Source organism: Micromonospora sp. NPDC052213 (assembly GCF_040679695.1).
Classification (GTDB): domain Bacteria; phylum Actinomycetota; class Actinomycetes; order Mycobacteriales; family Micromonosporaceae; genus Micromonospora.
Genome location: NZ_JBFAVI010000004.1, coordinates 1 through 108,761, shown reverse-complemented (window position 1 = coordinate 108,761; position 108,761 = coordinate 1). Strand labels below are relative to the sequence as shown.

The 108,761-nt window shown below is 73.1% G+C and carries 96 protein-coding genes and 2 pseudogenes; 42 read left to right on the top strand and 56 right to left on the bottom strand.

Translation table 11 applies throughout. The features are described from left to right. Nucleotides 1-104: 104 nt before the first annotated feature. Nucleotides 105-431, bottom strand: a complete 327-nt coding sequence (gene fdxA / locus AB0L34_RS02430) for a ferredoxin (protein ID WP_089005361.1) — start codon at nucleotides 429-431, stop codon at nucleotides 105-107. Nucleotides 432-510: 79 nt separating this feature from the next. Between fdxA and AB0L34_RS02425 the strand changes: the two genes are divergently transcribed. After that, nucleotides 511-1,461, top strand: a complete 951-nt coding sequence (locus tag AB0L34_RS02425) for a GNAT family N-acetyltransferase (protein WP_363701213.1) — start codon at nucleotides 511-513, stop codon at nucleotides 1,459-1,461. A gap of 174 nt (nucleotides 1,462-1,635) precedes the next feature. Here AB0L34_RS02425 and AB0L34_RS02420 read toward each other — a convergent pair whose 3' ends face one another. The 3 genes from AB0L34_RS02420 to mshB all read right to left on the bottom strand — a co-directional run bounded on the left by AB0L34_RS02420 (nucleotide 1,636) and on the right by mshB (nucleotide 3,566). Next, complete coding sequence (locus AB0L34_RS02420; protein ID WP_350703886.1) at nucleotides 1,636-2,103, bottom strand: hypothetical protein; 468 nt, start codon at nucleotides 2,101-2,103, stop codon at nucleotides 1,636-1,638. Between the two features lie 78 nt (nucleotides 2,104-2,181). Further along, entirely contained in the window at nucleotides 2,182-2,622 is a 441-nt protein-coding gene (locus AB0L34_RS02415; protein ID WP_357455686.1) for a hypothetical protein, read from the bottom strand. Between the two features lie 17 nt (nucleotides 2,623-2,639). Beyond that, a complete protein-coding gene (gene mshB, locus AB0L34_RS02410; protein WP_363701211.1) occupies nucleotides 2,640-3,566 on the bottom strand; it encodes an N-acetyl-1-D-myo-inositol-2-amino-2-deoxy-alpha-D-glucopyranoside deacetylase in 927 nt (308 codons plus the stop codon). 86 nt (nucleotides 3,567-3,652) lie between these two features. Here mshB and AB0L34_RS02405 point away from each other — a divergent pair, with 86 nt between their 5' ends. After that, a complete protein-coding gene (locus AB0L34_RS02405; protein WP_363701209.1) occupies nucleotides 3,653-5,794 on the top strand; it encodes a prolyl oligopeptidase family serine peptidase in 2,142 nt (713 codons plus the stop codon). A 136-nt stretch (nucleotides 5,795-5,930) separates the two neighbouring features. Here the strand turns inward: AB0L34_RS02405 and AB0L34_RS02400 are convergent, their stop codons facing one another. From AB0L34_RS02400 to AB0L34_RS02380, 5 genes are all read right to left on the bottom strand, one after another. Beyond that, entirely contained in the window at nucleotides 5,931-7,673 is a 1,743-nt protein-coding gene (locus AB0L34_RS02400; protein ID WP_363701207.1) for an ABC transporter substrate-binding protein, read from the bottom strand. A gap of 158 nt (nucleotides 7,674-7,831) precedes the next feature. Beyond that, nucleotides 7,832-8,818, bottom strand: coding sequence for an ABC transporter permease (locus AB0L34_RS02395; RefSeq protein ID WP_357694413.1), 987 nt, complete (start codon nucleotides 8,816-8,818; stop codon nucleotides 7,832-7,834). A 10-nt stretch (nucleotides 8,819-8,828) separates the two neighbouring features. Continuing rightward, entirely contained in the window at nucleotides 8,829-9,836 is a 1,008-nt protein-coding gene (locus tag AB0L34_RS02390; RefSeq protein ID WP_363701205.1) for an ABC transporter permease, read from the bottom strand. Beyond that, on the bottom strand, nucleotides 9,833-10,948 hold the full coding sequence (locus tag AB0L34_RS02385) for a dipeptide ABC transporter ATP-binding protein (protein ID WP_363701203.1): 1,116 nt from the start codon (nucleotides 10,946-10,948) through the stop codon (nucleotides 9,833-9,835). The genes AB0L34_RS02390 and AB0L34_RS02385 overlap by 4 nt, the downstream gene beginning before the upstream one ends. Nucleotides 10,949-11,117: 169 nt before the next feature. Further along, entirely contained in the window at nucleotides 11,118-12,173 is a 1,056-nt protein-coding gene (locus tag AB0L34_RS02380) for an ABC transporter ATP-binding protein (protein ID WP_350704163.1), read from the bottom strand. A 388-nt stretch (nucleotides 12,174-12,561) separates the two neighbouring features. Between AB0L34_RS02380 and AB0L34_RS02375 the strand changes: the two genes are divergently transcribed. The 5 genes from AB0L34_RS02375 (at nucleotide 12,562) to AB0L34_RS02355 (ending at nucleotide 19,890) form a co-directional block, all read left to right on the top strand. Continuing rightward, nucleotides 12,562-13,998 carry a TldD/PmbA family protein gene (locus AB0L34_RS02375; protein WP_363701201.1) on the top strand — a complete coding sequence of 479 codons (1,437 nt, stop codon included), beginning with the start codon at nucleotides 12,562-12,564 and terminating at the stop codon, nucleotides 13,996-13,998. A gap of 186 nt (nucleotides 13,999-14,184) precedes the next feature. After that, nucleotides 14,185-15,639, top strand: coding sequence for a metallopeptidase TldD-related protein (locus tag AB0L34_RS02370; protein ID WP_363701199.1), 1,455 nt, complete (start codon nucleotides 14,185-14,187; stop codon nucleotides 15,637-15,639). A 384-nt stretch (nucleotides 15,640-16,023) separates the two neighbouring features. Further along, nucleotides 16,024-16,830 carry a hypothetical protein gene (locus AB0L34_RS02365; protein ID WP_350703904.1) on the top strand — a complete coding sequence of 269 codons (807 nt, stop codon included), beginning with the start codon at nucleotides 16,024-16,026 and terminating at the stop codon, nucleotides 16,828-16,830. Between the two features lie 13 nt (nucleotides 16,831-16,843). Continuing rightward, nucleotides 16,844-18,793, top strand: a complete 1,950-nt coding sequence (locus AB0L34_RS02360) for a fumarate reductase/succinate dehydrogenase flavoprotein subunit (protein ID WP_357455581.1) — start codon at nucleotides 16,844-16,846, stop codon at nucleotides 18,791-18,793. Then, on the top strand, nucleotides 18,793-19,890 hold the full coding sequence (locus AB0L34_RS02355) for a succinate dehydrogenase/fumarate reductase iron-sulfur subunit (RefSeq protein ID WP_357455578.1): 1,098 nt from the start codon (nucleotides 18,793-18,795) through the stop codon (nucleotides 19,888-19,890). The genes AB0L34_RS02360 and AB0L34_RS02355 overlap by 1 nt, the downstream gene beginning before the upstream one ends. 76 nt (nucleotides 19,891-19,966) lie before the next feature. Here AB0L34_RS02355 and AB0L34_RS02350 read toward each other — a convergent pair whose 3' ends face one another. Next, nucleotides 19,967-20,407: a (deoxy)nucleoside triphosphate pyrophosphohydrolase gene (locus AB0L34_RS02350; RefSeq protein WP_357455575.1), complete on the bottom strand. Its 441-nt coding sequence runs from the start codon at nucleotides 20,405-20,407 to the stop codon at nucleotides 19,967-19,969. Nucleotides 20,408-20,590: 183 nt separating this feature from the next. Between AB0L34_RS02350 and AB0L34_RS02345 the strand changes: the two genes are divergently transcribed. Beyond that, nucleotides 20,591-20,911: a 4a-hydroxytetrahydrobiopterin dehydratase gene (locus AB0L34_RS02345; RefSeq protein ID WP_363701196.1), complete on the top strand. Its 321-nt coding sequence runs from the start codon at nucleotides 20,591-20,593 to the stop codon at nucleotides 20,909-20,911. Here the strand turns inward: AB0L34_RS02345 and AB0L34_RS02340 are convergent. Continuing rightward, on the bottom strand, nucleotides 20,908-21,300 hold the full coding sequence (locus AB0L34_RS02340; RefSeq protein WP_363701194.1) for a VOC family protein: 393 nt from the start codon (nucleotides 21,298-21,300) through the stop codon (nucleotides 20,908-20,910). The two genes, AB0L34_RS02345 and AB0L34_RS02340, sit on opposite strands and share 4 nt — an antisense overlap. Beyond that, the gene (locus tag AB0L34_RS02335) at nucleotides 21,297-21,659 is read right to left on the bottom strand and encodes a DUF1801 domain-containing protein (RefSeq protein WP_363701192.1); all 363 of its coding nucleotides are present in this window, start codon (nucleotides 21,657-21,659) and stop codon (nucleotides 21,297-21,299) included. The genes AB0L34_RS02340 and AB0L34_RS02335 overlap by 4 nt, the downstream gene beginning before the upstream one ends. Before the next feature lie 86 nt (nucleotides 21,660-21,745). Between AB0L34_RS02335 and AB0L34_RS02330 the strand changes: the two genes are divergently transcribed. Next, nucleotides 21,746-22,630 carry a LysR family transcriptional regulator gene (locus AB0L34_RS02330; RefSeq protein ID WP_363701219.1) on the top strand — a complete coding sequence of 295 codons (885 nt, stop codon included), beginning with the start codon at nucleotides 21,746-21,748 and terminating at the stop codon, nucleotides 22,628-22,630. A gap of 163 nt (nucleotides 22,631-22,793) precedes the next feature. Then, a complete protein-coding gene (locus AB0L34_RS02325) occupies nucleotides 22,794-23,156 on the top strand; it encodes a PH domain-containing protein (RefSeq protein ID WP_350679409.1) in 363 nt (120 codons plus the stop codon). On the opposite strand, the gene AB0L34_RS02320 is transcribed toward AB0L34_RS02325, so the two are convergent. The 5 genes from AB0L34_RS02320 to AB0L34_RS02300 form a co-directional block, all read right to left on the bottom strand. After that, on the bottom strand, nucleotides 23,149-23,304 hold the full coding sequence (locus AB0L34_RS02320) for a hypothetical protein (RefSeq protein ID WP_363701190.1): 156 nt from the start codon (nucleotides 23,302-23,304) through the stop codon (nucleotides 23,149-23,151). The genes AB0L34_RS02325 and AB0L34_RS02320 overlap by 8 nt on opposite strands. A 341-nt stretch (nucleotides 23,305-23,645) precedes the next feature. Then, on the bottom strand, nucleotides 23,646-24,650 hold the full coding sequence (locus AB0L34_RS02315) for a hypothetical protein (protein WP_363701188.1): 1,005 nt from the start codon (nucleotides 24,648-24,650) through the stop codon (nucleotides 23,646-23,648). After that, on the bottom strand, nucleotides 24,647-25,207 hold the full coding sequence (locus tag AB0L34_RS02310; RefSeq protein WP_363701186.1) for a DUF3995 domain-containing protein: 561 nt from the start codon (nucleotides 25,205-25,207) through the stop codon (nucleotides 24,647-24,649). Before AB0L34_RS02310 ends, AB0L34_RS02315 begins: the two co-directional genes overlap by 4 nt. Then, nucleotides 25,194-25,655, bottom strand: coding sequence for a hypothetical protein (locus AB0L34_RS02305; RefSeq protein ID WP_363701184.1), 462 nt, complete (start codon nucleotides 25,653-25,655; stop codon nucleotides 25,194-25,196). The genes AB0L34_RS02310 and AB0L34_RS02305 overlap by 14 nt, the downstream gene beginning before the upstream one ends. An 87-nt stretch (nucleotides 25,656-25,742) precedes the next feature. Then, nucleotides 25,743-26,357, bottom strand: a complete 615-nt coding sequence (locus AB0L34_RS02300) for a TetR/AcrR family transcriptional regulator (protein WP_363701182.1) — start codon at nucleotides 26,355-26,357, stop codon at nucleotides 25,743-25,745. Between the two features lie 117 nt (nucleotides 26,358-26,474). On the opposite strand from AB0L34_RS02300, the gene AB0L34_RS02295 reads away from it, so the two are divergent. Continuing rightward, a complete protein-coding gene (locus AB0L34_RS02295) occupies nucleotides 26,475-27,341 on the top strand; it encodes an SDR family oxidoreductase (RefSeq protein ID WP_363701180.1) in 867 nt (288 codons plus the stop codon). A gap of 228 nt (nucleotides 27,342-27,569) precedes the next feature. Here AB0L34_RS02295 and ychF read toward each other — a convergent pair whose 3' ends face one another. Then, nucleotides 27,570-28,655 (bottom strand): redox-regulated ATPase YchF, encoded by a 1,086-nt coding sequence (gene ychF / locus AB0L34_RS02290; RefSeq protein ID WP_350703927.1) that lies wholly within the window; start codon nucleotides 28,653-28,655, stop codon nucleotides 27,570-27,572. Nucleotides 28,656-28,788: 133 nt separating this feature from the next. Here ychF and AB0L34_RS02285 point away from each other — a divergent pair, with 133 nt between their 5' ends. Next, nucleotides 28,789-29,349, top strand: a complete 561-nt coding sequence (locus AB0L34_RS02285; RefSeq protein WP_363701178.1) for an exonuclease — start codon at nucleotides 28,789-28,791, stop codon at nucleotides 29,347-29,349. 3 nt (nucleotides 29,350-29,352) lie between these two features. On the opposite strand, the gene AB0L34_RS02280 is transcribed toward AB0L34_RS02285, so the two are convergent. Beyond that, nucleotides 29,353-30,087 carry a peptidase E gene (locus AB0L34_RS02280; protein WP_363701176.1) on the bottom strand — a complete coding sequence of 245 codons (735 nt, stop codon included), beginning with the start codon at nucleotides 30,085-30,087 and terminating at the stop codon, nucleotides 29,353-29,355. A 51-nt stretch (nucleotides 30,088-30,138) separates the two neighbouring features. Then, entirely contained in the window at nucleotides 30,139-30,621 is a 483-nt protein-coding gene (locus AB0L34_RS02275; RefSeq protein ID WP_350703931.1) for a hypothetical protein, read from the bottom strand. 142 nt (nucleotides 30,622-30,763) lie between these two features. Here AB0L34_RS02275 and AB0L34_RS02270 point away from each other — a divergent pair, with 142 nt between their 5' ends. The 5 genes from AB0L34_RS02270 (at nucleotide 30,764) to AB0L34_RS02250 (ending at nucleotide 38,168) form a co-directional block, all read left to right on the top strand. Next, nucleotides 30,764-32,224, top strand: a complete 1,461-nt coding sequence (locus AB0L34_RS02270) for an AlkA N-terminal domain-containing protein (protein ID WP_363701174.1) — start codon at nucleotides 30,764-30,766, stop codon at nucleotides 32,222-32,224. Then, entirely contained in the window at nucleotides 32,221-32,721 is a 501-nt protein-coding gene (locus AB0L34_RS02265) for a methylated-DNA--[protein]-cysteine S-methyltransferase (RefSeq protein ID WP_363701172.1), read from the top strand. The genes AB0L34_RS02270 and AB0L34_RS02265 overlap by 4 nt, the downstream gene beginning before the upstream one ends. A gap of 48 nt (nucleotides 32,722-32,769) precedes the next feature. Further along, on the top strand, nucleotides 32,770-34,590 hold the full coding sequence (locus AB0L34_RS02260) for an ABC transporter ATP-binding protein (protein WP_363701170.1): 1,821 nt from the start codon (nucleotides 32,770-32,772) through the stop codon (nucleotides 34,588-34,590). Further along, nucleotides 34,587-36,455 (top strand): ABC transporter ATP-binding protein, encoded by a 1,869-nt coding sequence (locus tag AB0L34_RS02255; protein WP_363701168.1) that lies wholly within the window; start codon nucleotides 34,587-34,589, stop codon nucleotides 36,453-36,455. Before AB0L34_RS02260 ends, AB0L34_RS02255 begins: the two co-directional genes overlap by 4 nt. Nucleotides 36,456-36,590: 135 nt before the next feature. Next, nucleotides 36,591-38,168 (top strand): trypsin-like serine protease, encoded by a 1,578-nt coding sequence (locus tag AB0L34_RS02250; RefSeq protein ID WP_363701166.1) that lies wholly within the window; start codon nucleotides 36,591-36,593, stop codon nucleotides 38,166-38,168. A 64-nt stretch (nucleotides 38,169-38,232) separates the two neighbouring features. On the opposite strand, the gene AB0L34_RS02245 is transcribed toward AB0L34_RS02250, so the two are convergent. Beyond that, on the bottom strand, nucleotides 38,233-38,883 hold the full coding sequence (locus AB0L34_RS02245; RefSeq protein ID WP_357455526.1) for a nitroreductase family protein: 651 nt from the start codon (nucleotides 38,881-38,883) through the stop codon (nucleotides 38,233-38,235). 65 nt (nucleotides 38,884-38,948) lie between these two features. On the opposite strand from AB0L34_RS02245, the gene valS reads away from it, so the two are divergent. Continuing rightward, a complete protein-coding gene (gene valS, locus AB0L34_RS02240) occupies nucleotides 38,949-41,513 on the top strand; it encodes a valine--tRNA ligase (protein WP_363701164.1) in 2,565 nt (854 codons plus the stop codon). Nucleotides 41,514-41,549: 36 nt separating this feature from the next. Here valS and AB0L34_RS02235 read toward each other — a convergent pair whose 3' ends face one another. From AB0L34_RS02235 to AB0L34_RS02215, 5 genes are all read right to left on the bottom strand, one after another. Next, a complete protein-coding gene (locus AB0L34_RS02235) occupies nucleotides 41,550-42,176 on the bottom strand; it encodes a hypothetical protein (RefSeq protein ID WP_363701162.1) in 627 nt (208 codons plus the stop codon). A gap of 114 nt (nucleotides 42,177-42,290) precedes the next feature. After that, nucleotides 42,291-43,001 carry an ABC transporter permease gene (locus tag AB0L34_RS02230; RefSeq protein ID WP_357455517.1) on the bottom strand — a complete coding sequence of 237 codons (711 nt, stop codon included), beginning with the start codon at nucleotides 42,999-43,001 and terminating at the stop codon, nucleotides 42,291-42,293. Between the two features lie 2 nt (nucleotides 43,002-43,003). Continuing rightward, the gene (locus AB0L34_RS02225; RefSeq protein WP_363701160.1) at nucleotides 43,004-43,960 is read right to left on the bottom strand and encodes an ABC transporter ATP-binding protein; all 957 of its coding nucleotides are present in this window, start codon (nucleotides 43,958-43,960) and stop codon (nucleotides 43,004-43,006) included. After that, the gene (locus AB0L34_RS02220) at nucleotides 43,957-44,835 is read right to left on the bottom strand and encodes an ABC transporter permease (protein ID WP_363701158.1); all 879 of its coding nucleotides are present in this window, start codon (nucleotides 44,833-44,835) and stop codon (nucleotides 43,957-43,959) included. The genes AB0L34_RS02225 and AB0L34_RS02220 overlap by 4 nt, the downstream gene beginning before the upstream one ends. Next, nucleotides 44,828-45,742, bottom strand: coding sequence for an ABC transporter ATP-binding protein (locus AB0L34_RS02215; protein WP_357455508.1), 915 nt, complete (start codon nucleotides 45,740-45,742; stop codon nucleotides 44,828-44,830). Before AB0L34_RS02215 ends, AB0L34_RS02220 begins: the two co-directional genes overlap by 8 nt. 223 nt (nucleotides 45,743-45,965) lie before the next feature. Here AB0L34_RS02215 and AB0L34_RS02210 point away from each other — a divergent pair, with 223 nt between their 5' ends. From AB0L34_RS02210 to galT, 4 genes are all read left to right on the top strand, one after another. Next, nucleotides 45,966-47,468: a glycosyltransferase family A protein gene (locus AB0L34_RS02210; protein WP_363701156.1), complete on the top strand. Its 1,503-nt coding sequence runs from the start codon at nucleotides 45,966-45,968 to the stop codon at nucleotides 47,466-47,468. Between the two features lie 139 nt (nucleotides 47,469-47,607). Then, nucleotides 47,608-49,137, top strand: a complete 1,530-nt coding sequence (gene cysC / locus AB0L34_RS02205; RefSeq protein ID WP_357455502.1) for an adenylyl-sulfate kinase — start codon at nucleotides 47,608-47,610, stop codon at nucleotides 49,135-49,137. Nucleotides 49,138-49,244: 107 nt separating this feature from the next. Continuing rightward, nucleotides 49,245-50,066 (top strand): DeoR/GlpR family DNA-binding transcription regulator, encoded by an 822-nt coding sequence (locus tag AB0L34_RS02200; RefSeq protein ID WP_363701154.1) that lies wholly within the window; start codon nucleotides 49,245-49,247, stop codon nucleotides 50,064-50,066. Next, nucleotides 50,063-51,139 (top strand): galactose-1-phosphate uridylyltransferase, encoded by a 1,077-nt coding sequence (galT, locus tag AB0L34_RS02195; protein WP_363701152.1) that lies wholly within the window; start codon nucleotides 50,063-50,065, stop codon nucleotides 51,137-51,139. The genes AB0L34_RS02200 and galT overlap by 4 nt, the downstream gene beginning before the upstream one ends. 414 nt (nucleotides 51,140-51,553) lie before the next feature. Here the strand turns inward: galT and AB0L34_RS02190 are convergent, their stop codons facing one another. The 3 genes from AB0L34_RS02190 to AB0L34_RS02180 all read right to left on the bottom strand — a co-directional run bounded on the left by AB0L34_RS02190 (nucleotide 51,554) and on the right by AB0L34_RS02180 (nucleotide 54,046). Further along, nucleotides 51,554-52,096: a DapH/DapD/GlmU-related protein gene (locus AB0L34_RS02190; protein WP_363701150.1), complete on the bottom strand. Its 543-nt coding sequence runs from the start codon at nucleotides 52,094-52,096 to the stop codon at nucleotides 51,554-51,556. A gap of 84 nt (nucleotides 52,097-52,180) precedes the next feature. Next, a complete protein-coding gene (locus tag AB0L34_RS02185) occupies nucleotides 52,181-52,597 on the bottom strand; it encodes a LysR family transcriptional regulator (protein ID WP_363701148.1) in 417 nt (138 codons plus the stop codon). Between the two features lie 231 nt (nucleotides 52,598-52,828). Then, entirely contained in the window at nucleotides 52,829-54,046 is a 1,218-nt protein-coding gene (locus AB0L34_RS02180) for an NADP-dependent isocitrate dehydrogenase (protein WP_350703963.1), read from the bottom strand. Nucleotides 54,047-54,180: 134 nt separating this feature from the next. Here AB0L34_RS02180 and AB0L34_RS02175 point away from each other — a divergent pair, with 134 nt between their 5' ends. Next, nucleotides 54,181-54,987 (top strand): MBL fold metallo-hydrolase, encoded by an 807-nt coding sequence (locus tag AB0L34_RS02175; protein WP_363701146.1) that lies wholly within the window; start codon nucleotides 54,181-54,183, stop codon nucleotides 54,985-54,987. Between the two features lie 80 nt (nucleotides 54,988-55,067). Here AB0L34_RS02175 and mdh read toward each other — a convergent pair. Then, nucleotides 55,068-55,997: pseudogene (gene mdh / locus AB0L34_RS02170) on the bottom strand (malate dehydrogenase); the annotation flags it as partial. Between the two features lie 183 nt (nucleotides 55,998-56,180). Further along, nucleotides 56,181-57,041, bottom strand: a complete 861-nt coding sequence (locus tag AB0L34_RS02165) for a bifunctional methylenetetrahydrofolate dehydrogenase/methenyltetrahydrofolate cyclohydrolase (RefSeq protein ID WP_350703969.1) — start codon at nucleotides 57,039-57,041, stop codon at nucleotides 56,181-56,183. Nucleotides 57,042-57,471: 430 nt separating this feature from the next. Here AB0L34_RS02165 and AB0L34_RS02160 point away from each other — a divergent pair, with 430 nt between their 5' ends. From AB0L34_RS02160 to AB0L34_RS02140, 5 genes are all read left to right on the top strand, one after another. Then, nucleotides 57,472-59,076, top strand: a complete 1,605-nt coding sequence (locus AB0L34_RS02160) for an ABC transporter substrate-binding protein (RefSeq protein ID WP_363701144.1) — start codon at nucleotides 57,472-57,474, stop codon at nucleotides 59,074-59,076. An 85-nt stretch (nucleotides 59,077-59,161) separates the two neighbouring features. After that, on the top strand, nucleotides 59,162-60,100 hold the full coding sequence (locus tag AB0L34_RS02155; protein ID WP_350703973.1) for an ABC transporter permease: 939 nt from the start codon (nucleotides 59,162-59,164) through the stop codon (nucleotides 60,098-60,100). Further along, nucleotides 60,093-61,049: an ABC transporter permease gene (locus AB0L34_RS02150; protein ID WP_357455477.1), complete on the top strand. Its 957-nt coding sequence runs from the start codon at nucleotides 60,093-60,095 to the stop codon at nucleotides 61,047-61,049. Before AB0L34_RS02155 ends, AB0L34_RS02150 begins: the two co-directional genes overlap by 8 nt. Nucleotides 61,050-61,162: 113 nt before the next feature. Next, nucleotides 61,163-62,200, top strand: a complete 1,038-nt coding sequence (locus AB0L34_RS02145; protein ID WP_363701141.1) for an ABC transporter ATP-binding protein — start codon at nucleotides 61,163-61,165, stop codon at nucleotides 62,198-62,200. After that, complete coding sequence (locus AB0L34_RS02140) at nucleotides 62,184-63,212, top strand: dipeptide ABC transporter ATP-binding protein (protein ID WP_363701139.1); 1,029 nt, start codon at nucleotides 62,184-62,186, stop codon at nucleotides 63,210-63,212. Before AB0L34_RS02145 ends, AB0L34_RS02140 begins: the two co-directional genes overlap by 17 nt. 153 nt (nucleotides 63,213-63,365) lie before the next feature. Here the strand turns inward: AB0L34_RS02140 and purH are convergent, their stop codons facing one another. Together purH and purN are read right to left on the bottom strand one after the other, a co-directional pair. After that, nucleotides 63,366-64,937, bottom strand: coding sequence for a bifunctional phosphoribosylaminoimidazolecarboxamide formyltransferase/IMP cyclohydrolase (gene purH / locus AB0L34_RS02135; protein WP_363701137.1), 1,572 nt, complete (start codon nucleotides 64,935-64,937; stop codon nucleotides 63,366-63,368). Further along, nucleotides 64,934-65,554, bottom strand: a complete 621-nt coding sequence (gene purN / locus AB0L34_RS02130) for a phosphoribosylglycinamide formyltransferase (protein ID WP_363701135.1) — start codon at nucleotides 65,552-65,554, stop codon at nucleotides 64,934-64,936. Before purN ends, purH begins: the two co-directional genes overlap by 4 nt. 180 nt (nucleotides 65,555-65,734) lie before the next feature. Between purN and AB0L34_RS02125 the strand changes: the two genes are divergently transcribed. After that, nucleotides 65,735-66,037 (top strand): CD225/dispanin family protein, encoded by a 303-nt coding sequence (locus AB0L34_RS02125; protein ID WP_357455463.1) that lies wholly within the window; start codon nucleotides 65,735-65,737, stop codon nucleotides 66,035-66,037. Nucleotides 66,038-66,057: 20 nt separating this feature from the next. After that, nucleotides 66,058-66,717 carry a DUF4190 domain-containing protein gene (locus tag AB0L34_RS02120; protein ID WP_363701133.1) on the top strand — a complete coding sequence of 220 codons (660 nt, stop codon included), beginning with the start codon at nucleotides 66,058-66,060 and terminating at the stop codon, nucleotides 66,715-66,717. Between the two features lie 64 nt (nucleotides 66,718-66,781). Here the strand turns inward: AB0L34_RS02120 and AB0L34_RS02115 are convergent, their stop codons facing one another. Next, nucleotides 66,782-68,086: a DUF6350 family protein gene (locus AB0L34_RS02115; RefSeq protein ID WP_363701131.1), complete on the bottom strand. Its 1,305-nt coding sequence runs from the start codon at nucleotides 68,084-68,086 to the stop codon at nucleotides 66,782-66,784. Between the two features lie 156 nt (nucleotides 68,087-68,242). On the opposite strand from AB0L34_RS02115, the gene AB0L34_RS02110 reads away from it, so the two are divergent. Next, a complete protein-coding gene (locus tag AB0L34_RS02110; RefSeq protein ID WP_357694308.1) occupies nucleotides 68,243-68,509 on the top strand; it encodes a hypothetical protein in 267 nt (88 codons plus the stop codon). 46 nt (nucleotides 68,510-68,555) lie between these two features. On the opposite strand, the gene sucD is transcribed toward AB0L34_RS02110, so the two are convergent. From sucD to AB0L34_RS02095, 3 genes are all read right to left on the bottom strand, one after another. Beyond that, complete coding sequence (gene sucD, locus AB0L34_RS02105; RefSeq protein ID WP_363701129.1) at nucleotides 68,556-69,443, bottom strand: succinate--CoA ligase subunit alpha; 888 nt, start codon at nucleotides 69,441-69,443, stop codon at nucleotides 68,556-68,558. Between the two features lie 2 nt (nucleotides 69,444-69,445). Further along, a complete protein-coding gene (gene sucC / locus AB0L34_RS02100) occupies nucleotides 69,446-70,624 on the bottom strand; it encodes an ADP-forming succinate--CoA ligase subunit beta (protein ID WP_363701127.1) in 1,179 nt (392 codons plus the stop codon). 502 nt (nucleotides 70,625-71,126) lie between these two features. Next, on the bottom strand, nucleotides 71,127-71,531 hold the full coding sequence (locus tag AB0L34_RS02095; protein WP_350684229.1) for a cobalamin B12-binding domain-containing protein: 405 nt from the start codon (nucleotides 71,529-71,531) through the stop codon (nucleotides 71,127-71,129). A gap of 441 nt (nucleotides 71,532-71,972) precedes the next feature. Here AB0L34_RS02095 and AB0L34_RS02090 point away from each other — a divergent pair, with 441 nt between their 5' ends. Both AB0L34_RS02090 and AB0L34_RS02085 read left to right on the top strand, forming a co-directional pair. Next, nucleotides 71,973-72,692 (top strand): M23 family metallopeptidase, encoded by a 720-nt coding sequence (locus AB0L34_RS02090; RefSeq protein ID WP_363701125.1) that lies wholly within the window; start codon nucleotides 71,973-71,975, stop codon nucleotides 72,690-72,692. Between the two features lie 273 nt (nucleotides 72,693-72,965). Further along, nucleotides 72,966-73,727, top strand: a complete 762-nt coding sequence (locus tag AB0L34_RS02085; protein ID WP_363701123.1) for a peptidoglycan DD-metalloendopeptidase family protein — start codon at nucleotides 72,966-72,968, stop codon at nucleotides 73,725-73,727. 58 nt (nucleotides 73,728-73,785) lie between these two features. Here the strand turns inward: AB0L34_RS02085 and pcrA are convergent, their stop codons facing one another. After that, complete coding sequence (gene pcrA, locus AB0L34_RS02080) at nucleotides 73,786-76,191, bottom strand: DNA helicase PcrA (RefSeq protein ID WP_363701121.1); 2,406 nt, start codon at nucleotides 76,189-76,191, stop codon at nucleotides 73,786-73,788. A gap of 333 nt (nucleotides 76,192-76,524) precedes the next feature. Here pcrA and AB0L34_RS02075 point away from each other — a divergent pair, with 333 nt between their 5' ends. Both AB0L34_RS02075 and AB0L34_RS02070 read left to right on the top strand, forming a co-directional pair. Further along, nucleotides 76,525-78,372, top strand: a complete 1,848-nt coding sequence (locus AB0L34_RS02075) for a bifunctional metallophosphatase/5'-nucleotidase (RefSeq protein WP_363701119.1) — start codon at nucleotides 76,525-76,527, stop codon at nucleotides 78,370-78,372. A gap of 266 nt (nucleotides 78,373-78,638) precedes the next feature. Then, nucleotides 78,639-79,028 carry a chorismate mutase gene (locus tag AB0L34_RS02070; RefSeq protein WP_363701117.1) on the top strand — a complete coding sequence of 130 codons (390 nt, stop codon included), beginning with the start codon at nucleotides 78,639-78,641 and terminating at the stop codon, nucleotides 79,026-79,028. Between the two features lie 203 nt (nucleotides 79,029-79,231). Here the strand turns inward: AB0L34_RS02070 and AB0L34_RS02065 are convergent, their stop codons facing one another. From AB0L34_RS02065 to AB0L34_RS02045, 5 genes are all read right to left on the bottom strand, one after another. Continuing rightward, the gene (locus tag AB0L34_RS02065; protein WP_363701115.1) at nucleotides 79,232-80,245 is read right to left on the bottom strand and encodes a dipeptide ABC transporter ATP-binding protein; all 1,014 of its coding nucleotides are present in this window, start codon (nucleotides 80,243-80,245) and stop codon (nucleotides 79,232-79,234) included. Then, complete coding sequence (locus tag AB0L34_RS02060; RefSeq protein WP_363701217.1) at nucleotides 80,238-81,260, bottom strand: ABC transporter ATP-binding protein; 1,023 nt, start codon at nucleotides 81,258-81,260, stop codon at nucleotides 80,238-80,240. Before AB0L34_RS02060 ends, AB0L34_RS02065 begins: the two co-directional genes overlap by 8 nt. 26 nt (nucleotides 81,261-81,286) lie before the next feature. Beyond that, the gene (locus AB0L34_RS02055; RefSeq protein ID WP_350704004.1) at nucleotides 81,287-82,264 is read right to left on the bottom strand and encodes an ABC transporter permease; all 978 of its coding nucleotides are present in this window, start codon (nucleotides 82,262-82,264) and stop codon (nucleotides 81,287-81,289) included. A 75-nt stretch (nucleotides 82,265-82,339) separates the two neighbouring features. Further along, nucleotides 82,340-83,266 carry an ABC transporter permease gene (locus tag AB0L34_RS02050; RefSeq protein ID WP_363701113.1) on the bottom strand — a complete coding sequence of 309 codons (927 nt, stop codon included), beginning with the start codon at nucleotides 83,264-83,266 and terminating at the stop codon, nucleotides 82,340-82,342. Between the two features lie 146 nt (nucleotides 83,267-83,412). Continuing rightward, on the bottom strand, nucleotides 83,413-85,056 hold the full coding sequence (locus tag AB0L34_RS02045) for an ABC transporter substrate-binding protein (protein ID WP_363701111.1): 1,644 nt from the start codon (nucleotides 85,054-85,056) through the stop codon (nucleotides 83,413-83,415). A 430-nt stretch (nucleotides 85,057-85,486) separates the two neighbouring features. On the opposite strand from AB0L34_RS02045, the gene AB0L34_RS02040 reads away from it, so the two are divergent. Continuing rightward, entirely contained in the window at nucleotides 85,487-86,221 is a 735-nt protein-coding gene (locus tag AB0L34_RS02040) for a PIG-L deacetylase family protein (RefSeq protein ID WP_363701109.1), read from the top strand. A 76-nt stretch (nucleotides 86,222-86,297) separates the two neighbouring features. Here AB0L34_RS02040 and AB0L34_RS02035 read toward each other — a convergent pair whose 3' ends face one another. The 3 genes from AB0L34_RS02035 to AB0L34_RS02025 all read right to left on the bottom strand — a co-directional run bounded on the left by AB0L34_RS02035 (nucleotide 86,298) and on the right by AB0L34_RS02025 (nucleotide 89,592). Beyond that, entirely contained in the window at nucleotides 86,298-87,452 is a 1,155-nt protein-coding gene (locus AB0L34_RS02035) for a Cys-Gln thioester bond-forming surface protein (RefSeq protein WP_363701107.1), read from the bottom strand. Nucleotides 87,453-87,640: 188 nt separating this feature from the next. Further along, nucleotides 87,641-88,327 (bottom strand): response regulator transcription factor, encoded by a 687-nt coding sequence (locus AB0L34_RS02030; RefSeq protein ID WP_363701105.1) that lies wholly within the window; start codon nucleotides 88,325-88,327, stop codon nucleotides 87,641-87,643. Continuing rightward, nucleotides 88,327-89,592, bottom strand: coding sequence for a PspC domain-containing protein (locus tag AB0L34_RS02025; protein ID WP_363701103.1), 1,266 nt, complete (start codon nucleotides 89,590-89,592; stop codon nucleotides 88,327-88,329). The genes AB0L34_RS02030 and AB0L34_RS02025 overlap by 1 nt, the downstream gene beginning before the upstream one ends. A gap of 172 nt (nucleotides 89,593-89,764) precedes the next feature. Here AB0L34_RS02025 and AB0L34_RS02020 point away from each other — a divergent pair, with 172 nt between their 5' ends. From AB0L34_RS02020 to AB0L34_RS02010, 3 genes and pseudogenes are all read left to right on the top strand, one after another. Continuing rightward, nucleotides 89,765-91,435, top strand: coding sequence for a PspC domain-containing protein (locus AB0L34_RS02020; protein WP_363701101.1), 1,671 nt, complete (start codon nucleotides 89,765-89,767; stop codon nucleotides 91,433-91,435). Next, nucleotides 91,432-91,617: pseudogene (locus AB0L34_RS02015) on the top strand (hypothetical protein); the annotation flags it as partial. The gene AB0L34_RS02020 and the pseudogene AB0L34_RS02015, both read left to right, overlap by 4 nt. A 577-nt stretch (nucleotides 91,618-92,194) precedes the next feature. Continuing rightward, a complete protein-coding gene (locus tag AB0L34_RS02010) occupies nucleotides 92,195-93,448 on the top strand; it encodes a phosphatidylserine decarboxylase (protein ID WP_363701099.1) in 1,254 nt (417 codons plus the stop codon). A gap of 69 nt (nucleotides 93,449-93,517) precedes the next feature. On the opposite strand, the gene AB0L34_RS02005 is transcribed toward AB0L34_RS02010, so the two are convergent. From AB0L34_RS02005 to AB0L34_RS01995, 3 genes are all read right to left on the bottom strand, one after another. Next, the gene (locus AB0L34_RS02005; RefSeq protein ID WP_363701097.1) at nucleotides 93,518-94,435 is read right to left on the bottom strand and encodes a CDP-alcohol phosphatidyltransferase family protein; all 918 of its coding nucleotides are present in this window, start codon (nucleotides 94,433-94,435) and stop codon (nucleotides 93,518-93,520) included. A 424-nt stretch (nucleotides 94,436-94,859) separates the two neighbouring features. Beyond that, nucleotides 94,860-95,768, bottom strand: coding sequence for an NUDIX domain-containing protein (locus AB0L34_RS02000; RefSeq protein ID WP_363701095.1), 909 nt, complete (start codon nucleotides 95,766-95,768; stop codon nucleotides 94,860-94,862). 125 nt (nucleotides 95,769-95,893) lie between these two features. Beyond that, complete coding sequence (locus tag AB0L34_RS01995) at nucleotides 95,894-96,841, bottom strand: NUDIX domain-containing protein (RefSeq protein ID WP_363701093.1); 948 nt, start codon at nucleotides 96,839-96,841, stop codon at nucleotides 95,894-95,896. A 144-nt stretch (nucleotides 96,842-96,985) separates the two neighbouring features. On the opposite strand from AB0L34_RS01995, the gene AB0L34_RS01990 reads away from it, so the two are divergent. Further along, entirely contained in the window at nucleotides 96,986-97,303 is a 318-nt protein-coding gene (locus AB0L34_RS01990; RefSeq protein WP_350704027.1) for a PspC domain-containing protein, read from the top strand. A gap of 7 nt (nucleotides 97,304-97,310) precedes the next feature. Here the strand turns inward: AB0L34_RS01990 and guaA are convergent, their stop codons facing one another. Together guaA and AB0L34_RS01980 are read right to left on the bottom strand one after the other, a co-directional pair. After that, nucleotides 97,311-98,864, bottom strand: a complete 1,554-nt coding sequence (guaA, locus tag AB0L34_RS01985) for a glutamine-hydrolyzing GMP synthase (RefSeq protein WP_357455405.1) — start codon at nucleotides 98,862-98,864, stop codon at nucleotides 97,311-97,313. Between the two features lie 144 nt (nucleotides 98,865-99,008). Continuing rightward, nucleotides 99,009-100,706: a GMC family oxidoreductase gene (locus AB0L34_RS01980; protein WP_363701091.1), complete on the bottom strand. Its 1,698-nt coding sequence runs from the start codon at nucleotides 100,704-100,706 to the stop codon at nucleotides 99,009-99,011. 135 nt (nucleotides 100,707-100,841) lie between these two features. Between AB0L34_RS01980 and AB0L34_RS01975 the strand changes: the two genes are divergently transcribed. Further along, nucleotides 100,842-101,969 carry an LCP family protein gene (locus AB0L34_RS01975; RefSeq protein WP_363701089.1) on the top strand — a complete coding sequence of 376 codons (1,128 nt, stop codon included), beginning with the start codon at nucleotides 100,842-100,844 and terminating at the stop codon, nucleotides 101,967-101,969. Nucleotides 101,970-101,975: 6 nt separating this feature from the next. Here AB0L34_RS01975 and AB0L34_RS01970 read toward each other — a convergent pair whose 3' ends face one another. The 4 genes from AB0L34_RS01970 to guaB all read right to left on the bottom strand — a co-directional run bounded on the left by AB0L34_RS01970 (nucleotide 101,976) and on the right by guaB (nucleotide 107,728). Then, entirely contained in the window at nucleotides 101,976-103,439 is a 1,464-nt protein-coding gene (locus AB0L34_RS01970; protein WP_363701087.1) for a M1 family metallopeptidase, read from the bottom strand. Nucleotides 103,440-103,545: 106 nt separating this feature from the next. Further along, nucleotides 103,546-104,910, bottom strand: a complete 1,365-nt coding sequence (locus AB0L34_RS01965) for a M1 family metallopeptidase (protein WP_363701215.1) — start codon at nucleotides 104,908-104,910, stop codon at nucleotides 103,546-103,548. Between the two features lie 106 nt (nucleotides 104,911-105,016). Further along, on the bottom strand, nucleotides 105,017-106,135 hold the full coding sequence (locus AB0L34_RS01960; RefSeq protein WP_350704039.1) for a GuaB3 family IMP dehydrogenase-related protein: 1,119 nt from the start codon (nucleotides 106,133-106,135) through the stop codon (nucleotides 105,017-105,019). Between the two features lie 30 nt (nucleotides 106,136-106,165). Next, entirely contained in the window at nucleotides 106,166-107,728 is a 1,563-nt protein-coding gene (gene guaB, locus AB0L34_RS01955) for an IMP dehydrogenase (protein ID WP_357455389.1), read from the bottom strand. 185 nt (nucleotides 107,729-107,913) lie between these two features. Here guaB and AB0L34_RS01950 point away from each other — a divergent pair, with 185 nt between their 5' ends. After that, nucleotides 107,914-108,324: a DUF5319 domain-containing protein gene (locus AB0L34_RS01950; protein ID WP_357455387.1), complete on the top strand. Its 411-nt coding sequence runs from the start codon at nucleotides 107,914-107,916 to the stop codon at nucleotides 108,322-108,324. Nucleotides 108,325-108,396: 72 nt separating this feature from the next. On the opposite strand, the gene AB0L34_RS01945 is transcribed toward AB0L34_RS01950, so the two are convergent. Continuing rightward, nucleotides 108,397-108,761: helix-turn-helix transcriptional regulator (locus AB0L34_RS01945; RefSeq protein ID WP_363701084.1), on the bottom strand; the 365-nt coding region annotated here is incomplete at its 5' end.

Sequence of the window (108,761 nt, the reverse complement as noted above, 5' to 3'; positions counted from 1 at the left end):
GAGTTTGTTGTGCTGCTGGGGCGGGCCGGGCGCCTGTGGGGCCGGCGCGTCCAGGGTGTCCCAGGTGAACTCGGGCAGCCGCGACGAGACCGGCGCGGGGCGGTTCAGTGGCCCTCGCCGCGCGGCGGCTGCGCGGCGACGAAGGACGCGTCCTTCTCCACCTTGCCGATCTTCGAGGCGCCACCGGGCGAGCCCAGGTCCTCGAAGAACTCGTAGTTGGCGCCGGTGTAGTCCTTCCACTGCTCCGGGACGTCGTCCTCGTAGAAGATCGCCTCGACCGGGCAGACGGGCTCACAGGCACCACAGTCGACGCACTCGTCGGGGTGGATGTAGAGCATCCGGTTGCCCTCGTAAATGCAGTCGACCGGGCACTCCTCGATGCATGCCTTGTCGAGCACATCCACGCACGGCTCGGCGATGATGTAGGTCACCGGTCTTCTCCTCCGCAAGACACGCCGCGATCACCCGCGACGGTAAGAGCCTAGTATCTCGCCGGGGAGGGGGTCGATCGTGCTCCGACAGCAGGATGTGGGACACCGGATCGTGGTTCGCCGGATTGTGGGGATTCGCGAAGGCCGACCCCTCTTCTCGGACGCCCTCGGCGAGCTGGTCGAGCTGAGCGAGACCCATCTCACTCTCGCCACCACGCAGGGCCGGCTCCGGGTCCCGGTGGCCGAGGTGCACCGGGCCAAGCGGGTGCCGCCGACCCGCCGACCCACCGCCGCGGCCGTGACCGAGTTGGAGCTGGCCGCCGACGAGGCGTGGCCCGCCGCCGTCCGGGGTCGGCTCGGGGACTGGCTGCTGCGCGCCGCCGACGGCTGGACCGGCCGGGCCAACTCGGCGCTGCCGGTGGGCGACCCGGACCGTCCGCTGCCCGCCGCGCTCGACGCGGTGGAGCGCTGGTACGCCGACCTCGGCCAACCGGCGCTGGTCAACACCCCGCTGCCGCTCGCCGCCCCGGTCGGCGCCGAGTTGGACGCGCGGGGCTGGGGCAGCGGCCCGCCCGTGCTGGTGCAGACCGTGCCGCTGGCGGGACTGTCGCCGGCAGCCGCCGGGTCACCGCCGGTCGAGCTGGCCGCCGCGCCGTCGGACGACTGGCTCGCCGTCGTCGCGGGCAGCAAGGGCGGCCTGCCGGACGCCGCCCGGCACGTGCTCACCGCCGTGGGGCAGGTCCGCTTCGCCCACGTGTACGCCGACGGCGCGCTGGTCGCCGTCGGCCGCGGCGCGGTCACCGGCTCGGGGCGCTGGCTCGGGCTCAGCGTGATCGAGGTGCGACCCGAGGCGAGGCGGCAGGGCCTGGCGGGCCGGGTCATCCGCGCGCTCGCCGACTGGGGCGCCGCGACCGGCGCCTCGCGCGCCTTCCTCCAAGTCGAGCAGCGCAACACCCCGGCGGTGGCCCTCTACCGGACCCTGGGCTTCACCACCCACCACACCTACCTCACCCGCACCGCCCCGCGCTGACCGCACCGCCCTCCGCCGCGTACGGGAGGCGCGCCCGATCCCCGGCCCCGCCCCCTCGGCGGGGCCGGGCCCCGGCTGTGAGGGCAGCTCGACGGGGCCGAACAGGGGCATGGTGCCGCCCCGGCCGGCCCGGCCGGTCCCGGCGCGCGCCCGTGGATCGGAGCGGCGCGCGGGTCAGCGGCGGACGACCTTGCGGGGCTTGGTGGCCTTCAGCTCGGCGTACCGCTTGAGGGACTGCGAGCGGTGGTCGAGGCCGAGCGCCGTGAGCAGCAGGTAGCCGAGCAGCACCCCGACGCCGGTGGCCGCGAGGTAGAGCCAGATCTGGGCGAAGAACGTGCCCGCGCCCCCGCCGAACGGGTTCTCCCCGACCAGCAGCGGCCCGACCAGCACCGTCAGCAGCAGCGCGACGCCGACCGCGGCGGCCATGTCGGACCCCCAGGCGGCGACCGGCCGACGTTTGCCCCAGAGGAAGGCGACCACGGCCAGCACCAGCCCGATCACCGCGAACATCCCGAGCGACACCCGGTCGGCGGCGGTGGTGTCGTCGCCGTCGAAGCCGAACCGGATGACCAGCCGGGCGACCACGTTGACCCCGAACAGCGCGACCGCGAGTATCCCGATCGCGCGCCACCGCTCCCTCATCGCACGCCTCCCGCCGTACCGCCCGCCTCCGCGGCGGGCTTCCTGGCAGGAATGTCTACCACCGGAACCTGGGTGTCGTCAGTCCCCCGGACGGACGGGCGGCTGCGCCAGGACCTGCCGGAAGCCCATCACCGCGAAGGTCATCGCGCCGGCCACGATCATCGCCAGGCCGACCCAGTTGTCGCCCGCGACGAGCAGGTCCCCCTCGGTGGTGCGGACCGCCGCGACCGCCATCAGGACGAACCAGGGCAGCGCGGGCAGCGCCACCGCCCAGCGGCGGCCGACCGCCTCGTGGGCGAACCAGCTCAGCGCGATGTTGGCGGCGACGGCGAGGACCACCGAGACGCCGATCAGCTGCCCGCCGACCCGGAGCGTGGCGAGCAGCAGCTCCAGCACCGCGGTCAGCACCCCGCCGAGGACGGCGACCAGCCCACCGGCCACCCGCAGGGCCAGGTCGAGCAGCAGCCGGGACCGGCCGGGCGGCGGTGGCGGGGCGCTCTCCTCGGGGACGACCGACATCGGCGCGGCGGGCAGCGTCACCGGAGGCCGGCCGCCCCGACCGGGGACCGGTCCGGGCCGTCGGCGACGTCGAGCCCGGCGAAGAGGTCGTCCTCCCAGCCGTACGGCCCGCTGCCCGGGCCCTTCTCGCCCACCGCGAGGGTGTAGTACTCCACGCCCATGAACTCGCTGCCGAAGTTGCCGGCGATCGAGTAGAGCCAGGAGGTGTCGGGGATCTGGGTGGCGTGCGCGCGCATCGCCGCCTCCTTGGCGGCGTGCTGGTCGGTGGCGTCGATCCGCGCCGCGATCTGCGCGTCCGGCGTGCAGAACGGCAGCTCGGTGGCCTGGTCGATGCCGGCGAAGGGGTTGTCCGACGAGCCGCCGAAGTGCTCCATCCCGGCTTCCAGGACGCTCTGCGGCATGGCCGTCCAGTAGACCTTGGCCGGGGCGATGCCCTCGGCGCGGGCCAGCTCGACGGCGCGCATCGTCACCCGGTGCGCCTGGATGTGGTCGGGGTGCCCGTAGAAGCCGTTGTCGTCGTAGGTGACCACGACCTGCGGGCGTACCTCCCGCATGACCTCCACCAGGTGGCCGGCGGCCTCGTCGAGGTCGGCCTGCCAGAAGGCCCGGGGGTGCTCGTTGGTGGCGAGCCCCATCATGCCGGAGTCGCGGTAGCGGCCGGCGCCGCCGAGGAAGCGGTGGTCGGTGACGCCGAGCGCGGCGCACGCGGCGTTCAGCTCGGCGATCCGCCACCCGCCGAGCTGGTCCGCCTCGGCGGCGGCGAGCTGGGCCAGCGCCGGCACGTGGATCTCGCCCTCCTCGCCGAGCGTGCAGGTCACCAGGGTGACGTGGGCACCGGCGGCGGCGTAGTGCGCCATCGTCGAGCCGGTGCCGATGGACTCGTCGTCGGGGTGCGCGTGGACCAGCAGGAGGCGGCGGTCGGGCAGCGTCGTCACGGTGGTCACTCTATCCGGCGGTTCTCCTCCGCCGGCCGTGACGCGTCCACGCAGGTCGGCCACATCACCCCCGGCGCCGCTCTACGATCTGGCCTGTGGACTTTCCGGAGCTGGCCGCCCGCACCCGCCGGTTCAGCCGCGGAGCGCCGCGCGCGGTCACCGTGGCCGACGACGGCTCCCGGGTGGTCTTCCTGCGCTCGGCCGGCCCGGAGGACCCGGCCGACGCGCTCTGGCTGCTGGACGTGGCGACCGGCGAGGAGCGGCTGGTCGCCGACCCGGCGGCGCTGCTCGGGGCGGACGCCGACGCCGACGCGCTCAGCCCCGGCGAGCGCGCGCTGCGCGAGCGGCTGCGACTGAGCGCCTCCGGCATCGGCTCGTACGCGCTGGACGCCGCCGGCCGGGTGGCGGTCTTCGCGCTGGCCGGGCGGCTGTTCCGGGCCGACCTGGTGCACGGCGACGTGGTCGAGGTGGCCACCGTCGGCCCGGTGCTCGACCCGCGGCCCGACCCGACCGGGCAGCGCCTGGCGTACGTGACCGACGCCGCCGAGGGGGTCCGCCGGGGTCAGCTGCGGGTGGTCGAACACGACGGCACGGACACCCTGCTGGCCGGCGAGGACTCCGGGGTGACCTGGGGGTTGGCCGAGCACATCGCGGCCGAGGAGTTCGACCGGTTCCGCGGCTACTGGTGGGCGCCCGACGGGCGCTCCGTGCTGGCCGCCCGGGTGGACGAGTCCCGGCTGGACCGCTGGCACCTGCACGACCCGGCCGACCCGGCGAGCCCGCCGACCACGGTCGCGTACCCGCGGGCGGGCGGCCCGAACGCCGAGGTCAGCCTGCACCTGCTCGACCTCGACGACGGCTGGGTCGACGTGCACTGGGACCGGGAGACCTACCCGTACCTGACCGCGGTGCACTGGGCCGACGGTGGGCCGCTGATCACCGTGCTGCGCCGTTCCCAGCAGCACGGCCTGGTGCTCGCGGTCGACCCGCGTACCGGCGAGACGCAGGTGCACGCCGAACTGGCCGACCCGCGCTGGGTGGAGCCGATCCCCGGCACCCCGGCGCACCTGCCGGACGGTCGGGTGCTGGTCGGCGGGGAACTGGCCCACGACGGGTACGACGCCCGCTGCCTCTTCGCCGACGGGACCCTGCTCACCCCGCCGTCGCTCTACGTGCGACGGGTGGTGGGGCGGCTGCCCGGCGGCACCGGCCCGGCCGACCTGCTGGTGGAGGCGAGCGACGGGGAGCCGAGCGAGCGGCACCTGTTCCGGGTACGCACCACGATCGGCGGCGGCGTCGACGCCCGCCGGATCACCACCGACCCGGGCTGGCACACCGCCGCCGTCGGCGGGGACGTGCTGGTGGTGGGCAGCGCCTCGCTCGACCACCCGGGCACCCGGTGGACGGTGTGGCAGGGCGAGCGCGAGGTGGCCGTGCTGCGTTCGCTCGCCGCGACCCCGCCGTACTCGCCGCTGCCGCTGCTGGAGCGGGTCACCGACCGGCGGCTGCCGACGGCGGTGCTCTATCCGGACAACTACGTCACCGGGCGGCGGCTGCCGGTGCTGCTGGACGTCTACGGCGGCCCGGGGCACCAGGAGGTGCTCGCCGCCCGCTCGGCCTGGCTGGAGCGCCAGTGGTGGGCCGACGCCGGCTTCGCGGTGGTCACCGTCGACAACCGCGGCACCCCGGGCGTCGCCCCCTCCTTCGAGAAGGCGATCCACCGGCGGGTGGCCGACGTCGTGCTGCTCGACCAGGTGGACGCGCTCACCGCGTTGGCCGGCAAGCACCCCGACCTCGACCTCGGCCGGGTGGCCGTGCGCGGCTGGTCGTTCGGCGGCTGGCTGGCGGGGCTGGCGGTGCTGCGGCACCCGGAGCTGTTCCGGTGCGGCATCGTCGGGGCGCCGGTCACCGACTGGGCGCTGTACGACACCGCGTACACGGAGCGCTACCTGGGCCTGCCGGAGGACGGCACGGACATCTACGCGCACCACTCGCTGGTGGAGCTGGCCGGCGAGCCGGTGGCCGATCCGGAGTCGGCCCGGCCGCTGCTGCTGGTGCACGGCCTGGTCGACGACAACGTGGTGGCCGCGCACACCCTGCGCCTGTCGGCGGCGCTGCTGGCGACCGGCCGGCCGCACTCGGTGCTCCCGTTGACCGGGGCCACCCACATGGCCGCCGGCGGCACCGCGGAACGCCTGCTCAGGCTGGAGCTGGACTTCGTCCGCCGGCACCTCTGACGGCCGCCGGGCACGGGCCGGGACGGCCGGACCGGTGCCGGCGGGCCAGCGGCGTGGCAGGCGGCGCCGGACGCGCGGAGGCCCCGGTCGACGACGCTGTCGACCGGGGCCCGTCCGTGGGGTTGGTGCCTGAGGGTTACTGCTTGACGTACGCGTTCACGAAGGCCGGGTAGCCGAAGACGCTGGAGACGAAGACCCCACCGGCCTTGGAGCCGTGCACCAGGTAGGCCACGTCGACGAAGAGCGGCACGACCGGGGCGTGCTCCTTCATGATCCGCTCGTCGAGCTTGGCCCACTCCGGGCCCTGCTCACCCGGCGGCAGGGCCAGGATCCGGTCGAACTCGGCGTTGATGGCCGGGTCGTTGAAGAACGCGCTGTTGCTGTTGCCCTCGGGCTTGATGGTGCGGCCGTCGTAGAGCACCGGCAGGATCGAGGCGCCGCTCGGCCAGTCCGCCGCCCAGTTACCGATGTACAGGTCCCAGGGGTTGTCCTTCTTCTTGACCTCGTCGAGCTTCGAGTCGTCCGGGATGTTCCGGACGGTGATCTTGAAGCCGGCCCGCTCCAGGTTGCCCTTGAGCTGGGTGGCGATCTGCTGCTCGCTCGTGTTGTCCGCGACGCCGAGGACCAGCTCCGGCGTCTGGCCGCCGAGCAGCTCCTTGGCCTTGTCGACGTTGCCGTTGGCGCCGGCCGGGTAGGCGTCGTACGCCTTGAAGCCGATCGTGGACGGCGGCATCAGCGTGGTCATCGGCGAGGCGACGGTCTGCCCGCCGACCGACTTGATCAGGCCCTCGCGGTCGATGGCGTAGTTCAGCGCCTGGCGGACCTTCAGGTCCTTCACCCGCTGGTTGTTGATGACGAGCTGGTTGGAGCTCGGCGTCGGGGAGAGGATGGTCCGCTCCTTGAGCGCCGGGTCGTTGGCGACCTTGGCGACCAGCGAGGCGGGCACGTAGTTGAAGGCGACGGCGCTCTGGTCGGCGCCGTTGTCGGCGATCACCCGGTTGTTCGCGGCGTCGGCCGTCGCGCCGAAGCTCCAGACGAACTGGTCCGGGTACTGGTGCCGCACCGGGTCGGTGTTCGGGTCCCAGTGCGGGTTGCGGTCCAGGGTGATCTGCACGCCGACCTGGTTCTTGGCGATCTTGTAGGGACCGGACGAGAACGGGTGGTGGTCCAGGTTGACGCCGGTGTCCTTGTCGGCCGGCAGCGGCGCGGTGGTCGGCAGCGAGACCGCGAACGGCAGGTCACAGCGGGGCTTGGCGAACTCGAAGCGCAGGGTCTTCGCGTCCGGGGTGCTCAGGCCCGGGGGCAGCGAGGTCTTGTTCTTCTTGAAGTCCCACTTGGTGTCGAACTGCGGGCTGTCGGCCAGCCACTCCTGGATGTAGGTGGGGCCGCCCGACAGGTCCGGGTCGAAGGAGCGGGCGATGCCGTACGCGATCTCCTTGGAGGTGATCGGGCGGCCGTCCTCGAACTTGACCCCGTCCTTGATCTTGAATTCCCAGACCTTGCAGTCGTTGTTGACGTTGGTGCCCGGCGTCTCGGCCAGGTCGCCGACGAGGACCAGGCCGCCCTTGCCGTCGTCCTTCCACGTGGTCAGGTAACGGGAGAACAGCGGCGACGTCATCAGGCCGGCGAACGAGTACGTCCGCTGCGGGTCCAGGTGGGAGATGGGGGTCTCCCGGATGATGGTGAAGGTGCCGCCCTTCTGGGCGCCCGGCACCTCGGCCGCCGGACCCATGGAGTCCTTCGGGTCGGTCGCGATGACCCCGGTCTGCTGCCGGTTGGTGTCCACCGTGGTGCCTTCGCCCGTGTTCTCCGAGCACGCACCCAATGCCACAACCAGTGCGATCGCGCCGCCTGCGGCGGCCGCCACGCGTGGTCGCATCTCCTACCTCCTCCACCCAGGTACCGCCGGGCGTGAACGCCGACGTCCCGAGGATCGTAAAGAAGAAAACCTACGAGTTGTGTAACAGTTGTCGATAAATTTCACCGCCGTCCGACCGGCGGACGCCCGGGGCGGGCGCGCCGGCCGGGACGGGCGGGTCACCCGAGCCGTACGCGGGGGTCGATGGCGGCGTAGAGCAGGTCGACCAGCACGTTGGCGATCACCACGAAGACCGCCGAGATGAGCACGGTCGCCATGATGGTGGGCAGGTCGCCGGCGCGCACCGCCTCGACGGCGGTCCGCCCCAGCCCCTGGATGCCGAAGGTGGTCTCGGTGATCACCGTGCCGCCCAGCGCCGCCCCGACGTCCAGGCCGGCGATGGTGACCACCGGGGTGATCGCGGCGCGCAGCGCGTGCCGCCCGTACACCTTCGGTTTCGCCAGGCCCTTCGCCCGCGCGGTGCGCACGAAGTCCTCGGAGAGCGTCTCCAGCATCTGCGCCCTCGACAGCCGGGCGTAGATGGCGGAGAAGAGGAAGGCCAGCGCGACCCAGGAGAGCACCAGGCCGCTGGCCCACTTCAGGGGATTGTCGAAGATCGACGTGTAGCTCGGCACGGGCAGCAGGCGCAGGTTGTAGACGAAGACCAGCAGCAGCACCGCGCCGACGAAGTAGAGCTGGAGCGAGGCGCCGGTCAGCGAGAAGCCGATCGCGGCCCGGTCGAGCCAGGTGCCCCGGCGCAGCGCCGAGACCATGCCGAGGCCGACGCCGAGCAGCAGCCAGAGGATCGCCGCCGGGATCACGATGCTCAGCGTCACCGGCAGCACCCGGGCGATGGTGTCCAGCACCGCCTCGTTGTTGACGTACGACCAGCCCAGGCAGGGCGCGTCGCACCGGCCGCCCTGGGCGCTGCCCAGGTCCCGCCCGGTGAAGATGCCCTTCATGTAGCCGGCGTACTGGGTGATCAGCGGGTCACGCAGGCCCAACTCCTCGCGGACCCGCTCCAGCCGCTCGGGGTTGCAGTTCTTCGGGCACATGCCGCTGACCGGGTCGCGGGGCAGCGCGAAGAACATCAGGAAGGTCAGCACGCTCACCGCGAACAGGGTGAGCACCGCGGAGAAGATCCGCTTGATCAGAAAACGCGCCATCGGATGCCCCCTACCGGGACGACTTCGGGTCGAGCGCGTCGCGCAGCGCGTCGCCGAAGAGGTTGAACGCGAACACGAGCGCGAAGATCGTGATGCCGGGGAAGAAGACGAACGCCGGGTCGGTCTGGAGGTAGTCCAGGCTCTGGTAGATCATCCGACCGAAGCTCGGCGTCTCCTCGGTCAACCCGACGCCGATGAACGACAGTGCGGCCTCGCTGGTGATGAACTGCGGCACCGCCAACGAGAACGACACCAGGATCGGCGCCCAGATGTTCGGCAGCAGTTGCCGGAAGAGCATGTGCGCCAGCCCGGCGCCGCTGGCCTTGGCGGCCTCCACGAACTCCCGCTCGCGCAACGCGATCACCTGGCCGCGGACCAGCCGGGCGGTGCCGGTCCAGCCGAAGATCGCGAAGACGGCGATCAGCACCCCGACCCCGAAGGCGGGCGAGACCGCGTCCCGCTCGCCGTAGAAGCGCAGCGTCAGGGTCGGGGTCAGGGCCAGCGCGATGATCAGGAACGGCATGGCCAGGGTCAGGTCGGTGATCCAGTTGATCACCGCGTCGAGCCAGCCGCCGAGGTAGCCGGCGAGCGCGCCGAGCGCGATGCCGATCGCCGCCGTGATCACCGCCGCCGCGAAGGCGATCAGCAGTGAGGTACGCAGGCCGTACACCAGCCGGATGAAGATGTCCCGACCGAGGTTGGGCTCCAGCCCGAAGAAGTGCTCCCCCGACACGCCACCGGCGTAGCCCAGCGGCATGCCGAAGCCGTCCAGCTTGGCCTGGAACTGGTCGCGCGGGCTGATCCCGTAGAACGCCTCGATCAGCGGCGCGGCGAGCGCCACCACCACGAAGAAGACCAGCATCGCCCCGCTGACCATCGCCGTCCGGTCGCGGCGCAGCCGGAGCATGGCGAGTTGGCCGGGCGACCGGCCGACGAAGCCCTTCTCCTTCGGCGCGTCGGCGCCGCCACCCGAGTCGATCTCGGCCAGCGCCACGCCCTCCACCGGGGACATGCTCATCTCGACACCTCCTCGACGCCCGCACCCGTGCCCGCCGGCTCGGCGCCCGCGTCCGCCGGCTCGCCGCCCGCGCCGTCCGCCGGCTCGGCGGCCGACGTCGCCGGCTGCCCCGCCGGGGCGGCCTCGACGGGCCCCCGCTCCGGGAAGTGGCAGGCCGCGGCCTGGCCTCCGCCGTCGCGGGGCACCAGCGCCGGCTCCTCGGTGGCGCAGATGTCCTGCGCCTTCCAGCAACGGGTGCGGAACCGGCAGCCCGACGGCGGGTTGAGCGGGGTGGGCACGTCGCCGGCCAGCCGGATCCGGCCGGCCGGGCCGAGCTTGGTGACGTCCGGGATCGCCGAGAGCAGCGCCCGGGTGTACGGGTGCTGCGGGCGCTCGTAGATGTCGTCCCGGTCGCCGATCTCGACGATCTTGCCGAGGTACATGACGGCGACCCGCTGGCAGAAGTGCCGCACCACGGCCAGGTCGTGCGCGATGAAGACGAACGCCAGGCCCAGGTCGCGCTGCAGGTCACGGAGCAGGTTGACCACCTGCGCCTGGATCGACACGTCCAGGGCGGAGACCGGCTCGTCGGCGACGATCAGCTTCGGCCGCAGCGCCAGGGCGCGGGCGATGCCGATGCGTTGACGCTGGCCGCCGGAGAACTCGTGCGGGTACCGGTTGTAGTGCTCCGGGTTCAGCCCGACCAGCTCCAGCAGCTCCTGCACCCGGGCCTTGATCCCGCCCGGCGGGTCGATCCCGTTGACCTGCAACGGCATCGCGACGATCCGGCCGACGGTGTGCCGGGGGTTCAGCGAGGCGTACGGGTCCTGGAAGATGATCTGGAGGTCCTGCCGCAGCGGGCGCAGCTCACGCCGGCCGGCGTGGGTGATGTCCCGCCCGGCGAACTCGATGCTCCCCGCGCTGGGCTCCAGCAGGCGGACCAGCATCCGGCCGGTCGTCGTCTTGCCGCAGCCGGACTCCCCCACCAGACCGAGCGTCTCGCCCGGGCGCACGTCGAAGTCCAGCCCGTCCACAGCCCGTACCAGGCCCGTGCTGCGCAGCCCGCTGCGCACCGGGAAGTGCTTGGCCAGCCCGCGCACCCGCAGCAGCGGCTCGACCGTCTCCACACTCATCGGGTCCCACCTTCGTTCGCGACTGCGGGACTCCGCTCCGCTGCATTCCTCGCGCTCACCGAGCAACCCTTGTTCGCGACTGCGGGACTCCGCTCCGCTGCGTTCCTCGCGCTCACCGAGCAACCCTTGTTCGCGACTGCGGGACTCCGCTCCGCTGCATTCCTCGCGCTCACCGAGCAACCCCCACGTGGGCGATGTCCTCCGCGTACAACCGGGTCCGGTCGTCGGCGGAGAGGTGACAGGCCACCAGGTGGCCGGGCGCGCCCGCCGGGCGCAGCTCCGGGACCTCGGTGCGCGAGCGGTCGCCGTTGCGGCCGGCGTACCGGCAGCGCGGGTGGAAGGCGCAGCCGGGCGGCAGGTTGATCAGGCTGGGCGGGTTGCCCTTGATCGGCACCAGGTCCGCGTCCGCGTCGCCGTGCAGGGAGGGCACGCTGGAGAGCAGGCCCCAGGTGTACGGGTGCTGCGGTCGCCGGAGCACCTGCTCGACGCTGCCGTGCTCGACGGCCCGCCCGCCGTACATGACCAGCACCTCGTCGGCGACCTGGCTGACCACGCCCAGGTCGTGCGTGATCATGATGATCGCGGAGTGGAACTCGGCCTGGAGGTCGGCCAGCAGGTCGAGGATCTGCGCCTGCACGGTCACGTCCAGGGCGGTGGTCGGCTCGTCGGCGATCAGCAGGTCCGGGTCGTTGACCAGCGCCATGGCGATCATCGCCCGCTGTCGCATGCCGCCGGAGAACTCGTGCGGGTACTGGTCGAAGCGGCGGGCCGGCTGCGGGATGCCGACCCGGCCCAGCATGTCCACCGCGCGCTGGCGGGCCTCGCGCTTGCCGGCCTTCGGGTGGTGCACCCGGTACGCCTCGGCGATCTGCCTGCCCACCGTGAAGTACGGGTGCAGCGCGGACAGCGGGTCCTGGAAGATCATCGCCATGTCCCGGCCGCGCAGCCGGCGTACCTCCTCCTCCGGCAGGCCGACCAGTTGGCGCCCGCCGACGGAGATCTCCCCGGTGATGGTGGTCCGCTTGGCGTTGTGCAGGCCGAGGATGGCCAGCGAGGTGACGCTCTTGCCCGAGCCCGACTCACCGACGATGCCGAGCGTGCGCCCCCGCTCCACCGCGAACGACACCCCGTCGACCGCGCGCACCACGCCGTCCTCGGTGTCGAAGCGGACCCGCAGGTCGCTCACCCGCAGGTACGGGTCCTGGCCGGAGCGCTGCTCCGGCACGCTGGGGCGGCCCGGTTCCCCGGACGACGCCGACTCCGGACTGTCCACGACCGCCTCCCTCAGTGACGAAGAGAACCTACAGGAAATCACTGAGGGTGAAAATAAGCTACATAAACGAGGGCTGTCAGCGGGCCACAGCGTAACGACTCTGCAACGGGCTCCGACACCCCCACCAGCACATCCAGGTCGAGCGGTCGGTGACCAGGGCCGGCGACGAGTCGGAGCTGACCGAGCCCGTACGGGCCACGATCCGGCCGGAGGACCTGCTCGCCTGACGGATGTCGGTGGACTCGCCTAGGGTCGGGCGCATGAGCGAGCTCCAGCGAGCGATTCATCAACGCAGCCCGGTGGTGCCTCATGACGGCACAGAGCGCGGCGACGTGACGTCGTGACCGAGTTCGACGCGGCGGCCGCCGCGGTGCAGGCCGCGCTCGACGCGGGAGCCCGGTACGCCGACGCCCGGGTGATGCACCGCCGCTACGAGTCCATGTCGGCCCGCAACGGCGACATCGAGGAGCTGACCCAGGACGAGAGCATCGGGCTGGGCGTCCGCGCGCTGGTCGGGTCGAGCTGGGGCTTCCACGCCGTACCGGACCTGTCGGACGCCGCCGCCCGCGAGGCCGGCCGGCGCGCCGCGCGGATCGCCGCGGCGAGCGCGCGGGTCCCGGGGCCGCCGATCGACCTGGTGCCGGCCGCGGCGGTGACCGCGAGCTGGGCGTCCCCCTGCGTGGTGGATCCGCTCGGCGTGCCGCTCTCCGACAAGGGCGACCTGCTGGTCGGTGCCACGCGGACGATGGCGGAGCACGGCGCCGACGTGGCCGAGGGCCTCTACCAGGTCTGGGACACGGCCAAGTGGTTCGTCTCCAGCGAGGGGCACCGGATCGACCAGCGGATCCGCGAGTGCGGCGGCGGCATCTCCGCCACCGCCGTCGGTGACGGGGAGACCCAGCGCCGCTCCTACCCGAGCTACCGAGGTCAATACGGCACCACCGGCTGGGAGCTGGTCACCTCGCTCGACCTGGCCGCGCACGCGGCGCGGATCGCCGAGGAGGCCCGGGCGCTGCTCACCGCGCCGCCCTGCCCCGCCGGCGAGACCGACCTCATCCTCGGCGGCGAGCAACTCGCCCTGCAGATCCACGAGTCGGTCGGGCACGCCATCGAGCTGGACCGGATCCTCGGCTGGGAGGCCGCCTTCGCCGGCACCTCCTGGTTGGACCTGGCCCAGCTCGGCTCGCTGCGCTACGGCTCCGAGCTCATGAACATCACGATCGACCCCACCATCCCCGGCGCGCTCGGCAGCTTCGGCTTCGACGACGAGGGCTCCCCGGCCGTCAGGCGCGACGCGGTGCGCGAGGGGCGTTGGGTGGGCGTGCTCGCCGGCCGGGACTCGGCCGCCGTCGCCGGCCTGGACCACGGCGGCAGCGTACGCGCCGACGGCTGGGCCCGGCTGCCGATGGTGCGGATGACCAACGTGGGCCTGGAGCCCGGCCCGCACACCCTGGAGGAGATCGTCGCCGCCACCGACGACGGGGTGCTGATGGACGTCAACCGCTCCTGGTCGATCGACGACAAGCGGCTCAACTTCCAGTTCGGCTGCGAGATCGGCTGGGAGGTGAAGAAGGGCCGGCGCGGGCGGATGCTGCGCAACCCCACCTACACCGGCATCGGTCCCCTCTTCTGGCGCTCGATGGACATGCTCTCCTCGGAGACCGTCGCCTGGGGCACGCCCAACTGCGGCAAGGGCCAGCCCGGCCAGGTCGGCCACACCGGCCACCCGGCCGCGCCGGCCCGCTTCCGCAACGTCCGGGTAGGAGTTCGTGCGTGAGCGCGAGGAATGAGCGAGCGCAGCGAGCGAGTCCCGCAGCCGCGAACGAAGGCGACACGGTGAGCGCGAGGAATGAGCGAGCGCAGCGAGCGAGTCCCGCAGCCGCGAACGAAGGCGACACGGCGAGCGCGACGAACGAGCGAGCGCAGCGAGCGGTCCCGCAGCCGCGAACGAAGGGGGTGCCGCATGAGTGAGCTGGAGATCGCCGGTCAGGTGGTGGAGCTGGTCCGCCGGCTCGGCGGGCCCGACGCGCAGGCCGAGGTGGTGGTCACCCGGGCCGACCTGGCGCTGACCCGGTTCGCCAACTCGTTCATCCACCAGAACGTGGCCGAGTCCGGCGTCGAGGTCCGGCTGCGGCTGCACGTCGGCGGGCGCACGGCCGCCGGCAGCGGCAGCGTGGTCACCGCCGACGGGCTACGCGCGCTGGTCGAGCGCACCCTCGCCGCGGCGCGGCTCTGCCCGCCCGACCCGGCCTGGCCGGGTCTCGCCCCGTCGGCGCCGGCGCCCACCGCCGCGACCTTCGACGAGGCCACCGCGTACGCCGAGCCGGACGAGCGGGCCGAGCTGGTGCGCGCGTTCGTGGCGGCGGCCGGCGGGCTGGAGGCGGCCGGCTACTGCCGCACGGCGCACCGCTCCTCCGCGTTCGCCAACTCGGCCGGGCACTCCGCGTCGGGCCGCGCCGCCGAGGCGGCGATGGACGGCATCGCCCGCACCGGCGGCTCCGACGGCGTGGCCCGGTTCTGCGCCGACCGGCTGGCCGAGATCGACGGCGCCGCGCTCGGCGCCCGGGCCGCGGCCAAGGCGCGCGCCGCGGCCGACCCGGTCGAGTTGCCGCCCGGCCGCTACGAGGTGGTGCTGGAGCCGGCCGCCGTCGCCGACCTGCTCCAGAATCTCTCCTGGTTCGGCTTCAACGGCAAGCGGTACGCCGAGCGGCAGTCCTTCGCCGAGCCGGGGGCGTCCCAGTTCGACCCGGCGGTCACCCTGGTCGACGATCCGCTCGGCGGCTCCGGGCTGCCGTTCGACGTCGAGGGCACGCCCCGGCGCGCCGTGACCCTGGTCGAGGCGGGCACCACCCGGGCGGTGGCGCACGACCGGCGCACCGCCGCCGAGGCCGGCGCGGCCTCGACCGGGCACGCGCTGGCCGGTGCCGCGACGTGGGGCCCGATGCCCCGCAACCTGCGCCTGCACGCGGCCGGGCCGACGGGTGCCGGAGCCACGGGCGGCGGGCCGGCAGCGACGTCGGGCGCCGACGCGACGGGCTCCGCCGGGCCGGGCACGGCGGGCGCGGGCGGCGGCGTGCCGGGTGCGGTGGTCGACGGGGACACCGCCGGGCTGGTCGGTCGGGTGCGGCGGGGGCTGCTGGTCAGCGACCTCTGGTACACCCGGGTGCTCGATCCGAAGAGCCTGGTCGTCACGGGCCTGACCCGCAACGGCGTCTGGCTGGTGGAGGACGGCGTGGTGACCCGGGCGGTCCGCGACCTGCGCTTCACCGAGTCCTACCCCCGCGCCCTCGGTCCCGGCGCGGTGCTCGGCGTCGGCAGCCGGGCGGTACGCCAGCCGGACCGGACGGACGGCGTCTGGTGGGAGGCCCCGCCGCTGCGACTGGCCTCCTGGAACTTCACGGGCGGCGCCTCCGGCTGACCCGCGGCCCGCTGCACGGATCGGAGCCCGGCCCGGCGGGCCCGCTCCACGACGGAGCCCGGCGGCCCGCTCCACGACGGACTCCGGGCCGGCGACGCTTCCGGGTGAGTCGCGCGCGTACGCCGGACAGGCGACCGGTGAGGTTCTTAACATCCGGACATCGATCATCGTTCGGGGCTTTCCACCGGCCGGGACACACGGGACACTGCCTTGCGCGGACGGCCCGCAAAGATCGGCGTAACGTGTGTCACTTAGCTGCGCCGTATCGCCGGCGCGGTCGTTGGTGTGCGCATGACGTGGCAAGCGGGTGCGGGTTCGCCGGTCCGCGTGCCGACCGGAAGCTGATCGCCCGCGCGTGCGGGCCCCGTCAGGGAGACGACTCGAATGACATCAACGGCAACGAGGCCGCGGGGAGCGCGGGCACGCGCCGCCATCGCGGCGAAGACGTTGCGTACCGATCGCTGGTGGCTCGCCCCGCTGCTCACCGTGATCGGGCTCGGCGCGTGGGTCGCGTACGCGACGGTCCGGGTCTTCATGCACGACTACTACTGGGTCGACGCGTACCACTACCTGACCCCGTTCTACTCTCCGTGCGTCACCGAACGGTGCGTCGAGGGCTCCTCGCACTTCGGCAGCTTCCTGCCCGGCTGGTGGATCATCCCGGACGCCGCGCTGACCCTGCCGTTCCTGCTGCTGTTCCGCCTCACCTGCTACTACTACCGCAAGGCGTACTACCGGTCGTTCTGGCTGTCGCCGCCCGCGTGCGCGGTGCCGGACGGGCACCAGTCCTACGGCGGCGAGACCCGGTTCCCGCTGCTCGGCCAGAACCTGCACCGCTACTTCTTCTACGCCGCCGCCGTCATCTCGCTGATCAACACCTGGGACGCGATCCTGGCCTTCCACTCGCCGAAGGGCTTCGGGTTCGGTCTGGGCAACATCATCCTGCTCGGCAACGTGGTCATGCTGTGGGCGTACACGATCTCCTGCCACTCCTGCCGGCACATCATCGGCGGGCGGCTCAAGCACTTCTCCAAGCACCCGGTGCGCTACCGGGCCTGGACCTTCATCTCCGCCCTGAACGTCCGGCACATGCAGCTCGCCTGGATCACCCTCGGCACCCTGGCCCTGACGGACTTCTACGTCATGGCGGTCGCGGCGGGCTGGTTCAACGACCTGCGGTTCATCAACTAGAGGGCCCCCTGACATGACCAATCCTCACCACCACACGTCTACCACGCGAATCGAACGACACCACTACGACGTCGTCGTGATCGGGGCCGGCGGCGCCGGCCTGCGCGCGGCGATCGAGGCCCGGCTCGCCGGCAAGAAGACCGCGATCATCTCGAAGTCGCTCTTCGGCAAGGCGCACACGGTGATGGCCGAGGGCGGCGCCGCCGCCGCGATGGGCAACGTGAACAGCCGGGACAACTGGCAGGTGCACTTCCGCGACACCATGCGCGGCGGCAAGTTCCTCAACAACTTCCGGATGGCCGAGCTGCACGCGAAGGAGTCGCCGCAGCGGATCTGGGAGCTGGAGACGTACGGCGCGCTCTTCGACCGCACCAAGGACGGGAAGATCTCGCAGCGCAACTTCGGCGGCCACGAGTACCCGCGCCTGGCGCACGTCGGTGACCGGACCGGCCTGGAGCTGATCCGCACCCTCCAGCAGAAGATCGTCTCCCTCCAGCAGGAGGACAAGCGGGAGCACGGCTCGTACGACGCCCGGATCAAGGTCTTCGCCGAGACCACCATCACCGAGTTGCTGCTCGACGGCGACCGGGTCGCCGGGGCGTTCGGCTACTACCGGGAGTCCGGCGAGTTCGTCCTCTTCGAGGCGCCGGCCGTGGTGCTGGCGACCGGCGGCGTCGGCCGTTCCTACAAGGTCACCTCGAACTCCTGGGAGTACACGGGGGACGGGCACGCGCTGGCCCTGCGCGCCGGCGCGACGCTGATCAACATGGAGTTCCTCCAGTTCCACCCGACCGGCATGGTCTGGCCGGTGTCGGTGAAGGGGATCCTGGTCACCGAGTCGGTGCGCGGCGACGGCGGCGTGCTGAAGAACTCCGACGGCAAGCGGTTCATGTTCGACTACGTCCCCGACGTCTTCCGCAAGCAGTACGCGGACAACGAGGCCGAAGCGGATCGCTGGTACAAGGATCCGGACAACAACCGGCGCCCGCCGGAGCTGCTGCCCCGCGACGAGGTGGCCCGGGCGATCAACAGCGAGGTCAAGGCCGGCCGGGGCACCCCCGCCGGCGGCGTCTACCTGGACATCGCCTCCCGGCTGCCGGCCGAGGAGATCCGCCGCCGCCTGCCGTCGATGTACCACCAGTTCAAGGAGCTGGCCGACGTCGACATCACCAAGGAGCCGATGGAGGTCGGCCCGACCTGCCACTACGTGATGGGCGGCGTGGAGGTGGACCCGGACTCGGGCGCCGCGTACGGCACCGTGCGGGGGCTCTTCGCCGCGGGTGAGGTCTCCGGCGGCATGCACGGCTCCAACCGGCTCGGCGGCAACTCGCTGTCCGACCTGCTGGTCTTCGGCAAGCGCGCGGGCGGCCACGCCGCCACGTACGCCGACAGCCTGCCGGCCCGCCCGAAGGTCCACGTCGCGGCGGTGGAGGCCGCGGTGGAGACCGCGCTGGCACCGTTGCAGCGGGACACCGGCGAGAGCCCGTACACCCTCCAGCAGGACCTCCAGGCGGTGATGGGTGACCTCGTCGGGATCATCCGGCGCGAGGGCGAGCTGGCCGACGCGCTGAGCCGGCTGGCGGAGCTGCGCGAGCGGGTGGCCAAGGTCAGCGCGAGCGGCGGCCGCCGCTACAACCCTGGCTGGCACCTGGCGCTGGACCTGCGCAACATGCTGGTGGTCTCGGAGTGCACCGCGAAGGCGGCGCTGGAGCGGCAGGAGTCGCGCGGCGGCCACACCCGGGAGGACTACCCGGCGATGGACCCGATGTGGCGCCGGGTCAACCTGGTCTGCTCGCTGGACGGCGACACCGTGCGCCTGGAGCGCAAGCCGCTGCCGAAGATGCGCGCGGAGCTGATCGGCCTCTTCGACCGCGCGGAGCTGGCCAAGTACCTCACGGACGAGGAGCTCGCCGAGTTCGACGCCCTCGTCGCCGACGCCGAGGCCGAGGAGGCGGGCAAGTAATGGCGGAGCAGAAGTCCCCCGGGGCCGGCAAGCCCGGCGCCAAGCGCCAGTTCCGCATCTGGCGCGGCGACGAGAACGGCGGCGACCTGCAGGACTACATGGTCGAGGTGAACGAGGGCGAGGTGGTCCTCGACGTCATCCACCGGCTCCAGGCAACCGACGCCCCGGATCTGGCCTGCCGGTGGAACTGCAAGGCCGGCAAGTGCGGCTCCTGCTCGATGGAGATCAACGGCAAGCCGCGGCTGAGCTGCATGACCCGGATGTCCACCTTCACGGAGGACGAGACGGTCACGGTCACCCCCCTGCGCACCTTCCCGGTCATCCGGGACCTGGTCACCGACGTCTCGTTCAACTACGAGAAGGCGCGGGAGACCCCGGCGTTCGCGCCGCCGGCCGACCTGGCCCCTGGCGAGTACCGGATGCAGCAGGTCGACGTGGAGCGCTCGCAGGAGTTCCGCAAGTGCATCGAGTGCTTCCTCTGTCAGAACGTCTGCCACGTGATCCGGGACCACGAGGAGAACAAGCAGGCGTTCTCCGGGCCGCGGTTCTTCATCCGGGCCGCGGAGCTGGACATGCACCCGCTCGACGCGAGGACCGACCGCAAGGAGTACGCGCAGGCCGAACAGGGCCTCGGATTCTGCAACATCACCAAGTGCTGCACCGAGGTCTGCCCGGAGCACATCAAGATCACGGACAACGGGATCATCCCCATGAAGGAGCGGGTCGTCGACCGCAGGTACGATCCCCTCGTGTGGCTTGGTAGCAAGATCTTCCGGAGGGGTCAGGTGCCTCAGACCATCGTGACCAGCGGGCACGCCAGCGGTGCGGTGCACGGCAGCGCGGCCCACGGGGGCGTGCACTCGCACGCGGGCGGCTCGCACGACCCGCAGTCCGAGGTGCAGGCGCAGCGCGGCGTCAACTGGCACCGCGAGGTGCCGAAGCCGACGGCGCCGGCCGTGGACACCCACGGCAGGCTTCCGCTGACGGAGCTCACCTTCGACCGGGCGGCGGCGCCGTCGCCGTTCGGCGAGGACGTGACCTTCCCGCTGCCGCCGGAGCACCTGAACTTCGCCCACCCGGAGCAGGACAAGCACTGAGGGCGTCGACGATGACGGGGGCCGCGGCTGTTGCCGCCGGCCCCCGTCCCGTTTCCGCCCGGGTGTCCGCTTCGGCTCAGCCGGGCGCGAGGATCGGGCGGAGGGCGGCGACGATGGGGGCGTCGGCCGGCAGCCAGGTGACGCTGTCCAACTCGTCGGCGGAGAGCCAGCGCAGTGCCGAGTGCTCCAGCGCCTGCGGCTGGTCGCCGTGCAGGAGGCGGGCCGCGTACACCTTGAGCACGGAGCGGCCGTGCGCCATCCGGACGTTGCGGCCGACCCGGTCGCCGATCTCCACGCGTACGGCGAGTTCCTCGGCGCACTCGCGGACGAGCGCGGCGGTCTCGCTCTCGCCCGGCTCCACCTTGCCGCCGGGGAACTCCCACATGCCCGCCACCTCGGGCGGGGCGGCCCGGGCGCAGGCGAGCACCCTGCCGTTCCTGATGATCGCCGCCCCGACGACGACCCTCAGATCCCGTCGTTCGGCCTGCCCGCCGCCGTTAGCCCGTTCGGTCCGCACGGGCGTCCAGCGTGCCAGATCAATCGGCGGTTTGGGTAGCGTGGCCGACCGTCAGGGCAGGAGAACACGGAAGTGTGGGCGTGGACACACCCACCGTGCGACGACAGACTAGAGGGCACCGACAAGACACGGGACGGCGACGATTTGGCCACAAGCCGGCAACGGCGCCTGGGAGGTGCGGTGATGCGCGTGCTGTTCAACGGCCGGGCGAAGCACGACTACCTCAGCGACGCCCTCACCCTGCTCACCGGTTGGACCCGGGAGGGTGAGCAGATCCGACGGACCCTCGTGATCGACGACACGCAGCACGCGGCCCTCACCGAGCGGGTGAAGGTGGTCGCCGACGCGCTGCACCTGCGGCCCGAGATCAGCCGCCGCGCCGACCACACGCACATCAAGGTCGGGCACGGCAACGCCCCGCTGACCGAGCGCGAGGTGCTGCTGGCCGCGCGCATCGAGGACGCGTACCGCGCGGTCACCCACCCTGACCTACGCGCCGGCTAATCGGCGTCCTGGGGGTACCAGCGCAGCTCGACGGAGTTGCCGTCCGGGTCCCGCACGTAGAGGGAGGTGGCGCTGCCGCGCGCGCCGAACCGGCCCACCGGCCCCTCCAGAACCGTGAACACGCCCGCGTCGACGACGCGCTGCCAGTCCAGCGGCTCCACCACCAGGCAGAAGTGGTCCACGTTGGATTCGCCCCGGTCCCGACGGACGAGGTCGATGATGGTCTCCGGGCTGACGCGTACCGACGGGAACGGGACCTTGCCGGCCCGCCACTCGTCGACCCGCACCGGGGCCAGGCCCAGCACGTCGCAGTAGAAGCCCAGCGCCCGCTCGACGTCGGAGACGTTGAGCACCAGGTGGTCGAAGCCCGTGACCCGCACCGCGCTCACTTCGCCTCCAGGTCGTGGGCCTGGCGCAGCCAGTCGGTGAACAGGGCCGGGTCGACGTCGGCGAGGGTCCGCAGCTTCACCGCGGCCATCTGCCGGGCACCAGGGACGAGCCGCCCCGACGGGTCGGTGATCTCCCGCCCGCGCCACAGCCCGAAGGTGACGTACGCGGCGTACGCCTTCACCAGGCAGACGGGTCGCCGGCCCGGCCGGTCGCCGAGGCCCCAGACCGGGTGGCCGTGCCACACCGCCCCGGTCGCGCCCGGCAGCGCCGCCTCGATGACGGGGAGGAGCTTCTCGCCGATCTCCCGCAGCGGGGCGTCGAGGCCCGCCAGGTAGTCGGTCACTGTCGTCTTTTCCATGCCCCCACGATGCGCCGACCGGCCCGGCCGACCAAGACGCGATCACACTACGATCGTTGAGCCGGATTCAACGACGGGACACCGACGTGCTGGAACGCCACGAGTTGGAGACCTTCCTGACGCTCGCCGAGGAGTTGCACTTCGGCCGGACGGCCGAACGCCTGCGGGTGACGACCGGGCGGATCAGCCACGTGGTCAAGAAGCTGGAACGTCGCATCGGCGCCCCGCTGTTCGCCCGCACCAGCCGGGTCGTGCAGCTCACCCCCATCGGCCGGCAGCTCGCCGACGACCTGGCGCCGCTGGTCGTCGGCATGGACGAGGCGGTACGCCGGGCCGTCGAGGCGGGGCGGGGCGTCACCGGGCGGCTACGGGTCGCCTTCCTCGGCGAGTGGACCGCCCCGGTGCTGCTCAAGGCCGTCGCCCTGTTCGCGCAGCGCCACCCGGACTGCCAGGTCGAGGTGCACGAGGTCCAACTCTTCAACTCGCGGCCGAGCCTGGTCGACGGCTCGATCGACATCCTGATGGCCGCGTACCCATTCGACGGGATGGCCTGCGGGCCGGCGCTGCTGGAGGAGGAGCGGGTGCTCGCGGTGCCGGCGGGGCACCCGCTGACCCGGCAGGAGTCCGTCTCCCTGGAGGTGCTCGGCGACCACCCGGTGGTGCAGTACCCGGCGGTGACCTCGGCGGAGTTCAAGCGCGACCGCACGCCCGAGCACACCCCGTCGGGGCGGCCGGTGCCGAAGGGGCCGGCCGGCAACACCTTCTCGGAGATGCTGACGTTGGTCGCGATGGGGCGGGGCGTGCTGCCCGTGGGCGAGCACACCCGGCGCTACTACCCCCGCCCCGACGTGGCGTACGTGCCGATCCGCGACGCGCCCCCGATCCGGCGCGGCCTGGTCTGGCGGGAGAGCAACACCACGGCCCGGGTCCGCGAGTTCGTCCGGGCCGCGACCGACGCGAACGTACGCTGACCCGCGCCACGTTCGGCGCGGGTCGTCGCGGGCCGCCGGGCTCGCAGTCGAGCGGATTCACGGCGGCTGGGGCGGAGAGCCGGTGGGCCGGGCGACGGCGAGTTCCTCGTCCTGGCACGCCGAGAGTGATCTTGGGCTGGCACGCCCGGCCTACCGTGAGGTCATGGCCAACGCGACGTACGACCGCAAGGAGCAGTTCCAGCAGATCCAGAGCGGCCTGCTCCACGGGGAACAGATCATCGCCGTCTACGACGCCGTCGGCACGGGCACGGGATTCATCGGCCTGACCGACCGGCGCGTGATCATCCAGGACCGCTCCTTCGTCGGCAAGCGGTACGCCATCACCAGCATCCCGTACTCGAAGATCACGAGCGTCAGCGTGGTCAGCAACAAGTCCTGGGGCGGCTCGTTCTTCTCCACCGGCGCGATCGCGATCCACGTCGGCACGCACACCTACGAGGTGGAGTTCCGCGGCGCCCAGAAGAGCCACCACGTGCACAACGTGATCCTCCACCACATCAGCTGAGTTGGTCGGCGCACTCCAGCAGGGCGCGACACTCCGCCTCGGCAGCCCGGCAGAACAGCGTGGCGGCCAGGTCACGGTCGCCCTGCCTGTGCTGGCGGCCGATCAGGTCGAGCGGACCGCCCCGCCAGCGGCTGACCGCAGGCGACAACGGGGCCTGTCCCGCTACTCCGGCGAGTGGAACACCATGGCTGCCAACGCACCTCTTTGACACCCATGGTGTTCCACTCGTCCCGCCTTGACGACGGATGGCAGCCAGCGGCGCCACCGGGGCGTCGAGGTTTCGCCCGTCGCACCTCCTCGTCGCCCCAAGGGGACGGCGGCACCCCAGCGGTCCGCGCCGTTCCCGACCAGGGACCGGCCGTCCGGCCCGGCGGTGGCAAGCGCGCACATGTTCTGCGACGAGAGCAGGTTGCGGATGCGCTCGGCCAGGCGTTCGCGCGGCAGCCGCCCGGTGGGGGTCGGCCCGGACAGCCGTCGACACCGCAGGCCTCACTGCTGGTCGAGCAGGAACGGCACGTCCGGGCAGGTCAGGCACACGAAGATGCGCAGCGCGCCATAGCGACCGACGACCACGCCGGTCGGCTCGTACGGGTCGTCGTCGTCCGGGGCGCCGTCCGCGCGGGTCGGGCGCCACCGGTCGGCCCCGCCCTCGGCGGAGTCGATGACGAGGGCCAGCGTGGTGGGACCGGCGCAGCGGGGGCACGGCGTCGGGAGCAGGTCCGTGAGGCTCCACCGGGCGTACCCGCCGACCTTCCACCCGGGCGCCATGAAGGTGTCGAGGTACTCCTCGTCCGCCTCGGCGAGCTCCCGCAGTTCGGCCGGCAGCTCCTCGATGTACGGATACTCGACGATCTGCTCCGGGTGCAGCCGGCACGGCTGGGGCACGTACCCTTCCGTCCCGGTCTCACCGCGCGGCGGCTCCGTCAGCGTGGCGGTGACGTCCGCCTCCCGCCGCCACCGCAGCTCCACGATCGGCCCCCACGGCGGCGTGTCGTGCTCGAACGGGCACCACAGCACCTGCAACAGGTCCGCCCCGCCGGGCCGGGGCAGGTCGGGGACGTCCGCCGCGCGCAGTTGCGCCAGCGCCACCATCGGGTTCGGCCGGGGGTGGGGTCGCGGCCCGTACCGGTAGCCCACCGTCGGGCCGCCGTTCACCGAACCCCAACCGCTGAACCCCGGGCCGACCAGCCGGGCGAGCTCCTCGTGCAGCTCGATCTCACCGTCGGCCAGTACGTGCGCCACCGTACGGCGGCTCTCCGCCTCCCGCATCCGGGCCAACAGCTCGGCCGGGATCGGCACCTCCTCCTGCACCATGCACGGCGTGGCGCAGGTGGGCCAGGGCTCGTCCGCCGGCCACAGCAGCGGCCCTCCGACGTGGCTCTCGGTGGCCGTGACCGCCCCGCGACGGGGGTGCAGCCGGGTGGCCGTGCGGCCGAGCTTCTCCAGCCCGGGGTAGCGGGCGAGCACGTCGCGTGCCAACGGCGGAGTGATCATGACGAGATGGTAGGGCGCACCGCGTCCACCGCCGACGCCGGACCACCGGTCACAGTGGACATTCGGTGCAGCCGCCAGCCCGCCACCGTCCAGCACACCCCCCAGAGCAGGAAGAACGGCGACCACAGCAGCAGGTCCCACCGTGCCAGTTCGCGAGCCAGCGCGGCGTGTTCGGCCGACGGCGGGCGGACTCCGGTCAGCAGCAGCGTGTCGCCGACGAAGCCGAACCCCAGCACCCCGATCGACCGGGCAATCATGAAGACCCCCAGAGTCCCGGCGATCGCGAGCAGCAGGCGGCGCGGGAGGGCCGCCCGCCAGGGCCGCAGCGTGGCCAGCGCGACCACGACGCCGACCACGGCGGCGGTGGCCAACGCCCAGTGGCTCGCCACGAACAGCGGGTCACGCGCGAGCAGCCGGTCCCGCAGCTCCGGGGGCAGCGGATCCTTGTCGGCGAGCGCGTTGGCCCCCAGCGCCTGCGCGAGTTTCATCGAGCCGTAGGCCGCGGCGCAGGCCGCCGCCCCGTACGCGCCCCAGCGCGCGCGATCAGGCCGCGACACGCTTCGTCGCCGTCGCGTAGGACCGGATCGTCTCCAGGAGCAGCCCGATCACGACGAGCCCGAGGATCGCGTGGTACCACTGCCAGCCCACACCGATGCCGACGAAGCCGTCCACGACCATGATCATGGCGCCGGCCCCGACGGCCAGCAGCATGCCGGCCAGCGCCAGCAGCATCACCGTCCTCGGCACCCGGCGCCCCAGCGTCGTCACCGTGGCGACGGCGAGGCACGCGGCCAACAACCCGGTGACGGTGGCCGACCACTGTGCGGTGGCCACGCCCATGACGTCGCGGGCGTAGCTCTCGTGCTCGGCGGCGGACACGACCGGGCCACCCGGGAACCCGAGCCGGGACTGGGCGGCGAAGACGGCCTTCCCCGCGGCGTACCCGAGGAACAGGACCGCCAGGGCGTACGCCGGCCATCGCCGGGGGCGAACACTATTGACCATGGATACGACGGTATTGGCGGTGGACCCCCGCCCCCTCCCGTCGATGAGGGAACCTTCTCCCTCGCGGGTGGGAGCAGCGAGGGGTGGCTACCGGTCGCGTGGCCGGAGGCCGCGCAGCGCCGTGTCCACCACCCGGTCGGCGTACTCCGGGGTCAGGGGGCCGGTGCGCTGGAGCCACCGGTTGAGCACCGGCCCGAACAACATGTCGACGGCCACGTCGAGTTCGACGTCCTCGGCCAACTGCCCCGCACGCTGGGCGGCGCGCAGGCGCTCCTTCTTCAGCTCCCGCATGGGCTCGTCCAACCGCTTCGCGTAGTCGGCGGCCAGGGCGGGATCGTGGACGATCTCGGTGTGCAGGGCGCGCATGGGCTGGTCGTAGCGCGGGTCGTTCAGTTCCGCGACGGTCGCCCGCAGGACCACCTTGAGGTCGGCCGCCAGGTCGCCGGTGTCGGGCAGCGCGCCACCCCGGCCGTCCGGCCCCTCCGTGGTGAGCGCGAGAAAGGCGTCGAACAGCAGCGCGCCCTTCGAGGGCCACCAGCGGTAGATGGTTTGTTTGCCCACGCCGGCGGCGGCGGCGATGCCCTCGATGCTGAGCTTCGCGTACCCCACCTCGCCGACGAGGTCGAAGGCGGCGGCGAGGATGGCTCGCCGCGCTGTCTGGCTGCGGCGGCTGGCGTCGGGGGCGACCTTCTGCGTGGGCACGGGTCCAATCTAACCAGAGAGACGAGACGGTCCGTCTTGACAGTCGGGCCCGATCGGGTAGAGTCGCCTCCAACAGCGAGACGAGACGGTTCGTCTCGTCTGACGGAAGGACTCCCCATGGAAACCTCAGGCACCGCCGCATCCCGGGTCTGGTTCATCACCGGGGCCAGCCGTGGCCTCGGCCGCGCCTTCACCGAGGCCGCGCTCGCCGCCGGAGACCGCGTCGTCGGTGCCGCCCGCGACGTCTCGCCGCTCGACGACCTCGCCGCCCGACACCCCGACCGGCTGCTGGCACTGCGCCTCGACGTCACCGACCGCGAGGCGGTCGTCGACGTCGTCGCCCGGGCGGTGCGGCACTTCGGCCGGCTCGACATCGTGGTGAACAACGCCGGGGCGCTCTTCGCCGGCATGGTGGAGGAGTTCACCGAAGCCGAGGCCCGCGCGCAGCTGGACCTCAACTTCTTCGGCGCGCTCTGGGTCAGCCAGGCCGTCCTGCCACACCTGCGCACCCAGGGCGCCGGGCACATCGTGCAGATCTCCAGCATCGGCGCGCTCGGCGGCTTTCCCAGCACAGGGCTCTACAGCGCGAGCAAGTTCGCACTGGAGGGCATGAGCGAGGCACTGGCCGCCGAGGCCGCCCCGTTCGGCGTCAAGGTCACCATCGTCCAGCCGGGCGGCTACTGGACGGACCTCTACACCAGCAGCAGGGCGACCACCCCGCACCCCGCCTACGACCCGCTGCGGGCCGAACTGGCGAAGCAGTGGGCCGAGGGGTCCATCGACAGCGAGCCACGGCTGGCGGCCGAGGCCCTGATGACGCTGGTCGCCAGCGACGACCCGCCGCTGCGACTGCTGCTCGGCAGCATGGTCTACGACCTCGCCTTCGACATCTCGAAGCGACGCATGGACACCTGGGCGGGGTGGGAAGAGGTGAGTCGCGCCGCCGAGAAGGCGGTCCCGGCACCGGGGGCCGCGCTGACCTGAGCCGTCGTGGCGAGGAGGTTGCGGCGCCCAGGTCAGGCGGCCCTGACCTGGGCGAGCTGCACGAGAAGCTGGACCACGCCGTACGCCTCGACGACGCCGGCCGCAGCGGCGATCTCGCCGGACGTGCGCCGGCGGCCGTCGGCGAGGAGCGGACCTCGGCGTGTGGGGTTGCGCCCCCGGTGTCCCAGAGCGAGGGCACACCTTCCTGGACTGGGGAAACGCGCCGGATCAGACGTTGAAGCGGAACTCCACGACGTCGCCGTCCTGCATCACGTACTCCTTGCCCTCGATGCGGACCTTGCCCGCCGCCTTGGCCGCCGCCATCGATCCGGCCGCGACCAGGTCGGCGTAGGAGACCACCTCGGCCTTGATGAAGCCGCGCTGGAAGTCGGAGTGGATGACCCCCGCGGCCTCCGGCGCGGTCGCGCCGACCGGGACGGTCCAGGCCCGCGCCTCCTTGGGGCCGGCGGTGAGGTACGTCTGGAGCCCGAGCGTGCGGAAGCCGACCCGGACGAGCTGGTCCAGGCCCGGCTCCTGCTGACCGATCGACTCCAACAGCTCGCGGGCCTCCTCCTCGGGCAGGTCCACCAGCTCGGACTCGATCTTGGCGTCCATGAAGACGGCCTCGGCCGGGGCGACCAGGGCGCGCAGTTCGTCGAGGAACTCGGCGTTGCCCAGCTCGGCCTCGTCGACGTTGAAGACGTACAGGAAGGGCTTCGTGGTGAGCAGGTGCAGCTCGCGCAGGTGCTCCAGCTCGATGCCCGCGTCCTTGGCACCCGCGTAGAGGGTGACGCCGGTGTCGAGCAGCTCGACGGCCTTCTTGGCGGCGGTCACCGCGGCGGCCCGGTCCTTGCGGAGCTTGGCCTCCTTCTCCAGCCGCGGCACCGCCTTCTCCAGGGTCTGGAGGTCGGCGAGGATCAGCTCGGTGTTGATCGTCTCGATGTCGTCGGCCGGGGAGACCTTGCCGTCGACGTGCACCACGTTCGGGTCGGAGAAGGCCCGCACCACCTGGCAGATCGCCGAGGCGTCGCGGATGTTCGCCAGGAACGCGTTGCCCCGGCCCTGCCCCTTGGAGGCGCCGCGCACCAGGCCGGCGATGTCGACGAACGACACGGGGGCGGGCAGCACCTTCTGCGAGCTGAAGATCTCGGCGAGCTTGTGCAGCCGCTCGTCCGGCAGCCCGACAACGCCGACGTTGGGCTCGATGGTGGCGAACGGGTAGTTCGCCGCGAGCACGTCGTTCTTGGTCAGCGCGTTGAACAGGGTGCTCTTGCCGACGTTGGGCAGGCCGACGATGCCGATGGTGAGACTCACGACGAGCCAGCTTACGCCGTTCGCCGCCGCCCGTGGACAGGCAGGTTCCGCACCGGCGGAAAACAGCCGCCGGAGAGCGCCCGACCGTTGTTACGGTGCCACGGTTCCGCGCGAGCGACCCCAAGGAGGCGGGATGAGCCGGCTGCCGGAGCTGTACGTCGCGGTCGACGTGGAGGCGGACGGGCCGATCCCCGGGCCGTACAGCATGATCTCGCTCGGCATGGCCGTCGCCGGCCACCCCGAGCTGACCTTCTACACCGAGCTGAAGCCGATCTCCGACGAGTTCGTGCCGGCCGCGCTCGCCGTCTCCGGCCTGGACCGGGACCGGCTGCTCCGGGAGGCGCCCCCGGCCGAGGAGGCGATGGGCGCCGCCGCGAGATGGGTCAACGGGCTGCGCGAGATCGGCCGTCCGGTGTTCCTCGCCGCCCCGGCCGTCTGGGACGGCATGTTCGTGCACTGGTACTTCACCCGGTTCGTCGGGCACAGCCCGTTCGGCGCCACCGGTTCCGGTGTCGACCTGCGCAGCTACTGGATGGGGCTGACCGGCTGCGAGTGGGTGCGGACCCGCAAGGGCACGATCAAGCACGAGCTGGGCCTGACCGACGTGCCGCACACCCACCACGCCGGGGAGGACGCCGCCGAGCTGGCCCAGGTCTTCGACGCGGCCCTGCGTCGCCGCGGCCGGGAGCGGTAGGAGTCAGCCGAGCAGGCGCGGCCCGATCGGGGTCTCCCGCACGCTGCCGTCCGGCCCGCGGCTGACCTCGTACGCGCAGACGCCCGGACGGTCCGCGACCGCCTCGACCAGCCGCTCGCCCCGGTAGAGCAGGCCGGTGCCGTCGTCGGTGCAGTGCGCGGTCGGCAGCGTGCCGTCGCCGACCAGCCGGTGCATCAGCGGCCGGCGCTGCTCCTCGCTGTCGTAGTGCACGCCGTTGCCGTAGGGCAGCCAGCCCAGCCCGTCCGTGAAGCCGCGCAGGGTGGTGCCGAAGCTGTCGGTGGCGCCGCCGGCGTGCCAGCAGATCGAGCCGGCGGAGACGCCGCCCAGCACGACGCCGGCCTCCCAGCACTCCCGCAGGATCTCGCCGAGGCCGTGCACCCGCCACACCGCGCAGAGGTTGGCGACGCTGCCGCCGCCCACCCAGACGACGTCCTGGGCGAGCAGGTGGGCGCGGATGTCGTCGACGTTCGGCATCGGGAAGAGCGCCAGGTGCGTCATCCGGAACCGGCTGCCGGCGAACGCCTCGTAGACCCGGGCCAGCGTGGTCGGCTGGTCGCCCTCGGCCTGGTTGAGGAAGCAGAGCCTCGGCTCGGGCCCGGCCCCGGCCAGCTCGGCGGCGAGGTCGAAGACGGGGTTGACCCGCCGGGCCCCGCCCTCGTGGCGAGGAGCGTAGATGCCCATGCTGGTGGCGAGGATGGTCGGTTCGCTGGCGGGCACGGTCGTCCTTCCGTCGGTTGTCGGCCGCCGCCCATCCTGCCGCGCCGTCGGTCAGTCGCGGGGGCCGGGCTGGCGCGGGACGACCGGTTCGATCCGCAGGGCGCCCGGGGCCAGTGCCCCGGCGGCGGCGAGCGGCAACGTGAAGCGGGCCTCGGCGGCGGGACCCGCCGCGTACGACTCGCGGAGCATCCAGCGCACCTCGTCGGCCGTCCAGCCCAGCCCGGGACGGCCGGCGATCTCCCGGACCAGGCGCAGCGCCACCCGGGTGTCGTCGTCGTAGAAGCGCATGCACCAGTGGTGCACCCACATGCCCAGCGCGCGGAGCCCGTCGGCGTCCAGCGAACGCACCAGCCGACCGCAGGCGGTGTCGCCGAACGCCCGACCCGGGTCACCGGCCCGGTCCCGCTCGATCGCGCCGACGGCGGACGGGGCGACCGCGCGCATCCGGTCGTAGAAGCCCTGCACCACCGCGTCGTCCAGCGGGGGGTGCCCGTCCCGTGTCGACGCCGCTTCCCGACCCGCCACGCTCGCCATTGCCGCACCCCTTCTTGAGTTGGTGGCCCGGACGGTACCGGCCACAACCGACACTTTCCGCGCCGGACGTCCCGTTCCCACCCGCACGGCCGCGTCCGATTTCCGCGAGCCGAGGGCGCCGAGCAGGGGCATCATCGGTGACGTGGAATTGGACTTCGAGCGGTGCTACCGGGCCGTCGACAGCCGCGACCAGCGGTTCGACGGCTGGTTCTACACCGGCGTGACCTCGACCGGGATCTACTGCCGGCCGTCCTGCCCCGCGATGACGCCGAAGCGGCAGAACGTCCGGTTCTTCCCCTCCGCCGCGGCGGCCCAGGGCGCCGGGCTGCGCGCCTGCCGGCGGTGCCGGCCGGACGCGGCCCCCGGCTCCCCGCACTGGGACGTCCGGGCGGACGTGGTCGGCCGGGCGATGCGGCTCATCGCCGACGGGGTCGTCGACCGGGACGGCATCCCGGGGCTGGCCGCCCGGCTCGGCTACACCGAGCGGCACCTGCACCGGATGCTGCGGGCGGAGATGGGCGCCGGCCCCCTCGCCCTGGCCCGGGCGCAGCGCGCGCAGACCGCCCGCACCCTGATCGAGACCACCGGCCTGGGCATGGCGGAGATCGCGTTCGCCGCCGGGTTCGGCAGCGTCCGGCAGTTCAACGACACGGTCCGCGAGGTGTACGGGACGGCCCCGTCCGAGCTGCGTACCGCCCGCGGCCGGTGCGCCGCGCCGGGCGGGGCGGGCACCATCACGCTGCGGCTCGCGTACCGCCCGCCGCTGCACGCGGGGGCGCTGCTGGACTTCCTCGCGCTGCGCGCGCTGCCCGGTGTCGAGGAGGTGCGCGACGGGACGTACCGCCGGGGCCTGCGGCTGCCGCACGGCCCGGGCGAGGCGACCCTGACCCCGGCGGACGGGCACGTGAGCGCCACGCTGCGGCTCACCGACATGCGCGACCTGGCCCCCGCGGTGGCCCGCTGCCGCCGCCTGCTCGACCTCGACGCCGACCCGGTCGCCGTCGACGGCACCCTCGCCGCCGACCCGGCCCTGGCCGGGGCGGTCGCCGCCGAGCCGGGCATCCGCCTCCCCCGGTCGGTCGACGGCTTCGAGATGGCCCTGCGCGCGATCGTCGGCCAGCAGGTCTCCGTCCGCTCGGCCCGCACCACCCTCACCCGCCTGCTGGACCATCTCCGTCCGCCCGTCCCCGACCCTTCCGACACCGGGGAGGGGCCCGGGCCGTGGCTGGCCGGCTTCCCCACCGCCGAGGAGGTGCTGGGGGCGCCGGACGAGGTGTTCGGGATGCCGGCGGGGCGGCGGGCGACGATCCGGGCCCTGGCCGGGGCCGTCGCCGACGGGTCGCTGGACCTGGCGCCCGGCGGGGACCGGGAGGAGAGCGTCCGGCGGCTGCTGGCGCTGCCCGGGATCGGCCCCTGGACCGCCGGTTACGTCGCGATGCGCGCCCTCGGCGACCCGGACGTCCTCCTCCCCACCGACCTCGCGGTACGCCGGGGCGCCGCCGCCCTCGGCCTGCCCGACGACCCGAAGACCCTCGACGCGTACGCCGACCGCTGGCGCCCCTGGCGCTCGTACGCGGTGATCCGACTCTGGAGAGCAGCATGAGCATGAACGACAGCACCGTCGTCGACACCCCCGGCGGACCGCTCAGCATCGTGGCCGGCCCGGACGGGGCGGTCCGGGCGGCGGGCTTCACCGGCGAACCCGAGCACCTGCTCCCCCTGGTGCACCCGACGCTGCGGGCCCCGCTGCGGCGCCGGGTCGACCTCGGTCCGGTCACCGCCGCCGTCGCGGCCTACCTGGACGGCGAGCTGACCGCGATCGACACCGTGCCGGTGGAGCAGCACACCGGCGGCGTCTTCATGGCGCACGCCTGGCAGGTGCTGCGCGAGGTGAAGCCGGGTGATCCGGTGACCTACACCGGGTTCGCCGGGCTGGCCGGCCGCCCCGCGGCCGTACGGGCCGCCGCGGCGGCCTGCGCCCGCAACGCGGTCGCCCTGTTCGTCCCCTGCCACCGGGTGCTGCGCACCGACGGGACGCTCGGCGGCTACCGCTGGGGGCTGGACGTGAAGAAGTGGCTTCTCGGGCACGAGCGGCCGTGACGGGAAGCTGACAGCGGCGCCGCACCCGTTTGCCGCTACCGTCGGGTAGTGCCTGCGGACGGCGACGGCAACCCGGCTCCCCGGGGGGTCGAGGCCGGCCCGCATCCGCTGCGCAACCTCTGGCGGCTGCGCCACTACCTGCGCCCCCACGCGGCCGAGTTCGGCTGGCTGCTGCTGGCCGGGCTCGCCGCCACCGGGGCGGGCATCGCCGTACCGCTGGTGACGCAGCGGGTGGTGGACGGCCCGGTCGCCCGGCAGGACCCGGCCGGGCTGTTCCGGCTGGCCGGGCTGGCGCTGCTGCTCGGCCTGGTCGAGGCGCTGCTGATCTTCATCCGGCGCTGGGTGCAGTCGTCGTCCTCGATGCGGATCGAGGCGGCGATCCGCGCCGACGTCTACGCCCACCTGCAGCGGCTGCCGGCCAGCTTCCACGACCGGTGGCAGTCCGGCCAGCTCCTGTCCCGGATCACCAGCGACCTCTCGGTGCTGCGCCGGTTCCTCTCCTTCGGCCTGTTCTTCCTGGTCCTCAACCTGGTGACCTACCTGGCCGTGGTGGCGCTGCTGATCCGGCTGCACCCCGCGCTGGGGCTGCTGGTGGCGGCGAGCGCGGTGCCGCTGTTCCTGATCACCCGGCGCTTCGCCCGGCGCTACCACGCCGCCTCCCGCCGGATGCAGGACCAGCAGGGCGACGTGGCCACGCTGGTCGAGGAGACCGCGCAGGGGCTGCGCACGATGAAGGCGTACGGGCGGGGGCGGGAACTGGCCGCCCGGTTCGCGGCCGACGCCCGGGCGCTGCACGACACCGGGGTCGGCAAGGGCCGGCTGCTGGCCCGCACCTCCGCCCTGCTCGACCTGGTGCCGAACCTGACCCTGGGCGTGGTGCTGGTGGCCGGCGCGGCGGCCACCGCCGGGGGCGTGCTGACCATCGGCGAGCTGGTCGCGTTCGTCAGCCTCCAGCTGATGCTGATCTGGCCGGTGCAGTCGCTGGGCTGGATCGTCGCCAACGGCCAGGAGGCGGCGACCGCCGCCGACCGGGTGCTGGAGGTGCTGGACAGCCCACCCGCCATCGTGGACGCCCCGGGCGCGGTCGCCCTGGGCCGCGGCGAGGTGCGCGGCCGGCTGCGCTTCGAGCGGGTCTCGTTCCGCTACCCGGGCACCGCGACGCCGGTGCTGCGGGAGGTCGACCTGACCGTCGAGCCGGGCGAGACCGTGGCGCTGGTCGGGGCGACCGGCTGCGGCAAGAGCACACTGCTCTCCCTGGTGCCCCGGCTGCACGACGTGACCGGTGGCCGGATCACCCTGGACGGGCACGACCTGCGCGACCTGCGGCTGTCCTCGCTGCGCCGGCTGGTCGGGGTGGCCTTCGAGGAGCCGACGCTGTTCTCCATGTCGGTGTGGGAGAACCTCACCCTGGGCCGGCCGGAGGCCGGGGAGGACGAGGTCCGGGCCGCCCTCACGCTGGCCCAGGCGGACTTCGCGTACGAGCTGCCGTGGGGGCTGGCCACCCGGGTGGGCGAGCAGGGGCTGTCGCTCTCCGGCGGGCAACGCCAGCGGCTGGCCCTGGCCCGGGCGGTGCTCGGCCGGCCGGCGCTGCTCGTGCTGGACGACCCGCTCTCCGCACTCGACGTGCACACCGAGGCGCTGGTGGAGGCCGCGTTGAAGCGGGTGCTGCGCAGCACGACCGCGCTGCTGGTGGTCCACCGGCCCTCCACGATCGCCCTCGCCGACCGGGTGGCGCTGCTGGAGGGGGGCCGGATCACCGCCGTCGGGCGGCACTCCGAACTGCTCGCCGACGTGCCGGCGTACCGCGCGGTGCTCTCCGCCGAGCCCGCCCCGGCGCCGCCCGACGGTCGCGGCCTGGTGCGGTCGTGACCGGCGGGGCCGCCCACCCGGGCGGGGCGGACCTCGCCCGGTGGCGCGGCGTCGCCACCGACCCCGACGCCGACCGCAGCCACGCCGAGGACACCACGCCGGAGGCGGTGGCCCGGCTCCGGGCCCGCAGCCGGGTGCTGCTGCGCGACCTGCTGCGCCCGCACCGGCGCCGGCTCGGGCTGGCCGTCGCGCTGCTGCTCGGCCAGAACGCCGCCGCGATGGCCGGGCCGTACCTCGTCATGCTCGGCATCGACCGGGCCATCGCGCCGCTGCGGGCCGGCGAGCCCGGCCCGCTGCTGGCCGTCGCCGCCGCGTTCGCCGCCGCCGCCGTCGTCGAGTACGCCGCCCGCCGGGGGTTCCTCACCCTCTCCGCGCGGATCGGCCAGGCCATCCTGCTCGACCTCCGCCAGCGGGTGTACGGCCACTTCCTGCGCCTGTCGGTGGCGTTCCACGAGCGGTACACCTCCGGCCGGATGGTCTCCCGGCTCACCAGCGACCTGGACTCGATCGGGGAACTGGTCGGCGGCGGCATCGACGGCCTGGTGCTGGCGGTGCTGTCGATCCTGTCGGTGGCCGGCATCCTGCTCTGGCTGGACCCGCCGCTGGCCGCGGTGACCCTGCTCGCGTTCCCGTTCCTGTTCTGGCTGTCCCGCTGGTTCGCGCGCGCGTCGGCGGACGCGTGGCGGCGCACCCGGGAGACCGTGGCGCTGGTCATCGTCCACTTCGTGGAGTCGATGCGGGGCATCCGGGCGGTGCAGGCGTTCCGCCGGGAGCCGCGCAACCAGCGGATCTTCGCGGCGGTCAACGACGACTACCGGGTGGCGAGCCGGCACGCGTTCCGGCTGATGGCGACGTACTCGCCGGGGATCAAGGTGATCGGCAACGTGACCGTGGCGGTGGTGCTCTGCTACGGCGGTTGGCGGGTGCTCGGCGGGGCGACCGAGATCGGGGTGCTGGCCGCGTTCCTGCTCTACCTGCGACGGTTCTTCGAGCCGATGCAGGAGCTGAGCCAGTTCTACAACTCGTTGCAGTCGGCCACGGCGGCCCTGGAGAAACTGGCCGGGGTGCTCGACGAGCGGCCCTCGGTGGCCGAGCCGGCCCGGCCCGTGCCGCTGCCCGCCGGGCCGGGGCGCGGGGCGGTCGCCTTCCGCGCGGTCACCTTCGGCTACCGCCCGGACGCGCCCATTCTCGCCGGGCTCGACCTCGCCGTCCCGGCCGGGCAGACCGTGGCGTTGATCGGGCCGACCGGCGCCGGCAAGTCGACCGTCGCCAGGCTGCTCGCCCGGTTCCACGACCCGCTCGCCGGCACGGTCAGCCTTGACGGCGTCGACCTGCGCGAGGTCGCCGACGCCGAGTTGCGCCGCGCGGTGGTGCTGGTGACCCAGGAGACCCACCTCTTCGGCGGGACGGTCGCGGAGAACATCCGGTTCGGCCGTCCCGGCGCCGACGACGCCGCCGTGGAGGCCGCCGCCCGGGCGATCGGCGCGCACGACTTCATCGCGGCCCTCCCCGAGGGGTACGCCACGCAGGTGCACCGGCGCGGCGGCCGGCTCTCCGCCGGGCAGCGGCAGCTCGTCGCGTTCGCCCGGGCGTTCCTGGCCGACCCGGCGGTGCTGGTCCTGGACGAGGCGACCTCCTCGCTGGACGTGCCGACCGAGCGGCTGGTGCAGCGCGCCCTCGGCACCGTCCTGCGCGACCGCACCGCCCTGGTGATCGCGCACCGGCTCTCCACCGTGGAGACGGCCGACCGGGTGCTGGTGCTCGACGGCGGCCGGATCGTCGAGGACGGCCCGCCCGGCCGGCTCGCCGCCGCCGGCGGCCGTTACGCCGCCCTGCACCGGCAGTGGCGCGACTCGCTGGTGTGAGCCACGGTCCGTGGCGCCGCCCCGCCGCCCGCGGTCGGCGGCCCCACGAAGATCACCGGTGCCACTAGACTCACCGCGCCGAGCGGAGCGTCCACCGGGTGGTCGTCCCGACGGCGGCGACGGGGGAGGTTGCGAGTGCGGTTCGGACGACGGGTGATGGTGGCCGGGGTGGCCGTCGCCTGCGCGCTGGGGGCGGCGGCGGTCGCCGGGATGCCGTTCGGCGACGCCGGCCGGACGCCGGCCACGCCCACCGCGCAGGAATCCCCGGCGCCGCCGGGCGACGACGCCGCCCCGACGGGCGCGCCGGCCCGCGCCGACAGCGGACTCGGCAACCGCCCCGGAGGCGGCGCCACGCCGGGCGCGGCGGCGACCCTCCGGGCCCGACCGGCCGCCGAGGTCGCCGCCGACAGCCCCGCCTCGGTCTCCTACCTGCGCGACCGCTACCGGGTCGACGCCGGCGAGGCGGCCCGGCGGCTCGCCCTCCAGGAGCTGTCCGCGCCGCTGGCCGCCCGGCTCGCCACGGAGTTCCCCGCCGCGTACGGCGGGATGTGGCTGGACCAGGCCGCCGGCGGCGTGCTGACCGTCGCCGCCACCGGCGTCGAACCGGTCCGGGCGGCGCTGACCGGCATGCCGGACGCGGCGCACGTCCGGGTGGTGCCGGTGCGCCACCCGCTGCGGCAGCTCACCGAGGCGGCGACCCGGCTGGCCGCCGCGCTCGACGCCACGGCCGGCGCCGATGTGGTGGTGGACGAGCGGGCCAACGAGGTCGTCGTGCTGACCGGCGACCGGATCGCCGCCGACGATCCCCGGCTGGCGGACGCGCTGCGCGCCGCCGGGGTGCCGGCCCGCGCGCAGGCCCGGGTCGCCGACACCGTGGTGCAGAAGGCCTGCGACCCGCGCGACTGCGCGCAGGCGCCGATGCGCGGCGGCATCCGGCTGGACGTGCCGCGCGACGACGGCACCGTGGGCGGCTGCACGACGGGCTTCAACGTGCTCGTCGGGCTGCGCGACCCGTACGTGCTGACGGCGGGGCACTGTGTCGTCGGGGGGTGGCACCAACTGGTGGACCGCACCTGGCACCAGTTCCTCGGCCCGAAGGTGCCGATGACCGTCGAGTCGTCGAGGTCGGGGCTGGCCGAGAACGCCTACCCGTACGACTACGCGATCATGCCGTACCAGCCGGGCGCGGTCGGGCGGTGGGCGTACCCGGCGGGGGCCACGCAGGTGCCCAGCCTGGTCAACTACTGGTGCGTGCCGGACAGCACCGGGTGCGCCACCCGGGGCAGCCGCGACGTGGCGATCACCGGGCACGTGCCGTGGAGCGCCATCCAGCCCGGCTGGGTGGTCTGCGCCACCGGGGCGGCGTACACGCCGAAGGCCGGCGAGCAGTACGTCGACTCGGGCGCCGGGGCCGGCTACGTGCCCGGCACCCGCTGCGGGGAGATCATCGGCAAGACCAGCGGCGGCATCGACGTGCGCATCTGCGCCCGCCCGGGCGACAGCGGCGGCCCGCTCTTCACCGAGGCCGACGGCAAGGCGCTGGGCATCCTGTCGCACGGCGACCCGGGGCAGGGCGCCTGCACCAACCCGAACGAGCGCAACTCGTACGCCCCGGTCTCCACGATCCTCGACCGGGCGAACGCCCGCACCTACGGGGGCCTGCGGATCCGGCTGGCCACCAAGGGCCCGCTGAGCGGCCCGGTCCCCCGCTGACCCGGCCGGCGGCCCGTCGACCCGGGGCGCCGGCACCGGGCCGGTCGACCGTCGCGCCGGCGGCTCACCAGCGGTCGACGTGCAGGACCTCGTCCAGGGGCTGCCGCCGCGCCGGCCGGAAGCCCTCCCCGGTGTGGAACGCGGTGGGGATCAACGCGGCCTGGCGCACGGTCGCGGGCAGCCCGAGCAGCTCGGCGACCTCCGCCTCGTACGCCAGGTGCAGCGTGGTCCAGGCGGTGCCGAGGCCGCGCGCCCGGGCGGCGAGCATGTAGCTCCACGCGGCCGGCAGCACCGACCCCCAGAGCCCCGCCTGGTTGCCGGCCGGCAGCTCGCCGGAGTCCACCTCGACGCACGGGACGAGCAGCACCGGCACCTGCCCCATCCGGTCGGCGAGCCAGGCCACGCTCTCCCCCACCCGGCGCTGCACCTCGGCCCGCTCCGGGTCGTCGGCGAAGAGCCGGGCGGCCGATCGCTCCGAGGCGAGGTAGCCGTGCGCCGCGCGCTGGTAGATCCGGCCGATCAGGTCCCGCTTCGCCGGGTCGGTCACCACGATCCACTGCCAGCCCTGCCGGTTCGACCCGGACGGCGCCTGGAGGGCGATCTCCAGACACTCGCGGACCAGCTCCATCGGCACGGGTCGGGTGAGGTCCAGCCGCCTGCGGACCGAGCGGGTGGTGGTGAGCAGCTCGTCGGGGCTCAGCGGGAGTGTCGGCACGACATCCATCGTGGCACGCCGGTTAACCCGTGGTCCGGCCGTTGGCCGGTGCCTACGATCGACGGATGACTGATACGGCGAGGACGGCCCGCGCCGGCGTCCCCGAGCGTCCGACCCTGGACGGGCTCGAGGAGACCTGGGCGCGCCGCTGGCAGGAGGAGGGCACGTACGCGTTCGACCGCTCGAAGGAGCGGACGGACGTGTACGCGATCGACACCCCGCCGCCGACCGTATCCGGCGAGCTGCACATGGGCCACGTCTTCTCGTACACGCACACCGACATCGTGGCCCGGTTCCAGCGGATGCGCGGGCGGGCGGTGTTCTACCCGATGGGCTGGGACGACAACGGCCTGCCGACCGAGCGCCGGGTGCAGAACGTCCACGGCGTGCGCTGCGACCCGACGCTGCCGTACGACCCGTCGTGGCTGCCGCCGGCCGCCCCCGTCGACGACGCCGCCCGCCGGGACCCGACGCCGGTCTCCCGGCGCAACTTCATCGAGCTGTGCGAGCGGCTGACGGTCGCCGACGAGCAGGTCTTCGAGGCGCTGTGGCGGCGGCTCGGGCTGTCCGTGGACTGGACGCTGACGTACACGACGATCGGGCGGGTGGCCCGGGCGACCTCGCAGCGGGCGTTCCTGCGCAACCTGGCGCGGGGCGAGGCGTACCAGGCGGAGGCCCCGACGCTGTGGGACGTCGGGTTCGCCACCGCCGTCGCCCAGGCGGAGCTGGAGGACCGGGAACGGCCCGGGGCGTACCACCGGCTGCGGTTCGCCGGGCCGGCCGGGCGCGAGGTGCTGATCGACACCACCCGGCCGGAGCTGCTGCCGGCCTGCGTGGCGCTGGTCTGCCACCCCGACGACGAGCGGTACGCGGACCTGGTCGGCGGCACCGCGCGTACGCCGGTGTTCGGGGTCGAGGTGCCGGTGCGGGCGCACCCGCTGGCGGACCCGGCCAAGGGCACCGGCATCGCGATGGTCTGCACGTTCGGCGACCTGACCGACGTGACCTGGTGGCGGGAGCTGCGACTGGACACCCGGGTGGTGATCGGCCGGGACGGCCGGCTGCTGCCGGAGGCGCCCGCCGGGGTGCCGACGCAGCCCTACGCGGCGCTGGCCGGGCAGACCGTCAACGGTGCCCGGCGGACGCTGGTGCAGCTGCTCGACGACGCCGGCGACCTGGTCGGCGAGCCGCGCCCGATCACCCATCCCGTGAAGTTCTACGAGCGCGGCGACCGGCCGCTGGAGATCGTCTCGACCCGGCAGTGGTATCTGCGCAACGGCGGCCGGGACGTCGCCCTGCGCGAGGAACTGCTGGCCCGGGGCGGGGAGCTGCGCTGGGTGCCGGAGCACATGCGGCACCGCTACGAGCACTGGGTGGGCGGCCTGACCGGTGACTGGCTGGTCAGCCGGCAGCGCTTCTTCGGCGTGCCGGTGCCGGTGTGGTACCGGCTCGACGACGCTGGCGAGCCGGACTACACCCACCCTCTCACGCCGGACGAGTCCGCGCTGCCGGTCGACCCGTCCAGCGACGCCCCGCCCGGGTTCGAGGAGTCCCGGCGCGGCCGGCCGGGTGGCTTCGTCGGCGACCCGGACGTGCTCGACACCTGGGCCACCTCGTCGCTGACCCCGCAGATCGTGGGCGGCTGGGAAACAGACCCGGACCTGTTCGCGCGGGTCTTCCCGATGGACCTGCGCCCGCAGGGGCAGGAGATCATCCGTACCTGGCTCTTCTCCACCGTGGTCCGTTCGCACCTGGAGCACGGGGTGCTGCCCTGGCGGGACGCGGTGCTCTCCGGCTGGATCCTGGACCCGGACCGCAAGAAGATGTCCAAGTCCAAGGGGAACGTGGTCACCCCGATGGCGTTGCTGGAGCAGCACGGCTCCGACGCGGTGCGGTACTGGGCGGCGAACGGCAAGCCGGGCATGGACCTCGCCTTCGACCCGGCCCAGATCAAGGTCGGCCGGCGGCTGGCCACCAAGCTGCTCAACGCGTCGAGGTTCGCCCTCGGGCTGGGCGCCGCCGACGCGTTGCGCGCCCCGGCGACCGAGCCGCTGGACCGCGCCATGCTCGCCGAACTGTCCGGGGTGGTCGCCGCCGCGACCGCCGCGCTGGAGGCGTACGACCACACGGCGGCGTTGCAGGTGGCCGAGTCGTTCTTCTGGCGGTTCTGCGACGACTACATCGAGCTGGTGAAGGAGCGCGCCTACGGCTCCGGGCCGGGGGCGGACTCGGCCCGGGCGGCGCTGGCCACCGCGCTCTCGGTGCAGTTGCGGCTGTTCGCCCCGGTGCTGCCGTACGCGACCGAGGAGGTCTGGTCCTGGTGGCGCTACGGCTCGGTGCACCGCGCGCCCTGGCCGACCACGTACGAGGTGGGCCGGGCGATCGAGGGCACCGGCGAGCCGGAGCTGCTGCGGCTGGCCGGGGACGCGCTCAGCCAGGTGCGCCGGGCCAAGTCGGAGCGGAAACTGTCGATGCGGGCGGAGGTGCCGCTGGCCGAGGCGCTCGGCCCGGCGGCCCTGCTGGACCAGCTCACCGTGATCGCCGACGACCTCCGCGCCGCCGGCCGGATCACGAAACTGGACCTGCTCCCCGACCGCACCCCGGAACTGGTGATCGCCTGCGCCTTCTGAGCGCGGCCCCGCCGCGCCCGACGGGGCGCGGCGGGGTCACCAGCCGCGCAGCAGGCGCAGGCCGAGGAGGAAGGCGACGACGGCGGGGCCGACCAGCAGGGTGATCGCCTGGAGCCGGTACGGCATCCGGTGCCGGGTCAGCTCCACGGCGTTGCCCAGCACGATCACCCCGGCCAGCATCAGGAACGCGCCCCACATCGGGGCGATCCCCACGTCGACCAGGCCGACGCGGGTCAGTTGCAGCGTCCCGCCGAGCAGCAGGGCGCCGGCCAGCGCCAGCAGGGCGACCGCCCGGTGCAGCCCCCGGGCCAGCGGGTGGACCGGCCGCCAGTGGTAGGTGCCGGCGACCGCCAGGCACGGCAGGATGACCATCAGCGGCCAACCCCTGCCGAACACGCCGAACATCAGCAGCGCCCCGACCGCGAACACCAGCGCGCCGAGGCAGGCGGCCACGTAGCCGGCGAAGGCGCGCCCGCCGCCCCGGGCCAGCAGCGGCCCGCCGGCGGCGGCGATCAGTGCCCCGGGGATCAGCACGAACCCCGCCCACCAGTGGAAGTGCCCGCTGGCCTGGGCGGCCGTGGTGGTCGCCGCCGCCGCGAGCCCGGCGACCGCCAGGCTGACCAGCCGGTGCCGGCCGGCACCGGGGTAGGAATCGCGCGACATGACCAGACCCGCTTCCGCACTCACTTCCACAGCCTCGCCCGGCGGCGCGGCCCGGTCCATCCGGCCAGCCCTACCATCGGGGGTCGGGCCGCCCGGACGGCCGTCACGCGGGGGTCAGCTCGTCTCGCCGGCCACGCTGAACGAGCGGAGCCGGTCGATCGCCAGCACGGTGAAGCCCACGCTGATCAGCGCGGTCATCACCGCCGCCACGGGCACCGAGACGCTGGCCTCCAGCAGCCCGGTGGGGGCCAGCCGGTCGGCGAGGGCGATCACGTACTGCTGGATGGAGAGCACCTGGGTGCCGGTGACGACGTTGCCGAGCAGCCCCTCCCAGATGAGCACGTAGACCAGGCCGAGCAGCACGGGCCGCCGGGTGAGCAGGCTCAGCGCCAGGAACAGCGCCGAGTACGCCAGCGCACCGACCGCCGCCGCGGCGGCGAGCGCCAGGCCGAGGCGTACGGAATGGGCGAGCACACCCGCGACGTAGAGCGGCACCGCGACCGTGACCGCCGTGACGCCGGTCGCCACCGCCAGCTTCGGCAGCACGATCTGCCAGCGCGGCAGCGGCTTGGTCAGAATGTGCACGACCGTGCCGTCGTCGATCTCGGCCCCCAGCACGCCCGTGCCGACGATCAGCGCGACCACCGGCAGCACCACGGCCAGGCCGAGGCCGACCAGCACCGGCGGACCCCACTCGCCCGGGTCCACCCCGAGCGAGCGGGAGAGCACGGCGAGCACCACCAGCACCGCCGGGAGCGGCACCAGCAGGAGGAACCGGCGACGCCCGAACAGCCCCCGCGCGGTGATCCAGGAAACGGTAGACATGCTCAGGCCTCCACCAGGTAGGAGAAGACGCTCTCCAGGGACTCGTCCTCGGGCACCAGTTGCCGCACCCGGATGCCCTTGGCCAGGGCGATCTTCGGCAGCGCGCGGGTGAACGCGCCGTAGTCGCCGGCCCGCACGGTCAGCCCCGCGCGCCCCAGCTCCACCCCGGTCACCGACGCCTCCGCCATCAGCGCCACGGCGAGCGCCCGATCGTCGGTGGAGTGGACGGCGAAGACGTGCGGCCGGTTGGTCATCAGCCGGCGGATGGTGCGGAAGTCGCCGGAGGCGGCGAGCCGGCCGGCGACCATCACCTGGACGGTGCCGGAGACCTGCTCGACCTCCTCCAGGATGTGCGAGCTGAACAGGATCGTCCGGCCGGCGTCGCCGAGGCGGTGCAGCAGCTCCATCATGTGCAGCCGCTGACGCGGGTCCATCCCGTTGAACGGCTCGTCCAGCAGCAGCACCTGCGGCTCGTGCACGAGCGCCGCGGCGACCCGGGCGCGCTGCCGCATGCCCTTGGAGTACGTGCCGATCCGGCGGTCCTGCGCCCCCTCCATCTCCACCAGGGCGATCGCCCGGCGGGCCGCCGCCGCCGGGTCCGGCAGCCGGTGCAGCTTCGCGCTGGCCAGCACGAACTCGTACGCGGTGAGGAACGTGTGCACCGCCTCCCGCTCGCTCACCAGGCCCAGCCGGCGGTAGACCTCCGGGTTGCGCCAGGTGGGCCGGCCGTCCAGGGTCACCGCGCCGCGCGACGGGGCCAGGAAGCCGGCCATCATGTGCAGCAGGGTGGTCTTGCCCGCGCCGTTCGGGCCGAGCAGCCCGGTGACGCCGGGGCCGAGGGTCATGCTGACGTCGTTGACCGCCACCACGTTGCCGTACCAGCGGGAGACGCCGGCGAGGTCCAGGGTGCTGGCGTCGGTCGCGGCCCCCGCCGCGGGCTCGGCGCTCGTCGTGGTCATCGGGCGGCCACCTTCCGGTATCGCAGCAGCAGCAGGGCGACGCAGCCGGCCACGAGCAGCACGGCGGCGGCCGCGTAGACCGGGCCGAAGTCGCCGATCATGAGCCCCTCCTGCCCCTTGGGGAGCAGGTCGCCGAGGGCCCAGTCGCCGACGCCCCGCACCAGCGTGGACGGCGAGGCGAGGAAGGCCAGCTCGTTGACCGTCCGGGACGGCATGATCGACAGGGTGCCGACGACCGGGGTGGTCATCAGGAACACCGCCACGATCCCGCCGGCCGCGAACGCCCGCTTGCCGGTCAGCGACGCGACCAGCAGGCCGACCGAGGCGAAGACCACCGCCCAGAGCCCGGCGTAGAGCAGGCCCGGCAGCAGGTCGAGCAGCTCGTTCCAGACCCCGCGCATGCCGTCGTCGGTGGTGAAGGCGGCGCCCAGGAACATCACCAGCTGCGGGCCACCGAGCAGCAGCCAGAGCGCGGTCACCAGCGCCAGCAGCTTGGCCAGCGGGTAGTCCGACCGGGGCAGCGGCCGGGAGAAGTAGAGCGGCAGCACCCCGCTGCGCAGGTCCCGGGAGACCAGCTCGGGGGCGACCACCGCGACGAAGAAGATGACCAGCCAGCTCATGTTGTCGGCGAACTGGGCGTACGTCATCACCGCCTCGCCGATCTGGCTGCGCACCGCGGTGAGGCCCGCGGCCACCACGGTGACGATGCCGACCACCAGCCAGGGGAAGATCTTGGCCTTGGCGCTGCGCCCGAACCCGAACGCCGTACGCAGCCCGTGCAGGTAGAGCGCGCCGAAGACCTGCCGACGCCCCAGGCGGGGGCCGGTGTAGCGCTGGTATCCGATGTCGTGGATGACACCGGTGGGCTCAGGCATGGCTGGGCTCCCTCGTGGCGAAGAGCTCGGCGACCCGGTGCCGGCGCTGGTCCAGCCGGTGCAGCGGCAGGTCCAGCTCGGCGACCGCGCCGAGGATGAGGTCGTAGGTGGCGTCGTCGGCGAGTTCGACGAGCAGCAGCCGCCCGTCCCGGCGTACCGGCAGGCGCAGAGCGGCGAGCCGGGCGGCCAGCTCCTCGGTGCCCTCGCTGACCTCGACGGCGAGCACGTCGGTGGCCGACGTCATGGCGGAGATGTGGTCGGCCCGCAGCAGCCGCCCGCCGTCGATGGCGACCAGCGTGTCGCAGATCCGCTCCACCTCGCCGAGCAGGTGCGAGCAGACCAGCACGGAGATGCCGAACTCGGTGCCGATCCGGTGCACCAGGGCCAGCATGGCGTCCCGGCCGGCCGGGTCGAGGCCGTTGGTCGGCTCGTCGAGCAGCAGCAGGTCGGGGTCGTGCACCAGGGCCTGGGCGAGCTTCACCCGCTGCTTCATGCCCGTGGAGTAGCCGCCGACCGGGCGGTAGCGCTCCTCGTAGAGCCCGACGTGCCGCAGCGCCTCGGAGGCCCGCTCGCGGGCGACCGTACGCGGCAGCCCGCTGATCCGGCCGAGGTGGGTGACCAGCTCGGCGGCCGAGAGGTCCGGCGGCAGGGCGTCGTGCTCGGGCATGTAGCCGACCCGGGCGCGGACCCCGGCGGAGTCGGTGGTCGGGTCGATCCCGAGCACTCGGACCCGCCCGCTGGTCGGGGCGAGGAGGCCGAGCAGGATCTTGATCAGCGTGGACTTGCCGGCGCCGTTCGCGCCGACCAGTCCGATGATCCCCGGCTCGACCGCGACGGTCAGGTCAGCCAGCGCGGTGACCCCGCCCCCGTACGTCTTGGTCAGCGACTCGGTCGCGATCAGTGTCACGACCTCCAGCGTAGGAGGCCGACGCCCCTGCCGGGAGCGGCACGCCCCCGGCGCTCCCCTGATCCTTGCCGCCCGCGCCCCCTAGGGTCCGCGCCCCGCGCCGGGGAACCTGCGCGGAATCTCCGCGCAACCGGGACGGCGGGATAAGCGTCCACTCTAGAGCGGTGCACGCTGCCCGGGGTGGACCGGATCCGCCGGGGCCGACCGACACACGGGAGAGAGCATGATCGGCGGTACGAGGTCCCCCAAGGTGAGCGTGGTGGTGCCCACGCACGACAGCGGGCCGCACATCGAGAAGCTGGTGGCCTCGCTGCTGCGCCAGTCACTGCCTGCGGCGGAGTTCGAGGCGGTCTTCGTCGACGACGGCTCGACCGACGGCACCCCCGCCCGGCTGGCGGAACTCGCCGCCGCGCACCCGCACTTCCGGGTGTTGCGGATCGAGAACTCGGGCTGGCCGTCCCGGCCGCGCAACCTCGGTGTGGCGCATGCCCGGGGCGAGTACGTGCTGTTCGCCGACGACGACGACTGGCTCGGCGACGAGGCGCTCGAACGGCTGCACGACTGCGCGCGGACGCACGACGCCGACGTGGTGGTCGGCCGGATGGCCGGGCACGGGCGCAGCGTGCCGCGCGAGCTGTTCCGGCGTAACCGGTTCGACGCCACGCTGGCCAACTCGCCGCTGATCGACAGCCTCACCTGCCACAAGATGTTCCGCCGCGCCTTCCTCGACGAGCACGGGCTGCGGTTCCCGGAGGGGCCGCTGCGGCGCCTGGAGGACCACCGGATGGTGGTCCGGTCGTACTTCCTGTCGAGGCGGACGTGCGTGCTGTCGGACTACACCTGCTACCACCACGCCCGCCGCGGCGACGCCGGGAACGTCACGGCCACCCGGCTGGACCCCGCGGAGTACTACGCCAGCCTGCGAGAGGCGCTCGACATCGTCGACGCGCACACCGAGCCGGGGCCGCTGCGCGACCGGCTGCACCGGCGATGGCTGCGCAACGAGATGCTCAACCGGGTACGCGGCCGGCGGATGCTCGACGCCCCCGAGGAGTGGCTCGCGCAGGTCGTCCGGGAGATCCAGGGGGTGATCCGGGAGCGCTTCGCGCCCGGGGTCGCCGCCGGCCTGCCCCCGCTGCAACGGGTGCTGGCGCACCTCGCCGAGCAGGGCCGGGTCGCGGACCTGCGCCGGCTGGCCGAGTGGGAGACGGGCGTCCGCGCCGCCGGCACCGTCGACCGCCACGAGGTGGCCGGTACGGCGCTGACGGTCACCGTCTCCGCCCGGCTGGAATCCGCCGGCCGCCCCGTCACCTTCGCCGCGGACGGCGACCGGGACCTGCTGGTGCTGCCCGTCGACGACCTCGACCCGGTGCTGCGGGACATGACGGCCGCGCTGGGCCGGAGCAGGCTGGACGTCGTCGCCCGGCGCCGGGAGACGAGCGAGGAGGTCCTCCTGCCGGTCACCTCCGACACCCGCTGGGTGCCCGGCCCCGCCGGCGAGCGGCACCTCGTGCACCATGCCGTCGCCACGGTCGACGGCGCCGCCCTCGACGCGGGCACCTGGTCGCTGAAGGCCCGGGTCACCTGCGCCGGGTGGACCGAGGACACCCGGCTGCCGCTGGTGCTGCGCCCGGCCGGCGACGGCGCCGCCCCGGCCGTGGAGGACGAGCGGGCGCTCTGGACCCGGTTGCGCCGGGCCGTCCGGCGCCGGATCGGACGGCGTTGACCCGGAACGCCGGCGGTGACCCGCCCACCACCGAGAGCCGCCTTCCGGCCCGCCGGGCGCGGCGCGGCGTGGAGTGGCGCTCTCGACCGATCGCCGACAGGCTGAGAAACTGTGTGCCGGTCAGCGGGTTGGGGGATGGATGAGCAACGGCTGGGTGGTGCCCGACGAGGTGCTCCGGGACGCGCCGGCGTACACGCCGCGCCCCGGCGAGCTCGCCGACCTGGAGCTGCTGCTGACCGGGGCGTACGCCCCGCTGACCGGCTTCATGACCCGCGCCGACCTGGTCTCGGTGAGCCGCCGGGGCCGGCTCGCCGACGGCGCCCCGTGGCCGGTGCCGGTGACGCTCCAGGTGCCGGCGGCGCTCGCCCAGGGCCTGGACCCGCGCGACGAGGCGCGCCGCACCCTGGTGCTGACCGACGGCGAGGGCGCGCCGGTCGCGGCGCTGGAGGTCGCCGACGCCTGGCAGGTCCGCGACGGGGTGGCGGGCGTCGGGGGCACGGTGCGCCGGCTCGGCGACGGCGGTCACGGCCCGTTCCAGCGGCTGCGCCGCACCCCCGAGGAGGTACGCGCGCTGCTGCCGCCCGGCCGGGTGCTCGGGGTGGTCGCCGACCGCCCGCTGCACCGGCCGCAGCTCGCCCAGATCGCCCACGCCGCCCGCACTCTCGGCGCCCACCTGCTGGTGATGATCCCCGTCGGCGAGGACGGCGTCGGTGGGCTGCCCCCGGAGGCGCTGGTGCGCGGCATCTTCGCCGCCCGGGACCGGATGCCGCCGGCCACGCTGGTCGCCGTGCCGCTCAGCCGGCGCCGCGACGAGATCAGCGACGCCCTGCTGCGGGCCCGGGTGTCGGCGGCGTACGGGGTGACGCACCTGCTCTCCACCGGTGAGATGCTCTCCGGCGCGGGCCTGCGGGTGCTGGTGCCGCGCGAGCTGGCCTACGACAACCGCGACGGGCAGTGGCGCTGGCGGGAGGACATCCCGCCGCGCAACCGGCGCCTGGCCCTGACGCAGGCGGAGATCGACGATCTGCTGGACCGGGGCTTCCCGCTGCCCGAGTGGCACACCCCTCCGGCGGTGGCGAGGGAGCTGGCCCGGGCCCGTCCGCCCCGACGGCACCGGGGCCTGGTGGTCTTCCTGACGGGGCTCTCCGGCTCCGGCAAGTCGACGATCGCGCGCGGCCTCGCCGACGCGCTGCGCGAGCAGGGCGACCGGACGATCACGCTGCTCGACGGCGACGTGGTGCGCCGGGAGCTCTCCGCCGGCCTGGGCTTCGGCAAGGCCGACCGCGACCTCAACGTGCGGCGGATCGGCTGGGTGGCCGCCGAGATCGCCCGGCACCGCGGCGTCGGCATCTGCTGCCCGATCGCCCCGTACGCCCAGGCGCGCGCGACCGCCCGGGAGATGGCCCTGGCCGCCGGGGCCGGTTTCCTGCTGGTGCACGTCGCGACCCCGCTGGAGGTCTGCGAGCAGCGCGACCGCAAGGGCCTGTACGCCCGGGCCCGGGCGGGCCTGCTCACCGGGATGACCGGCATCGACGACCCCTACGAGGAGCCGACCGACGCGGACCTGGTCGTCGACACCAGCGACCTGACGGTCGACGAGGCGGTCCAGGCCGTCCTGCACCATCTGACCGAGACGGGCTGGGTGGAACCCCGGCTCCAGTCCATCTGATCCGGCCCCCGTTCCCTTCCGTGGGTCGCCCCTCCGCGCTAATGTTCGTCTTTGTTCGAACACGTTTGACCGCGTGAGGGCGCGCGGGGAGCGCGGAGGTGCGACGGATGCTGGCTCAGCAGCGCCAGGCGGCCATCCTGGACCGGGTACGCGCCACGGGTGGGGTGCGGGTCACCGACCTGGCCGCCGAGTTCGGCGTCTCCGACATGACCATCCGGCGCGACCTGGAGGCACTGCACGAGCGTGGCCTGCTGGCCAAGGTGCACGGCGGCGCCACGGTCGCCAGCCCCGGCTCGACCGACGAGCCGGGGTTCCGGGCCAAGTCGGTGCGGCAGTTGGCGGAGAAGGCGGCCATCGCGGGGCGGGCCGCGGAACTGGTCCGGCCGGGCGCGGCGATCGCCCTGTCCGCCGGCACCACCACCGCCGAGCTGGCCCGCCGGCTGGTCGACGTGCCGGGCCTGACCGTGGTCACCAACTCGCTGCCGGTGGCCGAGATCCTGCACGTCGGGGGCCGCCCGGACCAGACCGTGGTGCTCACCGGCGGGGTGCGTACGCCGTCCGACGCCCTGGTCGGGCCGCTGGCCGTCGGCGCGATCCGGTCGCTGCACCTGGACCTGCTCTTCCTCGGCGTGCACGGGATCAGCGAGCGGGCCGGGTTCACCACGCCCAACCTGATGGAGGCGGAGACCAACCGGGCGCTGGTGGCCGCCGCCGACCGGCTGGTGGTGCTCGCCGACCACACCAAGTGGGGCACGGTCGGCATCTCCGCCATCGTCGAGCTCTCCGCCGCCCACGTGCTGGTCACCGACGACCGGATGCCTCCCGAGGCGCGGCGGTCGCTCGACGAGCGGGTGGGCGAACTGGTGGTCGTGCCGGCGGCGGACGGGGCGCGGGCGGCCACGCCGGCGGCGACGGGGGCCACGCGATGAAGCGCACCGCGATCGAGCTGGCCGACGGCCGCGAACTGATCTACTTCGACGAGCGGGACGACGCCGTCCGCGACCAGCCGGACCGACGCGAGCTGCCCCCGCCGCCGCCCGCGTCGCAGCTGCGCCACGACCCGCTGACCAACGAGTGGGTGGCGGTCGCCGTGCACCGGCAGACCCGCACCTTCCTCCCGCCGGCCGACCAGTGCCCGCTCTGCCCCACCACCGCCGACCGGCTCAGCGAGATCCCCGCCCCCGACTACGACGTCGCCGTCTTCGAGAACCGGTTCCCCTCGATGAGCGGCCGGGTGGCCGACGAGCCGGCCGAGATCACGGCGTTCACCCCGGTCCGGCCCGGCCGGGGCCGTTGCGAGGTGGTCTGCTTCACCGACGACCACAACGCCTCCTTCGCCGGCCTGCCGCCGCGCCGGGTGCGTACCGTGCTGGACGCGCTCGCCGACCGGACCGCCGCGCTGAGCGAGCTGCCCGGCGTGGAGCAGGTCTTCCCGTTCGAGAACCGGGGCGTGGAGATCGGGGTGACGCTGCACCACCCGCACGGCCAGATCTACGCGTACCCCTTCGTGACGCCGCGCACCCGGGCGATGCTGGCCGCCGCCCGCCGGCACGCCGACCGCACCGGCGGACGCAACCTCTACGCCGACGTGCTCGCCGCCGAACGGGCCGCGGGCGACCGGGTGGTCGCCGCCAACGCACACTGGACGGCGTACGTCCCGGCGGCCGCGCGCTGGCCGTTCGAGGTGCACGTGGCCCCGCACCGGCCGGTGCCGGACATCCCGGCGCTCGACGACGCCGAGCGGGACGCCTTCGGCCCGCTCTACCTGGACGTGCTGCGCCGCTTCGACGGGCTGTTCGACCTGCCGATGCCCTACATCGCCGCCTGGCACCAGGCCCCGGTACGCGCCGACCGCGAGCTGGGCCACCTGCACCTGCAGCTGTTCAGCATCCGGCGGGCCCGGGACAAGCTGAAGTACCTGGCCGGCTCGGAGTCCGGCATGGGCGTCTTCATCAACGACATCGCCCCGGAACGCGCCGCCGAACTCCTGCGCGCCGGGTGAGGCAAAGGCGCCTCGGTTGACGCCCACGCTGGAGGGAGGGGCCCTTCACCACCTCCGGCGGGCACCATCAGGGCGGCACTCGGAGGCCGGCCGGCGGAGGTGGCAGACAGGGCGCGGGGGGCCCGGGACAGGGCCCCCCGCAGGGAAGGGACGGCTGGCTGTGCGCGACAGCCGGGAAGGCTGGCTGATCGGCACGCTTGCCGCGAGGCGACCGCGGTCAACCTTCCTGGACGCGACTGGCATCTCGTCCACCCTGGTCAACGAGGCGCGCCGAAGTAGGTGACGCCGGCGGCGTGTCACCCCCCGACACGCCGTCGGCCCCGAATGCCCAGGGCCCTGGATGTCGCTGGCCACGACGTCGTTCGCAGCGGAACTCGGCGGCGAGCGGGGGCTCGGTGTGGCCCGGACAGGCCGTCACCACCGTCGTCGTACGGTTGCCTTCCGGCCGGTCACCAGGCTCGCCGCCGGAACGTCGTCGGCCACGACCGCGCCGGCGGCGACCACGGCGTCACGGCCGATGCTGACGCCGGGAAGGATCGTGGCACCGGCGCCGATCCACACGTTCTCCGCCACATCGATGGGCCCGCCGCTCAGCCACCCCCGTCGCTCCTCAGGGTCGACCGGATGACCGACGGTGATGAACGTGGCCCTTGGTCCGACCATCACGCGCTCGCCGAGCCGGATGCCGGCGTAGTCCAGGAACGTGCAGTTCTGGTTGATGAACACGCGCTCCGCGAGGTCCAGGTGGAGGCCGTGGTCCGTGTAGAAGGGCGGATAGATCGTGACTCTCCTCGGCAGCGGCCTGCCGAGGATCTGTTCGAACAGTGCCGCCCTGCCCGCTTCGTCGTCGAAGGGCAGGACGTTCAGGCGGGAGGTGAGTTCGGTGACCCGCAGGACCCTCTCGGCCATGGCCTGGAACTCGGCGCCGTGGATGCGCATGAGAGGGTCGCTGGACATACCAGGGTCCTTTCTGATGTACCGGTGACCGGACGGGACTCACCGGGCGCCGGTGGCGGCGGCTGCTGCCAGCAGCCGATCGGGTCACCTCTGTCGGGGCCGGGACCGACGAGCATCTGCGCGGGGGTCGTCGACCCGGAGGGTCACCACGTCGAGGTTGATCTCGGGATGCGACCGCCAGTAGTCGTGCAGAACGACGGCCTGCGCGCTCCGCAGGCCGAGTACGTCGATCCGAAGGGCCCGGAAGCCCGGCCTGACCGCGGTGATGGCGCGCTCGACACCCGCGACGACGCTCCGCGCGTGGGGGAGAAACGCCCGACCGTCGAGCGTCGGCTCGACCCCTCGGGCGGTACGTGTCAACAGCCGGACTTCCAGCTCGCGCTCCAGGGCGGCGATCCGCTTGGAGACTGCCTGCTGCGTCACGCCCAGTTCCTCGGCCGCACGCTGCAACTGTCCGAGCTCGGCCGCCCGGACGAACGATCGCAACGCCTCGGTGTCCACCGGTCCACCCTAGGGGCGCACAACTGATCGTTGTGGCTCGCCGTGGGCCGGTTGTTCGACCAGGCTCCGGCGTGACTGGCCCACGACGAGAGGCGGGGGTCGGGGAGGCGGGGAAGCGACAGGCGGAGCGGGCGCGGGAGGAAGGACAGGAGCCCGCCGGCGGGTGCCGACGGGCTCCTGTGTGACACGGCGGCAGCACCAAACGGTGCCGCCAAGGGGGCGCCTGGCGGATCAGGCGGAGAGCTTGCGCGCCAGGTTCTCGTCCAGGGCGTTCATGAACTCGTCGGTGGTCAGCCACGGGGCGTCCCGCGAGATGAGCAGCGCGAGGTCCTTGGTCATCTGGCCGCCCTCGACGGTGTCGATGATGACCTGCTCCAGGGTGTTGGCGAACTCGGTGACCGCCGGGGTGCCGTCCAGCTTGCCCCGGTGGGCCAGGCCCCGGGTCCAGGCGTAGATGGAGGCGATCGGGTTGGTCGAGGTCTTCTCGCCCTTCTGGTACTGCCGGTAGTGCCGGGTGACGGTGCCGTGCGCGGCCTCGGCCTCGACCGTACGGCCATCCGGGGTCATCAGCACCGACGTCATCAGGCCCAGCGAGCCGAAGCCCTGCGCGACGGTGTCGGACTGCACGTCACCGTCGTAGTTCTTGCAGGCCCAGACGAAGCCGCCCTCCCACTTCAGCGCGGCGGCGACCATGTCGTCGATCAGCCGGTGCTCGTAGCTGATGCCGGCGGCCTCGAACTCGGCCTTGAACTCGTTCTCGAACACCTCGGCGAAGATGTCCTTGAACCGGCCGTCGTACGCCTTGAGGATGGTGTTCTTCGTCGACAGGTAGACCGGGTAACCGCGGTCCAGGCCGTAGCGCATCGAGGCGCGGGCGAAGTCCCGGATCGACTCGTCGAAGTTGTACATGCCCATGGCGACGCCGCCGCCGGGGAAGTTGGCGACCTCCATCTCCACCGGCGCGGAGCCGTCGGTCGGGGTGTAGGTGATGGTCACCGTGCCCGGGCCGGGGACGACGAAGTCGGTGGCCTTGTACTGGTCGCCGTGGGCGTGCCGGCCGATGATGATCGGCTTGGTCCAGCCGGGGACCAGCCGCGGCACGTTGGACATGATGATCGGCTCGCGGAAGACGACGCCGCCGAGGATGTTGCGGATGGTGCCGTTCGGCGACCGCCACATCTTCTTCAGGCCGAACTCCTCGACCCGGGCCTCGTCGGGGGTGATGGTCGCGCACTTGACGCCGACGCCGTGCTGCTTGATGGCGTTGGCGGCGTCCACGGTGACCTGGTCGTCGGTCTCGTCGCGGTACTGAATCGACAGGTCGTAGTAGTGCAGGTCGACGTCGAGGTAGGGCAGGATCAGCTGCTCCCGGATCTGCTTCCAGATGATCCGGGTCATCTCGTCGCCGTCGAGCTCCACGACCGGGTTGTTTACCTTGATCTTCGCCATCGGCCGGCGCTCCTCTCGGGGGACTCGTGCTCAAGCAGTACGAGCGTACTGGAAACCGGCCGGCAGTCCCCAGCCGGCCTCGGTCGGCCGCAAACGGGTAGCACGGCACGGGACCGCGCTGGCACCATCGCCCGATGCCACCGCGCCGCACCCTCGGGTCTATCACGGTCACCGCGCTCACCGACGGCGAGGGGCCGTTCTTCCAGCCCCGCGCCGAGGCGTTCCCGGACGCCACGCCGGAACACTGGCGCGCGGCCGACCGGCGGGACCCGGCCACGGTGACCGCCGACGGGCGGTGGTGGCTGCCGTTCCGCAGCTTCGCGATCCGCGCCGGGGACGGCCCGGTGACCCTGGTCGACGCCGGGATCGGCCCGGCCGACGCCCCCGCGTCGAGTTGGGCGCCGGTGCCCGGGCGGCTGCCGGCCGAGCTCGCCGCCGCCGGCATCGACCCGTCCGACGTGCGCACGGTGGTGCTCACCCACCTGCACACCGACCACGTCGGCTGGGCGGTCACGGGCACGCCGGGCACGCCGTACTTGCCGAACGCCGACTACGTGCTCCAACGGGCCGAGCTGGCCGCCGTGGAGAGCATCAACCCGGGGCTGCCGGCCGGGCTGGTCGCGCCGTTGCGCGCCGCCGGCCAGCTCCGGGTGGTCGACGGCGAGGTGCGGCTCGATCCGACGGTACGACTGCTGCCGACGCCGGGGCACACGCCCGGGCACCAGTCGGTGCTGCTGGAGGTCGGCGACGAGCGGCTGCTGGTCACCGGCGACCTGCTGGTGCACGCCGTGCAACTGGTCGCCCCGGAGCTGGCGTACGCCCACGAGGAGGACGCCGCGGCGGCCCGCGCGTCGCGGATGGCGCTGCTGCGCGACCTGGCCGCGCGCGGCCCCGCGGTGCTCGCCACCCCGCACCTCGGCGAGGCGTTCGTGGCGTTGTAGGGGCGCGACGACGAGGGGGGTCCCCCGGGGGCCCGCGGGGCCCCCCCGCCGGTGTCGGTTCTCATGTTTGGGTGGTGGGCCTGCTTGGCGCGGACGGCCTCGGCGGCCTCCTTCAGGCTGGCCAGCTCGTCGGCGTCCAGGTCGGTCTCGACGACCCGCTTGACGCCCTCGGCCCCGATCTCCGCCTCGACGCCCAGGTAGACGCCGGAGATGCCGTACTCGCCGTCGACCCAGGCGCAGACCGGCATGACCTCGCCGGAGTCCTCCGCGACGGCCTTGGCCATCCGGGCGGCGGCGGCGGACGGGGCGTAGTACGCCGAGCCGGTCTTGAGCAGCGCGACCACCTCGGCGCCGCCGTTGCGGGTCTTGACGACCAGCTCCTCGATCTGCTCGGCCGGCATCGCGTCGCGCAGCGGCTTGCCGTTCACCGTGCTCTTCGACGGCACCGGCACCATCGTGTCGCCGTGCGAGCCGAGGGTCAGGGTCTTCACCGACTTCACCGGTACGCTCAGCGCCTCGGCGACGAAGTTGGTGAACCGGGCGGTGTCCAGCATGCCGGCCTGGCCGAGCACCCGGTTCTTCGGGAACTGGGTGGCGAGCTGGGCCAGCGCGGTCATCTCGTCCAGCGGGTTGGACACGACGATGACGACGGCGTTCGGGGCGTACTTGGCGACGTTCTCGGAGACCTGGCGGACGATCTTCGCGTTCGTCTCCAGCAGGTCCATCCGGCTCATGCCCGGCTTGCGCGGCAGGCCGGCGGTGATCACCACGACGTCCGAGCCCTCGATCGCCTCGTAGCCCTCGCCGTTCGGGCCCGTGGTCACGCCGACGACCTTGGTCTCGAAGCCCTCGACCGCGCGCGACTGGTTGAGGTCCAGGGCGAGACCCGCGGGCTTGCCCTCCACGATGTCGGTGATCACGACGGTGTCGAAGACGTCGTACTCGGCCAGGCGCTGCGCGGTGGTGGAGCCGTAGAAGCCGGCCCCGACGACAGTGACCTTCTTACCCATGGTCGTCCCACTCCCTGCTACCAGTCGGTTTTCCGGACCGTATCAGTCATCCTGGCACCGATCCGGTCAGGGGCGGACGGTTATGACCGCGATGGGCGATGCAAGCGGGGCCACGGCACACACCGAGGTGTCCGGAAGGACCTTCCTCCACCCGGGACGTCGGGAGGGTGCCCTGCCCGCGCCTCAGTCGCGTTCGGCGCGCTCGACGACGTTGGTCAGCAGCATCGCGCGGGTCATCGGGCCGACGCCGCCCGGCATCGGCACCAGCTTGCCGGCCACCTCGGCCGTCTCCGGGGCGACGTCGCCGGTGTAGCGGCCCTTGCCGTCCGGGCCGATCACCCGGGTGATGCCCACGTCGACCACCACCGCGCCCGGCGTGACCATGTCGGCGGTGAGCAGGCCCGGCACCCCGGCGGCCACGATGACGATGTCGGCGGCGCGGGTGTGCGCGGCGAGGTCGAGGGTGCCGGTGTGGCACAGCGTCACGGTGGCGTTCTCGCTGCGCCGGGTCAGCAGCAGGCCGAGCGGGCGGCCGACCGTGTTGCCCCGGCCGACCACGGCGACCTTCGCCCCGCGCAGCGCCACGTCGTGCCGGCGGAGCAGCTCGACGATGCCGCGCGGGGTGCAGGGCAGCGGGCCCTCGTAGCCGAGGACGAGCCGGCCGAGGTTGACCGGGTGCAGGCCGTCGGCGTCCTTGTCGGGGTCGATCAGCTCCAGCACCCGCTGGGTGTCGAGGTGACCCGGCAGCGGCAGCTGGACGATGTAGCCGTGGCAGGCCGGGTCGGCGTTGAGCTCGGCGAGCACCGCGTCGACCTGCTCCTGGGTGGCGTCGGCCGGCAGCTCCCGGCGGATCGAGGCGATGCCCACCTCGGCGCAGTCGCGGTGCTTGCCGTTGACGTACGCCTGGGACCCGGGGTCGGCGCCGACCAGGACGGTGCCCAGCCCGGGGGTGATGCCGCGTTCCGCCAGTGCCTTGACCCGCGTCCGCAGCTCGTCCTTGATCTCGGCCGCGGTCGCCTTGCCGTCCAGAAGCGTCGCCGTCACGCCCAGATCGTCTCACGGTCGACGCCCGGTGATCCGACGACCTGCGTCAGCCAGCCGTCCCATCACGAAGAGTGACGTGCATTTCATCACTGTGAGTTAACACGTATGGGTTCGGTCACAGCCGGATCCGGACGACGCGCCCGCAGCGGGGACGGTGCCGGACGGCAGGGACGGGGCGGCGCGGGAGGGTCGAGAGGCGGCGGCGACGGCCACGCCCCCTCACGACGACCCGCAGGTGAGGCGGCATTTGTCGACCCGACGGCTATAGCAGGAGAGCTTGGTCGCCGCAAGCCCCCCGGACCGGCCCCGTTATCGCTTCGCAACGCGCTCGTTGCCGAACGCCAACCCGCGACCTACCGTTGCCCAACGTTGCGCAGCGTAAACCCAGCGCCGGGCCTGACTGCGCAGCGTGAGGAGACGAGGAGGCTACATGCGCGTGCGCAGGCTCGCTACCTGGACCGCCCTCCCGCTCGCGGTGACCCTGGGCCTGGTGGCCTGCGGCTCGGGCGGCGACGGCGGATCCGGCGAGAGCAACCCCGACGCGGCCGTGCGAATCGAGATCGCCGAGCCGCAGCACCTGGTGCCGACCAACACCAACGAGACGAGCGGCTCCCAGGTGCTCAGCGCCCTGTTCAGCCCGCTGGTCGACTACGACGAGGCCAACAAGCCGTACGAGGTGGCGGCCGAGTCGGTGACGTCCGAGGACAACACGACCTGGACGGTCAAGCTCAAGGACGGCTACACCTTCCACAACGGCGAGAAGGTCACCGCCGACAACTACCTCGACGCCTGGAACTACGGCGCCTACGCGCCGAACGGGCAGAACTCGAGCTACTTCTTCGAGAAGATCGCCGGCTACGAGGACCTGCAGGGCGAGACGCCGAAGGCCAAGACGCTGACCGGCCTGAAGAAGGTCGACGACCTGACCTTCACCGTCACGCTCTCCGAGCCGTACAGCGAGTTCAAGACCATGCTCGGCTACACCGCCTTCTACCCGATGCCGAAGGCCGCGTTCTCCGCGCCCGGCGTGCTGGCCGAGGGGTACGAGCAGGCGCCGGTGGGCCAGGGCCCGTTCAAGATGAAGGGGACCTGGCAGCACGACGCCAAGGTCGAGGTCGAGAAGTACGACGCCTTCCCCGGCGAGAAGCCGAAGGTGGCCGGCGTCGAGTTCCGGATCTACCAGCAGCCGACCGCCGCGTACGCGGACGTGCTGTCGGACAACCTGGACGTCATCAAGACCATCCCGACCGAGAACCTGTCGACGGCCGGCACCGACCTCGGTGACCGGTTCAAGCAGAGCCCGGCCTCGTCGCTCCAGGTGCTGGCGTTCCCGACGTTCCAGAAGGAATTCAGCAACCCGGACGTGCGCAAGGCCATCTCGATGGCGATCGACCGGGACGAGATCACCAAGTCGATCTTCAAGGACTCGCAGCAGCCCGCCCGCTCGTTCGTCTCGCCGGTCGTCGCGGGCTACCGCGACAACACCATCGGCGAGGCCGGCGAGTTCGACCCGGCCAAGGCCAAGGCGCTGTACCAGGCCGCGGGCGGCCCGGCGAAGATCGAGCTGTCCTACAACGGCGACGGCGGCCACAAGGACTGGATCGACGCGACCTGCAACCAGCTCAAGGCCAACCTGGGCGTGGACTGCGTGGGCAACGCCGAGCCGAAGTTCGCGGACCTGCTGACCAAGCTCAAGGCCAAGCAGCCGGTCGGCCTGTTCCGGATGGGCTGGGTCATGGACTACCCGTCCATGGAGAACTACCTGGGCCCGCTGTACAGCAGCAACGGCTCGTCGAACTACTACGGCTACAGCAACCCGGCGTTCGACAAGCTGCTCGCCGAGGGCGCCAGCGCCGCGAACGAGGACGAGGCGGTCAAGAAGTACCAGGCGGCGGAGGACCTGCTGGCCAAGGACCTGCCGGTCATCCCGCTGCGGTACGGCCAGAACAACTTCGGCCACTCGACCAAGGTCAAGAACGTGGAGATGGACCTCTTCGACCGGATCGACCTGCTGAAGATCGAGGCCGTCAAGTAACAGCGCGGCACGACGGGTCGGGTCACCGGCGGACGGCGGCCCGACCCGCCATCCTCTTCACCCTTTTTCAGAGAGACTGCCAAGTATGTTCCGCTTCATCCTGAGGCGTCTGCTCCAGATGGTCCTCGCGTTCTTCGGAACCACGCTGATCGTCTACGCGCTGATGTTCGCCGGCCAGGGCGACCCCATCCAGGCGCTGGCCGGGGAGCGCCCGGTCACGGCCGCGCAGCGGGCATACCTGACGGAGAAGTTCCACCTCGACCAGACCGGGGTCGGCGGCTTCTTCTACCGCTACTTCGACTACATCAAGAACCTCCTGCAGGGCGACCTCGGGCAGTCGTTGACCGGGCGCTCGATCGGCGACATCCTCGCCGCCGCCTGGCCCGTCACGGTCAAGCTGGCGCTGATCGCCATGGCCGTCACCATCGTCTTCGGGGTCACCGCGGGCGTCCTTGCCGGCATCCGGCGGGCCAGCATCTTCGACAACTCGACGCTGCTGCTGACCCTGCTGGTGCTCGGCATCCCCACGATCGTGCTCGCCCCCCTCGCCCAGTACCTCCTCGGCGTCAAGTGGCAGCTCTTCCCGCCCACCGCCGGCGCCGACCCCGACCTGTACGCGCTGCTGCTGCCCGGCATCGTGCTCGGCTCCCTCTCGCTGGCCACCGCGCTGCGGCTGACCCGGACCTCGGTGGCGGAGAACCTGCGCGCCGACTACGTCCGGACCGCCCGCTCCAAGGGACTGGCCAAGCGGCGCATCGTCAGCGTCCACGTGCTGCGCAACTCGCTCATCCCGGTGGTCACCTTCCTCGGCGTCGAGCTGGGCAACCTGATGAGCGGCGCGATCATCACCGAGGGCGTGTTCAACATCCCCGGTGTCGGCTTCAACCTCTTCCGCGGCATCCGCACCGAGGACGGTCCACTGGTGGTGGGCATCGTCAGCGTGCTCGTCGTGGTCTACCTCGTCTCCAACCTGGTGGTGGACGTCCTGTACGCCGTACTCGACCCGAGGATCCGCTATGAGTGACTTCGAGACTGTCGCCGCTTCGGAGAACCAGGCCGCGCGGCGGGGGCCGTCGGGCGAGCCGGGCGCGCCGGGTCAGGCGGGCGTACCGCAGAAGCCGCGCAGCCTGGCCGGCGACGCCTGGCGCGACCTGCGCCGCAACCCGATCTTCTGGGTCAGCCTCGCCCTGGTGGTGCTGGTCGCCGCCATGGCCGCCGTCCCCGGCCTGTTCACCACGAACGACCCCCGCGACTGCGTGTTGGCCCGCCAGCACGCCGGCCCGTCCGGCGGGGCGATCTTCGGGTACGACTTCCAGGGCTGCGACACGTACTCCCGGGCGGTGTACGGCGCCCGCGCGTCGCTGCTGGTCGGTGCCCTCTCCGCGCTGCTCACCGGCCTGATCGCGCTCGTCGTCGGGATGGTCGCCGGCTACTTCGGCCGCTGGGTCGACGCGGTGCTCTCCCGGGTGATCGACATCGTGCTCGGCATCCCGCTGCTGCTCGCCGCGATCGTGCTGCTGAAGCGGGTGAACAGCGACAGCTCCGCGGTCCGGATCGGCGCGGTGATCTTCGTGCTGGCGATCCTCGGCTGGACCACCGCCGCCCGCGTCGTCCGCTCCTCGGTGATCACCGCGAAGGAGCAGGACTACGTGGCGGCGGCCCGGATGCTCGGCGCCGGCGACGGCCGGATCATGCTGCGGCACATCCTGCCGAACGCGCTCGCCCCGGCGATCGTGGTGCTGACCATCGCGCTCGGCTCGTTCATCGCCGCCGAGGCGACGCTCTCCTTCCTCGGCATCGGCCTGAAGGCGCCGACGATCTCGTGGGGCATCGACATCGACGCCGGCCGGGTGCACATGCGCGAGTCGGCCACCCCGCTGGTCGTCCCCTCGACGTTCCTCGCGCTGACCGTGCTGGCGTTCATCATGCTCGGCGACGCGATCCGCGACGCGTTCGACCCGAAGCTGCGGTGACGGATGCGAACGAGCGCAGCGAGCCCCGCAGTCGCGGGCGAAAGGCAGGCACCCGTGCGAGCGCGAGGAGTGAGCGCAGCGAGCCCCGCAGTCGCGGGCGAAAGGCAGGAACCGTGAACCAGTCCGCCGTCCGGCCGACGCCGGCCTCCCCGACGCCCGAGGGCGGGCACCTGTTGGACGTACGGGACCTGCACGTCGAGTTCCGCACCGGCGAGGGCGTGGCCAAGGTGATCAACGGGGTCTCGTACCACCTCGACCCCGGCGAGACGCTCGCCGTGCTCGGCGAGTCCGGCTCCGGCAAGTCGGTCACCGCGCAGGCGATCATGGGCATCCTCGACACTCCCCCGGCGCTGATCCGCTCCGGTCAGATCCTCTACCAGGGTCGGGACCTGCTGAAGCTGTCGGAGGAGCAGCGCCGGCAGGTGCGGGGCAAGGAGATCGCGATGATCTTCCAGGACGCCCTCTCCGCGCTGAACCCCGTCTTCCCGGTGGGCTGGCAGATCGGCGAGACGCTGCGCCAGCGCGAGGGCATGTCCAAGGCGGACGCCCGCCGGCGCGCCGTCGAGCTGATGGACCTGGTGAAGATCCCGGCTGCCGCCAACCGGCTCGGGGACTACCCGCACCAGTTCTCCGGCGGCATGCGCCAGCGCGTCATGATCGCGATGGCGCTGGCCATGAACCCGAAGGTGCTGATCGCCGACGAGCCGACCACGGCGCTGGACGTCACCGTGCAGGCCCAGATCATGGACCTGCTGGCCGACCTGCGCCGCGATCTCGACATGGCGATGATCCTGATCACCCACGACCTCGGCGTGGTCGCCGGCGTCGCGGACCGGATCGCCGTCATGTACGCCGGCCGGATCGTCGAGCACGCCGACGTCCGCTCGCTGTACCGGGCGCCGGCCCACCCGTACACGAAGGGGCTGCTGGAGTCGATTCCGCGGATGGACGTGCGGGGTCAGCAGCTCTCCACCATCAAGGGGCTGCCGCCCAACCTGATGCGGATCCCGTCCGGCTGCCCCTTCCACCCCCGGTGCCCGTACGTGCAGCAGGTCTGCGTGGACGTGGTGCCGCACGACCTGGTCCTCGGCGACGGCCGGACCAGCGCGTGCCACTTCGCGCAGGAGGTCCGTGATGACAGCGCCCGCTAGCCCGACCAAGGTCCGGGGCGAGACGATCCTCGGCGTCGACAACCTCGTCAAGCACTTCCCGATCCGTCAGGGCGTGCTGTTCCAGAAGCAGGTCGGCGCGGTCAAGGCCGTCGACGGGGTCAGCTTCGAGCTGCGCCGCGGCGAGACCCTCGGGGTGGTCGGCGAGTCCGGCTGCGGCAAGTCCACCCTGGCCCGGCTGCTGATGCGGCTGGAGACGCCGACCGCGGGCCGGGCCACCCTGGAGGGCCGGGACCTGTTCAGGGCCTCCGGCGCCGAGCTGCGCCGGCTGCGGCGCAACATGCAGATGGTCATGCAGGACCCGTACACCTCGCTGAATCCACGGATGACGGTCGGCGACATCATCGGCGAGCCGTTCGAGATCCACCCGGACGCGGCGCCGAAGGGCAGCCGGCGGCAGCGGGTGCAGGAACTGCTCGACGTGGTCGGCCTCAACCCGGAGCACGTCAACCGGTACCCGCACCAGTTCTCCGGCGGTCAGCGGCAGCGCATCGGCATCGCCCGGGCGCTCGCCCTGCGGCCCGAGATCATCGTCTGCGACGAGCCCGTCTCCGCGCTCGACGTGTCGATCCAGGCGCAGGTGATCAACCTGCTGGAGCAGCTGCAGGACGAGTTCGGCCTGTCGTACATCTTCATCGCCCACGACCTGTCGGTGGTCCGGCACATCTCCGACCGGGTCGCGGTGATGTACCTCGGGAAGATCGTGGAGATCGGCACCGAGGACGAGATCTACGAGCGGGCCACCCACCCGTACACCCAGGCGCTGCTGTCGGCGGTGCCGGTGCCGGACCCGGACGCCCGCGACCAGCGCACCATGATCCGGCTCACCGGGGACGTGCCGAGCCCGGCCGACCCGCCGAGCGGCTGCCACTTCCGCACCCGCTGCTGGAAGGCCCAGGAGGTCTGCGCCCGCGAGGAGCCGCACACGGTGCTCCGCGCCGCGGACCCGCACCCCTCGGCGTGCCACTTCGCCGAACTCCGCCCCACCCCCTGACCCACCTCGCCCGCACCCGCACCCGCACCCGCACCCGCACCCGCGATCTTGCACTTTGTGCCCGCGAATCGCGTGCTTCGTCCCGTATGCCGGGGCACAAAGTGCAAGATCGCCGGGGAGCGAGAGGCGAGAGAGGTAGGGCGCTGGGGGTGGTCAGTGGAAGAAGTGGCGGGTGGCGGTGAAGTACATGGTGACGCCGGCCTGCTTGGCGGCGGCGATCACCTCCTCGTCGCGGATCGAGCCGCCCGGCTGGACGATCGCGCGGACGCCCGCGTCGATGAGGATCTTCGGACCGTCGGCGAACGGGAAGAACGCGTCGGAGGCGCAGACCGCGCCGCGGGCGCGTTCCGCCCCGGCCCGGCTGACCGCGAGCTGCGCCGAGTCGACCCGGTTGACCTGGCCCATCCCGACGCCGACGGTCGCCCCGTCCTTCGCCAGCAGGATCGCGTTGCTCTTCACCGCGCGCACCGCCCGCCAGGCGAAGGCCAGGTCACGCAGGGTCGCCTCGTCGGCCGCCTCGCCCGCGGCCAGCCGCCAGTTGGCCGGGTCGTCGCCGTCGGCGTCGATCCGGTCCGCCATCTGCACCAGCACACCCCCGGTGACCTGCCGCCACTCGGCCGGCAGCGGGTCGAAGGCCGGCGCGCGCAGCAGCCGGATGTTCTTCTTGCCCTGGAGCACCTCCACGGCGCCCTCGTCGAAACCGGGCGCCACCAGCACCTCGGTGAAGATCTCCGAGACCTGCCGGGCCAGCTCGACCGAGACCGGCCGGTTGACCGCGATCACCCCGCCGTACGCGGACACCGGGTCGCAGGCGTGCGCCTTGCGGTGCGCGTCGGCCACGTCGGCGCCGACGGCGATGCCGCACGGGTTGGCGTGCTTGATGATCGCCACCGCCGGCTGGTCGGCGAAGTCGTTGGCCGCCCGCCACGCGGCGTCCGCGTCGACGTAGTTGTTGTAGGACATCTCCTTGCCGTGCAGCTGCTCCGCCTGGGCGAGCCCGGCGGGGCTGGACGGGTCGACGTAGAGGGCCGCCGCCTGGTGCGGGTTCTCGCCGTAGCGCAGCACCGCCGAGCGGCGCAGCGACAGCCCGGCGAAGCCCGGCCAGCCGTCCTGCTCGGGCGCCAGCACGGCGGCGCACCACTCGGCCACCGCCACGTCGTACTCGGCGATGACCGCGAACGCCTGGGCGGCCAGCACGCGGCGCTGGGCCAGGGTGAAGCCACCCGCGTCGAGCGCGGCGAGCAGGGCCGGGTACGCGGCCGGATCGGTCACCACGGCGACCGAGGCGTGGTTCTTGGCGGCCGCCCGGACCATCGCCGGCCCGCCGATGTCGATCTGCTCGACGCACTCCTCGACGCCCGCGCCGGAGGCGACCGTGGCCTGGAACGGGTAGAGGTTGGAGACCAGCAGGTCGATCCCCGCGATGCCGTGCTCGTCGAGCTGGGCGGCGTGCGAGTCCTTGCGCAGGTCGGCGAGGAGCCCGCCGTGCACCTTCGGGTGCAGCGTCTTGACCCGGCCGTCGAGGATCTCCGGGAAGCCGGTCACCGCCTCCACCGGGGTCACCGGCACTCCCGCTTCGGCGATGGTCGAGGCCGTGCTGCCGGTCGAGACGATCTCCACCCCGGCCGCGTGCAGCGCCCGGGCCAGCTCGACCAGGCCGGTCTTGTCGTAGACGCTGACCAGCGCCCGCCTGATCGGGCGGCGTTCGTCCTGAGTGGAACTCACGGAACCGTGACCTTTCTTCCGGTGATCGTCCAACCTTCGCGGACCAGGCGGCCCACCTGCTCGACGAGCTGGTGCCGCTCGGCGTCCTTGATGCGCTCGGTGAGCGTCTCCACGTCGTCGTCGTCGCGCACCGGCACGGCGACCTGCGCGACGATCGGGCCGGTGTCCATGCCGGCGTCGACGAAGAACAACGTCGCCCCGGTGACCTTCACGCCGTAGGCGAGGGCGTCGCGCGGACCGTGGATGCCGGGGAACGCCGGCAGCAGCGTGTTGTGCGTGTTCAGGTAGCGGTCGCCGAAGGCGGCCAGGAAGCGCGGGCCGACCAGCTTGAGGAAACCGGCGGAGATGACCAGGTCGGGCCGGTGCTCGGCGACGCGGGCGGTCAACGCGACGTCCCAGTCCTCGCGGGTGGGGTGGTCGGCGACCCGCTCGACGAACGTCGGCACACCCGCGGCGGCGGCCCGGTCCAGCCCGGCGATGCCGTCGCGGTCGGCCCCGACGGCGACCACCCGGGCTCCGTACGCCGGATCGGCACAGGCGTCGAGCAGGGCCTGGAGGTTGGAGCCGGAGCCGGAGACGAGGACGACGATGCGGGCGGCGGACGCGGGCTCGGTCACCTGACCAGCCTATCGGGCAGGCCGACGGTTCCATCCGCTGGGCAGCGCGACATTCACCGACGACGTGATTGGGCAGAACCGGGTACGCTGCCGGTCGCTCGGGACCGGCGCACGTCCGGCCCGCACCCGTCAGTGATCCGGCACCCCAGAGGTGCCGAGTGGAATGAGGAGTACGCCGAGATGCAGCCCGGATACCAGCCGCAGCAGCAACCGCCGGTCAACAACAACATGGCGATGTCGATCGTCGCCATCTTCCTCTTCTGGCCGCTGGCCATCCCGGCCATCATCAACGCCTCGAAGGTGAACACCCTGCTGCAGCAGGGCGACTACGCCGGGGCCCAGGCCGCGGCGGCCGAGTCGAAGAAGTGGTCCAAGTGGGCGCTGATCGTCGGCATCAGCTGGTACGTGATCGTTCTGGTGTGCTGCCTGCTCGGTGGCCTCGCCGGACTGGCTGGCGGCAGCAGCTCGGCCAGCACCTACTGACAGAACTGCGAGGAGTTCGCATGCAGCCCGGTTACCCCGGTCAGGATCCCTACGGTCAGCAGCCGCACCAGGACCCGACCGCGCCGCACCACGACCCGTACGCCCCGCCGCCGGCGGCGCCGTACGGTCAGCAGCCCATTTCCGGGCAGCCGAACGACCCGTACGCCGCACCGCAGAACCCCTACGGCCAGCCGCCGACCTCCGGCCAGCCCTACGGCCAGCCGCCGACCTCGGGCCAGCCGTACGGGCAGCCGCCGACCTCGGGCCAGCCCTACGGGCAGCCGCCGACCTCGGGCCAGCCCTACGGGCAGCCGCCGACCTCCGGCCAGCCGTACGGGCAGCCGTACCAGGATCCGTACGCCCAGCAGGCGTACCCGCCGCCGCCCATGTACCCGAACGCCGGGTTCGCCGGCAAGGGGCCGGGGCAGCAGCAGAACACCCTCGGCCTGGTGTCGATGATCCTCGGCATCGCGTCGATCCCGCTGGTCTGCTGCTACCTCGGCATCCCGCTGGGCATCGCCGCCGCGGTGACCGGCTGGATGGGCAAGCAGAAGGCCGCCCAGGGCCTGGCCGACAACCAGGGTCAGGCCCTCGCCGGCCTGATCTGCGGCGCCATCGGCACCGTGCTGGGCCTGCTCCAGATCGCCCTGCTGATCTTCGGGGTCACCTACCAGCCCTGACCGGCACGGCACGAAAGGGGCGCCCCGGCTCGTCCGGGGCGCCCCTTCGGCGTACCGGCGGGCCTCAGCGGGCGCGGGGCGGGTCGGCGGGGCGGGAGAGCGCCCGGGTCACGGCGGCGCCCAGCAGCGCGCCCACCGCGATGACCGCGGTCGCCACGCCGGCCACGTGCCAGGCGACGGGTCCCACCTCGGCCAGCCGGCCGCCGCCCAGCGATCCGGCGGAGGCCGCCGCGGCGGCGCCCAGCAGCACACCGGCCACCGGCCCGGCGAGCGCCGCCGGCCCGAGCAGCGGGCCCCAGCGCAGCGGCGTCCGGTCGTCGGCGGCGAGCCGGAGCAGCCGGCGGGCCAGCAGCCAGCCCGCCGCCATCCCGGCGAGGACCGGCACCGCGAGCAGGGCCGCCCCGATGCCGTCGACCGGGCCGCGCGGCAGCCCCGCCAGCAGCGGGACGGCTGGCAGCGCGCCGAGGGACACCTCGCTGGTGCGGACCGCCGTGTCCGTGCCGACGGCGAAACCCGGCCCGAGCAGGTAGCTGACCGACCAGATGGTGGCGTTGGGCGCGTAGGCGAGGCTGACCAGGGTGATCCCGGCCTGCCCGGCGACCCCGGTGCGATAGGCCCCGATGAGGTCGGCGGCGTCACCGCCCCCGGTGGCCACGGCGAGCCCCGCCGCCCCGCCGCCCGCGGCGAGCAGCAGCAGCCCGGCGACCAGCCCGGTGCGGATCCCGTCCCGCAGCGGCTCCGGGGACCGCGCGGCCAGCAGGCCGGCGACGCGGGTCGTCCGGGCCGAGCCGACCAGGGCGGCGAGCGTGCCCAGCACCGCGAGGGTGACCCCGGCGCGGACCGGTGACGCCTCAGGGCCGCCCGCGCCGGCCAGCACCGCCGCGAGCACGCCGATCAGCGCGTACGCGATGCCGACCGCGCCGGCCGCGACGAGCGCCTGCCGGGGCGACCCCCCACCGCGCGCGCCGATCGCCCGGCTGGCGTGCACGCCGGCCCGGGTCAGTCGCCAGACCACCAACGCGGTCAGCGCCAGCGGGGCCAGCCCGAGCGGGCCGGCGCCGGTGTCGAGCGGGACGCCGTGCCCGAGCAGCCAGCCGGCCAGCCCGGCGCGGAGCGCGCCCGGCACGGAGGCGGCGTCCTCGCTGAGCTGGAACAACCAGAGCACGACCACCACCGGCAGCCACGAGGTGAGCGCCGCCCAGCCGGCGGCGACCGCCGCGGCGACGGCCAGCGGGGCGCGGTTACGAGGGGGCTCGCCGCTCCGCGGCGCGGGCACCCGCCGGCCGCGCCCGCCGGGCGTGGCCGGCCGGGCGTCGGTGCCGGCCTCGACGCCGGGGCGGCTCGGCTGATCAGGGGTGACGGAGGACATCGGGTCTACTCTGGCATGCCGCGCGCGCGGTGGCAGTCCGATACCGCCCCCGAGCGGCGGCGAGTTCCGTGATCCACCGTCTCCCGCCCCCGATCCGGTCTAGCCTCGGCCCAGGGACGCGACCGAAGTCGCGGCACCGACGTCCGGAGGGAAGCCGTGAACGCTCCGTACCCGCCGCCCCCGCCGCCACCGCCCGCGGCCGGCCAGGACCGCACCACGCTGTGGGGCGTGCTCGGCATCATCCTCGGCCTGCTCTGCTGCGGCATCCTGGGGATCGTCTTCGGCTACCTGTCGATCCGGGACGCCAAGCGCTTCGGCCAGTCGCCGGTGCTCGGCTGGTTGGCGATCGCGTTCGGCGTGCTCAACATCATCGGCAGCGGCATCCTCTGGGCCGGCGGCAACTACCCGCTCTACAACGACTGAGGGCCGACCGCGAACGGTCGGCCCCCTGGTCGTGCACCAGCCTGGATCAGCCGGCGGACATGATCTCCCGCATCAGCCTGGCGGTCTCGGTCGGCGTCTTGCCGACCTTGACGCCGACGGCCTCCAGCGCGCTCTTCTTGGCCTCGGCCGTGCCGGCGGAGCCGGAGATGATCGCGCCGGCGTGCCCCATGGTCTTGCCGGGAGGCGCGGTGAAGCCGGCGATGTAGCCGACCACCGGCTTGGTCACGTTCGCCTTGATGAACTCGGCGGCCCGCTCCTCGGCGTCGCCGCCGATCTCACCGATCATGACGATCGCGTCGGTGTCCGGGTCGGCCTCGAACGCGGCCAGCGCGTCGATGTGGGTGGTGCCGATGATCGGGTCACCGCCGATGCCGACGCAGGTCGAGAAGCCGATGTCGCGCAGCTCGTACATCATCTGGTAGGTCAGCGTGCCGCTCTTGCTGACCAGGCCGATGCGGCCGGTGCCGGTGATGTCGGCCGGGATGATCCCGGCGTTGGAGGCGCCCGGCGAGGCGATGCCCGGGCAGTTCGGCCCGATGATCCGGGTCCGCTCGCCCTTGGCCACGTTGTACGCCCAGAACGCGGCGGTGTCGTGCACCGGCACGCCCTCGGTGATCACCACGGCCAGGTCGATCCCGGCGTCGATCGCCTCGACGACCGCGCCCTTGGTGAACTGCGGCGGCACGAAGATCACGGTCACGTCGGCACCGGTCTGCGCCATCGCGTCCGCGACGCTGGCGAAGACCGGCAGCTCGGTGCCGTCGAAGTCGACGGTCTGGCCCGCCTTGCGCGGGTTGACGCCGCCGACGACGTTGGTGCCCGCGGCGAGCATCCGCCGGGTGTGCTTGGAACCCTCGGAACCGGTCATCCCCTGGACGATGACCTTCGAGTCCTTGGTCAGCCAGATAGCCATTGTCAGACCCCCGCAGCCGCCAGCTCGGCGGCCCGCTCGGCCGCGCCATCCATCGTGTCCACCCGCTGGACCAGCGGGTTGTTCGCGCCGTCGAGGATCGCCCGGCCGGCCTCGGCGTTGTTGCCGTCGAGGCGGACGACCAGCGGCTTGGTGACCTTCTCGCCGCGCTGCTCGAGCAGGGCCAGCGCCTGCACGATGCCGTTGGCGACCTCGTCACAGGCGGTGATGCCGCCGAAGACGTTGACGAAGACGCTCTTCACCGACGGGTCGGACAGGACGATCTCCAGCCCGTTCGCCATCACCGCGGCGCTCGCGCCGCCGCCGATGTCGAGGAAGTTGGCCGGCTTGACGCCGCCGTGCCGCTCGCCGGCGTACGCGACCACGTCGAGGGTCGACATGACCAGGCCCGCACCGTTGCCGATGATGCCGACCTCGCCGTCGAGCTTGACGTAGTTGAGGTCCTTCTCCTTGGCGGCCTGCTCCAGCGGGTCCACCGCGGCCTGGTCGACGAGCGCCTCGTGGTCCGGGTGCCGGAAGCCGGCGTTCTCGTCCAGGGTGACCTTGGCGTCGAGCAGCAGCAGCTTGCCCTCGCCGGTCTTGGCCAGCGGGTTCACCTCGACCAGCGTGGCGTCCTCGGCGACGAAGGCCTTCCACAGGCCCACGGCGACCTCGACGACCTGGTCGGCGACCTCGGCCGGGAAGCCGGCGGCGGCGACGATCTCGCGCGCCTTCGCCTCGTCGACGCCGGTGTTGGCGTCGATCGGGGCCTTGACGACCTTCTCCGGGGTGTCGGCGGCGACCTGCTCGATGTCCATGCCGCCCGCGACGCTGGCGATGCAGAGGAAGGTGCGGTTCGCCCGGTCGAGCAGGTAGGAGAGGTAGTACTCCTCGGCCACGTCCGCGGTCACGGTGATCATGACCTTGTGGACCGTGTGACCCTTGATGTCCATGCCGAGGATGTCGGTGGCCCGGGCCACCGTCTCATCCGCGCCCTCGGCCAGCTTCACACCGCCGGCCTTGCCCCGGCCGCCGACCTTCACCTGCGCCTTGACGACCACCCGACCGCCGAGGCGTTCGGCGATCGCGCGGGCCTCCTCCGGGGTCGTGGCGACGCCGCCGGCGAGCACGGGCAAGCCGTGCCGCTCGAACAGGTCCCGCCCCTGGTACTCGTACAGGTCCACGTTTGCGCGTCCCGTCCCGTCTCCGCGGCGCGCCGTCGCGCCGCCACCAGCGTTATGGAAAACAGTTTGACGCCTGTCATCAGTTGAAACAGGCCATTGGGCGCAGCCTAGCGAGGTGGACACCGGCCGCAACCGAGCGGGTGCGCGGTGTGCGGTAATGCACAACCAGCGGCGTCGCGGGGCCTTTCCGCGACTTCCGGCCCCGACGTCAGCCGTCCGGACGATGTTGTCCGAGCTGCGTAACCCCTCCGCAGGGGCGTCGTTGAGTCAGGTGTCGGAGCGCTGATGCAGCGCGGCGACGGGAGACGGCCGATGCCCTGTCGGTCGAGGGGTGGCGGCGGGGCATCGTGCATAGAGGGGCCGGACGTGTGAGGGGTGCGTCCGGCCCCTCCCCCTGTCCGACGTCAGCCCGTCGACCGGCCTCTGAGTCGCCTGCGACCCGTCGACCTTTCTGGTCTGCGAACAGCACGTCCTCGCCCTCGGCCGGGATGCTGACCGACGGTCAGGCGACCGGCTGCGCGACGTTCTCCCGGACCCACTCCACGATCGAGGCGGTGGTGGCGCCCGGCGTGAAGATCTTGGCGACGCCCAGCTTCTGCAACTCGGGGATGTCCGCGTCGGGGATGATGCCGCCGCCGAAGACGACGATGTCGCGGGCGTCCCGCTCACCGAGCAGCTCCACCACCCGCCGGAAGAGCGTCATGTGCGCCCCGGACAGCACGGAGAGCCCGACCGCGTCGGCGTCCTCCTGGATCGCGGTCTCCACGATCTGCTCCGGGGTCTGGTGCAGGCCGGTGTAGATGACCTCCATACCGGCGTCCCGGAGGGCACGCGCGACGACCTTGGCGCCACGGTCGTGGCCGTCCAGGCCCGGCTTGGCGACGACGACCCGAACACGAGAGCTCATCTGCGCATCCCTTTCACCGGCTCCGCGGCTTCACCTGAACGAACGGTAACCCGCCCGGCCCGGCCCGGGAAATCCGGGCGGCGAAGCGCACGGCACACCGGCCGGCGACACCGGGGGAGGTTGCCGCCGTAGACGGTACGCATGCCGTAGATGATCACCGCCGTCAAGCCGGACGACTCCGCCGTTCGGTCACGCTGCGCGACGAACGGGCAGTTACGGGGGCGCCGTTCGACGGGAACGAGGCATGACAATCACGGACGCAAAGGGACAGAACGCAGGAGCAATTCGGCGCTTCGGCTTGTGACGGGCCTGGTGGTTGGCTACCGTGTCCACGGTTGTCATCAGGTCCACGGACGGGTGACGACGCGGCCAGCCGACGTTCATCGGAGTTTCACGAGCGTCGAGGAAGCCGCATCGGATCCCCGACAACGGAGGGTGTGCGTGCGCCAGCGCCTGTCGTCTGAGCCCGATCGATATCGCGGCCGCCGTCGCGTACCCACCCCCCCGCGTAGCCGCTACGCCGCCGTCGTCACCACCGCCCTCGTCGGGGCCGGTGTCGTCGCGCTCGGCGCGAGCGCCATGCCGGACGCGAAGAGCGTCGACCCGTCGGTCCTCGACGAGCTGAAGGCCGCCTCGACCCTGAGTCAGGACGCCGCGGCCCGCGCCGACGCCGCCGACCGCGCCTCCCGCGACAGCACCCGCGCCGCCGGAGCCGAGGACGCCGCCGAACGCGAGGTCTGGCGGCTCCCCCTGGAGAGCTTCGAGTTCAACACGCCCTACGGCATGCGCTGGGGCAAGCTGCACACCGGCGTCGACCTGGTCGCCCCCGAGGGCACGCCCTACGTCGCCATCCACGGCGGCACCGTCACCAAGGCCGGCTGGTTCGGCGGTTACGGCTACACGGTGATCGTCCAGCACGCCGACGGCAGCGAGGCGATCTACGGCCACTCCTCCGCGCTGAGCGTGCAGCAGGGGCAGCAGGTCAAGGCGGGCGACCAGCTCGGGCTCGTCGGCAACACCGGCCACTCCTACGGCTCGCACCTCCACCTGGAGGTCCATGTCAAGGGCGAGCCGCGCGACCCGGTGCCGTGGCTCCAGGAGCGCGGAGTGGACATCAAGCTACAAACCGAGGCATATTACAACGACGCAGCCGCGTCCTGACGCTGAGTACCGATCGTTGACCGCCCGGATCTGTCGATCCGGGCGGTTTTTCGTCGGCCAGCAGCAGGCGAAAGTCTGCTGGGTCACAGTCGCGAGTGTGACCGGTGCCACGGCCGCCCATGATCACTTATCGCTACCAAAGCCCCAACTCGGGAGTTAACGGACGGCACCGGCCACCGTCGCTCCGTCCCGACCCGATCCCCCTACCCGCTGCCGACGCCGCCGACACCAGTATTTCGAGGTCAAGTGCCCCTCGATCAGTGAAGGTCCGCCGTGCAGGAAGACATTCAGAACGAGAACACCCCCGACGCCCCCGCCCGGCACCGGAGGCGGGCCGGCGGCCGCACCCGAGTGATCGTCGCCGCGGCGGCCCTGGTCGGCCTCGGTCTCGGCGGGGCCGCCTTCGCGGCCACCGGCAACGACGAGCCCTCCGTCCCGGCCGCCGTCTCCCTCGACGCGCAGGCCCGCGCCGAGGCCGCCGACCGCGCCGACCGGTCCGCCCGCGAGTCGGCCGTTCCGGCCACCCCCTCGGCCAGCCCGACGCCGAGCCCCACGACGGCCAGCCCGTCGGCGAAGCCCAGCCCGAAGGCGACCACCGCCAAGCCGACGCCGAAGAAGACCAGCAAGCCGAAGCCGAGCTGGGTCGTCCCGATGAAGGGCGCCGCGATCACCTCCTGCTACGGCCCGCGCTGGGGCACCCTGCACGCCGGCATCGACTTCGCGCTGCCCGCCGGCACCCCGGTCCGCGCCGCCTTCGGCGGCACGGTCACCAAGGCCGGCGACGTCGGCGACGGGTACGGCATCTCCGTCGTCGTCGACCACGGCAACGGCTACCTGACCCACTACGCCCACCTCAGCACCGCAAAGGTGGGCGTGGGCGACAAGGTGGGCGCCGGCGAGACCATCGGCCTGGAGGGCTCCACCGGTGACTCCACCGGGCCGCACCTGCACTTCGAGGTCCACCAGGGCCAGATGTGGAACCAGATCGACCCCGCGCCGTTCCTGCGCGCCCGGGGCATCGACGTGGCCTGCTGACCCGTACCGACCGGGACGGCCCGGTCCGGCGTACCGCCGGGCCGGGCCGTGGCCCGTCTCAGAGCTTGTCGATCGGCGCGTGCCGCAGCACCAGCCACATCGTCTGGTCACCGAAGTCGATCTGCGCCCGGGCGCCCGGGCCGTGCCCCTCCACCGCGAGCACCCGCCCCAGGCCGTAGCGCTGGTGGTTGACCCGGTCGCCGGCGGACACCTTCGGGCCCTGCGGCAGCTCGCTCGCCGTGGTCAGGCGGCTGGCGTCGACGCCGAGCCGCTTCGCCAACTGGGCGGCCTTGGGGGTGCCGCCGTTGAAGCCGCCGCGCCCGCCGGGCACACGGTCCGCGCGGCCCCCGACGCCGCCGCCCCCGCCGGCCCACGAGGTGTACGACCCCTCGGTGCGCTCCCAGCGGACCAGCTCCGGCGGCAACTCCTCCAGGAACCGGGACGGCGGGTTGTAGGACGGCTGCCCCCACGCCGAGCGGGTCACCGCCCGGGAGAGGTAGAGGCGCTGGCGGGCCCGGGTGATGCCCACGTACGCCAGCCGGCGCTCCTCCTCCAGCTCCCGGGTGTCGCCGAGCGAGCGCAGGTGCGGGAAGACGCCGTCCTCCAGGCCGGTCAGGAAGACGACCGGGAACTCCAGCCCCTTGGCGGTGTGCAGCGTCATCAGGGTGACCACGCCCTGGTGGTCCGGGTCGTCGGTCGGCACCTGGTCGGCGTCGGCGACCAGCGCGACCTGCTCCAGGAAGCCCGCCACGGTGGCCCGCTCCCCCTCCTCGCCGGTCGCCTCGATCCGCTCCGTGTACTCCCGGGCGACGCTGACCAGCTCCTGGAGGTTGTCGACCCGACCGGCGTCCTGCGGGTCGAGGCTCTCCTCCAACTCGGTGAGGTAGCCCGAGCGGGTCAGCAGCGCCTCCAGCACCTCCTCCGGGGTGCCGGTCTCGGCCATCTCGCGGGCGCCGTCGAGCAGGTCGACGAAGTCCGCGATGCCGTTGGCCGCCCGGGTGGAGATGCCCGGGGCGTCCTTCGCCCGCCGCAGCGCCGCGCCGAAGGAGATCCGGTCCCGGCTGGACAGGGCCTCCACGCACGCCTCGGCGCGGTCGCCGATGCCCCGTCGGGGGGTGTTGAGGATCCGGCGCAGGCTGACCGTGTCGTCGTCGTTGACCACCGCGCGCAGGTAGGCCAACGCGTCGCGGACCTCCTTGCGCTCGTAGAAGCGCACCCCGCCGACCACCTTGTAGGGCAGGCCGACCCGGATGAACACCTCCTCGAAGACCCGGGACTGGGCGTTGGTGCGGTAGAAGACGGCCACGTCACCGGGGCGGGTCTCGTCGGCGTCGACCAGCCGGTCGATCTCCCGGGCCACCCAGTCGGCCTCGGCGTGCTCGGTGTCCGCCACGTAGCCGACGATCCGCTCGCCGGCGCCCGCCTCGCTCCACAGCCGCTTCGGCTTGCGCGAGGTGTTGCGGTCGATCACCGCGTTGGCGGCGTTGAGAATCGTCTGGGTCGAGCGGTAGTTCTGCTCCAGCAGGATCGTGCGGGCGTCGCTGAAGTCGCGCTCGAACTCCAGGATGTTGCGGATCGTCGCGCCGCGGAACGCGTAGATGGACTGGTCGGCGTCGCCGACCACGCACAGCTCCGCCGGCTCGACCCCCTCCGTGCCCGAGACCAGCTCCTTGATCAGCACGTACTGGGCGTGGTTGGTGTCCTGGTATTCGTCGACCAGCACGTGCCGGAACCGCCGGCGGTAGCTCTCCGCGACGTGCGGGTGGGACTGGAGCAGGTGCACCGTCGTCATGATCAGGTCGTCGAAGTCGAGCGCGTGCGCCTCGCGCAGCCGCCGCTGGTAGAGCGTGTAGGCCTCCGCCAGCGCCCGCTCGTTGGGGCCCTTGGCGCGACCCGCGAACTCCTCCGGGTCGACCAGCTCGTTCTTCAGGTTGGAGACCTGGGCGGCGAGCCCGCGCGCCGGGTAGCGCTTCGGGTCGAGGTCGAGCTCCCGGGCGACCATCTGCATCAGCCGACGGGAGTCGTCCGCGTCGTAGATCGAGAAGGTCGACTTCAGCCCGGCGTGCTCGTGCTCGGCGCGCAGGATGCGCACGCACGCGGAGTGGAACGTCGACACCCACATCAGCCGGGCGCGCGGGCCGACGAGGTGCGCGACGCGCTCCTTCATCTCGCCGGCGGCCTTGTTGGTGAAGGTGATCGCGATGATCTCGCCGGGGTGCACGTCCCGGGCGGCCAACAGGTAGGCGATCCGGTGGGTGAGCACCCGGGTCTTGCCCGAACCGGCGCCAGCCACGATCAGCAGCGGCGAGCCGGCGTGGGTGACGGCGTCGCGCTGCGGCCCGTTGAGGCCCTCGACCAGGGCCTGCGGGTCGAGGCGGGCGGCGGCGGACCCCGGCCGGTGCGGCGGGGTCGGGGCAGGCGCCGGCGCGGGCGGGGACACGGGGATGTCGAAGAGAGGATGCATCGCACGGCGAGTCTATGCCGCCGGCCGGACACTTCCCCGCCGCGTGGACCCCGGCGCGACCGGGCCGTCACCGGTGGACCGGCCGAGCCGACGGCCCGGACCTGCCTGAGCGACCACCGGAGCGACCGCCGGAGCGACCGGACGGGCGACCGGGCGCGGGCCGATCCGGCGCGGCGTGCCGGGTGGATCCGGCAGGGGCCAGGCGGATCCGGCGGGGCGGGCCAGGTTGAGACGAAGATGTCACCCTGTCCCGTCTGGTGCCGCCGGCCCGGGTACAGAACGATGACGGTGAAAATCCGGCTCCTTCCCCCGTACACGACTGGGAGAACGACCATGACTCAGCCGCGTTCGCGCGGTCGGGCGGCGCTGCGTCACCTCGCCGTGCCCGCCCTCGCGTTGGCCGTCGTCGCCACGCTGCCCACCGCGTCCCGGCCCGCCCCGGCCCCCGCCGACGACCCGTGGGCCGCCCTCGCCCCCGTCTCGGTCTCCTACGCCACCCCCACCGGCGGGGAGGTCAAGGGCAACTTCCTCAGCTACAACGACTTCCACGGCGCCATCGACCCGCCCGGCGGCAACGGCGCGGTGGTCAACGGCACCCCGGCCGGCGGGGTGGAGTACCTCGCCACCTGGCTGAAGCGGCTGCGCGCCGAGGCCGCCGCCGAGGGGCGGGTCACCACCACCGTCGGGGCCGGCGACCTGATCGGCGCCACCCCGCTGGTCAGCGCCGCCTTCCACGACGAACCGACCATCGAGCTGATGGACGAGATCGGGCTGGAGATCAGCTCGGTCGGCAACCACGAGTTCGACGAGGGCGTCGACGAGCTGATCCGCATCAACAAGGGCGGCTGCCACCCGGTCGACGGCTGCCAGGACGGGGACGGCTTCGCCGGCGCGAAGTTCACGTACCTCGCCGCCAACACCGTCAGCAGGACGACCGGGCTGCCGATCCTGCCCCCGGTCGACGTGAAGTTCGTCGGCGGCGTGCCGGTCGGCTTCGTCGGCGTGACCCTGGAAGGCACCCCGGACATCGTCAACCCGGCCGGCATCGCCTCGGTGCGGTTCACCGACGAGGTGGCGACCGCCAACAAGTGGGGCGGGCTGCTCAAGCTCTTCGGCGTCAAGGCGATGGTGCTGCTGGTGCACGAGGGCGGCGCGCAGTCGCCGCCGCCGGCCACGCCGGGCGTCTCGGACTGCGCGAACTTCTCCGGCCCGATCGTGGACATCGTCCGCGGCCTGCGGCCGGAGTTCGGGCTGGTCGTCTCCGGCCACACGCACCGCTTCTACTCCTGCTCCCTGCCGAACTCCTCCGGCGCGCAGAGCGTCGTCACCAGCGCCGGCAACAACGGCCAGCTGATCACCGACGTGGACTACTCGCTGGACCGGCGCACCGGCCGGTTCACCGGCATCTCCGCCCGCAACGTGGTCGTCGAGAACGGCGTCCGCAACCCGGACGGCACCTGGCAGCAGAGCGCGCCGGGCACGTACGTGCGCAACCCCGACCTGGTGGACCCGGCCGCCAAGGCGCTGGCCGACAAGTACCGGGCGGCCGTGGCGCCCATCGCCAACCGGGTGGTGGGCCGGGTGTCGGCCGACATCGTCCGCGACGCCCGCCCCAACGGCGAGAGCCCGCTCGGTGACGTGATCGCCGACGCGCAGCTCGCGTACACCCGGTCGGCCGGGGCGCAGATCGCGCTGATGAACCCGGGCGGCATCCGGGCGTCGCTGCCGTACGCCGCCTCCGCCGGCGAGGCGCCGGGCGAGATCACGTACGGCGAGGCGTTCACCGTCCAGCCGTTCAACAACCTGGTGGTCACCCAGACCCTCACCGGCGCCCAGCTACGCAACGTGCTGGAGCAGCAGTTCGTCGGCTTCAACGGGCAGACCACCCAGCGCATCCTCCAGGTCTCCGCCGGGCTGACCTACTCCTACGACGCCACCGCCCCGGCGGGCTCGCGGGTGAGCGCCCTGGCGCTCGACGGCGTGCCGGTCGACCCGGCGGCCAGCTACCGGGTCACCACGAACGACTTCCTGGCCAACGGCGGGGACGGCTTCACCGAGCTGCGCGCCGGCACCGGCCGCAGCACGGCCCCCGGCTTCGACGTCGACGCGCTGATCGCGTACCTGGGCGCCGGCGAGCCGGTCGCCCCCGGGCCAGCCGACCGCATCACCCGCCTCGGCTGAGCGGGCACGGTCCCGGCGTCGCCGACGGCGCCGGGACCGTGCCGCCGGCCACGTGTCCGTCCGAATCCTTGCGCGCGCCGGCCCTGGGTCGGCATACTCGACGGCGTGTTCGGTCAGCGCTTCTACTTTTACTACGGCACCGGGAGTCCGGCAGCCGTGGGTCGCGCCTGATCAACAGACCTACGAGAAGCCCCGGGCTCCTGGAGCCCGGGGCTTTCTCCGTCCCGGGATCCGGGCACCGGGCACCTGACGGCGAGGGGTACCCGATGATGACAGACGTGGTGGAGTCCAACGGCAGCCTGACGCGGCCCGGGGCGGGCCGGCCCGACCCGGGGGCATCCGGCCAGGTCGACACGCCTGGCGGCGCCGACGACGCGAAGCCGGAGGCGCGCACCGGCACCGCGGAGCCGGGCGCGGCCGCCCGGATCGTGGAGATCCGGGAACGGATCGACGAGATCGACCGGGCGCTCATCGAGCTGTGGCAGGAGCGGGCCCGCCTCTCCCAGGAGGTCGGGGCGACCCGGATGGCCTCCGGCGGCACCCGGCTCGTGCTCTCCCGGGAGCGGGAGATCCTGGAGCGTTTCCGGGTCGCCCTCGGCGCCGACGGCACGCAGCTCGCGCTGCTGCTGCTCCGCGCCGGCCGCGGCCCCCTGTGAGGCGTACCGGGACGGCGCGACGGGCGGGCGGCGCGGCGCGGCAGGCGGCAGGGGGCCTGGCCGACTACCGGCCCGGTTCTCGCCGCCGCTGCGGACCGTGCGGCGCGGTGGTCGCGTCCCGGCCGCCGGCCGCCGCGCCCGCCCGGAAACGACGGAACCGCCTGCCGTCGTCGCGGTGACGTCGGCAGGCGGTTCCGTGGTTGTCACACCTCGTGCGTCTGCACGATCTCCCGCTTCTCGGCGAAGTGGCAGGCGCTCGGGTGGTCCGAGCCCGACCTGATCTCCAGCAGCGGGACCTGCTCGGCGCAGACGTCCTGCGCCTTCCAGCAGCGGGTCCGGAACCGGCAGCCCGAGGGCGGGCTGACCGGCGACGGCACGTCGCCGGTGAGGCGGATGATCGCCTTGTTCTCGCGGACGGTCGGGTCCGGCACTGGCACCGCCGACAGCAGCGCCTGGGTGTACGGGTGGGTCGGCCGCTCGTAGATCTCGTCCTCGGTGCCGATCTCCGCGATCTTGCCGAGGTACATCACCGCGACCCGGTCCGACAGGTGCCGGACCACCGACAGGTCGTGCGCGATGAACACGTACGACAGGCCGAACTCGCCCTGGAGCTGCTCCAACAGGTTCATCACCTGCGCCTGGATCGACACGTCCAGCGCCGACACCGGCTCGTCGCAGACGATGATCTCCGGCCGCAGGGCGAGCGCCCGGGCGATGCCGATGCGCTGCCGCTGACCGCCGGAGAACTGGTGCGGGTACCGGTTGATGTGCTCCGGGTTCAGACCCACCAGATCGAGCAGTTCCATCACCTTGCCCCGGCGGCTGCCCTTCGGCGCCACCTCCGGGTGGATCTCGAACGGCTCGCCGATCAGGTCGCCGACCGTCATCCGGGGGTTCAGCGAGGTGTACGGGTCCTGCATCACGAGCTGGATCTGCCGGCGCAGCCGCCGCAGCGCCCCACCGGAGAGCTTGGAGATGTCCTGGCCCTTGTAGAGCACGCTGCCGGAGGTCGGCCGCTCCAGGTTCATCAGGACCCGGGCCAGGGTCGACTTGCCGCAGCCGGACTCGCCGACCACACCCAGGGTCTCGCCGGCCTTGAGGTCGAAGGAGACCCCGTCCACCGCCTTGACCTGGCCGATGGTCTTCTTGAAGACCACACCCCGGGTCACCGGGTAGTGCTTGACCAGGTCACGGACCTCGAGGATGTTCTCAGTCACGGTTCACCAGCTCCTCGGCGAAGTGGCAGGCGCTGGCCCGGCCGGCACCCACCTGCAGCAGCGGCGGGACCTTCTCCCGGCAGACCGGCTGCGCCATGGGGCAGCGCGGGTTGAACGGGCAGCCCGGCGGGATGTTCATCAGGTTCGGCGGGAGGCCCTTGATGGTCCGGAGCTGCTGCCCCTTCTCGTCCAGCCGGGGAATCGAGTTGATCAGACCGATCGTGTACGGGTGCGCCGGCTTGGCGTACAGGTCGTACACGTTGGCTTCCTCGACGATGCGACCCGCGTACATGACCGCGATCCGGTCCGCGACGTCGGCGACCACGCCGAGGTCGTGGGTGATCAGGATCATGCCCATCTGCCGCTCCCGCTGGAGTTCGGCGAGCAGGTCCATGATCTGGGCCTGCACCGTCACGTCCAGCGCGGTGGTCGGCTCGTCCGCGATCAGCACCTCCGGGTCCAGTGCCAGCGACATCGCGATCATGGCGCGCTGCCGCATACCACCCGAGAACTGGTGCGGGTAGTTGCTGAACCGGCCCTTGGCGTTCGGGATCTTGACCTGGTCGAGCATCTCGATCGCGCGCTTCTTGGCGTCGGCACGGCTCATGCCGCGCCGCACCCGGAACTGCTCGGCGATCTGGAAGCCGACGGTGAAAACCGGGTTGAGCGCGGAGAGCGCGTCCTGGAAGATCATGGCGATCCCCTCACCGCGGATGCGGCGACGCTCCTCGAAGGACATCCTCAGCATGTCCTTGCCGTGGAAGCGGACCTGACCGCCGGTGACGAAACCGGGCGGCGTGTCCAGGATGCCCATGATGGTCTGCGCGGTGACGCTCTTACCGGAGCCGGACTCGCCGAGCACGGCGAGGGTCTCCCCCGCGTCGACGTGGTACGTGACCCCGTTGATGACCTTCGCGACGCCGTCCCGGGTGCGGAACTCCACGCGGAGGTCGTCGACCTCGAGCAGACGGCCGGAGGGGCGACCGGAGGTACCCGCCGCGGACTGCTCGGACACGAGAATGTCGGACAACTGAATCGCCCCTAGCGGAGTTTCGGATCGAGGGCCTCGCGGACCGTCTCACCGAGCACCACGAAGCTCAGCACGGCGGTGACGAGGAAGGCGGCCGGGAAGAAGAGCAGGTACGGCGCGACCCGGATGAGGGACTGGGCCTCGTTGATCATGATGCCCCAGGAGACCACCGGGCTCTTCAGGCCGACGCCCAGGAAGGACAGCGTCGCCTCGGCGCCGATGAACGAACCGACCAGGATCGTCCCGTAGACCAGCAGCGGCGCGAGGCTGTTCGGCAGCAGGTGCTTGAGGATGATCCGGCCGGTGCCGGCACCCAGCGCCCGGGCGGCGACGATGTAGTCGGCCTCCTTGGTGGCCAGCACCGAGGAGCGCATCAGCCGCATCACGACCGGCCAGCCCAGCACGACCAGGGACATGCTCACCAGGGCCATGATCTCGGCCTTGCTGTTGCTCGTGCCCGACCCGTTGAAGGTCGTCAGGATGACGATGGCGCCCAGCACGAAGGGCAGGCCGAAGAAGACGTCGGCGACGCGGGAGAGCAGGGCGTCCACCCAGCCGCCCCGGTAGCCGGCCATGATGCCCATCGCGCCACCGATCAGCAGCACGCCGAGCACCGAGAGCACGGAGACCACGATGGAGGCGCGGGCGCCGTAGATCACCCGGGCGTAGACGTCGCGCCCCTGGAAGTCGTAGCCGAACCAGGCTTCCGACGACGGGCCGACGAGGCTGTTCTTCAGGTCACCGTTCGCCGGGTCGCCGGAGCTGAACAGCGACGGGAAGGCGGTCATCACCAGGAAGATGACGATGAACGTCGCGGAGATCCAGAACAGCGGCTTGCGACGCAGGATGAGCCAGGCGTCGCCGAGCAGGCCGCGCGGCTTCTCCTTGCGGGCGTTCTCCGGCTGGCCCGCGTTGGTGGGCGCGCCCAGCTCGGTCGGCGCGGTGGCCGGGGGCGTACTGACGATCGACGCGGCACTGGGGTCGCTCATGCCGGCACCTCGCTCCGCTCGACCCGGGCGTGGGTGCCCGGGCACGCTGCAATGACCAAGTTTCGTTCGCTGCGCTCACTCATAGCGGATCCTCGGGTCCAGGGCGGCGTAGAGCAGGTCCACCACGAGGTTCATGACCAGGTAGACCAGCACCAGGACCACCACGATGGAGACAACCGTAGCGCTCTCCTTGGTGACGATCGCGCGGAAGACCTGGCGGCCGATCCCGTTGATCTGGAAGATGCCCTCGGTCACGATCGCGCCACCCATCAGGGCACCGAGGTCGGTGCCGAGCAGGGTGACCACCGGGATGAGGGAGTTGCGCAGCAGGTGCACCCCGACCACCCGCCGCATCGGCAGGCCCTTGGCGATCGCGGTGCGGACGTAGTCGGCGCGCCGGTTCTCCGCGATGCTCGTCCGGGCGACCCGGGCGATGTACGCCATCGAGGCGCTACCCAGCACGAAGCCGGGCACGATCAGCTCCGAGATGCGCATCTCGCTGGAGACGGTGGGCTTGATGACGCTCCACTGCACGCCGAGCACCCACTGGAGCACGAAGCCGATGACGAAGATCGGCAGCGCGATCAGGAAGAGGCTGGAGACCAGGACCAGGTTGTCCAGGAAGCCGTTACGGCGCAGGCCGGTCAGCACACCCGCGGTGAGGCCGATGACCGCCTCGATGACGAGGGCCACCAGGGCCAGCTTCAAAGTGTTCGGGTACGACGTGGCGATGATGTCGCCGATCTCCCGGCCGCCGAACGTCTGCCCGAAGTCGCCCTGGAACAGGTTCTGCATGTAGTTGCCGTACTGCACCCAGATGGACTGATCCAGCTTGAACTTCTCGGTCATCATGTTGACGTAGGCGTCCGGGCAGGCGCGTTCGCCGCACTTGCCGGCGAACGGGTCGCCGGGCACCGACCAGACCAGCCAGTAGATCAGGAACGTCGTTCCGATGAAGACCGGGATGAGTTGGAGCAGCCGTCTCAACAGATAACGGCCCATGGGGTGGTCCTCCAGACAGGGGGCGCGTCGGACGGCCGACACGGGGATGACGGACGTGGCGAGGGACTGTTGTAACACTCCCTCACGGAACGGCCCGGGTCGGGCCCACCGGTAGGTGAGCCCGACCCGGGGTCAGACCGTTCGGATCAGAGCTCGACCGAGGTGAGGTCCAGCTCGCCGACGTTGGTCAGCTCGAGCTTCTTGATCTTCTCCGAGTGGCCGGACTGCTGACCGCCGAAGTAGATCGGGACCGTGGGAACGTCCTGGTCGATGATGGCGACCGCCTGAGCGAACTTCTCGTGCGCGGCCTCCAGGCTCGGCGCGGAGCTGGCCTCCTTGGCCAGGGCGTCGACCTGCGGGTTGCTGTACAGACCGTCGTTCGAGGAGCCACCCTTCACGTAGAGCGGGTTGACCCAGTTCTCCACGTCCGGGTAGTCCTGCTGCCAGCCGGCGCGGTACATGCCCTTCATCTTGTGGGCGTTGATGTTCTGGCGGAACACCGCGAAGGTCGGCATGCCCTCGGCGCGGGCGTTGATGCCCAGGTTGGTCTTGACCTGCTGCGCGACGGCCTCCATCCACTCCTTGTGGCTGGCGTCGGCGTTGTAGTACATGACCAGCTCGCCGGTGAAGCCGCCGGCCTCGTTCAGGAGCTTCTTGGCCTCGTCGACGTTGAACTGGCAGGCGGTGCAGTTACCCGGCTTGGCGCCCGGGGTCAGCGGGTTGGCCCAGCTGTCGGCCGGCTTCCGGTTGCCGAAGAAGATCTTGTCGCTGATCTCCTGGCGGTTGATCGACATCGAGATCGCCTTGCGCAGCTTGGCGTTCTGGAAGCGCTTGTCGTAGATCGGGAAGGCGATGATGCCGGTCGACGGGGTGGTCGAGGAGATCGCCCGGTCGGTCAGGTCCTGCTTCCACTTGTCGCCCGCGAGCGAGGAGACCGGAACCTGCTGCATGAAGTCGATGTTGCCGGCGAGCAGGTCGTTGTAGGCCGCCGTGTCGTCCTGGTAGATCTTGAGCGTGACGTCCTTGATCTTCATCTTGTCGCGCAGCGTGTAGTCGTCGAAGCGCGTCAGCTTGATCTGGACGTCGTCTTCCCACGACACGAACTTGACCGGGCCGTTACCGATCGGCTTCTTGCCGAACGCCTCGGCGCCCTGGGTGAAGAACGCGTCCGGCAGCGGCATGAAGGTGCTGTAGCCGAGCTTGGTCGGGAACACGGCGGTCGGCGCGGCGAGGGTGACCTCGAAGGTCCAGTCGTCGACGACCTTCAGGCCGGACATCTCCTTGGCCTTGGGCTCGGGGGCCTTCTGCGGGCCCTCGGCGCCGTCCGGGTCCTCGGTGTTGACGTCCCCGAAGCCCTGGATGTCGGCGAAGAAGCTGCCGTTCTGCGCACCGTTCGGCGAGTAGGCGCCCCAGTTCCAGGCGTCCACGAAGTTCTTGGCCTTGACGACGGTGCCGTCGTGGAACTTCGTGTCCTTCTTGATCTTGATGGTGTAGACCTTGGAGTCGGTCGTCTCGATCGACTCGGCGAGAGCGTTGCGCGGAGCGCTGCCGTCGTTCGGGTACTCGACCAGACCGGTCCACATCCAGTCGATGATCTTGCCGCCACCGGTCTCGGTGGTGTTCGACGGGACCAGGCCGTTCTCCGGCTGGGTGCCCTCGATGGTGATCGCGCCGTCGGCGCTGGCGCCGGCGTCGCCGCCGTCGCTGTCGCTGCTCGAGCAACCGGACGCGACGAGCGCGAACGCCGCGCCCAGCGCGACCGCGCTGCTTGCCCGCTTCGAGACTCTCATTCCGAGGGGCCTCCTCTTTCTAACCTGGTTCCGTCGTGGGTTTCACGCACGCAAGGGGGGTGACGCGTCCGCCGGCCCGCAGCGCGGGACGCCGGTTTCACCGCAGTGAAACGGGACAAGATGTTGTACCGATCCGCCGGGCCACCCCGCCCGCCGGGCTCGGCACCGCGCACGCGAGACCACCACGGAACACCGTTCACAGACGGCGGCCGTGGTCGTCAGGCCGTACGGAGTGCCTCACTCGAGGGGTGAGGTGCTGCCACTGTGACACTTACCGGCCCGTTCCGTGAAGGTGCCGTTATCAAGCCGTTAGTTGCTCGCCACGTTGCCGATACTTGAAAAAAGATCATGATCGGTGCCAGTCGTACTGCTCTGAGCAGGAAAGACACGGTTCTGCGGGATCAACGCCCCGGGCGTACGCTCGACGCTTGTGAGCTTTCCCGCGTCCGCTCCCGCACTTTCGGACGTCGTCCGGGCGCTGGCAGTTTTTGCCCATCCGGACGATATCGACTTCGGCTGTGCGGGCACAATGGCCAACTGGGTGGAGGAGGGCATCGAGGTCGCGTACCTGATCGTCACCCGGGGCGAGGCGGGCGGCTGCGACGGCACCGGTCGCGGGTCGGTGACCCGGCTGCGGGAGGAGGAGCAGCGGGCGGCCGCCGCCGCGGTCGGCGTACGGCAGGTGGAATTCCTCGACGGGTACGTCGACGGCGCCCTCGCCCCGACGCCCGACCTGCGCCGGGACGTCACCGCGGCGATCCGCCGGCACCGGCCCGACCGGGTGCTGACCAGCTCGCCGCTGCGCCGATGGGAACACCTCGCCGGGCCGGGCCACCCCGACCACCTCGCCGTCGGCGAGGCCACGACCTGCGCGGTCTACCCGGACGCGCGCAACCCGTGCGCCCACCCCGAGCTGCTGGCCGAGGGGCTCCAGCCGTGGGTGGTCCGGGAGATCTGGTACGCCGGCGGCCCGGCGCCGGACCACACCGTCGACGTCACCGGGCAGTACGCGCGCAAGGTCGCCGCGATGCGCGCGCACCGCTCGCAGACCGCGCGGATGGACGTGGAGACCTGGGTTCGGGACCAGCTCACCACGACGGCCGACGCGGCCGGGCTGCCGGCCGGCCGGCTGGCCGAGGCGTTCACCGTGCTGCGTACCGGGTGACCTGACCGCCGGACAGGTCCGGCCCCGGCACCGCGCGGAGCGGGTGCCGGGGCCGGAGCCGCGGAACGGACGTCGGTCAGGCCGTGAAGCGCAGCTTGCGACGGCGGACCACCAGCACGGTGACCGCGCCCGCGGCCAGCAGCGCCACACCGGCCGCGATCGCGGCGGCGGTCGGGGAGCCGGTCAGCGGCAGGTCCCCGCCGTTACTGGCGGGAGAGGTCGACGGTGCCGGGCTCTCGGCCGGGGCGCTCGGCGACGGCGACTCCGCCGGGGCGCTCGGCGAGGGCGACTCGGCCGGCGCGCTCGGCGACGGCGACCCGGTCGGGGCCGCGGCGAAGGTGGCCTCGGCCTTGGCGGTCACGGTCTCACCGGTGCTGCCACCGAGGATCAGCTTCTGCGCGGCCTTCTCGCCGGTGAAGAGGAAGACCCGGCCGAAGGAGACCGAGCCCTTGGCGGAGACGGTCGCCTCGACCTCGCCGGCGCCGTCCGCGGTCAGCCAGAACTGCCCACCGTTGGTGGTCGTGGTGACCGGCTTGCCCTCGGCGTCGACCGCCGAGCCGCCGCTGACCGCGACGGCGATGTCGCCGGCCGGGCCCTTGACCGTGAACGGGCCGGCCTTCTCGCCGACCGTGGCCTTGGCGCTGGCCGGGTCGACGCTCAGCTCGGCCTTCGGCTCGGGCTGGTCGGTGGCGTTGGCGACGAGGTAGTCGTGGACCCGCTTGACCACGTCGTACTGCTGCTTGCCGAGCAGGCCCTTGTCCTTGACCCAGTCACCGAGGGTGATCCCGTCACTGAAGTGCCAGATGGCGGTCTGGGTGCCGAAGTAGAGCAGCTTCTTGGCGTCGGCCTTCTCGGGGACGGCAGCGCCGGCGGCGGCCAGCAGCGTCGCCGAGTCGGCGTTCGGGTAGCCGTGGGTAAGCACCCACTGCACCTTGCCGAGGTTCTTCACCTGGGACTCGTCCCAGGTGCCCTCCTTGTACTTGCCGTCGATCGCCACGTTGGTGTGGTAGTCGATGCAGAAGGCCGGGACGAGCTTCCCGTCGATCTTCAGCGCCAGCCCGCCGGCGCTCTTCGGCTTTCCGTCGAGCAGCAGCTTGACGCTGCCGCCCGCCGACGTGGCCACGCCGGTCGTCTCGGCGGCGGCCGGCGCGGTGAAGCCGAGCGCCAGCGCACCACCGGCGACGGTCGCCAGGGCGATTCGCGCCCAGCGCCGTCCTCGTTGTCCGAACATCAAATTCGCGTACCTCTCCCCAGGGGTGACCCGCCGAACGGCGGGTGAGCGAAGCCGCATTCCCGCGGGTTCGCACCACCCGCACGCGAGAACGCGACGGGGCATTATGGGGCGGGAATTGATCGTTTGTCAGCCCCTGAGGGCCAGGTTCGTCGCTTCCGCCCGAAATGGTGGGGAAAAGAGGTGGATCACACGAGCCGGCGGTCGGCCGCCCAGCGGGACAACTCGTACCTGTTGGACATCTGGAGCTTGCGCAGCACGTTCGACACGTGCGTCTCGACCGTCTTGATCGAGATGTAGAGCTCCTTGGCGATCTCCTTGTAGGCGTACCCCCGGGCGAGCAGCCGCAGCACCTCGCGCTCGCGGTTGGTGAGCTGGTCCAGCTCCGGATCGGCCACCGGCGCGTCCGGACGGGCCGCGAACGCGTCCAGCACGAACCCCGCCAGCCGGGGGCTGAACACGGCGTCGCCGTCGGCCACCCGGCGGATCGCGGCGGCCAATTCCTCCGGGGAGATCGTCTTGGTGACATAGCCCCGCGCGCCGGCCCGGATCAGCCCGATCACGTCCTCCGCCGCGTCCGAGACGCTCAACGCCAGGAACTTGACCTGCGGATGGGTACGCCGCATCGCCTCCAGCACCGCGCGACCGCCGCCGTCCGGCATGTGCACGTCGAGCAGCACCACGTCGGGCAGCGTGGCGGCGATCCGGGTGACCGCCTCGCCGACCGTGCTCGCCTCCCCCACCACCTCGACGTGCGCACCCAGCTCGGCGCGGACCCCCGCGCGGAACATGGCGTGGTCGTCGACGAGGAAGACCCGCAGCCGCCCCGCGCCGGCACCCGCTCCCTCGACCGGTTCCATCGACTGCTCGGTCATCACTTGTCCCTTTCCGCCGTGGACGAGTCCCGGGAGATCGGCAGGATCAACCGGACCTCGGTCCCCTCCCCCGGCTCGGACCGGATCTCCGCCCGGCCGCCGTGCCGCTTCATCCGCCCGATGATCGAGCCCCGGACGCCGTGCCGGTGATCCTCCACCGTATCCGGGTCGAAGCCCTTCCCCCGGTCCCGGACGAAGACACTGACCTGGTCCGGCTCGACCTCGGCGTACAGCGAAACCGTCTGCACCCCGGCGTGCCGGGCGGCGTTCACCAGCGCCTCGCGCCCGGCCGCGACCAGCGCGCCGACCCGCTCGTCGGTCTCCCGGTCGCCGACCACCACCGCCTCGACGGTGATCGCGAAGGTGTCCTCGACCTCGGCGGCGGCCTGCTCCAGCGCGGCGGCGAAGCGCTCGGTCGGCGACCCGGTGGGCTTGTAGAGCCAGTTGCGCAGGGAGCGTTCCTGCCCCCGGGCGAGGCGCTGGACCGTCTTCACGTCGGCCGCGTTGCGCTGGATCAGGGCCAGGGTGTGCAGCACCTGGTCGTGCACCATCGCGGCCAGCTCGGCCCGCTCCTGCTCGCGGATGCGCCCCTCGCGCTCCGAGCGGAGCTGGTTGAACGTCCGCCACAGCACCGGCGCGGCCACCACCCCGACCCCGGCGAGCCCGACCAGGGCGAAGATCACGCCGTTGAGCACCGCGTCGAAGTTCTGCGCCGGGGAGTAGACCGCGGCGACGCCGATGATGCCGACCGCGACGAGCACCCCGCCGCCGATGAACCGGAGCACGAAGGCCCGCCGGTCGCTCTCCTCCACCACCGCGCCCAGCCACGGCACCGGCATGGAGTCGCCCCACTGCCGCCGCCGCTCCGGGGCCGACTGGTGCCAGATCACCCCGGCGCCGACCGCGATGATCGCGACCAGCCACCCGGCGGTGCCGGCCGCGCCGACCGAGTCGAAGACCATCATCTGCACCAGCAGCACGCCGAGGCCGATCGCCACGAACGGCAGCAGCTGGGCGACGTCCCGGCGGGGCGGTACGGCGGTGTCGCCGGGCCGCAGCGGCACGACCGCCCAGAAGGCCGCGTAGAGCAGCAGGCCGAGACCGCTCAGCCCGAGCAGCACCATGAAGGCGACCCGCACCCGCAGCACGGAGATGCCGAGGTGGTCGGCGATGCCGGCGGCCACCCCGGCGGCCATCCGGTGCTCGGGGGCGCGGTAGAGGCGAGGTGGCTGGGTCACGGCGTCGATCGGAGGCTCCCTGGTCACGACGGGCACGGGGCGGGCGACCGTCCGCTGCCGGCGCCGGTTCGATCGTCACACGCCGCGCCGCCACCCGGCCACGGGGACGCCCCCGACATTCCGACCGCCGGGATCTCAGGGTGGGGTCAGGGTCGGGTCCTGAGGTCGTCCGGGCGGTCGGGGCAGCAGGATCGAGGGCATGACCGAGGAAGCTGCCCAGTCCCCCCGTCCCGGGGCGGCACAGCCGGGTGGACCGCCGCCCGCCGCGACGCCCGCCGACGGGACCGCGTCCACCGCCTCCGGGGCGCCGCCGCCGGTGGCCGCGCCGGGCGCCGCCGGGTGGACGCCGCCGCCCGGCGCCGGGCCGGGCGTGGATCCGGGCGCCGGGCCGCAGCCGCCGTCCGGCGGCGTCGGCTTCACCTCCCGGTACGGGCTGGTCCGCCCCCGCGACGGCCGCTACCTGGCCGGCGTCTGCGCGGCGATCGGCCGGGCGACCAACACCGACCCGGTGCTCTGGCGGGTGCTCCTCGCCGTGCTCGGCTTCTTCGGCGGCATCGGCATCCTGGTCTATGTCACCGCCTGGCTGATCATCCCGGGCGAGGGGGACAGCGCCTCCCCCGTCGAGTCGATGCTCGGTCGGGGCCGGTCCAGCATGTCCCCGGTCACCGTGATCGTGCTCAGCATCCTGGTCGCGATCAGCTTCGGCTACATCGTCACCGACGCGTTCCGGGCGGTGCTGCTCGGCGCCACGATCCTGATCGGCGGGGCGCTGATGCTCAACCGGGACAACCGGGGCACCGGGGCCATGCCGGCCGGCCCGGTCCCGCCCGCACCGGCCGCCCCGCCCGGCCCGGTGCCGCCGGTCAGCTATCCCGCGCCGGCCGCGTACCAGGCCCCGCCGAGCGTCGCCGTGGCCCCCGGCGGAGCCCCGGCCCCGGCCGCGCCCGCGGGTGGCGTCCCGGTCACCGGCCAGCCGACCGCCGAGCTGCCCGCCTGGCCGCCGGCCGCCCCGCCCGCGCCGACCGCCCCGCCCGCGCCGGCCCCCGTCCCCGGGGGTACGCCGAGCGCCGGCTGGCCGCCGGCCGCGCCCACGTCCGGCTGGCCCGCCGCGACCTCGGGGGGCGCACCGGCCCGCCCCGCGCCCCTGCCGCCGGGCTACCGGCCCCCGTTCGCCCCGCACGGCCCGTACGCCGGCCAGGCGGGCATCCCGCCGCTGCCGCCACTGCCGCCGCGACCGCCGAAGCCGCCGAAGCGCCCACGTGAGCGCTCCCCGCTCGGCGCGGTGACCTTCTCGCTGATCTTCCTCGCCCTCGGCATGGTCGCCGTCGTCGACCTGCTGGACGTCTTCGACGTCGGGGCGTCGGCGTACTTCGCCGCCACCCTGGCCACCATCGGGCTCGGCCTGCTGGTCGGCACCTGGTTCGGGCGGGCCCGGTGGCTGATCGCGCTCGGCGTGGTGGCCGCCGCCGCCCTCGGGGTGGCCACCGTGGCCGAGTCCTACGACCGGGTCCGGGGCGTCGACGGCAACGTGACCTGGGCCCCCACCGACCACCGCGACCTCGCCGTCCGGTACGAGAACAGCTTCGGCGACGCGACCCTCGACCTGCGGGCGGTCGACTTCGACAAGAAGAACACCGAGATCACGGTCTCCGTCAACTTCGGCGAGTGCACCGTGGTGGTGCCGCCGAACGTCGACGTCACCACGGTGACCGACGTCAACGCCGGTGACGCGGTCGTCTTCGGCAAGCGCTCCGGCGGGCTGGACGGCCCGCTCCGGGAGACGACCGACCTGGGTGCCGACGGCGCCGGCGGCGGCACGCTGCGCCTCTACGTCCACGTGAACGCCGGCAACCTGGAGGTGATCCGGTGAAGGCCCACCGCACCGACATCGTGTCGTTCGCCTTCGGGCTGATCTTCGTCGGGCTCGCCGCGTGGTGGCTGCTCGCCAAGTTGCTCGGGCTCGCCCTGCCACCCGTCGGCTGGTTCCTGGCCGGCGCGCTGATCGTGATCGGCCTCCTGGGCCTGGTGGGCGCGCTGCGCTCCGGGCGCTCCGCCGCGACCGGAAAGGACGCGGCCCCCACCCCGGACGGCGTCGGGCCCACCTCCGCCCAGCCGGCCGCCGAAACCGCCGGTGACGAGCCGGACCGGCACACCGCCGACGTCGACCCGACCCGGTGGGACCTCGACCGGCCGGCCCCGGCCGACGAGCCGGCGGCATGGGGCACCGGGCGGTCCGACTGGGGCCAGCGGTCCGACTGGGGCGGGCCGTCCGAGTGGGAGGTGTCCGCGCCGATGTCGGGCACGCCAACGGCCGGCCCACGGACCGGGGACGACGCCGACGAGTCGCCCACCGAGGCGGTCACCGACGTCCGCCCCGACGCGGTCGAGGACCGGCCCGCCGACGAGGACGGCCGGCCCGGCCCGGTCGGCGGCGCGCCGTCCGGCGAGGAGCGCCCGCGCGGCTGACCACAGCGGTGCGGCCCGCCTCCGCAGCCGCCTATGCTGGCCGGTGAAGATCTCGCCTCCGCCGGCCGGACCGCGCCGACGTGGCCGCCGAGGCGGCCGGACCGCGCCGCCGTGGCGGTCCCGCCGCGATTCCCGTCTCTACCCCGTCAGGAGCCCGTCCGACATGACGCAGTCCCCCGCCGTGCGCCCCGCCGGCCGCTCCGGTCCGGTCCGCATCGGCGAGCGAGCCGCCCGTACCCTCGTCGCCGAGCTGGCCCGGATGAACGACCCGAAGGCCGCCCTGCTGGTCGGCGCGACGCCGGAGTCCGCGGTGCTGGCCGCGGCGATCGACGCGCTGCTGCCCGGCGACACCCTCACGCTGGTGCCCGCCGGGTCGACCAGCCCCGGTGCGCTGCGGGAGCACGTCACCGCCCAGGGTCGCTGGGTCGCCGACCGGGTCCGCGTGGTCGACACGCTCACCGAGGCCGAGCCCGCCACGGTGGTCATCGCCGGGGAGCCGTTCACCGGCACGGCCGACGAGACCCGCGGCGCCGTCGAGGGCCTGACGAAGTACCTCACCGACGGCGCGGTGCTGAGCGTGGCGACGACCGCCACGCCGGGGCGCACGGCGGGCGCGGCGGCGGAGCTGGACCGGCAGGGCGCGCTGTACGGCGTCGGCGCCGACCTGGTGCTGCGCAACAACCCGCCGCTGCGGGTGTACCGGCTCCGCTTCACCCCGGCCGACGCCGCCTCGGCGGCGTCGCTCGCCCCGGCGCACCGCCCGTCGAGCGTGCCGCTGACCCGCGGCATGCACATCGACTCCAACGGGGTGGCTGCCGCCGGCATCACGCTCGGCCTGGCCGCGCTGGCCCGGCTCGCCCGGCCGAAGTCGAAGCTCTGGCTGCTCCCCGCCCTGGCGGCCGCGCCGGTGGCCGCCTTCTTCCGGGACCCGGAGCGCGACGTGCCGGAGGACCCGTCGGCGGTGGTCGCCGCGGCCGACGGCCAGGTGCTGTCGGTCCAGCGGCTGCACGACGAGCGCTTCGGCGAGGGCGAGTGGCTGCGGGTCGCGGTCTTCCTCTCGGTGCTGGACGTGCACGTCAACCGCGCCCCGGTCGCCGGCAAGGTGGTCGACTACTTCGTCGCCGACGGCGGCTTCGCCAACGCGATGAAGCCGGCGGCGGAGCACAACGTCGCCGCGTACACGGTGCTGGACACCGCGCACGGCACGGTGGTCGTGGCGCAGCGCACCGGCCTGATCGCCCGACGGATCGTGCAGCGGGCGCCGATCGGCGCGCTGCTGGCCAGGGGCGAGCGGTTCGGGCTGATCCGGTTCGGCTCGCGCACCGACGTCTACCTGCCGGCCGACGCCGCCGAGCCGCTCGTCGGGCCCGGCGACAAGGTGGTCGGCGGCTCCACCGTCATCGCCCGCTGGCGCTGACGCGGCGGGCACGGGCAGACACGAAAGGGGCGCCGCGGGATCGCGGCGCCCCTTTCGGCGTACGTGGGGTCAGGCGGTGCGACGCTGGCGAAGCCAGAGCACCGGGCCGCTGACCAGGTAACCGACCACGATCAGGGCGAAGGTGAGCCGGATGTCGACCAGCGCGCCGATCACCGGGGCCAGCCACACCCACGGCGGCAGCTTGACCAGGCGGGCCAGCTTCGCGTACGGGAAGCTGGAGACCATGGCGAAGGCGAGCAGCGCCACGCCGGCGACCTGGACCGCGCCCGGCACCGGCAGCCCGATGGCGACGGTGAGGGCGAGGACGGCGGCCGCCATCGTGGTGGGCACGCCGCAGAAGAACCGGCCGTCCTTCGGCGAGACGTTGAACCGGGCGAGCCGGATGGCCGCGCACGCCGCGACGAGGGCGCACGCCACCGCCGCCGCCGCGGTGGACACCGACCCGGCCAGCGAGGCGTAGACCACCACGGGGGCGGCCAGGCCGAACGAGCACATGTCGGCCAGCGAGTCCATCTGCGCGCCGAACGGGCTGGCCACGCCGAACTTGCGGGCGAGCGCGCCGTCGAGGCCGTCGAACACCACGCAGGCGATCAGGCACAGCGCGGCGACCCGTACCTCGCCCTGCATGGCGAGGAAGATCGCCAGCATGCCGAGCATCAGGCTGCTGAGCGTGCAGGCGTTGACCAACGCGAACTTCATCCGGCGGGCGATTGTCCGCTCGCCGGGGAGCAGCGGGATCGCCATCGCCGGCTCGTCGACCGGGGGCGCCGGCGGGAGAGCGGGGCTGACCGGGGCGATCGACGCGACCTCGCCGCGCTCGAACCGGTTCAGACCGTAGCGGCGGCGGGGCCGGTCGGCGTACCGGTGCTCGGGCAGCGACAGGTCGGTGGCGCCGCGCAGGTCGCCGTCGCGGCGGCCCACCCGGACCAGTAGCACCTGCCGGGCGAACGTGCTGCTGCGGCGCAATGAGCCCGCCCAGCGACGCCCAGCGGGACGCGGACTGTCAGTGGTACGACGCCGGCGCCATGGGGCTCTCGGCACGTTTCCTCCATCACCGGATCGACTGACCGCCACGGGGGCGGGTGTCCGGCTGTCTCGTGCCGGACCTTTCCGGCCCGGCAGCCATTTTGCGGAGTACACCATCGCATAGGGGAACGGGGATTGGCGATAGCTGGCGGCGGTACTTATATCTCCCTTAAACCGCGCGAACCGCCTCTTATTCCCAACCCGGGCTCCATCGCCCGTTTCCTCCACCAACCCCACATCGAATGTACCGGACGCCCTCGCCACCGGCTCGGCGAGCGACCGCCGCCTACCCCGATGTCCGATTACGGACCGTCATCAATGTCACAGCCGGCCGGGCGCACCGGGTGCGGGCCGGCGGCCGTCGTCAGCGGGACGGGTGGTCGAGCGCCAGGGCGGCGATCTCGGTGAGCCGCAGCCCGGCGAGTTGGTCCGGGGTGAACCAGGCGGCCCGGGCGGTCGAGCCCCCGGCCAGCTCCGTCACCCGCGGCTCGGTCGGCGCGTCGACCGCCACCCGGTAGACCACCCGGATGCCGTGCCAGTCCAGCGGGCGCCCCTCCGGGCCCAGCGCGGCCGGGTTGTGCAGGTTGTCGACGCCGACCAGCTCGACCACCCGGCCGAGCTGACCGGACTCCTCGACCAGCTCGCGCAGCAGGGCGGCGACGGGCTGCTCCCCGTGGTCGGTGCCACCGCCGGGCAGGTGCCACCGGCCGGCCCCCGGGTAGCCGTCGGCGATCATGGCGAGCAGCACCCGCCCGGCCGGGTCGGTCACCAGCCCGTACGCCCCGAAGCGCTGCCGCCGGTCGGCCGACGGCGCACCCTCGGGGGGAAGCGCCCGGGGCAGGCCCGCCGGCAGGGGCGTGACGGGGAGGCCGAGCACCTCGGCGGTGAACGGCACCAGCGGCACCGCCGCCGCCTCGTCGGGGGCGAACCAGGCCAGCTCGTCGCTGCCGCCGGCCGGCTCCGGCCGCGGTTCGCCGCCACGCACGACGACGTCGAAGACGAGGCGGTCGGTGTGCACCGCGACCCCGGGGTCACGGAACGTGGCCACGTCGGCGAGCACGGCCCGGAGCCCGGTCACCTCCACGGCGAGGCCGGTCTCCTCGGCGAACTCACGGACCACGGCGTGCGCGGGATCCTCCGCGTGCTCCAGCCCGCCGCCGGGCAGCTGCCACACCCCGGGGAACGGGCACGAGGCCGAGCCCCGGGCCAGCAGCACCCGACCGTCGGCGCCCCGACACACCCCGTACGCCCCGACCCGCCGCCGTTCCTCCACCCGCCCGCACTCCCCCGCCCGCGCCGACCCGCTCCGTCGATCATGAGGTTAGCGGCACCGGAGTCGGCGTGCCGCCCGGTCAACCTCATGATCGACGGACGGGTGGGAGAAGGGGCGCGGGCCGGTCAGGCCAGGCGGGCGGCCTGGACGGCCTCGGCGGTGACCTCGGTCAGGCGGTCGGTGGGGAGGGCGCCCAGCTCCTCGCGGGCGAACCAGCGGGCCTCGCAGGTGGAGCCGCCCACGTCGGCGACGGTGGGCGGGGCCGGCTTGTCGACCACGACCCGGTAGAACGCGCGGACGCCGTGCCAGTCGATCGGGTAACCCTCCGGGCCCAGGGACGCGGCGTCCCGGTGGCTGGCCACGCCGAGCAGCTCGACGAGGCGGCCGGTCTGCCCGGTCTCCTCGACCAGTTCCCGGATCAGGGCCGCGCCGGGCTGCTCGCCGTAGTCCGTGCCGCCGCCCGGCAGGTGCCAGCAGCCCGCGCCCGGGTAGCCGTCGGAGACCCGGGTGAGCAGCACCCGCCCGGCCGGGTCGGTCACCACGGCGTACGCGGCGAAGCGCTGGGCCCGGTGCAGCCCGTCCGGACCGGGCACGGCGTAGAACGAGGGGAACTCGGGCGGCTCGTCCGGGACGATGTCGGCGGACGAGGCGGGCGCCCCGAGGGCACGCGCCGTGAACGACCGCAGCGGCAGCTCGCGGGCCTCCTCCGGGGTGAACCAGCGGGCCAGGTCCGTCGGCCGGTCGACCCGGTCGGTGAGGGTCCCGCCCCGGACGGAGACGTGGTAGATCAGGCGGTCGGTGTGGATGGTGATGCCCCGGTCCGGCAGCGCCCGCATGTCGGCCAGCACGTCGTGCAGGCCGTCGACGGTGACGGAGAGGCCGGTCTCGGCGGCGGTCTCGCGGACGACGGTGTGGTTCGGGTCCTCACCGTGATCGACCGCCCCGCCGGGCAGCGACCACGTGCCGGGAGTGCCGGAGCGCTCCGATGCGCGGACCAGCAACACTCGGCCGACCGAATCAGCACAAACTGCGTATGCCGCGATCCTGCGGAGCGGCTCCAGCATGGTGGTCACGGGGCCAAATTCTCCCCCGCCCGGGTTACCTGCATCGAAAAGAGTCAGATTCCTGACTCAAGGCTCGCGCCTCAGGGGCAGGTCAGGGTAAGGCTCCGGGCGGTCACCGAGGTCGGCCGGGTCGGCGGTGCGGATGGTGGAGGCATGACTTCCACCGCCTCATCCCAGCCCCCGTACAAGCAGCTACGCCGCCCCGTCACGGACCGGATGGTCGCCGGGGTGGCCAGCGGCCTCGGCCGCTACTTCGCCGTCGACCCCACGCTCGTCCGGGTGGTCTTCGCGGTCACCGGCCTGCTCACCGGCGGGCTCGCGCTGCTCGCGTACCCGATCATGTGGTTCCTGATGCCCGAGGAGCCGGCCGACGCCCCCGCCTGGCCGCACCCGGCGCAGGCCGCGCCACCCACGGTGGCGCAGCCGACCGTGGCGCAGCCCACGCCGCCGACCTACCCGCCGGCGGCGTGAGGCCGGGTCACTCCCACTCGATGGTGCCCGGCGGCTTGCTGGTGACGTCGAGCACCACCCGGTTGACCTCGGCGACCTCGTTGGTGATCCGGGTGGAGATCCGGGCGATCACCTCGTACGGCAGCCGGGACCAGTCGGCGGTCATCGCGTCCTCGCTGGAGACCGGCCGCAGCACCACGGGATGCCCGTAGCTGCGGCCGTCGCCCTGCACCCCGACGCTGCGCACGTCGGCCAGGAGCACCACCGGGAACTGCCAGACGCCCCGGTCCAGCCCGGCGGCGGTCAGCTCCTCGCGGGCGATCAGGTCGGCCTGGCGGAGCAGGTCGAGACGCTCCCGGTCGACCGCGCCGATGATCCGGATCGCCAGGCCGGGGCCCGGGAACGGGTGCCGCCAGACCATCGCCTCCGGCAGGCCGAGCTGGAGACCGAGCGCCCGGACCTCGTCCTTGAACAGCGTGCGCAGCGGCTCGACCAGGCTGAACTTCAGGTCCTCCGGCAGGCCGCCGACGTTGTGGTGGCTCTTGATGTTGGCGGTGCCGGTGCCGCCGCCGGACTCGACCACGTCCGGGTAGAGGGTGCCCTGGACGAGGAACTCGACGTCGCCGTGGGCGGCGATCTCCCGCGCGGCGGCCTCGAAGACCCGGATGAACTCCCGGCCGATGATCTTGCGCTTCTGCTCCGGGTCGGTCACCCCGGCCAGCGCGCCCAGGAACCGGTCGGCGGCGTCGACCACCTTCAGCTTGATGCCGGTCGCGGCGACGTAGTCCTTCTCCACCTGCTCGGCCTCGCCCGCGCGCAGCAGGCCGTGGTCGACGAAGACGCAGGTGAGCTGGTCACCGACGGCCCGGTGCACCAGCGCGGCGGCGACGGCCGAGTCGACCCCGCCGCTCAGGCCGCAGATGACCTCCTTGTCGCCGACCTGCTCGCGGATCCGGGCGACCTGCTCGTCGATGATGTTCTCGGGCGTCCAGGTCGGCGCGATGCCGGCGATGTCGTAGAGGAAGCGGCGCAGCATCTCCTGGCCGTGCGCGGTGTGCCCGACCTCCGGGTGGAACTGCACGCCGGCCCGACGGCCGGCCACGTCCTCGAACGCGGCGACCGGCGCGCCCGCCGACTCGGCGGTCACCGCGAAGCCCGCCGGGGCCTCGGTGACGCAGTCGCCGTGGCTCATCCACACCGGCAGGTCGTCCGGCAGCTCGCGGAGCAGCACGCCGGCCTCCGGGCGGGCGCGCAGCGGGGTGCCGCCGTACTCGCGGTTGCCGGTGCGGGCCACCGTGCCGCCGAGGGCCTGGGCCATCGCCTGGAAGCCGTAGCAGATGCCGAAGACCGGCACCCCGGAGTCGAACATGCCGGCGTCGATCTGCGGGGCGTCCGGCGCGTAGACGCTGGACGGACCACCGGAGAGGATGATCGCGGCCGGGTCCTTCGCCAGCATCTCGGCGACGGGCATCGAGTGGGGCACGATCTCGGAGTAGACGTTGGCCTCGCGCACCCGGCGCGCGATGAGCTGGGCGTACTGGGCTCCGAAGTCCACCACGAGGACGGGGCGAGGCGTGCTCATGTGCAGAAAGCCTACCCACCGTCACGCCCGCGCCCACGACACCCCGGCACACGTCACCCCGCCGCGCGCGATCTTGCACTTTTCGCCCGGACATGCGGCCCGAAAGCCGCACAACGGGGGCCGAACACGCAAGATCGCGGGAGATCAGGGACGGAGGGCGCCGGGGGCGTGCGGGGGCACCGCCGGGTGGCGCGGGGGGACCGGGTCCATCCGGGCGTACGGAGAGCCAAGGGGCGGGCGGGGATCCTCCTCGCCCTTGTTGGGCCAGAAGGACATGGCGCGTTCCGCCTGGGCGGTGATGGTCAGCGACGGGTTCACCCCGAGGTTCGCCGAGACCGCCGCGCCGTCGACCACGTGCAGCCCCGGGTGGCCGAAGACCCGGTGCCACGGGTCGACCACGCCGTCGGCCGGGGTGGCGCCGATCACCGCCCCGCCGAGGATGTGCGCGGTCATCGGGATGTCGAACGGCTCGGTCAGCGCCCCGCCGGGCGTACCGCCGATCTCCTCGGCGAGCAGCCGGGCAGCCCGGTTGCCCGCGGGGATCCACGTCGGGTTGGGCACGCCGTGCCCCGGCCCGGAGACCAGGCGCCGCCCCCACGGGCCGCGCCGCAACCGGGTGGTCAGCGAGTTGTCCGCCGACTGCATGACCAGGGCGATCACCGTCCGCTCCGACCAGCCGCGCACCGACAGCAGCCGGGCCGCCGGGCCGGGCCGGCGCAGCAGCGTGCCCAGCCAGCGGCGCACCCGGTGCGGGCCTCCGTCGACCAGCAGCGACTGGAGCAGCCCCATCGCGTTGGAGCCCCGCCCGTAGCGGACCGGCTCGATGTGGGTCTGCGGGTCGGGGTGGAACGAGCTGGTGATCGCCACCCCCTCGGTGAAGTCGAGCCCGTCGGCGCGGGCCCGCCGGCGGGGCACCGAGGCGCCGAGGATCGCCTCCGAGTTGGTCCGGGTCAGCTCGCCGAGGCGGGGCGAGAGCGCGGGCAGCGCCCCCTCGGCCCGCATCGCGTGCAGCAGCCGCTGCGTGCCGAGGGCGCCGGCCGCGAAGACGACCTGGTCGGCGTGGACCACCTGCCGCCGGGCGCGCGGCCAGGCCCCGGTGCGCACGGTGTGCACCGCGTACCCGCCGCCGTCGGCCGGGCGCACGGCGGTCACCGTGGTCAACGGGTGCACCCGGGCGCCGAGCCGCTCGGCCAGCCACAGGTAGTTCTTGACCAGGGTGTTCTTCGCGCCGTACCGGCAGCCCGTCATGCACGCGCCGCAGTGCGTGCAGCCGGTGCGCTCCGGGCCGGCGCCGCCGAAGTAGGGGTCGGCGACCCGCTGACCGGGCCGACCGATGTGCACGCCGACCGGGGTGGCGTGGAAGGTGTGCCCGACCCCCATCCGCTCGGCCACCGCCCGCATCGCCCGGTCCGCGGGAGTGACGACGGGGTACGCGGTGACGCCGAGCATCCGCTTCGCCTGGTCGTAGTGGCGGGCCAGCTCGTCGCGCCAGTCGGTGATGCCCCGCCACTGCGGGTCGGCGTAGAAGGCGTCCAGCGGCTCGTAGAGGGTGTTCGCGTAGACCAGCGAGCCGCCGCCCACCCCGGCCCCGGAGAGCACCAGCACCCCGCCGCCGGCCTTCCGGTCGGCCGCCCGCAGCAGGGTGATCCGCTGGAGGCCGTAGCAGCCGAGGCGGGGCGCCCAGAGGAAGCGGCGCAGCCGCCAGGAGGTCTGCGGGAACTCGTCGTCGGCGAAGCGGCGCCCGGCCTCCAGCACACCGACCGCATAGCCCTTCTCGGCCAGCCGGAGCGCGGTGACGCTGCCGCCGAAGCCGGACCCGATGACGACCACGTCGTACCGCATGAACGCATCATTACCGCTGGGTAGCCATCGCGCCAGCACGGGTTTCCGCGCGATCATGCTCCGGTCCGTCGATCCGGGGACGCCCACCCGAACCCGGGCCCGGAGTCCGAACGTTGTCTCACACGGGGGTGTCGCATGGCTCAGGGGACAGGGGCACAGCGCCCGAGGTGGGTGCTGGGGCTCGCCGCCCTCGCGGCGGCGGTGCTGGTGGCCGCCGGCGTGCTGGTGGTCACCCGCCTCGTCGGCGACGACGGGTCGCGGCGGATCGGCCCGACCGCCGCCACGCCGACCGCGAGCGCCACGCCGACCGCGGATCCCACCCCGAGCCCCACGGCGCCGCCGGGCGCCGGCATCACCGGCCCGCTCAACCTCCTGCTGGTCGGGGTGGACACCCGGGTCAGCGTGCCCGGCTGGGAGCCGCACGGCGACGCCGTGCTGGTGGTCCACGTGCCGAAGGGGCTCGACCGGGCGTACCTCTTCTCCCTCCCCCGCGACCTGCTGGTCGACATCCCGGCCTTTCCGAAGGCCGACTACGGCGGCGGGAAGACCAAGCTCACCCACGCGATGAGTTACGGCAGCCGGGTGCCGGGCAAGCCCAAGGAGCCGAGCACCGAGCAGGGCTACGAGCTGCTGCGCAGCACGGTCAGCGGCTACACCGGGCTGCGCTTCGACGCCGGCGCGGTGCTCACCTTCAACGGCTTCGACAAGCTGGTGGACGAGCTGGGCGGGGTGGACCTCTACGTCGACCAGCGGGTGGTCTCGCTGCACCGCCGCCCCGACGGCCGGCACCGGGAGCCCGCCCCGGGCGGCGGCGGCTACGTCGGGCCGCAGATGGTCTACGAGAAGGGCGAGCGGCACCTCACCGGCTGGCAGGCGCTGGACTACGCCCGGCAGCGCTACATCACCGGCGGCGACTACGCCCGGCAGCGCCACCAGCAGCAGCTGGTCAAGGCGCTGGTGACCAAGATCCTCGACGAGGACCTGGCGCGGCAGCCGGAGCGCGTCCAGCAGGTGGTGGACGCGCTCGGCGACATGCTGGTCTACGTGGGCGGGCCGCGGATCGTGGACGTCGCGTACGCCCTCGGCGGGCTGTCGCCGGACCGGTTCGTGCTGGTCGGCCTGCCCGGCGAGGGGGTGGGCCAGGGCAGCGCCTACCGGGGCGAGCAGCTCAAGCCGACCGGCCGGACGTTCCTCACCGAACTGCGCGCCGGCCGGGCGGACGCGTACCTCGCCGCCCACCCGGAGCTACGCGTCAAGGGCTGACCGCCGTCACAGCGGCTCGGGCCGGGCGGGGCGCTCGGTGCCGCGCAGCCAGTCGTCGAAGAGGTCGTCGAGCTTCTTGCCCGAGACCCGCTCGGCCAGCGCGACGAACTCGGCCGTGGTGGCGTTGGCGTCCCGCTTCTGCGCCGCCCACGTCCGCAGGATCTCGAAGAACGCCTTGTCGCCGACGGCCACCCGCAGCGCGTGCACGGTCATCCCGCCGCGCTGGTAGACCGACTCGCTGAACAGGTTCGCCACCCCCGGATCGCCGGGCGGCGTCCGCCAGACCTGGCCGGACGAGCCGGCGTACCGGTCGTCGAACGCCTGCTGGGCGGTGCGCCCGCCGTCGTGCTCGGCCCAGAGCCACTCGGCGTACGTGGCGAGCCCCTCGTTGAGCCAGATGTCCTGCCACCTCGCCAGCGACACGCTGTTGCCGAACCACTGGTGGGCCAGCTCGTGCGCGACCACCCCGGTGTTCTCGCCGCCGCGGAAGAAGCCCGCCGAGTAGACCGGGCGGCTCTGCGTCTCCAGGGCGTACCGGATCCGGGCGTCGGAGATCACCACGCCGCCGTACGCCCCGAACGGGTACGGCCCGAAGACGCTCTCCAGGTAGTCGGCCACCTCGACCGTGTCGGCGATCGACCGGTCCGCCGCACCCTCCGGCAGGTCGGTGGTGACCGCGTGGAACACCGGCCGTCCCTTGTGCTCGCCCTCCGTGATCCGGAACTTTCCGATCACGACGGTGCTGAGGTAGCTCGCCATCGGGCTGCGCTCGGCCCACTTCCAGGTGGTCCAGTCGCCAGCCGTGCTCTTCCCCGCCGGCACGCCGTTGCTGACCGCCGTCAGTCCCTTCGGAACGGTGATCTCGAAGTCGTAGGTGGCCTTGTCCGAGGGGTGGTCGTTGACCGGGAACCAGGTGCTCGCCGACTCGGGCTGGCCGAGCGCGATGGCACCGTCGCCGGTGTGCAGGAAGCCCGCGACGCCGAGCATCTCGTTGCGCAGCGGCTCCGGCTCGCCCTCGTACGTGATCTCGGCGACGAAGCCGTTGCCCGCGATCAGGCCGCTGGCCGGCGTGACCACCAGCTCGTCGTCCTTGCGGCTGTGCTTCGCCGGGGCGCCGTCCACCGTCACCGACCGCACGGTCAGCCCGGCCAGGTCCAGGTTGAACGCCGACAGGTCCTTCGTCGCCGCCGCCTGGAGCGTGGTGGTGCCGGTGAGCCGGTCCTGCTCCGGGTGGTAGCGGACCTTGACCGTGTAGCGGCTGACGTCGTACCCGCCGTTGCCGTAGGTCGGGAAGTACTCGTCGCCGACGCCGGCCGCACCGGGCTTGAACTGGCGGGCCGCGCTCGGCGACGCGGCGTCCGTGGCCAGGGCCGGGGCCGGATCGTCGGCCGACCCGCACCCGGTCAACCCGAGCGCCCCGGTCAGCAGCAGGCCGGTGCCCGCGCGCAGAACCCGCCGCGACAGCGTCATCGCCTCGTCCCTTCCCCTGTGCCGCCGGCTGCCCCGCCGGCGACCCGGTGCCGGACCCGCGCCCGGCAGTCCGGCGGCAGCCTACCGAGCGGCCCTGGGAGCCGCGTCAGGGCAGGGCGGGGGCGGAGGCGCCGACGAGCCAGGCGTCGAAGAGCTGGCGCAGGGCCTTCCCGGAGACCCGTTCGGCCAGGGCGACCAGGTCCTCGGTGGTGGCGTTGCCGCCCCGCCGCTCGGCCGTCCAGGTGTGCAGGATGCGGAAGAACACGTCGTCACCGACCGTGCGGCGCAGCGCGTGCACGGTGAGCGCCCCGCGCTTGTAGACGGCCGTGCCGAACAGCCCCGACCGTCCGGGGTCGACGACCGGGCGGGACCAGTCGGTGGCGGCGTACTCCAGTTCGAAGGTGCGCTGCGCGGTGCGACCGCCGTCGTGCTCCTCCCACAGCCACTCCGCGTAGCTGGCGAAGCCCTCGTTGAGCCAGATGTCGCCCCACCGGGTCAGCGTCACGCTGTTGCCGAACCACTGGTGGGCCAGTTCGTGTGCGACCACCCCGGGGTTGGGGCGGCCGTTGCGGAAGAAGCCGGGCCCGTAGACCGGCCGGGACTGGGTCTCGAGCGCGTAGCCGACCCGGTCGTCGGTGACCACGACCCCGCCGTAGGCGTCGAACGGGTACGGCCCGAACCGGCTGGACAGGAAGTCGGCGATCTCGCCGGTGCGGGCGAGCGAGGCGGCCTCCGGGCCGGTGGCCGGCAGGCGCGCCGGCACGGCGGTGACCATCGGCTTGCCGGCGTGCGTGCCGGTCTCCACCCGGTAGGCGCCGATCACGAGGGTGGTAAGGTAGCTGGCCATCGGTGCCCGCTCGGCCCACCGCCAGGTGGTCCAGCCGTCGGCGCTCGTCCTCTCCCCGGGCACCCCGTTGCTCAGCGCGGCCAGCCCGTCCGGAACGGTCACCTCGATGTCGTACGTGGCCTTGTCCGACGGGTGGTCGTTGACCGGGAACCAGGTGGCCGCCGACCAGGGCTGCCCGAGCGCGATCGCGCCGTCGGCGGTGTGCAGGAACCCGCCGCTGCCGAGCTGCCCGTCGGCCTTCGCGGTCGGCACGCCCGAGTAGTCCACCTCGACCGCGAACTGCCGTCCCCGCGGCAGCCCGTGGCGCGGGGTGACCACCAGCTCGTCGCCGTCGCGCCGGTGCTCGGCGCGGGCGCCGTCCGTCGTGACCGCGGTGACGTCGAGGCCGGCGAGGTCGAGGGTGAACCGGGACAGCCCGTGCACCGCAGTCGCCACGACCTTCGCCCGCCCGGTCAACCGGTCGGTCGCCGGGTCGTAGCGGACCGTCAGGCGGTAGTGCGAGACGTCGTACCCGCCGTTGCCGGCGCCCGGCACGTACGGGTCGGCGAGGTCGACGTCGCCCGGGCGCAGACCGTCGCGCCCGCCCCGCCGGTCGGGGGCGTCGGTGGTGCAGGCGACCAGCAGCGCGAGCGCCGCCACGGCGACGAGCGTCGGGCGGATCCGGTCACGAGTACGACGCACCGGCCGAGCCTATCGGCGCGACCGGTGCGTGCGGTGCTTCTTGGTGCGGTCAGCGGTCGAGGACCAGGCCGACCTTCTGGAACTCCTTGAGGTCGCGGTAGCCGCACTTGGCCATCGCCCGGCGCAGCCCGCCGAAGAGGTTGAGCTGGCCGTCCGGCTCGTCGGCCGGGCCGAAGAGCAGCTGCTCCATCGACCCCAGCGGCTCGCCGGCCACCTCGAACGCGCCCCGGGGCAGGGACGGGTGGCTGGCGGCGGAGTGCCACCAGGCGCCGCCGGCCGGCGCCTCCGCGCAGAGCGACAGCGGCTCGCCGAGCATCACCGCGTCCGCGCCGCAGCCGAGGGCCTTCGCGATGTCGCCCGAGGTCTGGATGTCGCCGTCGGCGATCAGGTGCACGTACCGGCCGCCGGTCTCGTCGAGGTAGTCGCGGCGGGCCGCGGCGGCGTCGGCGATCGCGGTCGCCATCGGCACCCGGATGCCGAGCACGGAGTCCGTGGTCGACCAGTCGTCGCCGCCGATGCCGACGATCACACCGGCCGCGCCGGTGCGCATCAGGTGCAGCGCCGTCTTGTAGTCGGTGCAGCCGCCGACGATGACCGGGAGGTCCAGGTCGGCGATGAACTCCTTGAGGTTCAGCGGCTCCTCGGTGGTGGAGACGTGCTCGGCCGAGACGATGGTGCCCTGGATGACCAGGATGTCGACGCCGGCGTCGAGGATCACCGGGGCCAGCGCCAGGGTGTGCTGCGGGCTGACCCGCACGGCCACCGTCCCGCCGCCGGCGCGCAGCTCACGGACCCGCTCGGCGATCAGGTCGGGGCGGATCGGCTCCGCGTACACCTCCTGGAGCCGCTTGGTGGCGCGGGCGTCCTCGCCGAGCGCGGACAGCTCCTCCAGGACCTTCGTCGGGTTCTCGTAGCGGGTCCACAGGCCCTCGACGTTGAGCACGCCGAGACCGCCGAGCTGGCCGAGCCGGACGGCGGACGCCGGGCTCATCGTCGCGTCGGAGGGGTGCCCGACGCAGGGGATGCCGAACTGGTACGCGTCGAGCTGCCAGGCGGTGGAGACGTCGTCGACGTCCCGCGTCCGGCGGCTCGGCACGATGGCGATGTCGTCCAGGTGGTAGCCGCGCTGCGCGGTCTTGCCCAGCCCGATCTCGACCACGTCACGCATGGGGGACTCCAGTTGTCACAGGGGGGATGGTCAGCGGGAGTGGTAGTTGGGCGCCTCGACCGTCATCTGGATGTCGTGCGGGTGGCTCTCCTTGAGCCCGGCCGCCGTGATCCGGATGAGCTGACCGCGGCGGTGCAGCTCGGGGATGCTCTCCGCGCCGACGTATCCCATCGCGGCGCGCAGCCCGCCGATGAGCTGGTGGGCGACGGCGGACAGCGGGCCGCGGTAGGGCACCTGGCCCTCGACGCCCTCGGGGACCAGCTTGTCCTCGGCGAGCACGTCCTGCTGGAAGTAGCGGTCCTTCGAGTAGGACTTGGCCTGGCCGCGGGACTGCATCGCGCCGAGCGAGCCCATGCCCCGGTACGCCTTGTACTGCTTGCCGTTGATGAAGATCAGCTCGCCGGGGCTCTCCTCGCAGCCGGCCAGCAGGCTGCCGAGCATCACCGTGTCGGCGCCCGCGACCAGCGCCTTGGCGATGTCGCCCGAGTACTGGATGCCGCCGTCGCCGATCACGGGGACGCCGGCCGGCCGCGCGGCGCGGGCCGCCTCCATGATCGCGGTGATCTGCGGTACGCCGACCCCGGCGACGATCCGGGTGGTGCAGATGGCACCCGGGCCGACCCCGACCTTCACGCCGTCGGCGCCCGCGTCGACCAGCGCCTTCGCGCCGGCGTACGTGGCCACGTTGCCGCCGACGATGTCGATCGTGACGTCCTTCTTGAGCTGGCGGACCATGTCCAGCACCGCCCGCTGGTGGCCGTGCGCGGTGTCCACGATCAGCACGTCGACGCCCGCGTCGACCAGCGCCCGGGCCCGCTTGTACGCGTCGTCGCCCACCCCGATGGCGGCGGCGACCCGCAGCCGGCCGGCGTCGTCCTTGGTGGCGTTCGGGTACTGCTCGCTCTTGGTGAAGTCCTTGACCGTGATCAGCCCGCGCAGCCGGCCCGACTCGTCGACGATCGGCAGCTTCTCGACCTTGTGCTGGCGCAGCAGGCCTAGGGCGTCGTCCTTGCTCACCCCGACCGGGGCGGTGACCAGCGGGGTGCGGGTCATGATCTCGCGGACGGGGGTGGCCGGGTCGGAGACGAAGCGCATGTCGCGGTTGGTGACGATGCCGACCAACTGGCCCTCGCCGTCCACCACCGGCACGCCCGAGATGCGGTAGCGCCCGCAGAGCGCGTCGACGTCCCGCAGGGTGTCGTTGGGGCTGGCGGTCACCGGGTTGGTGATCATGCCGGACTCGGAGCGCTTGACCAGGTCGACCTGGAGGGCCTGGTCCTCCAGGGAGAGGTTGCGGTGCAGCACGCCGATGCCGCCCTGGCGGGCCATCGCGATCGCCATCCGCGCCTCGGTCACCGTGTCCATCGCGCTGGAGAGCAGCGGGACGCTCAGGTTGATGTTGCGGGTCAGCTTCGTCACCGTGTTGACCCGGCTGGGCACCACGTCCGACTCGCCCGGCTGGAGCAGCACGTCGTCGAAGGTCAGGCCGAGCGGGACCACCCGGGCCGAGCCGGCGGGCAACTCCGGCAGGTGGCCACCCAGCTCGCCGCTGTCGGCGGCGGTCGGCAGATCGGTGCTGGGCGAAATTTCCACTATTGCTCCCCTGAGCTGCTCGGACGGGCTTCAGCGAGGTGGCGCGGGCGGGCGCCGGCGCACGCCGGGTGACTGCGCGTCGTCCCATCGTACCCACTGACCTGCGCCGCCCCCGGCGGTGGCGGCGCAGGTCACCGAGGGCCCGGGGGCGGACGCGGCCCCCGCGTTGGGTCTACGGTGAGGGGGTGCACGACGAGCCCATCGACCCCTTCAACGGCGACCCGGCCGATCCGGCCGCCGGTCTGCACGATCCGGGCGACGACGCCCCGCTCGACCCGCTGACCGACGTCGAACGGCAGGACGTGCTGGAAGACCTCGCCGACCTGGAGATCTACCAGGCGCTGCTGGCGCCGATCGGGGTGCGCGGGCTGGTCATCGAGTGCGAGGACTGCCGGGAGCCGCACTACTTCGACTGGGACCTGCTCCGGGGCAACCTGCGTCACCTGCTCAGCTCCGGGCGGCCCCGGGTGCACGAGCCGGCCTACGACCCCGACCCGGACCACTACGTCACCTGGGACTACGCCCGGGGCTACGCGGACGGCGTGCACGACACCCTGACCGAGGGTTCGGACGAGGAGCCCGGCACGGAGAGCTGAGGCACGGCCGCCGCCGCGGGGGCACAGGCCGTCGGGCACACCCCGACAGCTCACCGCCCCGGCGTTCCTGGCTCAGGCCACCAGCCCGGCACGGAAACCGGCGGCCACGGCGTGCGCGCGGTCCCGGGCGCCGAGCTTGCGGAACAGCCGGCGGGCGTGGGTCTTCACCGTGTCCTCCGAGACGAACAGTTCCCGGCCGATCTCGGCGTTGCTCTTGCCCTCCGCCATGCCGAGCAGCACCTGGAGTTCGCGCTCGGTCAGCCCGATCTGGGACCGGCCGCCGCGCGCGCCGGACGCGCCCCGCTGCCCGGCGGGCACCGCCTCCGTCGGCTCACCGGCCGGGTCGGCCGGCTCGGCGGGGTCGTCGCCGCGTTGCGCCGGCACCACGGTCGGCGCGCCGCCCGCGCCGTCGGCGGACGGGGTCGACCAGGCGGGGC

What these genes read in the sequence shown, in the direction of transcription:
- AB0L34_RS02155 (WP_350703973.1), top strand. Translation starts at nt 59,162, where the DNA reads ATGTTCCGCTTCATCCTGAGGCGTCTGCTCCAGATGGTCCTCGCGTTC.
- AB0L34_RS02070 (WP_363701117.1), top strand. Translation starts at nt 78,639, where the DNA reads ATGATGACAGACGTGGTGGAGTCCAACGGCAGCCTGACGCGGCCCGGG.
- AB0L34_RS02265 (WP_363701172.1), top strand. Translation starts at nt 32,221, where the DNA reads ATGAGCATGAACGACAGCACCGTCGTCGACACCCCCGGCGGACCGCTC.
- AB0L34_RS02385 (WP_363701203.1), bottom strand. Translation starts at nt 10,948, where the DNA reads ATGAGTGTGGAGACGGTCGAGCCGCTGCTGCGGGTGCGCGGGCTGGCC.
- AB0L34_RS02010 (WP_363701099.1), top strand. Translation starts at nt 92,195, where the DNA reads ATGACGCAGTCCCCCGCCGTGCGCCCCGCCGGCCGCTCCGGTCCGGTC.
- guaA (WP_357455405.1), bottom strand. Translation starts at nt 98,864, where the DNA reads ATGAGCACGCCTCGCCCCGTCCTCGTGGTGGACTTCGGAGCCCAGTAC.
- AB0L34_RS02150 (WP_357455477.1), top strand. Translation starts at nt 60,093, where the DNA reads ATGAGTGACTTCGAGACTGTCGCCGCTTCGGAGAACCAGGCCGCGCGG.
- AB0L34_RS02305 (WP_363701184.1), bottom strand. Translation starts at nt 25,655, where the DNA reads ATGGTCAATAGTGTTCGCCCCCGGCGATGGCCGGCGTACGCCCTGGCG.
- AB0L34_RS02315 (WP_363701188.1), bottom strand. Translation starts at nt 24,650, where the DNA reads ATGATCACTCCGCCGTTGGCACGCGACGTGCTCGCCCGCTACCCCGGG.
- AB0L34_RS02395 (WP_357694413.1), bottom strand. Translation starts at nt 8,818, where the DNA reads ATGGCGCGTTTTCTGATCAAGCGGATCTTCTCCGCGGTGCTCACCCTG.
- AB0L34_RS02120 (WP_363701133.1), top strand. Translation starts at nt 66,058, where the DNA reads ATGCAGCCCGGTTACCCCGGTCAGGATCCCTACGGTCAGCAGCCGCAC.
- AB0L34_RS02020 (WP_363701101.1), top strand. Translation starts at nt 89,765, where the DNA reads ATGACCGAGGAAGCTGCCCAGTCCCCCCGTCCCGGGGCGGCACAGCCG.
- AB0L34_RS02200 (WP_363701154.1), top strand. Translation starts at nt 49,245, where the DNA reads ATGCTGGCTCAGCAGCGCCAGGCGGCCATCCTGGACCGGGTACGCGCC.
- AB0L34_RS02225 (WP_363701160.1), bottom strand. Translation starts at nt 43,960, where the DNA reads ATGACCACGACGAGCGCCGAGCCCGCGGCGGGGGCCGCGACCGACGCC.
- AB0L34_RS02075 (WP_363701119.1), top strand. Translation starts at nt 76,525, where the DNA reads ATGACTCAGCCGCGTTCGCGCGGTCGGGCGGCGCTGCGTCACCTCGCC.
- AB0L34_RS02030 (WP_363701105.1), bottom strand. Translation starts at nt 88,327, where the DNA reads ATGACCGAGCAGTCGATGGAACCGGTCGAGGGAGCGGGTGCCGGCGCG.
- AB0L34_RS01990 (WP_350704027.1), top strand. Translation starts at nt 96,986, where the DNA reads ATGACTTCCACCGCCTCATCCCAGCCCCCGTACAAGCAGCTACGCCGC.
- AB0L34_RS02115 (WP_363701131.1), bottom strand. Translation starts at nt 68,086, where the DNA reads ATGTCCTCCGTCACCCCTGATCAGCCGAGCCGCCCCGGCGTCGAGGCC.
- AB0L34_RS02420 (WP_350703886.1), bottom strand. Translation starts at nt 2,103, where the DNA reads ATGAGGGAGCGGTGGCGCGCGATCGGGATACTCGCGGTCGCGCTGTTC.
- AB0L34_RS02210 (WP_363701156.1), top strand. Translation starts at nt 45,966, where the DNA reads ATGATCGGCGGTACGAGGTCCCCCAAGGTGAGCGTGGTGGTGCCCACG.
- AB0L34_RS02360 (WP_357455581.1), top strand. Translation starts at nt 16,844, where the DNA reads ATGACCAATCCTCACCACCACACGTCTACCACGCGAATCGAACGACAC.
- AB0L34_RS02175 (WP_363701146.1), top strand. Translation starts at nt 54,181, where the DNA reads ATGCCACCGCGCCGCACCCTCGGGTCTATCACGGTCACCGCGCTCACC.
- AB0L34_RS01975 (WP_363701089.1), top strand. Translation starts at nt 100,842, where the DNA reads ATGGCTCAGGGGACAGGGGCACAGCGCCCGAGGTGGGTGCTGGGGCTC.
- AB0L34_RS02370 (WP_363701199.1), top strand. Translation starts at nt 14,185, where the DNA reads ATGAGTGAGCTGGAGATCGCCGGTCAGGTGGTGGAGCTGGTCCGCCGG.
- AB0L34_RS02345 (WP_363701196.1), top strand. Translation starts at nt 20,591, where the DNA reads ATGCGCGTGCTGTTCAACGGCCGGGCGAAGCACGACTACCTCAGCGAC.
- AB0L34_RS02235 (WP_363701162.1), bottom strand. Translation starts at nt 42,176, where the DNA reads ATGTCGCGCGATTCCTACCCCGGTGCCGGCCGGCACCGGCTGGTCAGC.
- sucD (WP_363701129.1), bottom strand. Translation starts at nt 69,443, where the DNA reads ATGGCTATCTGGCTGACCAAGGACTCGAAGGTCATCGTCCAGGGGATG.
- AB0L34_RS02335 (WP_363701192.1), bottom strand. Translation starts at nt 21,659, where the DNA reads ATGGAAAAGACGACAGTGACCGACTACCTGGCGGGCCTCGACGCCCCG.
- AB0L34_RS02400 (WP_363701207.1), bottom strand. Translation starts at nt 7,673, where the DNA reads ATGCGACCACGCGTGGCGGCCGCCGCAGGCGGCGCGATCGCACTGGTT.
- galT (WP_363701152.1), top strand. Translation starts at nt 50,063, where the DNA reads ATGAAGCGCACCGCGATCGAGCTGGCCGACGGCCGCGAACTGATCTAC.
- AB0L34_RS02125 (WP_357455463.1), top strand. Translation starts at nt 65,735, where the DNA reads ATGCAGCCCGGATACCAGCCGCAGCAGCAACCGCCGGTCAACAACAAC.
- AB0L34_RS02035 (WP_363701107.1), bottom strand. Translation starts at nt 87,452, where the DNA reads ATGTTCGGACAACGAGGACGGCGCTGGGCGCGAATCGCCCTGGCGACC.
- AB0L34_RS02095 (WP_350684229.1), bottom strand. Translation starts at nt 71,531, where the DNA reads ATGAGCTCTCGTGTTCGGGTCGTCGTCGCCAAGCCGGGCCTGGACGGC.
- AB0L34_RS01960 (WP_350704039.1), bottom strand. Translation starts at nt 106,135, where the DNA reads ATGCGTGACGTGGTCGAGATCGGGCTGGGCAAGACCGCGCAGCGCGGC.
- AB0L34_RS02415 (WP_357455686.1), bottom strand. Translation starts at nt 2,622, where the DNA reads ATGTCGGTCGTCCCCGAGGAGAGCGCCCCGCCACCGCCGCCCGGCCGG.
- AB0L34_RS02055 (WP_350704004.1), bottom strand. Translation starts at nt 82,264, where the DNA reads ATGAGCGACCCCAGTGCCGCGTCGATCGTCAGTACGCCCCCGGCCACC.
- AB0L34_RS01980 (WP_363701091.1), bottom strand. Translation starts at nt 100,706, where the DNA reads ATGCGGTACGACGTGGTCGTCATCGGGTCCGGCTTCGGCGGCAGCGTC.
- AB0L34_RS01970 (WP_363701087.1), bottom strand. Translation starts at nt 103,439, where the DNA reads ATGACGCTGTCGCGGCGGGTTCTGCGCGCGGGCACCGGCCTGCTGCTG.
- AB0L34_RS02355 (WP_357455578.1), top strand. Translation starts at nt 18,793, where the DNA reads ATGGCGGAGCAGAAGTCCCCCGGGGCCGGCAAGCCCGGCGCCAAGCGC.
- AB0L34_RS02160 (WP_363701144.1), top strand. Translation starts at nt 57,472, where the DNA reads ATGCGCGTGCGCAGGCTCGCTACCTGGACCGCCCTCCCGCTCGCGGTG.
- AB0L34_RS02295 (WP_363701180.1), top strand. Translation starts at nt 26,475, where the DNA reads ATGGAAACCTCAGGCACCGCCGCATCCCGGGTCTGGTTCATCACCGGG.
- valS (WP_363701164.1), top strand. Translation starts at nt 38,949, where the DNA reads ATGACTGATACGGCGAGGACGGCCCGCGCCGGCGTCCCCGAGCGTCCG.
- AB0L34_RS02220 (WP_363701158.1), bottom strand. Translation starts at nt 44,835, where the DNA reads ATGCCTGAGCCCACCGGTGTCATCCACGACATCGGATACCAGCGCTAC.
- AB0L34_RS02140 (WP_363701139.1), top strand. Translation starts at nt 62,184, where the DNA reads ATGACAGCGCCCGCTAGCCCGACCAAGGTCCGGGGCGAGACGATCCTC.
- AB0L34_RS02325 (WP_350679409.1), top strand. Translation starts at nt 22,794, where the DNA reads ATGGCCAACGCGACGTACGACCGCAAGGAGCAGTTCCAGCAGATCCAG.
- AB0L34_RS02050 (WP_363701113.1), bottom strand. Translation starts at nt 83,266, where the DNA reads ATGGGCCGTTATCTGTTGAGACGGCTGCTCCAACTCATCCCGGTCTTC.
- cysC (WP_357455502.1), top strand. Translation starts at nt 47,608, where the DNA reads ATGAGCAACGGCTGGGTGGTGCCCGACGAGGTGCTCCGGGACGCGCCG.
- AB0L34_RS02285 (WP_363701178.1), top strand. Translation starts at nt 28,789, where the DNA reads ATGAGCCGGCTGCCGGAGCTGTACGTCGCGGTCGACGTGGAGGCGGAC.
- AB0L34_RS02230 (WP_357455517.1), bottom strand. Translation starts at nt 43,001, where the DNA reads ATGTCTACCGTTTCCTGGATCACCGCGCGGGGGCTGTTCGGGCGTCGC.
- AB0L34_RS02045 (WP_363701111.1), bottom strand. Translation starts at nt 85,056, where the DNA reads ATGAGAGTCTCGAAGCGGGCAAGCAGCGCGGTCGCGCTGGGCGCGGCG.
- AB0L34_RS02180 (WP_350703963.1), bottom strand. Translation starts at nt 54,046, where the DNA reads ATGGCGAAGATCAAGGTAAACAACCCGGTCGTGGAGCTCGACGGCGAC.
- pcrA (WP_363701121.1), bottom strand. Translation starts at nt 76,191, where the DNA reads ATGCATCCTCTCTTCGACATCCCCGTGTCCCCGCCCGCGCCGGCGCCT.
- AB0L34_RS02365 (WP_350703904.1), top strand. Translation starts at nt 16,024, where the DNA reads ATGACATCAACGGCAACGAGGCCGCGGGGAGCGCGGGCACGCGCCGCC.
- AB0L34_RS02275 (WP_350703931.1), bottom strand. Translation starts at nt 30,621, where the DNA reads ATGGCGAGCGTGGCGGGTCGGGAAGCGGCGTCGACACGGGACGGGCAC.
- AB0L34_RS02190 (WP_363701150.1), bottom strand. Translation starts at nt 52,096, where the DNA reads ATGTCCAGCGACCCTCTCATGCGCATCCACGGCGCCGAGTTCCAGGCC.
- AB0L34_RS02390 (WP_363701205.1), bottom strand. Translation starts at nt 9,836, where the DNA reads ATGAGCATGTCCCCGGTGGAGGGCGTGGCGCTGGCCGAGATCGACTCG.